The 94654-nt window shown below is 74.4% G+C and carries 71 protein-coding genes and 1 pseudogene (1 of these 72 running past the window's edge); 39 read left to right on the top strand and 33 right to left on the bottom strand.

Going from position 1 to position 94654, the window contains the following annotated elements:
• The 6 genes from ACFVXG_RS19215 to ACFVXG_RS19190 all read left to right on the top strand — a co-directional run.
• The coding region (locus ACFVXG_RS19215; RefSeq protein ID WP_387929001.1) for a sulfate adenylyltransferase subunit 1 at window positions 1-1044 on the top strand (1044 nt) is incomplete at its 5' end.
• A 105-nt stretch (window positions 1045-1149) separates the two neighbouring features.
• The gene (locus ACFVXG_RS19210) at window positions 1150-2298 is read left to right on the top strand and encodes an aliphatic sulfonate ABC transporter substrate-binding protein (protein ID WP_387928999.1); all 1149 of its coding nucleotides are present in this window, start codon (window positions 1150-1152) and stop codon (window positions 2296-2298) included.
• Between the two features lie 222 nt (window positions 2299-2520).
• Entirely contained in the window at window positions 2521-3324 is an 804-nt protein-coding gene (locus tag ACFVXG_RS19205; RefSeq protein WP_387928998.1) for an ABC transporter ATP-binding protein, read from the top strand.
• On the top strand, window positions 3311-4213 hold the full coding sequence (locus ACFVXG_RS19200) for an ABC transporter permease (protein WP_387928996.1): 903 nt from the start codon (window positions 3311-3313) through the stop codon (window positions 4211-4213). Before ACFVXG_RS19205 ends, ACFVXG_RS19200 begins: the two co-directional genes overlap by 14 nt.
• A 103-nt stretch (window positions 4214-4316) precedes the next feature.
• A complete protein-coding gene (locus ACFVXG_RS19195) occupies window positions 4317-5549 on the top strand; it encodes a GNAT family N-acetyltransferase (protein ID WP_387928995.1) in 1233 nt (410 codons plus the stop codon).
• A 51-nt stretch (window positions 5550-5600) separates the two neighbouring features.
• Entirely contained in the window at window positions 5601-6863 is a 1263-nt protein-coding gene (locus tag ACFVXG_RS19190; protein ID WP_387928993.1) for an ATP-grasp domain-containing protein, read from the top strand.
• Window positions 6864-6932: 69 nt separating this feature from the next.
• On the opposite strand, the gene ACFVXG_RS19185 is transcribed toward ACFVXG_RS19190, so the two are convergent.
• Complete coding sequence (locus tag ACFVXG_RS19185) at window positions 6933-7226, bottom strand: hypothetical protein (protein ID WP_387928991.1); 294 nt, start codon at window positions 7224-7226, stop codon at window positions 6933-6935.
• A 204-nt stretch (window positions 7227-7430) separates the two neighbouring features.
• Here ACFVXG_RS19185 and ACFVXG_RS19180 point away from each other — a divergent pair, with 204 nt between their 5' ends.
• The 3 genes from ACFVXG_RS19180 (at window position 7431) to ACFVXG_RS19170 (ending at window position 9297) form a co-directional block, all read left to right on the top strand.
• Complete coding sequence (locus ACFVXG_RS19180) at window positions 7431-7985, top strand: universal stress protein (protein WP_387928989.1); 555 nt, start codon at window positions 7431-7433, stop codon at window positions 7983-7985.
• 6 nt (window positions 7986-7991) lie between these two features.
• On the top strand, window positions 7992-8420 hold the full coding sequence (locus ACFVXG_RS19175) for a hypothetical protein (protein ID WP_387928987.1): 429 nt from the start codon (window positions 7992-7994) through the stop codon (window positions 8418-8420).
• A 280-nt stretch (window positions 8421-8700) separates the two neighbouring features.
• Window positions 8701-9297, top strand: a complete 597-nt coding sequence (locus ACFVXG_RS19170; RefSeq protein ID WP_387929010.1) for a GNAT family N-acetyltransferase — start codon at window positions 8701-8703, stop codon at window positions 9295-9297.
• Window positions 9298-9429: 132 nt separating this feature from the next.
• Here the strand turns inward: ACFVXG_RS19170 and ACFVXG_RS19165 are convergent, their stop codons facing one another.
• Both ACFVXG_RS19165 and ACFVXG_RS19160 read right to left on the bottom strand, forming a co-directional pair.
• Complete coding sequence (locus ACFVXG_RS19165; RefSeq protein WP_387928985.1) at window positions 9430-11139, bottom strand: alkaline phosphatase family protein; 1710 nt, start codon at window positions 11137-11139, stop codon at window positions 9430-9432.
• Window positions 11140-11199: 60 nt separating this feature from the next.
• Complete coding sequence (locus tag ACFVXG_RS19160) at window positions 11200-12183, bottom strand: S1C family serine protease (RefSeq protein WP_387928983.1); 984 nt, start codon at window positions 12181-12183, stop codon at window positions 11200-11202.
• 311 nt (window positions 12184-12494) lie between these two features.
• On the opposite strand from ACFVXG_RS19160, the gene ACFVXG_RS19155 reads away from it, so the two are divergent.
• Both ACFVXG_RS19155 and ACFVXG_RS19150 read left to right on the top strand, forming a co-directional pair.
• Window positions 12495-13037, top strand: a complete 543-nt coding sequence (locus tag ACFVXG_RS19155) for a hypothetical protein (protein ID WP_387928981.1) — start codon at window positions 12495-12497, stop codon at window positions 13035-13037.
• A gap of 54 nt (window positions 13038-13091) precedes the next feature.
• A complete protein-coding gene (locus ACFVXG_RS19150; RefSeq protein ID WP_387928979.1) occupies window positions 13092-13772 on the top strand; it encodes a GPP34 family phosphoprotein in 681 nt (226 codons plus the stop codon).
• 46 nt (window positions 13773-13818) lie between these two features.
• On the opposite strand, the gene ACFVXG_RS19145 is transcribed toward ACFVXG_RS19150, so the two are convergent.
• Window positions 13819-14577: an SDR family oxidoreductase gene (locus tag ACFVXG_RS19145; protein WP_387928978.1), complete on the bottom strand. Its 759-nt coding sequence runs from the start codon at window positions 14575-14577 to the stop codon at window positions 13819-13821.
• A gap of 173 nt (window positions 14578-14750) precedes the next feature.
• On the opposite strand from ACFVXG_RS19145, the gene ACFVXG_RS19140 reads away from it, so the two are divergent.
• Both ACFVXG_RS19140 and ACFVXG_RS19135 read left to right on the top strand, forming a co-directional pair.
• Window positions 14751-15662, top strand: coding sequence for a helix-turn-helix domain-containing protein (locus ACFVXG_RS19140; protein WP_387928976.1), 912 nt, complete (start codon window positions 14751-14753; stop codon window positions 15660-15662).
• A gap of 101 nt (window positions 15663-15763) precedes the next feature.
• Window positions 15764-16708 carry an alpha/beta hydrolase gene (locus tag ACFVXG_RS19135; protein WP_387928974.1) on the top strand — a complete coding sequence of 315 codons (945 nt, stop codon included), beginning with the start codon at window positions 15764-15766 and terminating at the stop codon, window positions 16706-16708.
• Window positions 16709-16729: 21 nt separating this feature from the next.
• Here the strand turns inward: ACFVXG_RS19135 and ACFVXG_RS19130 are convergent, their stop codons facing one another.
• A complete protein-coding gene (locus tag ACFVXG_RS19130; RefSeq protein WP_387928972.1) occupies window positions 16730-17146 on the bottom strand; it encodes a DUF3592 domain-containing protein in 417 nt (138 codons plus the stop codon).
• Window positions 17147-17322: 176 nt separating this feature from the next.
• Between ACFVXG_RS19130 and ACFVXG_RS19125 the strand changes: the two genes are divergently transcribed.
• Together ACFVXG_RS19125 and ACFVXG_RS19120 are read left to right on the top strand one after the other, a co-directional pair.
• Entirely contained in the window at window positions 17323-17559 is a 237-nt protein-coding gene (locus ACFVXG_RS19125; RefSeq protein ID WP_387928970.1) for a hypothetical protein, read from the top strand.
• 37 nt (window positions 17560-17596) lie between these two features.
• Complete coding sequence (locus ACFVXG_RS19120; RefSeq protein WP_387928969.1) at window positions 17597-18778, top strand: SPFH domain-containing protein; 1182 nt, start codon at window positions 17597-17599, stop codon at window positions 18776-18778.
• On the opposite strand, the gene ACFVXG_RS19115 is transcribed toward ACFVXG_RS19120, so the two are convergent.
• The 3 genes from ACFVXG_RS19115 to ACFVXG_RS19105 form a co-directional block, all read right to left on the bottom strand.
• Window positions 18775-20007, bottom strand: coding sequence for an NAD(P)/FAD-dependent oxidoreductase (locus ACFVXG_RS19115; protein WP_387928967.1), 1233 nt, complete (start codon window positions 20005-20007; stop codon window positions 18775-18777). The genes ACFVXG_RS19120 and ACFVXG_RS19115 overlap by 4 nt on opposite strands.
• 119 nt (window positions 20008-20126) lie before the next feature.
• The gene (locus tag ACFVXG_RS19110; RefSeq protein ID WP_387928965.1) at window positions 20127-20558 is read right to left on the bottom strand and encodes a nuclear transport factor 2 family protein; all 432 of its coding nucleotides are present in this window, start codon (window positions 20556-20558) and stop codon (window positions 20127-20129) included.
• 7 nt (window positions 20559-20565) lie between these two features.
• On the bottom strand, window positions 20566-21369 hold the full coding sequence (locus ACFVXG_RS19105) for an MBL fold metallo-hydrolase (protein ID WP_387928963.1): 804 nt from the start codon (window positions 21367-21369) through the stop codon (window positions 20566-20568).
• Window positions 21370-21641: 272 nt separating this feature from the next.
• Between ACFVXG_RS19105 and ACFVXG_RS19100 the strand changes: the two genes are divergently transcribed.
• On the top strand, window positions 21642-24758 hold the full coding sequence (locus ACFVXG_RS19100; RefSeq protein WP_387928961.1) for a SpaA isopeptide-forming pilin-related protein: 3117 nt from the start codon (window positions 21642-21644) through the stop codon (window positions 24756-24758).
• Between the two features lie 88 nt (window positions 24759-24846).
• On the opposite strand, the gene ACFVXG_RS19095 is transcribed toward ACFVXG_RS19100, so the two are convergent.
• Window positions 24847-25416, bottom strand: coding sequence for a hypothetical protein (locus ACFVXG_RS19095; RefSeq protein ID WP_387928959.1), 570 nt, complete (start codon window positions 25414-25416; stop codon window positions 24847-24849).
• Window positions 25417-25514: 98 nt separating this feature from the next.
• Here ACFVXG_RS19095 and ACFVXG_RS19090 point away from each other — a divergent pair, with 98 nt between their 5' ends.
• Window positions 25515-26366, top strand: a complete 852-nt coding sequence (locus tag ACFVXG_RS19090; RefSeq protein ID WP_387928957.1) for a PhzF family phenazine biosynthesis protein — start codon at window positions 25515-25517, stop codon at window positions 26364-26366.
• A 57-nt stretch (window positions 26367-26423) separates the two neighbouring features.
• Here the strand turns inward: ACFVXG_RS19090 and ACFVXG_RS19085 are convergent, their stop codons facing one another.
• The 11 genes from ACFVXG_RS19085 to ACFVXG_RS19035 all read right to left on the bottom strand — a co-directional run bounded on the left by ACFVXG_RS19085 (window position 26424) and on the right by ACFVXG_RS19035 (window position 59201).
• On the bottom strand, window positions 26424-27653 hold the full coding sequence (locus ACFVXG_RS19085) for a PLP-dependent aminotransferase family protein (protein WP_387929009.1): 1230 nt from the start codon (window positions 27651-27653) through the stop codon (window positions 26424-26426).
• A 65-nt stretch (window positions 27654-27718) separates the two neighbouring features.
• Entirely contained in the window at window positions 27719-28849 is a 1131-nt protein-coding gene (locus ACFVXG_RS19080) for an alpha-hydroxy acid oxidase (protein ID WP_387928956.1), read from the bottom strand.
• The gene (hppD, locus tag ACFVXG_RS19075) at window positions 28846-29985 is read right to left on the bottom strand and encodes a 4-hydroxyphenylpyruvate dioxygenase (protein ID WP_387928955.1); all 1140 of its coding nucleotides are present in this window, start codon (window positions 29983-29985) and stop codon (window positions 28846-28848) included. The genes ACFVXG_RS19080 and hppD overlap by 4 nt, the downstream gene beginning before the upstream one ends.
• Before the next feature lie 128 nt (window positions 29986-30113).
• Entirely contained in the window at window positions 30114-31430 is a 1317-nt protein-coding gene (locus tag ACFVXG_RS19070) for an MFS transporter (protein ID WP_387928953.1), read from the bottom strand.
• Between the two features lie 66 nt (window positions 31431-31496).
• Window positions 31497-32525 carry an aminotransferase class I/II-fold pyridoxal phosphate-dependent enzyme gene (locus tag ACFVXG_RS19065; RefSeq protein ID WP_387928952.1) on the bottom strand — a complete coding sequence of 343 codons (1029 nt, stop codon included), beginning with the start codon at window positions 32523-32525 and terminating at the stop codon, window positions 31497-31499.
• A complete protein-coding gene (locus ACFVXG_RS19060; RefSeq protein ID WP_387928950.1) occupies window positions 32525-33571 on the bottom strand; it encodes an SAM-dependent methyltransferase in 1047 nt (348 codons plus the stop codon). The genes ACFVXG_RS19065 and ACFVXG_RS19060 overlap by 1 nt, the downstream gene beginning before the upstream one ends.
• 90 nt (window positions 33572-33661) lie before the next feature.
• Window positions 33662-47176, bottom strand: a complete 13515-nt coding sequence (locus ACFVXG_RS19055; protein WP_387928948.1) for an amino acid adenylation domain-containing protein — start codon at window positions 47174-47176, stop codon at window positions 33662-33664.
• Window positions 47177-47254: 78 nt separating this feature from the next.
• On the bottom strand, window positions 47255-57031 hold the full coding sequence (locus ACFVXG_RS19050) for an amino acid adenylation domain-containing protein (protein ID WP_387928946.1): 9777 nt from the start codon (window positions 57029-57031) through the stop codon (window positions 47255-47257).
• Window positions 57032-57126: 95 nt separating this feature from the next.
• Window positions 57127-57339, bottom strand: coding sequence for an MbtH family protein (locus tag ACFVXG_RS19045; protein ID WP_387928944.1), 213 nt, complete (start codon window positions 57337-57339; stop codon window positions 57127-57129).
• 107 nt (window positions 57340-57446) lie between these two features.
• Entirely contained in the window at window positions 57447-57605 is a 159-nt protein-coding gene (locus ACFVXG_RS19040) for a hypothetical protein (RefSeq protein WP_350502719.1), read from the bottom strand.
• 318 nt (window positions 57606-57923) lie between these two features.
• Window positions 57924-59201: an IS256 family transposase gene (locus ACFVXG_RS19035; protein WP_387928942.1), complete on the bottom strand. Its 1278-nt coding sequence runs from the start codon at window positions 59199-59201 to the stop codon at window positions 57924-57926.
• 340 nt (window positions 59202-59541) lie between these two features.
• Here ACFVXG_RS19035 and ACFVXG_RS19030 point away from each other — a divergent pair, with 340 nt between their 5' ends.
• The 3 genes from ACFVXG_RS19030 to ACFVXG_RS19020 all read left to right on the top strand — a co-directional run bounded on the left by ACFVXG_RS19030 (window position 59542) and on the right by ACFVXG_RS19020 (window position 62307).
• A complete protein-coding gene (locus ACFVXG_RS19030) occupies window positions 59542-60528 on the top strand; it encodes a LuxR C-terminal-related transcriptional regulator (RefSeq protein ID WP_387928941.1) in 987 nt (328 codons plus the stop codon).
• A 98-nt stretch (window positions 60529-60626) separates the two neighbouring features.
• Window positions 60627-61859, top strand: a complete 1233-nt coding sequence (locus tag ACFVXG_RS19025; protein WP_387928939.1) for a phosphotransferase family protein — start codon at window positions 60627-60629, stop codon at window positions 61857-61859.
• Window positions 61860-61863: 4 nt separating this feature from the next.
• A complete protein-coding gene (locus ACFVXG_RS19020) occupies window positions 61864-62307 on the top strand; it encodes a hypothetical protein (protein ID WP_387928937.1) in 444 nt (147 codons plus the stop codon).
• A gap of 98 nt (window positions 62308-62405) precedes the next feature.
• On the opposite strand, the gene ACFVXG_RS19015 is transcribed toward ACFVXG_RS19020, so the two are convergent.
• Window positions 62406-62681, bottom strand: a complete 276-nt coding sequence (locus tag ACFVXG_RS19015) for a ferredoxin (protein ID WP_387928936.1) — start codon at window positions 62679-62681, stop codon at window positions 62406-62408.
• Window positions 62678-63898 carry a cytochrome P450 gene (locus tag ACFVXG_RS19010; RefSeq protein WP_387928934.1) on the bottom strand — a complete coding sequence of 407 codons (1221 nt, stop codon included), beginning with the start codon at window positions 63896-63898 and terminating at the stop codon, window positions 62678-62680. Before ACFVXG_RS19010 ends, ACFVXG_RS19015 begins: the two co-directional genes overlap by 4 nt.
• Before the next feature lie 694 nt (window positions 63899-64592).
• Between ACFVXG_RS19010 and ACFVXG_RS19005 the strand changes: the two genes are divergently transcribed.
• The 3 genes from ACFVXG_RS19005 to ACFVXG_RS18995 all read left to right on the top strand — a co-directional run bounded on the left by ACFVXG_RS19005 (window position 64593) and on the right by ACFVXG_RS18995 (window position 66807).
• The gene (locus tag ACFVXG_RS19005; RefSeq protein WP_387928932.1) at window positions 64593-65678 is read left to right on the top strand and encodes an S-(hydroxymethyl)mycothiol dehydrogenase; all 1086 of its coding nucleotides are present in this window, start codon (window positions 64593-64595) and stop codon (window positions 65676-65678) included.
• Window positions 65675-66304 carry an MBL fold metallo-hydrolase gene (locus ACFVXG_RS19000; protein WP_387928930.1) on the top strand — a complete coding sequence of 210 codons (630 nt, stop codon included), beginning with the start codon at window positions 65675-65677 and terminating at the stop codon, window positions 66302-66304. Before ACFVXG_RS19005 ends, ACFVXG_RS19000 begins: the two co-directional genes overlap by 4 nt.
• A gap of 101 nt (window positions 66305-66405) precedes the next feature.
• Entirely contained in the window at window positions 66406-66807 is a 402-nt protein-coding gene (locus tag ACFVXG_RS18995) for a pyridoxamine 5'-phosphate oxidase family protein (RefSeq protein ID WP_387928928.1), read from the top strand.
• Window positions 66808-66858: 51 nt separating this feature from the next.
• On the opposite strand, the gene ACFVXG_RS18990 is transcribed toward ACFVXG_RS18995, so the two are convergent.
• Complete coding sequence (locus ACFVXG_RS18990) at window positions 66859-68025, bottom strand: alanine--tRNA ligase-related protein (protein WP_387928927.1); 1167 nt, start codon at window positions 68023-68025, stop codon at window positions 66859-66861.
• 266 nt (window positions 68026-68291) lie between these two features.
• Between ACFVXG_RS18990 and ACFVXG_RS18985 the strand changes: the two genes are divergently transcribed.
• Window positions 68292-69158 carry an NAD-dependent protein deacetylase gene (locus tag ACFVXG_RS18985; protein ID WP_387928925.1) on the top strand — a complete coding sequence of 289 codons (867 nt, stop codon included), beginning with the start codon at window positions 68292-68294 and terminating at the stop codon, window positions 69156-69158.
• Here ACFVXG_RS18985 and ACFVXG_RS18980 read toward each other — a convergent pair.
• The gene (locus ACFVXG_RS18980) at window positions 69145-69978 is read right to left on the bottom strand and encodes a hypothetical protein (RefSeq protein ID WP_387928923.1); all 834 of its coding nucleotides are present in this window, start codon (window positions 69976-69978) and stop codon (window positions 69145-69147) included. The genes ACFVXG_RS18985 and ACFVXG_RS18980 overlap by 14 nt on opposite strands.
• Before the next feature lie 147 nt (window positions 69979-70125).
• Between ACFVXG_RS18980 and ACFVXG_RS18975 the strand changes: the two genes are divergently transcribed.
• A complete protein-coding gene (locus ACFVXG_RS18975) occupies window positions 70126-71553 on the top strand; it encodes an amidase (RefSeq protein ID WP_387928922.1) in 1428 nt (475 codons plus the stop codon).
• 83 nt (window positions 71554-71636) lie between these two features.
• On the opposite strand, the gene ACFVXG_RS18970 is transcribed toward ACFVXG_RS18975, so the two are convergent.
• A complete protein-coding gene (locus ACFVXG_RS18970) occupies window positions 71637-72032 on the bottom strand; it encodes an SsgA family sporulation/cell division regulator (RefSeq protein WP_387928920.1) in 396 nt (131 codons plus the stop codon).
• 216 nt (window positions 72033-72248) lie between these two features.
• On the opposite strand from ACFVXG_RS18970, the gene ACFVXG_RS18965 reads away from it, so the two are divergent.
• The 3 genes from ACFVXG_RS18965 to ACFVXG_RS18955 all read left to right on the top strand — a co-directional run bounded on the left by ACFVXG_RS18965 (window position 72249) and on the right by ACFVXG_RS18955 (window position 74318).
• Window positions 72249-73145, top strand: coding sequence for an RNA polymerase sigma factor SigF (locus tag ACFVXG_RS18965; protein ID WP_387928918.1), 897 nt, complete (start codon window positions 72249-72251; stop codon window positions 73143-73145).
• Between the two features lie 143 nt (window positions 73146-73288).
• Complete coding sequence (locus tag ACFVXG_RS18960; protein ID WP_387928917.1) at window positions 73289-73720, top strand: STAS domain-containing protein; 432 nt, start codon at window positions 73289-73291, stop codon at window positions 73718-73720.
• Window positions 73721-73841: 121 nt separating this feature from the next.
• Window positions 73842-74318 (top strand): ATP-binding protein, encoded by a 477-nt coding sequence (locus ACFVXG_RS18955; RefSeq protein ID WP_387928915.1) that lies wholly within the window; start codon window positions 73842-73844, stop codon window positions 74316-74318.
• Between the two features lie 37 nt (window positions 74319-74355).
• Here the strand turns inward: ACFVXG_RS18955 and ACFVXG_RS18950 are convergent, their stop codons facing one another.
• Both ACFVXG_RS18950 and ACFVXG_RS18945 read right to left on the bottom strand, forming a co-directional pair.
• On the bottom strand, window positions 74356-75012 hold the full coding sequence (locus tag ACFVXG_RS18950) for a Sua5/YciO/YrdC/YwlC family protein (RefSeq protein ID WP_387928914.1): 657 nt from the start codon (window positions 75010-75012) through the stop codon (window positions 74356-74358).
• A complete protein-coding gene (locus ACFVXG_RS18945; RefSeq protein WP_387928912.1) occupies window positions 75009-76253 on the bottom strand; it encodes a 2-isopropylmalate synthase in 1245 nt (414 codons plus the stop codon). The genes ACFVXG_RS18950 and ACFVXG_RS18945 overlap by 4 nt, the downstream gene beginning before the upstream one ends.
• A gap of 287 nt (window positions 76254-76540) precedes the next feature.
• Here ACFVXG_RS18945 and ACFVXG_RS18940 point away from each other — a divergent pair, with 287 nt between their 5' ends.
• Complete coding sequence (locus ACFVXG_RS18940) at window positions 76541-77230, top strand: hypothetical protein (RefSeq protein WP_387928910.1); 690 nt, start codon at window positions 76541-76543, stop codon at window positions 77228-77230.
• An 81-nt stretch (window positions 77231-77311) separates the two neighbouring features.
• A complete protein-coding gene (locus ACFVXG_RS18935) occupies window positions 77312-78934 on the top strand; it encodes a multicopper oxidase family protein (protein WP_387928908.1) in 1623 nt (540 codons plus the stop codon).
• Window positions 78935-78985: 51 nt separating this feature from the next.
• On the opposite strand, the gene ACFVXG_RS18930 is transcribed toward ACFVXG_RS18935, so the two are convergent.
• Both ACFVXG_RS18930 and ACFVXG_RS18925 read right to left on the bottom strand, forming a co-directional pair.
• Complete coding sequence (locus ACFVXG_RS18930) at window positions 78986-80716, bottom strand: methyltransferase (RefSeq protein WP_387928906.1); 1731 nt, start codon at window positions 80714-80716, stop codon at window positions 78986-78988.
• 49 nt (window positions 80717-80765) lie between these two features.
• Window positions 80766-81974, bottom strand: coding sequence for a 4-hydroxybenzoate 3-monooxygenase (locus tag ACFVXG_RS18925; RefSeq protein WP_387928904.1), 1209 nt, complete (start codon window positions 81972-81974; stop codon window positions 80766-80768).
• A 259-nt stretch (window positions 81975-82233) separates the two neighbouring features.
• Here ACFVXG_RS18925 and ACFVXG_RS18920 point away from each other — a divergent pair, with 259 nt between their 5' ends.
• From ACFVXG_RS18920 to ACFVXG_RS18890, 7 genes and pseudogenes are all read left to right on the top strand, one after another.
• Window positions 82234-83106: an SIS domain-containing protein gene (locus ACFVXG_RS18920; RefSeq protein WP_387928902.1), complete on the top strand. Its 873-nt coding sequence runs from the start codon at window positions 82234-82236 to the stop codon at window positions 83104-83106.
• A 34-nt stretch (window positions 83107-83140) separates the two neighbouring features.
• Window positions 83141-84112, top strand: a complete 972-nt coding sequence (locus tag ACFVXG_RS18915; RefSeq protein WP_387928900.1) for a 1-phosphofructokinase family hexose kinase — start codon at window positions 83141-83143, stop codon at window positions 84110-84112.
• Window positions 84109-84939 (top strand): annotated as a pseudogene (locus tag ACFVXG_RS18910) (ketose-bisphosphate aldolase); the annotation flags it as partial. The gene ACFVXG_RS18915 and the pseudogene ACFVXG_RS18910, both read left to right, overlap by 4 nt.
• 173 nt (window positions 84940-85112) lie before the next feature.
• Complete coding sequence (locus ACFVXG_RS18905) at window positions 85113-85871, top strand: DeoR/GlpR family DNA-binding transcription regulator (protein ID WP_387928898.1); 759 nt, start codon at window positions 85113-85115, stop codon at window positions 85869-85871.
• Between the two features lie 101 nt (window positions 85872-85972).
• Window positions 85973-87061, top strand: a complete 1089-nt coding sequence (locus ACFVXG_RS18900; RefSeq protein WP_387928897.1) for an N-acetylmuramoyl-L-alanine amidase — start codon at window positions 85973-85975, stop codon at window positions 87059-87061.
• Window positions 87062-87344: 283 nt separating this feature from the next.
• Complete coding sequence (locus tag ACFVXG_RS18895) at window positions 87345-88064, top strand: peptidoglycan-binding protein (RefSeq protein WP_387928896.1); 720 nt, start codon at window positions 87345-87347, stop codon at window positions 88062-88064.
• Window positions 88065-88176: 112 nt separating this feature from the next.
• Window positions 88177-88941, top strand: a complete 765-nt coding sequence (locus tag ACFVXG_RS18890; RefSeq protein WP_387928895.1) for a D-Ala-D-Ala carboxypeptidase family metallohydrolase — start codon at window positions 88177-88179, stop codon at window positions 88939-88941.
• Between the two features lie 157 nt (window positions 88942-89098).
• Here the strand turns inward: ACFVXG_RS18890 and ACFVXG_RS18885 are convergent, their stop codons facing one another.
• The gene (locus tag ACFVXG_RS18885; protein WP_387928894.1) at window positions 89099-89632 is read right to left on the bottom strand and encodes a helix-turn-helix domain-containing protein; all 534 of its coding nucleotides are present in this window, start codon (window positions 89630-89632) and stop codon (window positions 89099-89101) included.
• 383 nt (window positions 89633-90015) lie between these two features.
• Between ACFVXG_RS18885 and ACFVXG_RS18880 the strand changes: the two genes are divergently transcribed.
• The gene (locus ACFVXG_RS18880; protein WP_387928892.1) at window positions 90016-90987 is read left to right on the top strand and encodes a DUF2690 domain-containing protein; all 972 of its coding nucleotides are present in this window, start codon (window positions 90016-90018) and stop codon (window positions 90985-90987) included.
• Here ACFVXG_RS18880 and ACFVXG_RS18875 read toward each other — a convergent pair whose 3' ends face one another.
• The 3 genes from ACFVXG_RS18875 to ACFVXG_RS18865 all read right to left on the bottom strand — a co-directional run bounded on the left by ACFVXG_RS18875 (window position 90988) and on the right by ACFVXG_RS18865 (window position 93240).
• Entirely contained in the window at window positions 90988-91947 is a 960-nt protein-coding gene (locus ACFVXG_RS18875; RefSeq protein ID WP_387928891.1) for a phosphatidylinositol-specific phospholipase C, read from the bottom strand. It lies immediately after the preceding gene.
• 114 nt (window positions 91948-92061) lie between these two features.
• Window positions 92062-92823 (bottom strand): class I SAM-dependent methyltransferase, encoded by a 762-nt coding sequence (locus ACFVXG_RS18870; RefSeq protein ID WP_387928889.1) that lies wholly within the window; start codon window positions 92821-92823, stop codon window positions 92062-92064.
• A gap of 171 nt (window positions 92824-92994) precedes the next feature.
• Window positions 92995-93240, bottom strand: coding sequence for a hypothetical protein (locus tag ACFVXG_RS18865; RefSeq protein WP_387928888.1), 246 nt, complete (start codon window positions 93238-93240; stop codon window positions 92995-92997).
• A 559-nt stretch (window positions 93241-93799) separates the two neighbouring features.
• Between ACFVXG_RS18865 and ACFVXG_RS18860 the strand changes: the two genes are divergently transcribed.
• On the top strand, window positions 93800-94654 hold the 5' end (the start) of the coding sequence (locus ACFVXG_RS18860; RefSeq protein ID WP_387928886.1) for a hypothetical protein. Its footprint extends 1398 nt past the window's final position; 855 of the gene's 2253 nt are visible here — the first part of the coding sequence; its start codon is at window positions 93800-93802; its stop codon lies beyond the right edge, outside the window.

Below are 94654 nucleotides of genomic sequence, written 5' to 3'. Positions count from 1 at the left end.
CAGTACACCCGCAACATGGTCACCGGCGCCTCCACCGCCGAACTCGCCGTCGTCCTGGTCGACGCCCGCAACGGCGTCGTCGAGCAGACCCGCCGCCACGCCGCCGTCGCCGCCCTGCTGCGCGTCCCGCACGTGGTGCTGGCCGTCAACAAGATGGACCTCGTCGACTATGCCGAGCCCGTCTTCGCCGCCATCGCCGCCGAGTTCACCGCCTACGCCGCCTCCCTCGGGGTCAAGGACGTCCTCGCGGTCCCGATCTCCGCCCTCGCCGGGGACAACGTCGTCGAACCCTCCGCCCACATGGACTGGTACGGCGGCCCCACCCTCCTCGAACACCTGGAGACCGTCCCGGTCGGCACCGACCCCGACGCCCACCCCGCCCGCTTCCCCGTCCAGTACGTCATCCGCCCCCAGACCGAGGAACACCCCGACTACCGCGGCTACGCCGGCCAGCTGGCCTCCGGCGTCCTGCGCGTCGGCGACCCCGTCACCGTCCTGCCCTCCGGCCACACCACCACCGTCGCCGCCATCGACACCCTCGGCCACCCCGCCGACCTCGCCTGGGCACCCCAGTCCGTCACCCTCCGCCTCACCGACGACCTCGACATCTCCCGCGGCGACCTCATCACCGCCGGAACCGCCCCCGTCCCCACCAAGGACATCGAGGCCACCGTCAGCCACCTCAACGAGCGGCCGCTGCGCGCCGGGGACAAGGTGCTGCTCAAGCACACCACCCGCACGGTGCGCGCCCTCGTCAAGGAGATCACCTACCGCATCGACATCACTGCGCCGATCAGTGAAGGGGGCCTCGAACAGCGCCCCGCCCCCCAGGGATTGGACGTCAACGACATCGGCCACGTGAAGCTGCGCACGGCCGAGCCGCTGGCCCTCGACGACTACACCGACAACCGCCGCACCGGCTCGTTCCTGCTGATCGACCCGGCCGACGGCACCACCCTCACCGCCGGCATGGCGGGCGAGGCCTTCGCCACCGTACGCACCGACGGCGCGCCCGACGCGCCCGACGAGGAGGACTGGGTCTGATGCCCAGCGAGGCGTTCTCGGGCCCGGGAGACGGCACTTGGCGCGCCTCGGCGCAGCACCCGACGCATCACCGTTCCTTCACCGTTCCAGCAGAGGACACCTCCGATGGCCCCCACGCAGGCAACCACCCGTAGCCGCCTTCGCCCGAACGCCGCCCGCGTCGGACGTGCCGGCTTCATCGCCGTGGCCGTTCTGGTCACCGCCGGTCTGCTGTCGGCCTGCGGCTACGGTTCGAAGGCCGTCAAGGCCGACGCGGCCCCGGCGGCCGCCGCCGGCGGTCCGAAGCTGTCGGCGGGCACGGTGAAGATCGGCTACTTCGCCAACCTGACCCACGGCACCGCCCTCGTCGGACTCCAGAACGGCCTGTTCCAGAAGGAGTTGGGCGCGACCCGGATCAAGACCCAGGTCTTCAACGCGGGCCCGGCGGAGATCGAGGCGCTCAACGCCGGATCGATCGACATCGGCTGGATCGGCCCCTCCCCGGCGATCAACGGCTACACCAAGTCCGACGGCAAGTCCCTGAAGATCATCGGCGGTTCGGCCTCCGGCGGGGTCAAGCTGGTGGTCAACCCGGACAGGATCAGCTCGCTGGACGACCTCAAGGGCAAGAAGATCGCCACCCCGCAGCTGGGCAACACCCAGGACGTGGCACTGCTCAACTACCTCGCGGGCAAGGGCTACCAGGAGGTGGCGCAGACCGGCGCCGGTGACGTCAGCGTGGTGCGCACCGACAACAAGGTCGTCCTGAACGCCTACACCTCCGGCTCGGTCGACGGCGCCTGGGCGCCCGAGCCCACTGCCTCCCAGCTGGTGGCCGCCGGAGCCAAGGTGCTGCTGGACGAGAACTCGCTGTGGCCGAACGGGCAGTTCGTGAGCACCAACATCATCGTCTCGCAGAAGTTCCTCAAGGAGCACCCGGACGTGGTGGAGGCCGTGCTGCGCGGCTCGGTGAACACCAACGCCTACATCAACGCCAACCCCGACAAGGCCAAGGCCGACGCCAACGCCGCGATCACGGCGGCCGGCGGTGTCACGGTGCCCGCGAACATCCTCGACCCAGCCTGGCGGAGCATCCGGTTCACGGATGACCCGTTGGCCGGCACCCTCCAGGCGCAGGCCGACCACGCGGCCGCCGCAGGGCTGTTGAAGAAGCCGGACCTCAAGGGGATCTACGACCTCGACCCGCTGAACCAGGTGCTCAAGGCGGCCGGCGGGCCCGCCGTCTCCGACGCCGGGCTCGGCAGCGTCGACTGACGGGCCGCCCGCCCGGCCGGTCCCGCCGAACTCCGAAGTCCGCCCCTGCCCCGCTCCGGTCGATGCCCAGTCAGTGGGCCGGGCCGGGGCGGACTCCGGCCCCCAAGACTCCCAGTCCGTCCCATTCACGCCAGGAGGTGCCCGCATGAGCGAGCGCAGCGAGCGAATCATCGGAAGGCGCGCGTGGGCGAATGTCCCTGCCGAGCGAAGCGGGAAGGGCGCATGAGTTTGGCACTGACCGCCTCGGCGGACGCCCCCGGCGCCGACGCCACCGGCGGCGCGCCCGCCGTCCGGATCTCGCACGTGCACAAGTCCTTCGGCCGCCCCGGCGCCGGGACCCACGTGCTGGACGACGTCACCCTCGACGTCGCGCCCGGCGAGTTCGTCACCCTGCTCGGCGCCTCGGGCTGCGGCAAGTCCACCCTGCTCAACCTGGTCGCCGGCCTCGACGAGCCCACCCGCGGCAGCATCGAGGTCCCCGGCGGCCGCCCCGCCCTGATGTTCCAGGAACACGCGCTGTTCCCCTGGCTGACCGCCGGGAAGAACATCGAGCTCGCGCTGCGCCTCAACGGTGTGCCGCGCGCCGAGCGCCGGGCGGAGGCCGAGCGGCTGCTCGAACTCGTCCGCCTGAACGGCGCGTACGGCAAGCGGGTGCACGAGCTGTCCGGCGGCATGCGCCAGCGCGTCGCGATGGCCCGCGCCCTCGCCCAGGGCAGCAGCGTGCTGTTGATGGACGAGCCGTTCGCCGCGCTCGACGCGATCACCCGGGACGTCCTGCACGAGGAGATCACCCGGATCTGGCAGGAGCGCCGACTCACCGTCCTGTTCGTCACCCACAACGTGCGCGAGGCGGTGCGGCTGGCCCAGCGCGTCGTCCTGCTCTCCTCCCGCCCCGGCCGGGTCGCCCGCGAGTGGCGGATCGACCTGCCGCAGCCGCGCCGCATCGAGTCCGCCCGCGTCGCGGACCTGTCCGTCGAGATCACCGAGCACCTGCGTGGGGAGATCCGCCGCCATGCCCAGCACTGACACCACCACCGCCACGGAAGTCGCGCCCCACGAGGACACGGCCGGTGTCGAGGCCGGCCTGGACGCGCTGGACGCCGTCCAGCCCCAGCGCACCTCACCCGCCCAACTGCTGCGCGAGAAGGTGCTGCCACCGGTACTCGCCGTGCTGCTGGTGCTCGCCGGCTGGCAGCTGACCTACAGCCTGCACGTCGTCCCCGACTACAAACTTCCCGGCCCCGTGGACGTGTGGCACTCCTTCCAGGACCTCTGGTTCCAGGGCACGCTGTTCTCGATCATCTGGACCAGCGTGTGGCGCGGCCTGTCCGGCTTCGTGCTCGCCGTCGTCATCGGCACCCCGATCGGCCTGGTCGTCGCCCGGGTCAAGCCGGTGCGCACCGCGATCGGCCCGGTGCTCCAGGGCCTGCAGTCGCTGCCCTCGGTCGCCTGGGTGCCGGCCGCCGTCATCTGGCTCGGCATCAACAGCTCGATGATGTACGTCGTGATCCTGCTCGGCGCCGTGCCCTCGATCGCCAACGGGCTGGTGGCCGGCATCGACCAGGTCCCGCCGCTGTTCCTGCGGGCCGGCCGGACGCTGGGCGCACGCGGGCTCAGCGGCGCCCGGCACGTCCTGCTGCCGGCCGCGCTGCCCGGCTACCTGGCCGGCCTCAAGCAGGGCTGGGCGTTCGCCTGGCGCTCCCTGATGGCCGCCGAACTGATCGCCGGCTCCCCGGACCTGGGCCTCGGCCTGGGCCGTTACCTGGAGAACCAGCGGGAGGCCTCCGACCTGGCCGGCGTGCTGCTCGGGATCGTCCTGATCCTGGTCGTCGGCGTCGTGATCGACCTGCTGGTCTTCACCCCGATCGAGCGCCGGGTACTGCGCGGCCGTGGCCTGCTGCAGGGCAGCCGTTGAGGAGGCCCCGCTGACCGGGACCGGCGCCCGGATAGCCTACCCACTCATGACCGGGCGCGGGACAACCCGACGAGCCGTACCAGAAGGCGAGAGGAGTCAGAAGATGTCAGTCGGGATGCACCACGGGCTGGGCGCGATCACCGAGGCGGACTGGCAGGTGCTGGTCTCAGGAGAGCAACTCGAGCAGAGCAAGGCGTACCTGGGCTTCCGGGAGCACGTCGAGCCCGGTGACCCCGTTCTCTTCACCGTGTCCGACGACTCCGGTCTGCGCGGTGCCGTGCACGGGGCCGTGACCACGTCCCGGACGGCCCTGTTCAGTCACCCCTGGAAGATGCTCGCGGCCGGGCAGTTCCTCAGGTCCGACGACGGCTCCGGCCAGGTGGAGGGCCACGTCCTGGCCCGGCAGCGGGAACTGCTCGCCGCCGTCGCCGGAGCAGACGCCACGGACACGGCGTGGGCCGGGATCACCGAGCGGCTCGGCGAGGCCTTCGTGGTCCGCGGTTTCGACACCAGCGAGGTGATCCTCCGTGGCGGGCTGTCCGAGGCCGAACGCCGCGCTTCCATCGGATCGTTGCTGCAACGGGCGCAGGAAGCCGTCCGGACCGGACTCGCCGGTGCCATCGCCCTGCCCTACGTCCGACCCGGCGACACCGAGCTGAGGGGCCTGCTCTCCGAGTACGGCTTCCGGAGCGGTGTGCTCACCGGAGTCTCGCTCTTCGACCTGTCCGCAGCCGCCTCCTACGACGAGTTCGTCGGCGCGCTGCCGAAGCGGCGGCGGCGGCGCTACCGGAACGAGCAGTCGCAGTTCGCGGAGTCCGGCATGGTGCTGTCCACGGTCCCGCCGACCGAGGAGAACCTGAAGCTGATCGTGGAGCTGGAGGCCGGGAACTCCGCGAAGTACGGCGGGAGCCCGGACCTGCGGGCGCTGCTCGAACTGCGCCGGGAAATGGCGGCCCGACTCGGGGACGCGGTGCGCATCCCGGTGGTGGAGCACGACGGCCGGATCATCGCCTGCGGCATCGACCTGGTCGGCCGGAACAGCTACTACGCCCTGGTGTACGGCTGCGACTACTCGGTTCCGGACCGCGGACTGGCCTATCCGAACCTCTCCTTCTACAGCCCGATCCGGTTCGCCGCCGAACACGGGATCCAGCACGTCCGGATGGGGCTGGAGGCGTTCATGCCGAAGCTCATCCGGGGTGCCCGGCTCGATCTCCGGGAGACGTGGATCTGGACGCCCGACCGGAAGGCCCTCGACTCCGTGGGCGGGATGCTCGACTTCCTGTCGAGCCGGTCGAAGACCTACTTCGAGTCGATGACAGCCGATCTCGACTGACACCCCGGCCGACTCCGTCGGCGTCACCACCACTACACGCATGGAGGGTAAATGACCAGGATCCTGGCACTCGGAGGACGGGCCCGGATCATCCGCAAGGCCGCCGAACTCGGCTTCGAGATCGTGCACATCCAGAAGCCTTCCGGATTCGACCCCGCCACCGTCCCCTACTGCGACCAGGTCCTCCTGCTGGACTACCAGGACATCCCGCTGATCACCGCGGTCGTGAAGGCGCTCCACGACCGGGCACCGCTGGACCGGATCGTCACCCAGGCCGAAGCGGGCCAGCTGGTGGCAGCGCTCCTCACGGACGTCCTCGGGCTCCCCGGAAGCGGCCGCGAGGTCATCGACCGGATGCACGACAAGCTCGCCCTGCGGCGCCTGCTGAACGGGATCGGCCTGGGTCCGGTGGCGGCCGAATTCTGCACGTCCCTGGAGTCGCTGCGCGCCTTCACGGCCGAGCACGGCGCCGCGGTGGTGAAGCCGCTGATGGGCAACGGCAGCCTCGGGGTCCGGCTGATACGTTCGACGGACGAGGTGGACGCCGCCTGGCACTGGCTGCAGGCCCTGGGGATCGACACCTTCCTGGTGGAGCAGTTGCTCGACGGTCCGGAGTTCAGCGTCGAGACCTTCTCGGTCGGCGGCGTCCACGAGGTCGTGGCGATCACCGGCAAGGTGACCGGCGACGGGGTCGTGGAACTCGGGCACGTCATACCCGCCCCCATCCCGGAGGCCGAGGCCGCGCAGATCCGGGAGTTCGTGGCCGACGTGCTCTCCGCCATCGGTCTCGTGGACGGGCCGGCCCACACCGAGGTCATCCTGACGTCGGAGGGCCCGCGGGTGGTCGAGTCGCACGCGCGGCGCGGCGGTGACAGCATCCCCGAGCTGGTCGAGATCGTCCGCGGGGTCGACCTGGAGAAGCTGGCCTACGAGGTGGCCGGAGGGGGGCTCTCGCTCCCGCTGGACACCTCGACCGGGGACGTGGCCGCGGCCATCCACTTCATCGTGGCCGAACCGGGGACCGTCGAGGAGGTCTCGGGAGTCGAGGAGGCGGAGGCGGTGCCGGGGGTGATCCGGGTCGACGTGTCCGTTTCGCCGGGCGACGTCGTGCACGAACTCCGGTGGTCCGATGACCGCTGCGGGTCCGTCATGGTGACGGACGTGAGTCCCGAGGCCGCCCTGGAGAAGGCCCGGAAGGTCGCCCGGTCGATCACGGTGCGGACCAACCGGGTGCCCGAGCAGGAGACGGCGACGATCCGGGACCTGCTGGCCCAGGTCGACGAGGTGCTGAACCCCTTCGAGCGCGAGGTCTGATCCCGCCGCGACGGCCCGTCGGACCGCGCCCGCCTCCTGCTCGGGCAGGGGGCGGGCGCTCCTGCCGGGTCAGGGGATGTAGAGGCTCTGCGCCCCGGTGACCCGGCTGTCGTCACCGGCCTGGATGACCTCGACGACCTCTCCGCCGCAGTCCGCGCCGGAGTGGATCTCGGCTGCCGCGTCGGTGAGGTTGTCGACGACGCTGGCGGCCTCGTCCAGGGCGTAGCAGCCGGAGGGATCGGTCTGGGTGGTGCCGTTGATGGCCAGGTCCCCGGTGGCCGCGCCGGCCGGGACGGAGGTCAGGGCCAGGGCGGCGGCGGTCATCAGCGGGACGCCGAAAGCGGCGCGAAAGGTGATTTTCATGTCGTATGCATAACCGTTCGAGGCGGGCTCATCGTGGTCTCCGCCCCTCGGCTGGGCCGGACGGGTGAGGCGGCTGACCTGCGTATGGAGTGCGTACGGAACGCCGCCCGGGGCGTCAGGAAGGCGTCAACGACGGCCGGGCGGTCGGTCGGGAGGCGATTGGGTGGAGAGCGACGGAGGACCGCAACCACACGAGGACGGATCATGTACGGCGACGGGCGGCACCAGGACGGCACGGCACCCAGGGTGGTGGTCGGGGTCAGCGGGTCACTGGGGAGCCTGGCCGCGCTGCACCGCGGCCGGGCCGAGGCGCGCGAGCGCGGCGCCGTGCTGTGGCCGGTGCTCGCCTGGGAGCTCCCGGGCGGCGAACACGGCTACCGGCGCTCGCCCTGCCCGTCGCTGCTCGCCGCCGTCCGGGAGGCCGCCGAGCGGCGCCTGGACGAAGCGCTGGAGGCGGCCTTCGGCGCGGACGGCCCCGGCGTGCTGATGCAGCCCGTGGTGATCCGCGGCGAGACCGGCCCCGCCCTGGTGCACCTCGCCGACCGGCCGGACGACCTGCTGGTGCTCGGCCGCAGCGGCGGCCCGCTGCGCCGCCGGCTGCGGCGGCCGGTGTCCGCGTACTGCGCCCGCCGGGCCGGCTGCCCGGTGCTGACCGTGCCGGTGCCCGAGCTGCTGCACGACCTGGAGGCCCTGCACCGCCGCACCCGCTGGCACCTCCCGGTCGGGCCCGCGCCCGAACTGCTCGCCACGAAGGGGTAGTCACGGGTGCGGATGTACTCGGCGAGCCCCGGCGGAAGTCGCTACCGCCCGGTGCTGGACCGGCTCCCACCCGGGACCTCCGGCACCGCCGCCCTGCTCGGCGGCGGCCTGCTGGCCCTCGCCCTCGGCCGGATCGGGGAGCTGCACTCCGGCCCGCCCGCCCTCGCCGCGTACCTCGCGCTGTGCGTGTTGGTCGGGCACTTCTCCCACCCGCGCGCCGCGCCCCTCGTCGGCCTGGCCGCCTGGCTGTGCTGCAACGCCTTCGCCGAGCACCGGCACGCCGAACTCGGCTGGTCCGGCACCGGGTCCGAGGCCTGGCACTACGCGGCGTTCACCGCCGCCGCCCTGCTGCTCCCGCTACCCGCGGCGCTGCCCCGCCGCAGGGTCCGGGTGGCGCTGCTGCGCCTCGACCGCACGACCTCAGACGCGCCTTGAGGCGCCCCGAGAACGGTCCGCCCCCTCGTGGGGCGGGCTGCCGCCGAACCCCCGGGCCCCGGCCGGTACTCCGGAGCCCGCGGCGACCGGTGGAAGACAGGTGAAGGCGGGGCGCCCCGGCGCCCCGCGGTGGAGTGGCCGCCGTTCGGACAGCGGGCCGCCGCCCGCAGCGGCCACTCCACTGTCTCCCCGTGCGCCGTCATATACCCTGCACCGTGGCCGAGTTGGTTCCCCCACCCTGGTGGCCGGGGACAAGGGCGCGGAGGATGTCCGTATGCGGATGACGAACGCGGACCGGCCGAGGAGCGTCACGGGCGAGGACGTCGGGCCGACGGCCCGGCTGCTGGCCCGGGCCTTCGGCGACGACCCGATGATGTGCTGGTTCTTCCCCGAGGAGGCCACCCGACCGGCCGCGCTGGCCGGCTACTTCGACACACTGCTCACCCGGCAGTACCTGCCGTACGGGGTGTGCGAGCGCACCGGGCACGCGGCCGCGATCTGGGTCGCGCCGGAGGCCCAGGAGAAGGCCGCGCCGGACGAGGGCACGATCCGGGAACTGGCCGCGCTGCTCGGCGACCGGGCCGGCTGGTTCCGGGAGTGCGTGGCGGCGGCCGCCGCGACCGCGCCGCAGGAGGCGCACTGGTACCTGGCGCTGATCGGCACGGACCCGGCCGCCCAGGGCCGGGGCCAGGGCGCCGCGCTGCTGCGCACCGGCCTGGCCCGGGCGGACGCGGCGGGCCTGCCGGTCCACCTGGAGTCCTCCAAGCGGGAGAACCTCGCCCTCTACCGGCACTTCGGCTTCGAGGTGCTGGAGGAGGTCCGCCTGCCGGCCGACGGCCCGACCCTGTGGACGATGCGCCGCGCGCCGGGAGCCTAGGGCCCTGGAGGCCTTTCCTCACGGGGCACCCGTCGGGCTCGGCTCAGCCGATCAGCCCGTCGCCGGCCAGGGGTGACCGTCAGGTCCGCCCCGGCCGGCCCAGATCCCTTCACCGGGCGTGCTGCGGCGGGGTCAGTCCTGCGGGCGCCGGGCGATGCGCAGCCCGGCCCGGCCGAGTTGTTCGGTGATGTCCGCGAGGTACCGCTCGGCGTCGGCCACCGTTCCGATCCCGGCGGCCCGCCGGCGGATCCGGTCGTGCTCCTGCGGGTGCAGGCGCGCCTCCTGGATCGCGGCCGTCTCGACGAACCCGCGCAGCGTCGCCGTGACGGGCCGGCCGGGATCGGCCGGGCCGGCGGCCTCCGCCTTCCAGGACACGCCCGACTCGGCCGGGTCGGGCAGGGTGCGGGGCGCCTCGCGCGGGGCGTCGGCGGAGAGCAGGTGGAGGAAGTCGTTCGCCCGGGCGTCGCGGTCGGTGAGCGGGGCCAGTCCGAACAGCCGCTCGACGGTGGCGAGCAGCGAGCCGTGGTCGTACTGGGTGTGGTCGATCAGGTTGCAGTTCCGCCCGCCGGTGCCATCGCCCGTACCGTCGCCCGTGCCGCCGGGTGCGGCGGCCGGGACCCACGGGGAGACGACGACGGCGGGCACCCGGACCCCGAGCCGGTCGAAGCGGAAGCCGTGGGCGCTGTGCTCCGGGTCGGTGCGGTCGCCCGGCGGGACGGCGGCGGGTGGCGGCACGTGGTCGTAGAAGCCGCCGTGCTCGTCGTAGGTGATGACGAGCAGGCTGGACTCCCAGAGCGGTGAGCACCGCAGCCCCTCGTAGACGGACTTGATCAGCGCCTCGCCGTCGGTCACGTCGTCGAGCGGGTGCTGGCTGTTGCCGCAGCGGAAGTCGCCGCCGTGGGTGAGGACGTGGCCGTAGTTCGGCTCGATGAAGGTGTAGGCGGCCGGGTACCCGGGGTCCTGGAGGTGTTCCGCCAGGTCGTCGAGGTGGTGGTAGTGCTCCACCGTCGTCGGCAGGTCCATCCCGGCGAGCGCGCTGACCTGGGGGAGCGCGTCGCCGGCGTAGACGCGCCACGGGAGGCCCTTGCCGTCCAGGGCCTCGTAGAGCGTCCCGTGCTCGAACGTGTAGCCGCTCAGCTTCGACCGGACGGTGTCGACCGGGTCGGGGCTGTGGTCGAGGCCGGCGGAGCTCGCCGCGTGCAGGAAGAAGCGGTTGGGCCAGGTCGGCCCGGGCAGGGCGGAGAACCAGCGGTCGCAGACGGCGAACTCGCGGGCCAGGGTGCTGAGGACGGGGAGCTGGTCGGCGGTGAAGCAGGCCATGACGGCGCCGGGGTCGGCGAGGCCCTCGGCGTCCTGCTTCACCGTCGCCTCGTTGACGTAGTTGTCGACGAAGCCGTCCAGGGTGATCGGCGGGTAGGTGCCGTCGTAGGCGCACCGGTCGTCGTGCGGGCGGCCGGTGATGGCGGTCGAGGCGAGCTGGAGCTGGACGTCGCAGAACTCGTGCGGCGGGTCGACGGGCAGGGCGAAGGGCGCGCCGATCCGGACGGGGTAGTCCTGGCCCGCGTGGTGGTTGCCCGCGCGGGTGTCGGGGCCGTCGACGGTGGTCGGCGCGCCGGTCACCGCGTCCGTGCCGACGCCGTGGCGGAGGCCGCCGTCGGCCACCGTGCCGGTCGACACCCCCAGCATGTGGTCGAACGAGCGGTTCTCCAGGACGAGGACGAAGACGTGCCGGATCCGGCCCTGGGGTGCCGGCGCCCGGCCGGCCCGCAGTCCGGCGAGCCAGGCGCGCCACTCCTCCCGCTCGTGGGTGATCGCCTGCCGGATGCGTTCGATGGGTTCCATGCGCCCACCCCAGCACTGGTGGTGACTGAGCGTCAAAGATCCACGCCGGTCGGTGGTCGGTCAGTCCTCGACGGGGAGTTCGGCTGGGACGGCGATCACGTCGACCAGGGCCTCGCCGCGCAGGACGGTGAGCGGGAGCGGGCGGCCGATGGCGTCCGCGAGCATCAGGCGCTGGAGGGACTGGGCGCTGCCCATGGGTTCGGCGGCGGCGGTGAGCAGCAGGTCGCCCTCGCACAGGCCGGAGCGGGCGGCCGGGGCGCCGGGGACCACCTCGACGATCCGCAGGCCGGTGCGCTGGCCGGTGCGCTCCCGCAGCACGGGCGGCAGCGGGGCCGGGACCCCGGCCAGGCCCAGGTAGGCGCGGCGGATCCGGCCGTCGCCGAGCAGGGCGGCGATGATCCGCCGGCTGGTGGCGTTGATCGGCACGGCCAGGCCCAGCCCGTTCCCGGCCACGGCCGTAGTGATGCCGACCACCTCGCCGTCGGCGGTGGTGAGCGCGCCGCCGGAGTTGCCGGGGTTGAGCGCGGCGTCGGTCTGGATCACGTCGTCGATGATCCGGACGGCGCTGCCGGCCCGGGCGGGCAGCGAGCGGCCGAGCGCGCTGACCACGCCCGCGGTGACCGTCCCGGCCAGGCCGAGCGGGTTGCCGACGGCCACGACCAACTGCCCGACCCGCAGGGCGGTGGCCTCGCCGAGCGTCACCGGCGAGGGGGTCGGGCCGTCGGCGCGCAGCACCGCCAGGTCGGAGAGCGGGTCGGTGCCGATGGTGTGGAAGGGCGCGGTGGTGCCGTCGGCGAAGGCCAGGGTGCCGGCGTCGGCGTGGCCGACCACGTGGGCGTTGGTGAGCAGGAAGCCGTCCTCGGTGAAGACCACCGCCGAGCCGAGTGCGGTGCTGAACCAGCCGTCCCGGCCGCGCCGGGGCACCTGGAGGGCGGCGACGCGCGGCGTCACGGCGGCGGCCACGGAGGTGACGATCCGCGAGTAGGCGTCCAGCGGTGCCTCCGTCCCGGGGGTGTGCTCGGGGCCGGGGAGCGTGTCGGTCATGGGTGCTCACCCCTTCCGGCGGTGAAGGTCCACCCGGTAGCAACAACGGAGCGTCGCCGGGGCTTCCACCGGCCGGCCTCAGTGCGCGAAGGGCGGGTCGAAGCAGCCGGTCTCGGGGTAGGAGTCGCTCGTCCGCACCTGGTAGTCGGCCCGGTGCACCCATCCGATGACGCAGGCGTCGGGGCGGACGGGGCGGTGTGCCGCCTCGGTTCCCGCGCCGATCCTGACGCGTTCTTGACGTGCGGAAGATTCTAAAGGAAGAGAAAAGCAGGCGTATCGTTCAGGCAAAGCCGCATCCGTGGAGGGGCCCGATGGAGACGACCAAGCTGGAGCCGGACCGGCACGCGCCCGGAGGTGAGGGTGAGGGCGGCGCGGGCGGTGCCGACGCGCCCGAAGGCGGCCCCGCCGCCCTGCTGCGCCCCACCCGGGAGGCGCTGGCGGCCCGCCGGGCCCGCCGACTGCCGCGCTGGAAGCGGCTGTTGCAGCCGGGGGCGGCCGGGCGCACGGCCTGGATCCGGCTCGAGGCGGACGCCCAGGCCGAGCGCCTCGGCCGCCGGACGCCCGGCACCGAGCACGTGCTGCTGGCGCTCCTGGCACTCCACGAAGTGGCCCGCCAGGAGCCGGAGTCGGTGCCGGAGGCGGACGCCGGGGAGCTGCTCGCCGACCTCGGCGTCGACTACGCCCGGGCGCACGCCGCGCTCGACGCCGGTGAGGTGACGCTGCCCGCCGATCCGCGCTCGGTCGAGGCCTACCTGTCGGGCGGCGCGGCGGACGGCGGCGCCGAGGCGCTGCTGCGGGTGCTGCTGGCGGAGGACACCCGGGCCCGGCGGCTGGCCGAGGCCCTGCGATCATGAAAGCCGCCGAGCGGCCGATGAGCGCTGCCCGGCGATGAGAGAGGAAGGACCCGCATGCACGTCACCCTCGCCGAGGAACTGGTGCTGCTCTCGCTGGACGACCGGACCGGCGCGCAGAAGGAGGGCGTGGGCACCGCCTGGGCCGCCGCCGGCGGCCTGCTGGCCGAACTGGTGCTGGCCGGACGCGTCGAGGTGACCGACGGCCGGCTCGGCGTCGTCGACCGCACCCCGACCGGCGACCCGCTGCTGGACGGCCGGCTGGAGCGCCTCGACGAGTGGATCGCCGGGAAGCGCCAGGGCCGGGCCAAGGCCGCGGAGTGGCTCACCAAGGACCGCGCCACCGTCGTCCGGGACACCGAACTGCGGCTCTGCGAACGCGGCCTGGTCACCGAGGAGCGCCACCGCGTCCTCGGCATCTTCCCGGTCCGGCACTACCCGGAGGCCGACGGCAGCGTGGAGCGCGCGCTGCGCGAGCGCCTGACGGCCGTCGTCCTGGACGGCGCCGAGCCGGAGCTGCGCACCGCCGCGCTGATCGCCCTGCTGCACTCGGCCAAGCTGCACCGGCTGGCCTTCCCCGACCTGCCGCGCAAGCAGGTCCAGCCGCGCTTCGCCGAGATCGCCGCGGGCGACTGGGCGGGCGAGACGGTCGGCGAGGCGATCCGGAACATGCAGGCCACCATGGCCGCCGTGATCGCCGCCACGACGGCCGCGACGACCGTCGCCGCGACGGTCTGAGGACCGGGGGCCCGCCCCGTGCGGGACGGGCCCCCCGGCCGGCCGGTCAGCGGGTGGTGTAGCCGCCGTTGGCGAACAGGGTCTGCCCGGTGATCCACCAGCCGTCGGTGGCCAGGAAGGTGACGATCGGGGCGATGTCCTCGATCTGCGTCAGCTGGTTGCCCATCGCCTGCGACTTGTGGAAGGCCACCCGCTCCGGGGTCTCCTGGCCGTAGAAGAACGGGGTGTCCATCGGCCCCGGGGCGACGCTGTTGACGGAGATCCCGCGCGCGGCGAACTCCTTGGCCGCCGCCCGGGTGTAGTGCTCCACCGGGGCCTTGGCACCGGCGTAGGTCGAGTAGCCGTCGGTGAAGGCGGCCAGCAGCGAGGTCAGCACGGTGATCACCTTGCCGCCGTCGTGGAGCTGCTTGCCCGCCTCGCGGATGAAGAAGTACGCGGCCTTGGCGTTCACCGCGTGCATCACGTCGTACTCGGCCTCGGTGGTCTCGACGATCGGCTTGCGCAGCACCATGCCGGCCGTGTTCACCGCGACGTCGATCCGGCCGAAGGTCTCCTTCGCGGCGGCGAAGACGCGCTCCACCTCGGCGACCACGGTCAGGTCGCCCTGGACGGCCACGGCCTCGCCGCCGGCCTCCTTGATCGCCGCGACGGTGGCCTCGGCGGCCGGCGCGGTCGCGTCCGAGTGGTAGTGCACGACGACCTTGGCGCCGTCCGCGCCCGCCGAGCGGCTGATCAGCCCGCCCAGGTTCTTCGCGCCCGCGCCGACCAGGACGACCTTGCCCGCCAGGGTGTGGTTGTTGCTCATGATCTTCGGCTCCTCGCCGGATGAGTGGGGATTGTTCGCCCGACCACTGTCCGGGGCGCGGGCCCTCCGGGGCTTGAACAATCCGACGGGCCCTGGAACGAACCGCTCACGATCCGCGGGCCGGGGCTGCGCGCGTTCGTCGTTCCGCACCCGGACGGACCAGAATCGGAAGCATGGCGACCCCGACGACCCCCGCACGGCCCGCAGTCCCCGCACCCGCCGGCCCCTCCGCGATCAAGCCGCACCTGGTCCGGCTCTCCGGCAGCGGCGCCGAGCTCGACGCGGGCGTGGTCGAGCGCGGCCTGGAGCGGGCCGGCGGCACGGGGGAGGCGGCGGACGGCCCCACCCGGCACGTCGTCGCCGTCCACACCGGCAGCTCCGCCGACCTCAGCTGGCGCGCCGACGGGCGCCCCCGCCGGGAGCGCTTCCACCGCGGCCAGGCCCTGGTCAACCCGGCCGGCTGGGCCGCCCGCCCGCGTTGGGAACAGGACGCCGAGCTGATGCTGGTCGCCCTCGACCCCGCCTGGCTGGAGCAGCTCGCCACCGAGGCCGACCGGCCCGGCCGGCTGGAACTCGCCCCGCGCTTCCACCTCACCGACCCGTTCCTGGGCATGCTGGTCGAACGCCTGGTCGCCGAGTACGAAGGCCCGCAGCCCGCCGACCCGCTCTACGCCCAGTCCATGCTCCAGGCCCTCGCCGCCCACCTCATCCGCACCGCCGCCACCCGCGGCCCCGCCCTGCCCGAGCGCGAGGGCGGGCTCACCCCCAAGCGGCTGAACCGGGTCGTCGACCACATGAACGGCTGCCTGGACGGACGGCTGTCGCTGAACGAACTCGCCGCCGTCGCGGGCGTCAGCCCCTCGCACTTCACCCGGGCGTTCCGGGCCTCCACCGGCCAGTCCCCGCACCAGTACCTGGTCCGGCTGCGCCTGGAGCGCGCCCGCCGCGCCCTGCTCACCACGGACACCCCGATCGCGGCCATCGCCCAGCTGTGCGGCTTCGCCGACCAGAGCCACCTCACCCGCACCATGCGGCTCCACATCGGCCTCACCCCGGCCGGCCTGCGAGCGGGCCGCGACCACTGAGGGCGCCCACCCCGGTGGGCGGCGGGGCCGGGCCGTCCGGCCTACGGTGGAGCGGGGGATCCGCAGGAGTGCCCCGGGCACCGGAGTGGAAGGGTCGCACCATGCCCCTCGAGCCCATCGATCCGCAGATCGCGGCGCTGCTGGAGCAGTTCGGGGTGGCCGGGCCGCCGCCCGCCACCGCGCCCACCGTGGAGGAGATGCGGGCGGGCAACCGCATGCTCTCCCTGGCCGTCTCGCCCACCCCGCCCCTCGGCGTCGGTGCGGTCCAGGAGGGTCGTCTCGCCGGGGTGCCGGTGCGGATCTACCGGCCGGAGGCGACCGGCACGGCGCCCACGGTCGTGTTCTTCCACGGCGGCGGCTTCATCGTCGGCGACCTCGACACCCACGACGGGGTCTGCCGCCGCCTGTGCCGGGACCTCGGCGCCGTCGTGGTCAGCGCGGACTACCGGCTCGCCCCCGAGCACCCCTACCCCGCCGCCCACGACGACTGCCTGGCCGTGGCCCGGCACGTCGCCGACCACCCCGCGGACTTCGGCGGAGGGCCCCTCGCCCTCGCCGGGGACAGCGCCGGGGCCAATCTGGCGGCAGCGGTGGCACTCGCCTTCCGGGACGAGGCCCGGCCGCTGGCGGCGCAGCTGCTCGCCTACCCCATCACGGACCTGCGGACCGGCCGCGACTACGCCTCCCGGACGGAGTGCGCCACCGGCTACCTGCTGACCACCGCCGAGGTCGAGAACGACATCCGGCTCTACCTGGGAGACGACCCGGACGCCGGCGAGCGGGCCCCGGCCTCCCCGCTGCTGGCCGAGGACCTGCGGGGCCTGGCCCCGGCCGTCGTCGGCTGCGGCGGACTCGACCCGCTGCGCGACGAGGGCCTGGCCTACGCCGACGCCCTGGCCGCCGCCGGCGTCCCGGTCGGGAAGCACCGGTACCCGGGCCTGATCCACGGCTTCCTCAACTACGACACCCGCTCCACGGCGGTCGACGCCGCCGTCACCGAGCTGTACGCCGAACTGGGCGCACTGCTGCGCGCCGCGACCGCGTGACCCAGACCTACGGTCATCGGGTCAGAGCACGGCGGCACCGAGGGTGATCGAGACCAGCACCATCAGCAGCCCCAGGGCGACGAAGCCGTACTCCAGCCGCACCCGCTCCCGCCCGTCCACCAGCACCTGCCGGGGGTCCGCCGGGTCGTAGCGGACGGGGACGTAGCCGCCGTCGGGCAGCGGGTGACGGGCGGTGGACGGGACGGGGGAGAACACCTCGACCACCCGGCCGTCCGCGGTCTCGAACTGCAGCAGCGGGCGCGGCGGCAGCGCGCGGTCCTCCGGCGTCGCGACCCTGGCCCGCACCAGCGCCCGGACCGGCACCCCGACCCGGCGCAGCCGCCGCAGCTCGCGCAGCCCGACCACCCCGGCGAGGTAGGCGACCACGCCGCCCAGCGCACCGAACACCACCACGGCGAACCCGGCCGTCCCACCCACCGCGCGCCTCCCAGCCCGAAGTACCAGCCCCGAGACTTCCCCTGGAACCCCAGTATCGCCGAGCGCGGGCGGTCCTGACGCTCAGGAACGGTTCACTCCACCGCGGGCGACCGCCTGCGGCCGGAGTACCGTGGAAAGCGTCTCGGGTGCGGCGGACGTGGTGAGCGGAGGCGCCGGTGGCGCGTGAGCGGATGTCCCCGGCCGATGACTCGTGGCAGAGCCCGGTCGGGGCCGTCGGCAAGGTGACGGTGCCCATTCCGCTGGACGGTCCGGGCGAGGTGCTGGTGGCCCTGAGGGGCGGTTCGGAGGTGTTCGCGGCCTGGTGCTCGGAGCCGGTCGGCCGGGACGTCCGGGTGGTCGTGGTGGACGCGCTCTCGGCCCGCTCGGTGATCGTCGAGCTCTTGCCCTCCTAGGTACGCGTCCCAGCCCTGACAGGTCAGGTGGTCGATCATGTTCTTCTGGCACGTTCCCGCCCCCAACGAGGCGATGCTCATCTCCGGTTCCAAGCACCAGGCGCAGGACACCCAGTTCCGCATCGTCACCGGCCACGGCAGCCTGGTCCTCCCGATCAAGCAGAAGGTCCGGATGCTCTCCCTGGCCCTCCGGGAGGCGGAGATCGCCGAGGACTGCGTCTCCCAGCAGGGGATCCGGCTCACCGTGCGCGCGGTCTGCGTCTTCAAGGTCGGCGACGACGCCGTGTCGATCGCCAACGCCGCCCGCCGCTTCCTCTCCGAACAGGACCAGATGGAGGAGTTGGTCGGCCGGATCTTCGCCGGACACCTGCGGTCGATCATCGGCGGGCTGACCGTGGAGCAGATCATCCGGGAACGCAGCAGGGTCGCCCAGGAGGTGATGGCGGGCAGCCACGGCGAGATGGAGAAGCTCGGCATCGTGGTCGACGCACTGCAGATCCAGGAGATCGAGGACTCGACCGGCTACATCGACAACCTGGCCGCGCCGCACGTGGCGGCGGTCGCCAGCCAGGCCCGGATCGCCCAGGCCAAGGCCGACCAGGAGGCCACCGAACGGGAGCAGCAGGCGGCCGCCCTGAAAGCCGAGTACGAGCGCGACACCGCGATCAAGCGGGCCGGCTTCCTCGCCGAGACGGAGCAGTCCAGGGCCCGCGCCGCCCAGGCCGGTCCGCTCGCCGAGGCCCGGGCCTCGCAGGACGTCATCGAGGAGCAGACCGCCCTCGCCCAGCGCCGGGCCGCGCTGGCGGCGCAGCAGTTGGAGGCGGAGGTGCGGCGCCCGGCGGACGCGGAGGCGTACCGGCAGCGGACGCTGGCCGAAGCCGCCCGGGACCGGGTGAAGTTCGAGGCGGACGGCAACGCCTACAGCGAGCGGGCGCTCGCCCAGGCACAGGCGGACGCCAACACCGCCCGGGCCGACTCCCTGCGCGGTGGGAACCAGGAACTCATCGCCGCCAACCGGATCGTGGAGAACCTCCCGGCCCTCGCGGACGCGGCCGCCCGGGGCATGTCCGGAGCCGAACTCACCGTCCTCAACGGCAGCGACGGCGTCAACCAGATGGCGGCCGGCATCGTCAGCCAGGGCCTCGCCATCCTGCACTCCCTCCAGTACTCGAAGGCCGTGGCCGGCGACGGAAAGCCCACCCCCCGCCGCGCCGCCTAGAGTTCGGCTAGCGGGATCTTCGGGTCGGCGAGGCGGTCGGGGTCCACGGGGCGCTTGGAGACGATGAGTTCGCGGACCGGGTCGGTGACGTCCCAGACGTTGACGTTCATGCCGGCGAGGACCCGGTCGCCGGACAGCCAGAAGGCGATGAACTCGCGGGTGGCCGGGTCGCCGCGGAACACCACCCGGTCGTAGCCGCCGGGTTCGGTGTAGCCGAGGTACTCCAGGCCGAGGTCGTACTGGTCCGAGAAGAAGTACGGGACGCGGTCGTAGCCGGCGTCCGGCTGGCCGAGCAGGGCGCGGGCGGCGGTCTGCGGCTGGTTGAGGGCGTTGGCCCAGTGCTCGACCCGGAGGTGCCGGTCGAACAGGGGGTGGTAGGCGTTGGCGACGTCGCCGGCCGCGTAGACGTGCGGGTCCGAGGTGCGCAGGTGCCGGTCGGTCTTGATGCCGTTGTCGACCTCCAGGCCGGCGGCCCGGGCCAGTGCGGTGGCGGGGGAGATGCCGATGCCGACCACCACCGCGTCGGCCGCCAGCTCGCTGCCGTCGCCGAGCCGTACGCCGCTCACCCTGCCGTCCGCGCCGGTGAGTTCGGCGACCTGAACCCCGAAGCGCAGGTCCACGCCGTGCGCGCGGTGCAGGTCGGCGAAGACCTGGGCGACCTCCCGGCCGAGCACCCGCAGCAGCGGCAGCTCCATCGCCTCCAGGACGGTGACCTCGGCGCCCGCCGCGCGGGCCGCGGCCGCCACCTCCAGGCCGATCCAGCCCGCGCCGACCACCGCGATCCGGGCGCCCGGGCGCAGCGCGGCCTTGATCCGGTCGCTGTCCTCGACCCGGCGCAGGTAGAGCACGCCGTCCTGGTCCGCGCCGGGCACCGGGAGTCGGCGCGGCACCGAGCCGGTGGTCAACAGCAGCTTGTGGTAGGCGATTTCGCCGTCGTCGGCGAGCGTCACGGTGCGGGCGGCCGGGTCGATCGCGACCACCGCCGTGCCGAGGCGCAGCGTGACGTCGTGCTCGGCGTACCACTGCGGCGGGTGGACGTAGAGCTTCTCCCGGCCCTCCTTGCCGAGCAGGTAGCCCTTGGACAGCGGCGGGCGCTCGTACGGGCGCTCGTGCTCCTCGCCGATCAGCACGATGCCGCCCCGGTACCCGGCCCCGCGCAGGGCCTCGGCCGCCTTGGCGCCGCCCAGGGAGGCCCCCACGATCACGATCGGCCGCTCACTGCCCGCCATGCCCAACTCCTTGCTCTCCGTTGAGGATCAGGCGTCAGCCTGCCGCCGTCGGGGTGGTGTGTCGAGGCCGTGCCGGGCGCGCCGCGCCCCGCTCGCCCGTACGGGTGAACGGGGGCGCCTCACGGTGTCGTCGCGTCCCTGACCAGCGCGGTGTCGGTGAACTGCTCGAAGCGGACGATCCGGCCGCCGCGTACGGTGAAGTGGTGGGCGACCCGCACCGCGAGCGGCTTTCCCGTTGCCTTGTGGACGGCCGTGTAGCGGGCCAGCACCACCACGTTCTCGCCGTCCACCACGTAGGTGTCGTCGTGCGCCGTCCAGTTGTCCCACTCGGCGGCGAGGCGCTCCATGACGTTGGCGGTGACGCCCTTCGGGGTGCGGTAGGTGCCGGCCAGCGGGAAGCCGGCCATCTCGGTCCACTCGACGTCGTCGGCGAGGGTGGCGCGCAGTGCGGCCAGGTCGCCCCGGGCGGAGGCCAGGTACTGGCGGCGCACCACGTCGGCGGGGGCGGCGGACTCGGCGAAGCCGGAGACGTCCCTGGGGATCTCGATCACCGGGTGCTCACCCCCACACCATCTCGCCCATGGCGACCTTGGTGCCGATGTCGACCGCGATCCGCAGCCCCAGCTCCGGGAAGCGCCGCTCCAGCGCGTCCTTCGCGCCGGCGGCGTCCGCGGCCCGGCCCAACTCGGTCTCGAAGGCGCGCAGGTAGGCGCGGGTGTGGTCGAGGGCGTTCAGGTCGGTGGGCGCGTCGGCGACCCGGTGGCCGGCCGCCACCCAGGTCGGGTGGAGCGCCTCCATCTCGTCCAACAGGGAGATCCAGGCGGCCCGTTGGGCGGCGGTGGGGGTGTCGGCCGTCCACACGTGCAGGCCCTCGAAGAGCAGCACCCCGCCGAGCACGGCGCGGTGGTGGTGCTGCCACAGGTAGTGCCGGTCGGGCAGGTGGAAGTCGGCGCCGCGCAGCTCGAACCGGTGGCCCTCGAAGACGATCTCGTCCCCGGGCAGCACCTCCGGCCGGACCAGCCGGGTCGGCAGTTCGGGGCCCAGGTGCGCCCAGGCGCGCAGCTTGTCCTCGTAGGTGTCCTGGATGTGCTGGACGGTCGAGGCGGTGGCCAGGAAGCGGGCGTGCGGGAAGGCCTCCTGGACCTCCTGGGCGCCGAAGTAGAAGTCCGGGTCGCCGTGGCTGACGAAGACCGTGGTCAGCCGCTTGCCGCTGGCGCGCACCCGCTCGACCAGCCGGCGCCCGTCGGAGCGGGTGAACCCGGCGTCCACCAGCAGGGCGTCGTTCGGCCCGGTGACCAGGACGGCGGTCTTGTTGAGCGAGCTGTCGGGGGCGTCGATGATCTCGAAGTCGAGAGAACTCATGCCGTGAAGTCCTTCCTCGGGCCGGGCACGCCTCGTCGCCAGGATCCGTGCCGGGGAAGCGGCCCGCATCCGGAGAGCGGGCGGTTGCTGCCGATCGGGTGCTCCCGTTCCGTGCTCGGGGGACACCCCGTGCGCGTCGCCCGTCGCCCCGGAGGGCGCCCCCGGAGACTTCCAGGGCCCCATCGTGTTCACGTCATGAGAGGACCGAGGTGAAGCCCAGTCAGAGACCGGCGGCACCACCCGTCGGCTGGAGACGCCGACTAGGCAAGGCGATGACTTCCGCCCTGGCCTTGACGCTCGTACCCTTCGCCATCTCACTCGCCGCACCCACCCAGGCCTCGGCGGCCGGCCTTCCGGGCGGGCTCGGGCCCTGCCTGGGCGCGGACTGCCCGGCGACCTTCCCCCCGGTCAACAACGGCTCCTTCGCGGGCCGCGACGCCGGGATCAACATCTTCGTCGGCGGTGACTTCAACGTCGGCGGCTCGGCCGCCGAGGCCGAGGGCCACGTGGTGACCCTCGGCAACTTCAGCCAGAACAAGGCCGCCGGGGTCAGCTCCGGGTACAACATCGGCATCGTCGGCGTCGGGTCGCGGGTGCCCCCGCCCGACGGCGCGGACTTCCTCACCGCCGGAGGCAACGTCACGGTCGCCCCGGGCCAGCGGCTGCTGGCGGACGGCGGCGTGGTCCGCTACGCGGGCACCGCCAGCGGCATCATCACCGGGACGACGACCCAGGACGCCCAGGCCGTCGCCGCCTACACGCCGCTGCGCGGCCAGCTGCAGTCGGCGAGCGAGTGCTACGCCGGGGTCGGCACACCCCGCCCGGCCACCGGGACGGCCGTCAACCAGGGCTACCAGACCCTGTTCACCGGCGACGGCAGCTCGGCCCTCCAGGTCTTCAACGTCGACTTCGACCTCGTCGGCAACGGCGGCTCCACCCAGGGCGTCGCCTTCGCCGGGATCCCCGCGAACGCGACGGTGCTGGTCAACCTGGTCGGCGGCGCCCGCACCATCAACACCTACAGCGGCAGCTTCGACGACAACGACCCGTGGAACCGGCTGCGCCCGCGTCTGCTGTGGAACTTCCCGACCGCGAGCACCGTGACCCTCACGGGCTCCGGGCAGTTCCAGGGCAGCGTGCTGGTCGGCAACCCGGCCAGCACCAGCACGATGAACCTGCCCGGCCTGAACGGGCGCTTCTTCACCACCGGTTCGCTGCTGCACAACTCCGGCTCGGGCATGACCGGCACCGAGTTCCACGCCTACCCGTTCAACGGAGACCTGCCCGACTGCGGCAACCCGCCGATCGCGACCGCGTCGACCAGCGTGACCAAGGTCGACTCGGCGACCTCGCAGCCGCTGGCGGGCGCCACCTTCCAGCTGTGGCGGGAGACCAACGGCGTCGCCGGGCTGCAGACCTCGGGCACCACCCCGGACACCAAGGTCGGCGCCCCCTGCACCACCGGGGCGGACGGCGTCTGCTCGGTCGGTGACCTGCCGCTGGGGACGTACTACTGGCAGGAGACGGCGGCCCCGCCCGGCTACGACCTGCCGCAGCAGCCGGTGACGACGGTGGTGCTGGACACCAACGGGCAGAACGTGCCGGTCACCGTCGCCGACACCAAGACGCCGGTGGTCGAGACCGCGTCGACCAGCGTGACCAAGGTCGACTCGGCGACCTCGCAGCCGCTGGCGGGCGCCACCTTCCAGCTGTGGCGGGAGACCAACGGCGTACCCGGCCTGCAGACCACCGGGGCCAACCCGGACACGGCGGTCGGCACGCCCTGCACCACGGGGGCGGACGGCGTCTGCTCGGCGCACGGCCTGCCGCTGGGGACGTACTACTGGCAGGAGACGGCGGCCCCGGCCGGGTACGACCTGCCGCAGCTCAACGTGACCGAGGTCGTGCTCGACACCAACGGGCAGACCGTCGGGGTGACGGTGGCCGACACCAGGACGGCGGCCCCGACCGGTTCGACCTCGGTGACGAAGGTCGACTCCGCCACCGGCAAGCCGTTGGCCGGTGCGGTCTTCCAGCTGTGGCGGGAGACCAACGGCGTGCCCGGCCTGCAGACGACCGGGGCGAACCCGGACACGGCGGTCGGCTCGCCCTGCACCACGGGGGCGGACGGCGTCTGCTCGGCGCACGGCCTGCCGCTGGGCACGTACTACTGGCAGGAGGTCTCCGCGCCCAACGGCTACGAGCTGCCCGACCTGAACGTGACGACCGTGGTGCTGGACACCGACGGGCAGACCGTCCCGGTGACCGTCCAGGACACCCGGACCGTCGCCCCGACCGGTTCGACCTCGGTGACGAAGGTCGACTCCGCGACCGGGCAGCCGCTCGCGGGTGCGGTCTTCCAGCTGTGGCGGGAGACGAATGGTGTGCCCGGGCTGCAGACCACGGGTGCCAACCCGGACACGGCGGTCGGCTCGCCCTGCACCACCCCGGCCTCGGGCGTCTGCACGGCGACCGGCCTGCCGCTGGGCACGTACTACTGGCAGGAGACGGCGGCGCCGGCCGGGTACGACCTGCCGCAGCAGCCGGTGACGACGGTGGTGCTGGACACCGACGGGCAGAACGTGCCGGTCACCGTCAAGGACTCCAAGACGGTCACGCCGACCGGTTCGACCTCGGTGACGAAGGTGGACGCCGACACGGGCAAGCCGTTGGCCGGCGCGGTCTTCCAGTTGTGGCGGGAGACGAACGGTGTGCCCGGGCTGCAGACCACGGGTGCCAACCCGGACACGGCGGTCGGTTCGCCGTGCGTCACGTCCGACACCGGGGTGTGCTCGGCGACGGGTCTGCCGCTGGGGACGTACTACTGGCAGGAGACGGCGGCGCCGGCCGGGTACGACCTGCCGCAGCAGCCGGTGACGACGGTGGTGCTGGACACCAACGGGCAGAACGTGCCGGTCACCGTCAAGGACTCCAAGACGGCCGCGCAGACCGGCAAGACGACCGTCACCAAGGTGGACGCGGAGACGGGCAAGCCGTTGGCCGGCGCGGTCTTCCAGTTGTGGCGGGAGACCAACGGTGTGCCCGGGCTGCAGACCACGGGTGCCAACCCGGACACGGCCGTCGGCCCGCTGTGCGCGACCGACGTCAACGGCGTGTGCTCGGCGGACAACCTCCCGCTGGGGACGTACTACTGGCAGGAGGTCGTCGCGCCCCCCGGGTACGACCTGCCGCAGGACGCGGTGTCCACGGTCGAACTGACCAAGGACTGCCCGTGCGTGGAGATCACGGTCGCGGACAGCAAGACGTGTCCGCCGGAGCCCTGCCCGCCCGAGCCGTGCCCGCCGGAGCCGTGCGACCCGCCGGAGCACCCGTGGAGCCCGAACGCCGACCGCATCCCGGTGTCCGGTGTCCACGGGGGGCGCGCCTGAACGGCCGTCCCGCGCGTGAGCGCCTGAAGTGACGACGGTGGCCGGAGGTTCCGACAACGGGGCCTCCGGCCACCGGCGTTGACGGGCGTCAGTGCCTGGTCCAGAGGGTGAGGTCGCTGCTGGTGGCCACCGCGAGGGTGCGGCCGGTGGGGGAGAAGCCGGCGGCGCGGAAGGTCGACCAGGTGGAGTGGAAGACGTGCCACCAGGTCTCGCCGTGCCGCCCGCCGCGGGCGGGCTCGGTACCGCCGATCAGCAGCACGCGGTGGTTCGGCCACTCGGGCGCCGGGACGTCGACGGACCAGCCGTCGTCCGTCCCGGTGTGCGGGCCGCCGCCCCACAGCCCGGCCACCGGGATCCGGAGGCCGGCGACCGGGCCGATGCCGGGGCAGGAGAGGTCCGGGCCGTCCGGGTCCTCCTCCGGGTCGTACTCGCGCTCCAGCTTCTCGCCGGTCACCGCGTCGAACAGGCCGTGCCCGCTGCTGGAGACGGTCAGCACCAGGTCGTGCCCGGTGTCGGGGTGGACGGCGAAGCCGATGCCGAGCAGTCCGCCGACCGGGACGATCCCGCGGCCGACCTGCCGCCACGGTGCCGGCGGGGGAACCACCTCGGCGGCCAGGATCCGGTCGCGGAGCTGCTGCTGGAAGGGGGTCAGGGCCATGCGGATGATCATCCCACCGCCGGACCGGGGCCTACTCCTCCGCGCGGGAACGGGGGAGCCCCGGGAACAGTGATCACCGGCGGGACGTTCGTCCGGTCATGACCGACGACGCTCCTGAGATCCTCCGCTACGCAGCCTTCGCGATCCGCCCCGAGGGCGGCAACCCGGCCGGTGTGGTGCTCGACGCCACCGGACTGACCGCCGAGCGGATGCTCGCCGTCGCCGCCGAGGTCGGGTACTCCGAGACCGCCTTCCTGATCCCGGGCGGCGAGCAGGGCGCTTACCGCGTGCGGTACTTCAGCCCGCTGCTGGAGGTGCCGTTCTGCGGGCACGCGACGGTGGCCGCCGCCGTCGCGGTCGCCGAGCGGACCGGCCCCGGGCGGTACGTGTTCAGCACCGCGGCCGGGGACGTCCCGGTCGAGGTCGAGCGCGGCGCCGACGGCCTGCGGGCAACGCTCACCAGCGTGGAGCCGAAGGTCGAGGAGGTGCCGGCGGCGGACGTCGAGGAGGCGCTCGCGCTGCTCGGCTGGTCGGCCGCCGACCTGGACCCGGCGCTGCCGCCGCGGATCGGCTACGCCGGGGCCCGGCACCTGGTGCTCGCCGCCGGCACCCGCTCCCGACTGGCCCGGCTGGACTACGACTTCGACGGGCTGGCCGCGTTCATGAACGCCCGCGACCTGGTCACCCTGCAGCTGGTGTGGCGCGAGGCCCCCGAGGTCTTCCACGTCCGCGACCCGTTCCCGGTCGGCGGCGTGGTCGAGGACCCGGCCACCGGTGCGGCCGCGGCCGCCTTCGGGGCGTACCTGCGCGAGCTGGGCGCGGTCACCGCCCCGGCGGTGCTGACGCTGCACCAGGGCGAGGACCTCGGCCGCCCGGGCGTGCTGCGGGTCGAACTGCGCGCGGAGGACACCCGGGTGCGGGTCTCCGGCACGGCGGTGGCCATCCCGTAACGGGACGGACGGCGGGGGCGCCGGTCCCGGACCGGACCGGCCGCCCCCGCCACCGAATCAGGACCGGTCGGCGAGCAGGGCGGCCAGGCCGTCCAGCCCCCGGTCGAGGGTCTCCGGGTCGACCTGGCTGACCGAGAGCCGCAGTTGCCGCTCCCCGCCCTCCCCCGGGTAGAAGTGGGACATCGGCGTCCAGATCACCCCGTACCGCGAGGCGGAGAGCTCCAGCAGGGCGTCGTCCACCACGCACGGCACGGTGAGCACCAGGAAGAAGCCGCCGCGCGGCTCGTTCCAGGTCACCCCGCCGCCCGGCGGGAAGCGCCGGGCCAGGCCCGCCAGCACCAGCGCGAGGTTGCGCCGGTAGAGCGCGGCGACCTCGGTGTTGGCGGCCCGCAGGCTGTGGCCGTGTTCGAGCAGCGCGCCGCCGATCACGGCCTGGGCGATCGGCGAGGTGTTCACCGTGGTCATGCTCTTGACCATGCCGAGCAGGTCGGCCAGCAGCCCGCTGCCGCCCGCGCCGTCCGCCACCAGCTGGTCCGCCACCACGTACCCGACCCGGGCGCCCGGCAGGGCCGTCTTGGCGAAGGACCCGAAGTGGACCACCCGCCGCCCGGTGTCCAGCGCCTTGAGCGAGGGCAGCCGCTGCTCGCCCGCGAACACGCAGTACGGGTTGTCCTCCAGGACCAGGAAGTCCTCCTCGGCGGCCAGGTCCAGCAGCTCCCGGCGCAGCTCCAGCGGCAGGCTGGCGCCGCTCGGGTTGGCCACGTCCGGGACCAGGTAGAGCGCCTGGGGCCGCAGGCCCTCGGCCCGGGCCGAGGCCAACTGCCGCCGCAGGTCGGCGAGGTCCAGCCCGTCCGGGCCGTCGGCCACCGGCCGCACCGGCAGGTCCGCCAGCAGGGCCGCGCCGGTCAGCCCGACGTAGGTGGGCGAGACGGCGAGCACCACGTCCTCGGGGCCGCGGCGCAGCGCCCGCAGTACCAGGAACATCGCCTCCTGGCAGCCGACCGTGACCACGATCGACTCGGCGGGCACCTCGATGCCCTCGTCCACCGCGAGGTGGGCGGCGATCAGCTCGTGGATGATCCCCTTGGTCCGCCCGTACTGGAGCACCTGGCGGCGGGCCGCCTCCTCGGAGAGCCCGCGCTCGGTGCGCAGGTGCTCGGTGTAGCGGTCCAGGTGGCGGTGGACGGCGTCCAGGTCGAAGAACTGCTCGGCCGGGCGGCCGGCCGCGAAGGAGACCGCCTCCGGGTAGCGGATGGAGATCTCGTTGAGCAGGTTCATCGAGGTCATCGCCGGGTCGGCGAGGGAGGGGTGCAGGTCGGTCAGCCGCAGCTCGTGCGGCGGGGCGGTGACGGTCACGGGGCGCTCCAGGCGGGGCAGGGCATCGGGGTGGTGCGCAGGGCGGCGGCGGTGGCCAGGTCGGGGCAGCCGGCCAGGCCGAGGGCGTGGCGCAGCTCGGCGGCCAGCAGGTCCAGCACCCGGGTGCAGCCCGGCTCGCCGTCGGCCGCCAGGCCCCAGATCACCGGGCGGCCGAGCAGCACCCCGGACGCGCCGAGGGCCAGCGCGGTGAGCACGTCGGAGCCGCCGCGCACCCCGCTGTCCAGCAGCACCTGGCAGTCGCGCCCGGCCAGCGCCTCGGCGACGGCCGGCAGGGCCGTCAACGAGGGCACCGCCCGGTCGAGTTGGCGGCCGCCGTGGTTGGAGACCACCACGGCGGCGGCGCCCAGCTCGGCGGCCCGCAGCGCGTCCGCCGGGTCGAGCACCCCCTTGACCACCAGCGGCAGGTCGGTGTGCTCGCGCAGCCAGCCGAGGTCCGCCCAGGTGACGGCGGGGGAGAGCAGTTCGGCGGTGTGCGCGGCCACCGCCGAGACCTCGGCGGCGGCCCGGTGCGCCCGCCCGGCGCCGCCGCCCTCCAGCAGCGCCGCGCGGACGTCCCCAGGCAGGGCGAAGGCGTTGCGGACGTCGCGCAGCCGACGGCCCATGTACGGCACGTCGGCGGTGACGACCAGGCACTCGCTGCCCGCCGCCTCCGCCGCCGCGATCAGGTCGAGCAGCCGGGCCCGGTCGCGCAGCCAGTACAGCTGGAACCAGAGGGTGGCCCCGGTCGCCGTCAGCTCCTCGAAGCCGACGCTGCTGAGCGTGCCGACGGTGAACGGCACCCCCGCCGCGGCCGCCGCCCGGGCGGCGGCCAGTTCGCCCTCGGGGTGGAACAGCCGGTGGTAGGCGATCGGCGCCACCGCCACCGGCAGGGCCGCCCGGCTGTGCACCAGGGTCGCGGAGGTGTCGCAGGCGGAGACGTCGGCCAGCACCCGGGGCACCACCGCCTGCCGGTCGAAGGCCGCCCGGTTGGCGGCGAGGGTGCGCTCCTGCTCGGCGCCGCCGGCCAGCCAGTCCCAGACCTCGGGGGCCAGGGCTGCCCGGGCGAGCTCGGCGTACTCGGCTACCGACAGCGCCTGCCGGGGTGCCGTGGTGACCGGGGCGCTCATCCGGCCACTTCGCTGGCGCTGCGCTGGAGTTCGACGGCCTCGTAGAGGGCGCGGATGTTGTTGCTGCCGAAGTTGCGGGCCCGGATGCGCTCGATCACCTCGAAGAAGAAGGTGCCGCGCGGGTGCTGGGAGCGGGTGAAGATCTGGAACAACTGGCCGTCGTGGTCCTGGTCGACCAGCAGGTTGAGGTCGCGCAGCTCGTCGAGGGAGTGCCGCAGCGGGGTCAGCCGGGCGGGCAGGGCGTCGAAGTAGGCGCCCGGGGTGCGCAGGAAGGGCACGCCGCGGGTGGCCATGGTGGAGACGGAGTGGACGGCGTCCGCGGAGGAGAAGGCCACGTGCTGGACCCCGGCGCCGCCGTGGTCGGCGAGGAAGGAGGCGATCTGGCCGCCGGCGTCCGGGGTGAGCGGCTCGATCAGGGTGAGGGTGACGCTGTGGTCGGGGCTCTGCACGACCATCGAGTCCATGCCGAGGGTGCCGACCTCGATCCGCTCCTCGAAGACCATCCGGAAGCCGAAGACCTCGCGGTAGTGCCGGACGGTCGCGCGCAGTTCGCCGGAGGGGACGCAGACCGCGAAGTGGTCGACGGAGCGCAGGCCCACCGCGTCGGCGCCGCCCGCTGCCCGCTGACCGGCCGGTGTGGCGTCGGGCAGGCCCGGTATCCGCTCGGCGGGGACGCCGGGGCCGCGCTCGATCAGGGTGTGCACCACGTCGCCGAAGGCGCCGACCACGGCGGTGACGCAGCCGGCCGCGGCCTGCGGCGGGCGCAGCCCGTCGGCGCCCCGGCCGGTCAGCGCGCGGTAGGCGGCGGTGGCGTCCGGCACCCGCAGGGCCAGCGCGGCCACGCCGTCCCCGTGCCGGGCCAGGTAGTCGGTGGCCGGGTGGCCGGCGGCCAGCGGCTGGGTGAGCAGCAGCCGGATCGCGGCCTGGCCGAGCAGCGCGGAGACGCAGCGTTCGGCGCTCTCGACGCGCTCGGTGGGCGGGACGAGCAGGTCGAAGCCGTACTCCGCGGTCAGTCGGGCGACCTCGGCGGCGAGGTCGGTGACGTAGAACTCGACGTGGTCCAGGGTGAGTTCGGTCGGGGCTCCGGCATCGGCGGCGGTGTCGGCGGCAGGGGCGGGAGAGGATCTGTGGGGCATCTGAGGGGCTCTCTCGTGAGGAGTGCGCGGCGGCCCGCCCCGGTGGCGGCGCGGTGCGGTCGGGCCGTCGCCGGGGTGGGCCGGTGGTGTGGTGTGGCGTGGTGCGGGGACGGGGTGGTGCGGGCAGGTCAGGTGGACTGGAGGCGCGGGGCGGACTCGGCGGGCACCGCGGTCGGCTCGGCGTCCTCGGTCTCCTCGGCCTCGGCCGGAGCCGGGGTGAGCTGCCCGGCCGACTCCCCCTCGTCCGAGTCGTCCTCGTCGTCCTCGATCACCGCGTCGGGCTTGCCCAGCAGGTAGAGGCCCGACAGCAGCGCGCCGACCACCATGGCGACCAGCACCGTGCGGAAGTCCAGCGCGGCCACCAGGCCGGCGCCGACGCCGATGGCGACCGCCTGCGGGGCGGTGAGGGAGAGGTTGACGGCCGCCTGGGTGCGGCCCATCAGCTGCGGCGGGGTCAGCGACTGGGCGGCGGTGGCCAGGCCGACCACCCCGGCCGGCATGCCGGCCCCGGCGATCAGCAGTCCGGCCGACACCACCCAGACCGAGGGCACCAGCAGCAGCAGGGCGCCGACCGCGAAGGTGGCCGCGCCGAGCATCACGGTCTTCCGGGGGCCGAGCTTGCCGATCAGGATGCCGCCCAGCACCGAGCCGCCGAGTGCCCCGACCGCCTCCACGGTCTCCAGCACGCCGAGGAACTGCGGCGAGCGGTTCAGCCCGTGCTGGATGAGCGAGAACAGCACCGGCTGCAGGAAGCTGAGCACGGTCGCGGTGGCGGTGGTCGCGATCAGCAGCGGCAGCAGCGAGGCGGTGCCGCGCAGGTGCTGGAAGCCCGCCAGCACCTCGGTGCGCCAGTGCCGGCCGGACGGCTCCGGCTTGGTCTCGGGCACCCGCAGCGCCAGGAAGGCGAGCGCCGCCGCGAGCAGGATGCCGATGTCCACCAGGGCGACGGCCCGGCCGCCGAGCCACCCGTACAGGCCGGAGCCGACCAGCGGCGCGACCAGGGTGGTGCCGGCGCGCATGGTCTGGGTGAACCCGACGGCCGCGCCGAAGTCCTGATGCTCAGTCAGGATGGTGCGCAGCATGGCGCTCTGAGCTGGCGTCAGGACGGCTCCGGCCAGGCCGTAGAGCACCGCGGTGCCGTAGATGATCCACAGCCGGCCGCGGCCGTCGACCAGCAGCAGCGGCGAAACTGCCACCGCCAGCGCGAGGTTGACCGTGACCAGCAGCGGCCGTCGGCGGACCCGGTCGGCGACCAGGCCGCCGAGCGGCAGCAGCAGCATCGGGACGGCGTAGCAGAACATCACCAGACCGGCCGCCGAGCTGCTCCCCGTCAGGACCTTGGCCCAGATGCCGAGGGCGATGAAGAGCGCGCTGTCCCCGAGGACGGACAGCGTCTGTCCCGCTATGTAGAGCCGGAACTCCGGCCGCGCCAGAAGTGGGTGCATGTCCTGTCCTGTCCTTGACTGCTGCGTTTGCGAGGGATGGAGCGGTTGCCCGGTGACTGTCCGGGTCTAGCGGGGCGCGGTGACGGCCCGGTGGGCGCGGGTGAAGCCTTCGATCACGGCGTCGTTGGCGTCCTTCTCGCCGACGGCGATCCGGATGCCCTGGCCCGGGTAGAAGCGGACGGCCACCCCGAGCCGCTCCAGTTCGGCCTTGACCGGGAGCTGCTCCTCGGGCGAAGGCGCCGTCACCCAGAGGAAGTTGGTCAGGCTCGGCGGCACCGACCGGCCCAGGGCGAGCAGTTCGGCCCGCAGCCGCTCGCGCTCGGCGGCGATCTCGGCGATCCGCCGGTCCACCTCGTCCTGGGCGGCGACGGCGGCCAGCAGCCCCGCCTCCTGGAGCCGGTTCACCGCGTACGGGACCTGGACGGCCCGTACGCGCTGCGCCACGGACTCCTCCGCGATCGCGTAGCCGATCCGCAGGGCGGCCAGGCCGTGCGACTTGGAGAGGGTGCGCAGCACCACCAGGTTGGGCCACTCGGCGATCCGGGCCGGCACCTCCGGGGCCGCCCAGCTCTGGGCGAAGTCGATGTACGCCTCGTCCAGCAGGATCAGCGCGGTGGCCGGCACCCGGCGGAAGAAGCCGGTCAGTTCCGTCCAGGAGTAGACCGTGCCGGTCGGGTTGTGCGGGTTGCACAGCACGATGATCCGGGTGCGGTCGTCCACCCGGTCGGCCATCGCGGCCAGGTCGTGCCGGGCGTCCGGGCCGAGCGGGACGGCCCGGGACTCGGCCCCGGCGATCTCGCAGAACAGCGGGTACGCGTCGAAGCAGGGGTCCGAGTGCACCACGTTGTCGCCGGGGCGGACGACGGCGTGGAAGAGGTCCAGCGCGACGCCGGCCGAGCCGTGGCCGACCACGACCTGGGCGGCCGGGACGCGCTGCCAGTCGGCGATGAACCCGGCGAAGCGCTCCGGGCGGAAGTCCGGGTAGCGGTTCAGGTCGGCGACCGCCCCCGCCAGGGCGGTCAGCACGGACAGCGGCGGCGGGTACGGGTGCTCGTTCTGGGCCAGCAGGTGTCTGGCCCCGGACGCGGCGGCCATCAGTCGGCCTGGAGGACGTAGAGCCAGGAGTGCGGGGTGGCCAGCGCCTCGACCCGGTCGATCCGCAGCCCGGCGTCGGTGAACAGCCGCTCGTAGGTCTCCTTGGTGTGCAGCGGCACGCCCATCATCGCGTGCGCCAGCTCGAAGCCGACCGAGAAGACCGGCATCGCGCTCTGCGACTCGCCCTCGCCGCGCAGCATGGTGTCGCCGAGCACGAAGGTGCGGGCCTTCGGGAAGGCCTCGCGCATCCGGGTGAAGATCGAGGAGCGGGTGCCCGGGTCGGCGAGCAGGTCGTGCAGCAGGAAGAAGCTCATCACGGTGTCGACCTCGGCCACCTCGGCGGCCTCGGCGTCGTTGTCGATCTGGGTGCCGAGCAGGCCCAGCACGTCGGCCCGGACGGCGGTGACCCGGTCCTGCATCCCGGCGGCGGCGATGTCGGCGCGGGCGATGTCGGTGGCCGGGCGGCTGATGTCGATGCCCAGGCCGCGGCTGCCCTCGCGTTGGGAGACCACCCGGCGGACCCGGGCGGAGGTGCCGCTGCCCAGGTCGGCGATGGTGCGGAAGTCGATGCCGGAGAGCACGTCGGTCAGCTGGGCGGCGAACATCGACTGGTCGCACTGGGCGGAGCCGAGGGCGACCATCGCCTCGTCGCGGAAGACGTCCGCGTTGTAGTGGTGCGAGCCGGTGCTCAGGTGTCCGGCACGGCCGAACACGTCGTGGTAGCCGCCGACCGCCCAGGTGAAGTAGCCGCGGGCGGCGGCGATCTCGATGCCCGCCTCGGTGGGCAGGTAGCCGGCGCCGTCGGCCTTGAGGTAGCCGTAGTCGGCGGCGGCGCGCAGCACGGCCTCGGTGCGGGCGGTGTCGCCGCGCTCCGTGGTGACGGCGGCGGCGGACAGGGCGTCGCCGCGGCCGATCTGCTCCAGCACGCCGATCCGGTCCAGCGCGAAGATCACGTTGGCGGCGATGAAGCCGTTGTAGGCGTCGGTCGACGAGATCGGCGCCGGGGTGACGCCGCGCCAGGTGTCGGGGATGACGGCAGTCTGCATCGGTGTGTCCATTCCTCGTGGTGGGCCGGGTCGCGGCCGCTTGGTGGGGTGGTGCGGGGGTGTCGCGGTGGTGCGGTGGTGCAGGGAGGCTCAGTGGCGGGGCGTTCGGTCCTGCGCCGGAGGGCGCAGCCGGTCGGCGAGCACCGGCCCGATGACGGCGAGGGCCTCCGGGCCGGTCATCGCGCCGTGGGTGCTCGGCACCTCGTGGACCTCCAGCCGGCCGCCCACGTGGGCCCGCCAGGTCTCGGGGTCGGGGGCGTCGGCCGGGCGGTCCTTCGCGGCGACGAAGACCAGCGCGTCGCCGTCGTAGCCGGGCAGCGGGGCGTCGCCGGCCAGCGCGAGGTTGGCCAGGAAGACCTCGACCACCCGGGCCACCCCGGCGCCGCTCAGGCCGGTCAGCGGGCCCTCGCCGTGCCGGACCAGCTCGGCGTAGCCCGCCTCGTCGGCCGGCCAGGCGGTGATCTCGCCGGCCGGCTGGCCGAGGGATTCGAGGATCGCGGCGAGCAGCGCCGGGTCGCGGTCGTCGGCGTCCCCGGTGTGCTGGTGGTACTCGTCCAGCTCCGGGTAGCCGTCCAGCACGGCGAGCAGCTCGACCCGCTCGCCCTGCTCCCGCAGCAGCGCGGCCACCGCGTGGGCGACCGGGCCGCCGAAGGACCAGCCCAGCAGGGCGTACGGGCCCTGCGGGCGGACCGAGCGCAGCTCGGCCAGGTAGCTGCGGGCCATCTCCGCCAGGCTGGCCGGGTGGCGCGCCAGGTCGGCCAGCCCGGGCGCCTGGAGGCCGTAGATCGGCTGCTCGGCGTCCAGGTGGCGCAGCAGCCCGGTGTACACCCAGCTGATCCCGGCCGCCGGGTGCACGCAGAACAGCGGCGGGCGCGAGCCGCGGGTGCGGATCGGCAGCAGCACCGGGAAGTTCTCCTCGGCGGGGGCGCCGTCCCGGGCCGCGGCCAGCAGTTCGGCCAGTCCGGCGACGGTCGGGGCCTGGAACAGCGCCCGGACGCCGAGTTCGGCGCTGCCGGTCAGCTCGCGCATCCCGGCGACCAGGCGGCCGGCCAGCAGCGAATGGCCGCCCAGCTCGAAGAAGTTGTCGTCGATGCCGACCCGCTCCAGGCCGAGCACGTCGGCGAACAGCCCGCAGAGCACCTCCTCCAGCGGGGTGCGCGGCCCCCGCCCGTCGCCCGCCCGGCCCGGCTCGGGGGCGGGCAGCGCCCGCTCGTCGAGCTTGCCGTTGGGCGTCAGCGGCAGGCGCTCCAGCGGCACCAGGGCGGCGGGCAGCATGTAGTCCGGCAGCTCGGCGGCCAGCCGGGTGCGCAGCGCGTCCAGGTCCACCGGGGCGGCTCCGGCGGCCGGCACCAGGTAGCCGACCAGGCGCTTCTCGCCCGGGGCGTCCTCGCGGACCACCACGGCGGCGGAGGCCACCTCGGGCCGGCGGCTGAGCACCGAGCCGATCTCGCCGAGCTCGATCCGGAAGCCGCGGATCTTCACCTGGGCGTCGATCCGGCCCAGGTAGTCCAGCTCGCCGGAGGCCGTCCAGCGGGCCAGGTCGCCGGTGCGGTACATCCGGGTGCCGGGGGCGCCGTACGGGTCGGCGACGAAGCGTTCGGCGGTCAGGGCCGGGCGGCCCAGGTAGCCGCGGGCCAGGCCGGCTCCGGCGACGTACAGCTCGCCGGGCACCCCGGCGGGCACCGGGCGCAGCCGGGAGTCCAGCAGGTAGAGCCGCAGGTCCGGGATGCCCGCGCCGATCAGCGAACGGGACTGCCCGGCGGCCGTCCCGGCGTCCAGCGGACGGTAGGAGACGTGCACCGTGGTCTCGGTGATGCCGTACATGTTGACCAGCACCGGCGCGTCCTCGGCGTGCCGCTGGTACCAGGGCGCCAGCCGGGCCAGGTCGAGTGCCTCGCCGCCGAAGACCACCCGGCGCAGAGCAAGCCGGGCGCCGAGCTCCGGCTCCTCCTGGTCGGCCTGCATCAACTGGTAGAAGGCGGACGGGGTCTGGTTGAGGACGGTGACCCGCTCGCGCACCAGCAGCTCCAGGAACTCGCGGGGCGAGCGGCTGGTCTCGAAGGGCACCACGACCAGGCTGCCGCCGTGCAGCAGCGCGCCCCACAGCTCCCAGACCGAGAAGTCGAAGGCGTAGGAGTGGAACAGCGTCCAGACGTCCGCCGGGCCCGGGACGAACCAGTGGTCGGTGGCGGCGAACAGCCGGGCGACGTTGCCGTGCGGGATCACCACGCCCTTCGGCCGACCGGTCGAGCCCGAGGTGTAGATCACGTACGCCGGGTGCTCCGGGCCGAGCGCGGGGGCGGGGGCTTCGGCGGGCGTCCGGGCCAGCTCGGCGGCCGTCTCCGGAGTGTCGAGCAGCAGCAACGGCAGCTGCGGATCCGGCAGTCGGGTGGCGGCCGCGGTGGTGGTGAGCAGCAGCTCGGGGGCGGAGTCGGCCAGGGTGTAGGCGATCCGGTCGGCCGGGTAGTCCGGGTCGATCGGCACGTAGGCGCCGCCGGCCTTGAGCACCGCGAGCACGGCGACCACCAGCTCCACCGAGCGCGGCAGCGCCAGCGCCACCAGGCGCTCGGGGCCGACGCCCCGGTCGGCGAGCAGCCGGGCCAGCCGGTTCGCCTGGGCGTCCAGTTCGGCGTAGCTGATCCGCTCGTCCCGGTGGACCACCGCCACGGCCTGCGGGGTCCGGGCCGCCTGGGCCGCGAACAGCTCTGGGACGGTGGGGAGTTCGCTGGTCTTGGGCCGATCGGTGGGTGCGCTCCAGTGGTCCAGGATCAGGGTCCGCTCGGCGGGGGAGAGGAGCTCCGCCTCGTCGACCGGGCGGGCCGGGTCGGCCACCACGGCGGCCAGCAGCCGCTCGAAGCGCTCGCCGATCGCCGTCACCGTGGCCGGTTCGAACAGCTCCTCGGCGAACTCGACCACCACGCCGATCCCGGCCGGGGAACCGTCGGCGGCCAGCTGCTCGCTGAAGCCGAAGGCCAGGTCGAACTTGGCGAGTTCGGCGGCTGAGGGCTCCACCCGGGCCGGCAGGTCGGCGAAGTCGAGGCCGGCCTCGGTCTCGGGCCCGGCGGCGAAGGTCAGCATCACCTGGAACAGCGGGTGCCGGGCCGTCGAGCGGGCCGGGTTGAGCACCTCGACCAGCCGCTCGAAGGGCACGTCCTGGTGCTCGAACGCGTCCAGGTTGGCCTGGCGCACCCGCTCCAGCAGTCGGTGGAAGCTCGGTTCGCCGGAAAGGTCGGCGCGCAGGACCAGGGTGTTGACGAAGAAGCCGATCAGCTCGTCCAGGGCCCCGTCGGTGCGGCCCGCGACCGGGGTGCCGAGCGGGATGTCGGTGCCCGCGCCCAGCCGGGCCAGGGTGGCGGCCAGCGCGGCCTGCACCACCATGAACACGCTGGACCGGCTCGCCCGCGCCAACTCGACGATCGCGGAGTGGAGTTCGGCCGGGATCCGGAACTCGACGGTGTCCCCGCGGCGGGTGGGCGCCAGCGGCCGCTTGCGGTCGTAGGGGAGCGTCAGCTCCTCTGGGAGACCGGCCAGCGCCTGCTTCCAGTAGGCGAGTTGGGCGTGCTGGGTGCTGGTCGGGTCGTCCTCCGCGCCGAGCAGCTCGCGCTGCCAGAGGGCGTAGTCGGCGTACTGGACGGGCAGCGGCTCCCAGTCGGGTTCCGCGTCCGCCCGGCGGGCCCGGTAGGCGGCGTCGAGGTCGCGCAGCAGCGGGCCGACGGACCAGCCGTCGCTGACGATGTGGTGCAGCAGCACCAGCAGCACGTGCTCGCCCTGGGGCAGGGAGAACAGCGTGGCCCGCAAGGGGAGTTCGGCGGCCAGGTCGAAGGCCTGCCCGGTCGCCCCGGCCAGGGCGACCTGAAGGGCCTCCTCGTCCGCGACCGTGCGGGTGTGCAGAACGGCCTCGGCGCTCGGCGCGATCAGTTGGTGGGGCCGGCCGTCGACGGCGGGGAAGGTGGTGCGCAGCACCTCGTGCCGGGCGACCACGTCGGCGAGGGCCGCGGCGAGGGCCCCGGTGTCCAACGGGCCGCCGATCCGGAGCACGAGGGGGGTGTTGTAGAGGGCACTCGGGCCCTCGAACTGGTCGATGAACCACAGGCGTTGCTGGGCGTGGGAGAGCGGGACCAGCTCCGGGCGCTGCCGGGGCAGCAGCCTGGCGCGGACCGGGCCGGCGGCCTCGCCGAGGTGGTCGGCCAGGGCGGCGACGGTGGGGTGGTCGAAGAGGGTGCGGATGGGGAGTTCGGTGTCGAGGGTGGTGCGGATGCGGCTGATGAGTCTGGTGGCGAGCAGGGAGTGGCCGCCGAGGTCGAAGAAGCTGTCGTCGATGCTGAGGGCGGGCAGGCCGAGGGTGTCGGCGAAGAGTGCGCAGAGGGTCTGTTCGGTGGTGGTGCGGGGTGCGCGGCCTTCGGGGGTGCCGGTGTAGTCGGGGGCGGGCAGGGCGCGCCGGTCGACCTTGCCGTTGGCGGTCACGGGGAGCGTGTCGAGGGTGACGATCGCGGCGGGGACCATGTAGGCGGGCAGCCGGTCAGCGAGGAAGGCGCGCAGTTCACCGGGGGTGGCCTCACCGGTGACGTAGGCGGCCAGGCGCTTGTCGCCCGGCTGGTCCTCCCGGACCATCGCCACCGCGTGGCCCACCGCTGGGTGGGCGGCCAGCGCCGCCTCCACCTCGGCCGGCTCGATCCGGAAGCCCCGGATCTTCACCTGGTCGTCGACGCGGCCGAGGAACTCCAGCACGCCGTCCGTGCTCCAGCGCACGATGTCGCCGGTGCGGTACATCCGGGTGCCCTTGCCGCCGAACGGGCAGGCCACGAAGCGCTCCGAGGTCAGCGCCGGACGGCCGACGTAGCCCCGGGCCAGGCCGTTGCCCGCGAGGTACAGCTCGCCGGGCACCCCGGCGGGGACCGGCCGGAGGGTGTCGTCGAGGACGTACGCCCGGGTGTTGGCCAGCGGGCGGCCGATCGGCACCACGGCGGGGACGTCCCCGCCCGGCGTCATGGTGAAGGTGGTCTTGATGGCCGTCGTCTCGGTCGGCGCGTACACCGCGACCACGTCCGTCTCCGGGCACGCCCGGAACAGCTGCCGGACGGCCTCCGGCGGGACCACGTCACCGCCGGTCCACACCTGGTGGACCCCGCGGAACGCCTCCGGGGTCTCCTCGGCCAGCAGCCGCAGCAGACCGGAGGGCGCCTGCACCAGGGTGACGGCGTGCCGGGTGACGGTCGCGGCCAGCGCGCGCAGGTCGAGCTGCCCGGGGGCGGCCAGCACGATCCGGCCGCCGGTCACCAGCGGCGCCCACACCTCGGTGGTGGAGGCGTCGAAGGCGGTGGGCGAGTGCAGCAGGACGCTGCGGTGGTGGCCCTGGTGGAAGTGCGGGTTGGCCAGCAGGTCGACCACGTTGCGGTGGGTCACCGCGACGCCCTTGGGGACGCCGGTCGAGCCGGAGGTGTACATCACGTAGAGCAGCTGGCCGGGGTGGGAGCGGCGGCCGGCGGGGGTGGGGGTGGCTGCGGCGGCGGGCCGGGCCGCGGCCGTCTCGGTGACGTCGAGGGCGGTGACGGCGAGCGCGGTGACGCCGGCGCCGCAGTCGAGGACCGGGTGGTCGCGGTGGGCCGGGTCCACCAGGACGAGCTGCGCCCGGGTGTCGGCCAGGATGTGCCGCATCCGGTCCAGCGGGTAGCGGGCGTCCATCGGGACGTAGCTGCCGCCCGCCTTGGTGACCGCGAGGATCGCCGTCACCAGCTCGGCCGAGCGGTCCATCAGGATCGCGACCGGCTCCTCCACGGCCAGCCCGCGGTTCACCAGGACGGCCGCCAACGCGCCTGCCCGGGCGTCGAGTTGGGCGTAGCTCAGCCGCTCGGTGTCGGAGACCACGGCGACCGCGTCGGGGGTGGCGGCGGCCTGGGCCTCGAACAGCTCGGACAGCGTGGTGTCGGCGATCGGGACGGCGGTGTCGTTCCAGCCGGTGAGCAGCTGCTCGCGCTCGGCCGGGGCGAGGATCTCGATCGTGCCGATGGGCGCGTCGGGGTCCTCGGCGGCGGCGGTGAGGACGCGCAGCAGGCGCTCGGCGAGGGTGGCGACGGTGGCGTGGTCGAAGAGGTCCGCCGCGTACTCCACGGCCGCGGCCACGCCGAGCGGCGCCCCGCCTTCGCCGTGCTGCTCGATGAAGTTGAAGTTCAGGTCGAAGTGCGCCAGGGACTCGCCCGCGCCCTCCAGCGCCCCGCTCACCCCGCCCAGGGTGAGCGCGGGGGACGGGCCGCTGCTCACGGTGAGGACGGTCTGGAAGAGCGGGTGGCGGGCGGGGGTGCGGGTGGGGTTGAGCTGTTCGACCAGCCGCTCGAAGGGGACGTCCTGGGTCTCGAAGGCGTCCAGGTCGGCCCGGCGGACGCGGTCCAGGAGCTCGCGGAAGGTGGGGTTGCCGGTGGTGTCGGTGCGCAGGACGAGGGTGTTGACGAAGAAGCCGACCAGGTCGTCGAGCGCTTCGTCGGTGCGCCCGGCGACGGGGGTGCCGAGCGGCAGGTCGGTGCCGGCGCCGAGGCGGGTGTAGAGGGTGGCGACGGCCGCCTGCACGACCATGAACAGGCTGGCGCGGTTGGCGGTCGCCAACTCGCCGAGCCGGTGGTGCAGTTCGGCGTCCAGCCGGTACTCGACGGTGCCGGCACGGTGGCTCGGCGCGGCGGGGCGCGGTCGGTCGTACGGGAGCGCCAGCTCCTCCGGGAGCTCGGCCAGCGCCCGCTTCCAGTGGGCAAGTTGGGCGTGCTGGGCGCTGGTCGGGTCCTCCTCGGTGCCGAGCAGGTCGCGCTGCCAGAGGGTGTAGTCGGCGTACTGGACGGGCAGCGGTTCCCAGTCGGGTTCCGTGTTCGCCCGGCGGGCCCGGTAGGCAGTGTCGAGGTCGCGCAGCAAGGGGGTGACGGACCAGCCGTCGCTGGCGATGTGGTGCAGCAGGACGACCAGGGTGTGCCGCTCGGCATCCAGCGAGAACAGCGATACCCGGATCGGCAGGTCCTCGGCGAGGCGGAACACCGCGCCGGTGGCCTCGGCCACCGCTGCTGCCAGTTCCTCCTCGTCGGCCACCGTGCGGGTGTGCAGAACGGGCCCGGCGCTCGGCGCGATCAGCTGGTGGGGCCGGCCGTCGGCGGTGGGGAAGGTGGTGCGCAGCACCTCGTGCCGGGCGACCACGTCGGTCAGGGCCGTGGCGAGGGCCTCGGTGTCGAGCGAACCGTCGAGGTGGGCGACGAAGGGGGTGTTGTAGAGGGCGCTCGGGCCCTCGAACTGGTCGATGAACCAGAGGCGTTGCTGGGCCGGGGAGAGCGGCACCCGGTCCGGCCTGGGCTGCGGCCGGAGCGCCGGGCGGGCCTTGGCGGCCTGTTGCTCCGTGGTGGGGAGGGCCTCGGCCAGGGCGGCGACGGTGGGGTGGTCGAAGAGCGTGCGGATGGGGAGTTCGGTGTCGAGGGTGGTGCGGATGCGGCTGATGAGCTTGGTGGCGAGGAGGGAGTGGCCGCCGAGGTCGAAGAAGTTGTCGTCGATGCTGAGGGCGGGCAGGCCGAGGGTGTCGGCGAAGAGGGCGCAGAGGGTCTGCTCGGTGGTGGTGCGGGGTGCGCGGCCTTCGGGGGTGCCGGTGTAGTCGGGGGCGGGCAGGGCGCGGCGGTCGACCTTGCCGTTGGCGGTGACGGGGAGGGTGTCGAGGGTGATGACGGCGGCCGGTTGCATGTAGGCGGGCAGGCGGTCGGTGAGGAAGGTGCGGAGTTCGCCGGGGGTGGCGTCGCCGGTGACGTAGGCGACCAGGCGTTTGTCGCCGGGCTGGTCCTCGCGGACCAGGGCGAGGGCCTGGCCGACGGCGGGGTGGGCGGTGAGGGCGGCCTCGACCTCGCCGAGTTCGATCCGGAAGCCGCGGATCTTGACTTGGTCGTCGGCCCGGCCGAGGAACTCCAGCACCCCGTCCGCGCGGCGGCGGACCAGGTCTCCGGTGCGGTACATCCGGGTGCCGGGTGCGCCGTAGGGGCACGCGATGAAGCGTTCGGCGGTGAGGGCGGGGCGGCCGACGTAGCCGCGGGCCAGGCCGTGGCCGGCGAGGTAGAGCTCCCCGGGGACGCCGACGGGGACGGGCTGGAGGTCGCCGTCGAGGACGTAGGCCCGGGTGTTGGGCAGGGGCCGGCCGATCGGGATGCTTGCCGGCACCCCGGCCGGGGCGGCCATGGGGTGGTGGGTGGCGAAGGTGGTGGTCTCGGTGGGGCCGTAGCCGTCGACCACGGTGAGGCCGGGGCAGGCCGCCAGGACGCGGCGGACGGCGGCCGGGGAGACCACGTCGCCGCCGGTCCACACCTCGCGGAGGCCGGCGAAGAGGCTCGGCTCCTCGGTGGCCAGGACGTTGAACAGCCCGGCCGTGAACCAGGCGGCCGTCACCCGGCCCCGGTCGATGGTGTCGGCGAGCTCGGTGACGCCGAGGCGTCCGGCGGGGGCGAGGACGAGGCGGGCGCCGGAGAGCAGCGGGGCCCAGAGCTCGTAGGTGGAGGCGTCGAAGGCGGTCGGGGAGTGCACCAGGACGCGTTGGTGGGCGTCGGGGGCGAAGGTGCCGCCGAGGGCGAGGTCGACGATGGAGCGGTGGGTGACGCCGATGCCCTTGGGGGTGCCGGTGGAGCCGGAGGTGTGCATCACATAGGCCAACTGGCCTTCAGCAATGGCGAGTTCGAGGTTATCGGCGGTCTCGTCGCCGACCGTGAGGGTGGTCAGCCCGGCCAGCGCCGGGTGGTTGCGGTCGCTCACCGCGATCCGGGCGCCCGCGTCGGCGAGGACGGCCTCCAGGCGTTCCTGTGGCTGGGCGTCGTCCAGCGGCACGTAGGTGCCACCGGCCTTGAGCACCGCGAGCAGGGCGATGACCAGGGCGGGGGAGCGCTCCAGCAGCAGGGCGACCGGGGTCTCGGCGGTGACGCCCGCCTCGACCAGGCGCAGCGCCAAGCCGTTGGCCCGGGCGTTGAGTTCGGCATAGGTCAGCTCGATGTCGCCCGCCACCAGGGCGATCGCCTCGGGTGTCGCGGCGGCCCGTGCCTCGAACAGCTCGGGGACCGCACCCGAGGGCAGTTCCGACACCGGCCCGTGCCAGCCCGACAGCAGCTGCTCGCGCTCCGTCGGGTCGAGGATCTCGATGGTGCCGATCGGCGCGTCGGGGTCGGTGGCGGCGGCGTGGAGGACGCGCAGCAGGCGTTCGGTGAGGGCGGCGACGGTGGCGTGGTCGAAGAGGTCCGCCGCATACTCCACGGCGCCGGAGAGGCCGCCCGCTCCGCCCGCCTCGCCCGGTCCGCTCAGTTCGGAGAATCCGAAGGAGAGGTCGAACTTGGCCACGTTCAGGTCGAACTCCATGTCACTGCAAGGGAGTTCACCGAAGGTGTGCGGCGCCTTCGCCTGGTTCTCGAGGGCGATGAGGGTCTGGAAGAGCGGGTGGCGGGCGGGGGTGCGGGTGGGATTGAGCTGCTCGACCAGGCGCTCGAAGGGGACGTCCTGGTGCTCGAAGGCGCTGAGGTCGGCCTGCCGGACGCGGTCGAGGAGCTCGCGGAAGGTGGGGTTGCCGGACGTGTCGGTGCGCAGCAGCAGGGTGTTGACGAAGAAGCCGACCAGGTCGTCGAGCGCTTCGTCGGTGCGCCCGGCGACGGGGGTGCCGAGCGGGAGGTCGGTGCCGGCGCCGAGGCGGGTGTAGAGGGTGGCGACGGCGGCCTGGAGGACCATGAACAGGCTGGCCCGGTTGCCGGTGGCCAACTCGACCAGTCGGCCGTGCAGTTCGGCGTCCACGGCGAACTCGACCAGTTCGCCCCGGTGGCTGGGCGCGGCGGGTCGGGGCCGGTCGTACGGAAGCGCCAGCTCCTCCGGTGCGTCGGCCAGGGACTGCTGCCAGAAGGTGAGTTGCCGTCCGATCAGGCTGTCCCGGTCGTCCTCGTCGCCGAGGAGTTCGCGCTGCCAGAGGGTGTAGTCGGCGTACTGGACGGGCAGCGGCTCCCACTGCGGCGCGTCTCCGTGGCAGCGGGCCCGGTACGCCTCGCCCAGGTCGCGGAAGAGCGGGGCGACGGACCAGCCGTCGCTGGCGACGTGGTGCAGCAGGAGCAGCAGCACGTGCTGTTCGCCCTGCGGCAGTGAGAACAGCGAGGCCCGGATGGGGAGTTCAGTGGCCAGGTCGAAGGCGTGGCCGATCGCCCGGTCCAACTGCCCGGTCAGCTCGGCCTCGTCGGCGACGGTGGTGACCGTCAGGGTGGGCTCGCCGAAGGCGGTGACCAGCTGGTGGGGCCGGCCGTCGACGGTGGGGAACGTCGTGCGCAGCACCTCGTGCCGGGTCGCCAGGTCGTGCAGCGCCGTCGCCAGCGCCCCGGTGTCGACCGCGCCGGTGAGCCGGAGGGCGAAGGGGGTGTTGTAGAGGGCGCTCGGGCCCTCGAACTGGTCGATGAACCAGAGGCGTTGCTGGGCGTAGGAGAGCGGTACCAGCTCCGGGCGTTCCCGGGCGGTCAGTCCGGTCCGCACCGGGGTGGGGCTCTCGCCGAGGTGCCGGGCCAGTCCGGCGACGGTGGGGTGGTCGAAGAGGGTGCGGATGGGCAGTTCGGTGCCGAGGGCGGTGCGGATGCGGCTGGCGAGCCTGGTGGCGAGCAGGGAGTGGCCGCCGAGGTCGAAGAAGTTGTCGTCGATGCCGGGTTCGGCGGTTCCGAGGACTTCGGCGAAGAGCGCGCACAGGGTCTGCTCGGTGGCGTTGCGGGCGGCCCGGCCGGTGGTGGTGGCGGAGTAGTCGGGGGCGGGCAGGGCGCGGCGGTCGACCTTGCCGTTGGAGTTGACCGGCAGGGCGTCGAGCGGGACGACGGCGGCGGGGACCATGTAGCCGGGCAGCCGGTCGGTGACGAAGGCGCGCAGCTCGTCGAGCGGGGCGCCGCCGGTGACGTAGGCGACCAGGCGCTTGTCGCCGGGCTGGTCCTGGCGGACCGTCGCGAAGACCTGGCGGACGGCCGGGTGGGCGGCGAACGCGGCCTCCACCTCGGCGAGTTCGATCCGGAAGCCGCGGACCTTGACCTGGTCGTCCGTTCGCCCCACGAACTCCAGTTCGCCCGTGCCGGTCCAGCGGACCAGGTCGCCGGTGCGGTACATCCGGTCGCCGGGCTCCCCGTACGGGCAGGCGGTGAAGCGCTCGGCGGTCAGCCCCGGGCGGCCGACGTAGCCGCGGGCCAGGCCGGGCCCGGCGAGATACAGCTCGCCGGGCACGCCGACGGGGACGGGGTGGAGGGCGTCGTCGAGGACGTACGCCCGGGTGTTGGGCAGGGGCCGGCCGATCGGCACCACGGCGGCCGGCACCTCCTCGGGGGAGGTCATCGCGCGCCGGGTGGCGAAGGTGGTGGTCTCGGTCGGGCCGTAGACGTGCACCACCCGCAGCCCGGGGCAGGCCTCCAGGGCGCGCCGCATGGCCGTCGGCGAGGCGATGTCCCCGCCGGTCCAGACCTCGCGCATCCCGGCGAAGGTCTGCGGGGCCTCGGTGGCCAGCACGTTGAACAGCCCGACGGTGATGAAGGCGCCGGAGACCCGCTGCCGGTCGAGCAGGTCGGCGAGTTCGGCGATCCCGAGCCGGCCGGGCGGGGCGATGACGAGGCGGCCGCCGGAGAGCAACGGGGTCCAGAACTCGTAGGTGGAGGCGTCGAAGGCGGTGGGGGAGTGCACCGCGACCCGGGCGTGGCTCTCGCGGGCGAAGGCGCCGCCGAGCGCGAGGTCGACGATGGACCGGTGGGTGATGCCGATGCCCTTGGGCTTTCCGGTCGAGCCGGAGGTGTGCATCACATAGGCCAACTGGCTGTCGGCAACGGTGAGTTCGAGGTTGTCGGCGGTCTCCTCGCCGACCGAGAGGGTGGTCAGCCCGGCCAGCGCGGGGTGGCTGCGGTCGCTGATGGCGAGCCGGGCGCCCGCGTCGGCGAGGACGGCCTCCAGACGCTCCTGCGGCTGGGCGTCGTCCAGCGGTACGTACGTTCCACCGGCCTTGAGCACGGCCAGCAGGGCGACGACCAGGGCGGCCGAGCGTTCCAGCAGCAGTGCGACGGGGGTCTCGGCGGTGACGCCCGCCTCGACCAGGCGCAGCGCCAAGCCGTTGGCCCGGGCGTTGAGTTCGGCGTACGTCAGCTCGGTGTCGCCCGCCACCAGGGCGACGGCCTCGGGCGTCGCGGCGGCCCGCGCCTCGAACAGCTCGGGGACCGCGCCCGTGGGCAGTGCCGCCACCGGTCCGTGCCAGCCGGCCAGCAGCTGTTCCCGCTCCGCCGGGCCGAGGATCTCGATGGCGCCGATCGGCGCGTCGGGGTCGGCGGCGGCCGCCCGCAGCACCCGGGTGAGGCGCTCACCCAGGGTGGCCGCGGTGGCGTGGTCGAAGAGGTCCGCCGCGTACTCCACGGCGCCGGTCAGGCCGTTGGCGACGCCGTGGGCGTCGTGCAGCTCGACGAAGGCGAAGGAGAGGTCGAACTTGGCGAGGTGCTGGTCGAGGACGTGCTCCCGGCAGCGGAGCCCGGCGAAGTCGGTGGGGAGGTCCTCGTCGCTGTCCAGGGTCAGCATGGTCTGGAACAGCGGGTGGCGGGCCGGGACGCGGGCCGGGTTGAGCTGCTCGACCAGGCGCTCGAAGGGGACGTCCTGGTGCTCGAAGGCGTCCAGGTCGAGCCGGCGGACGCGGTCCAGCAGTTCGCGGAAGCTGGGGTTGCCGGTGGTGTCGGTGCGCAGCACGAGGGTGTTGACGAAGAAGCCGACCAGCTCGTCCAGGGCCTCGTCGGTGCGCCCGGCGACGGCGGTGCCCAGCGGCAGGTCGGTGCCGGCGCCGAGCCGGGTGTAGAGGGCGGCGACGGCGGCCTGGAGGACCATGAACAGGCTGGCCCGCTCCTTCGCGGCCAACTCGGCCAGGGCCGCGTACAGTTCGGCGTCCAGGGCGAGGTCGGCGGTGCCGCCTCGGCGGGTCGGCGCGGCCGGTCGCGGCCGGTCGTACGGGAGCGCCAGCTCCTCCGGCGCCTCGGCCAGGGCGCCCTGCCAGTAGGCGAGTTGGGTGCTGAGCACGCTCTCCGGGTCGTCCTCCTCGCCGAGGAGTTCGCGCTGCCACAGGGTGTAGTCGGCGTACTGGACGGGCAGCGGCTCCCACTGCGGCGCGCCGCCGGCCCGGCGGGCCCGGTAGGCCTGGTCCAGGTTGCGGAAGAGCGGGGGCACCGACCAGCCGTCGCTGGCGATGTGGTGCATCAGCACCAGCAGCACGTGCTCCTCGGCGGACAGCGAGAACAGCGTGCAGCGGATGGGCAGTTCGGCCGCGAGGTCGAAGACGTGCCGGGTCGCCGCGTCCAGTCGGGTGGTCAGCTCGGCCTCGTCGGCGACCGGGACGGCGGCCACCTCGAGGGTGGCGACGGCGGGGCCGTCCGGCTCGGCGATCGACTGCTGCGGCCGGCCGTCGACGGTGGGGAAGGTGGTGCGCAGCACCTCGTGCCGGGCGAGCACGTCACGCAGTGCGAGGGAGAGGACGGCGGCGTCGAGCCCGCCGGTCAGCCGGACGGCGAACGGGGTGTTGTAGAGCGCGCTGGGGCCTTCGAGCTGTTCGATGAACCACAGCCGCTGCTGCGCGAACGACAACGGGATCAAGGTCTGCCTCCGGCGGGTGACGTGCTGAGTGGGGACGGTGCGGTCGGGCCACCGGGGACGGCCGGTGGCGCGCGTGACCTACGACGGGCTGCCGGGCCGGCGCATCGGCCGCAGGGCGGGCCGGGCCTTGCGGGCCGCGGGCAGCGCGGTGGCGAGTTCGCCGACCGTGGGGTGGTCGAAGAGGGTGCGGATCGTCATCTCGACGCCGAGGGCGGTGCGGATCCGGCTGACCAGCTTGGTGGCGAGCAGCGAGTGCCCGCCCAGGTCGAAGAATCCGTCGTCGATGCTGACCGTGGCCAGCCCGAGCACCTGGGCGAACAGCTCGCACAGGCTCCGCTCCTGCGCCGTCCTGGGCTCCCGGCCTTCGGGGGTGCCGGTGTAGTCGGGGGCGGGCAGGGCGCGGCGGTCGACCTTGCCGTTGGCGGTGACGGGGAGCGTGTCAAGGGTGACGACGGCGGCCGGTTGCATGTAGGCGGGGAGGCGGTCGGTGAGGAAGGCGCGGAGTTCGCCGGGGGTGGCGTCGCCGGTGACGTAGGCGACGAGGCGTTTGTCGCCGGGCTGGTCCTCGCGGACCAGGGCGAGGGCTTGGCCGACGGAGGGGTGGGTGGTGAGGGCGGCCTCGACCTCGCCGAGTTCGATCCGGAAGCCGCGGATCTTCACCTGGTCGTCGGCCCGGCCGAGGAACTCCAGGATGCCCTCGGCGTTCCGGCGGACGATGTCGCCGGTGCGGTACATCCGGTCGCCGGGTGCGCCGTAGGGGCAGGCCGTGAAGCGCTCGGCGGTCAGGTCGGGGCGGCCCAGGTAGCCGCGGGCCAGGCCGGCCCCCGCGATGTACAGCTCGCCGGGGACGCCGACCGGGACGGGCTGGAGGCCCTCGTCGAGGACGTACGCCCGGGTGTTCGCCATCGGACGGCCGATCGGCACCGTGTCCGGCACCGACTCGGCGGAGGGGAGCGGCAGTTGGGTCGCGCAGAGGGTGATCTCGGTCGGGCCGTAGAGCACCCGTACGCCGATCCCCGGGACGGCCGCCAGCACCCGGCGCACGGCGGGCGCGGAGACCACGTCCCCACCGGTGAGCACCTCGCGCACACCGGCGAAGACGCCCGGGTCCTCCTCCGCGATGACCCGGAACAGCCCGGCGGTGACGTGCACGTGGGTGAGCCCGTGGGCCCGGACCAGGGCGCCGATCGCGGCCGCGTCCAGGTCGCCGGGCGGCGCGACGACCACCCGGCCGCCGGAGAGCAGCGGCGCCCACAGCTCGTAGGTGGAGGCGTCGAAGGCGTGCGGGGCGTGGAAGAGCACCCGCAGCCCGTCGGGGTGCTGCCAGCACGGGTCCGTGGCGAGCTGGACGACGTCCCGGTGGGTGATCGCGATGCCCTTGGGCACCCCGGTCGAGCCGGAGGTGAACATCACGTACGCGAGCTGCTCCGGGTGGACGGCGGGGCGGTGGGCCCGGCGCCGGAGCGGGCCGTCGAAGCGGTCCGGGGTGAGCGTCAGCACCGGGCAGGGTGCGTCGGCGGCCAGCGGGTGGTCGCGGTGCGCCGCGTCGACCAGGACGAGGGCCGCCCCGGTCTCGGCGGTGATCTGCCGCAGCCGGGCGGCGGGCTGCCGGTCGTCCAGCGGGACGTAGCTGCCGCCGGCCTTGAGGATGGCCAGCAGGGCGACCACCAGCTCGGCGGAGCGGTCCATCAGCAGGACCACCGGGGTATCGGCGCCGACGCCCGCCTCGGCGAGGTCGGCGGCCAGGTGCTCGGCCCGGGCGTCGAGCTCGGCGTAGCTCAGCCGCTCGGTGTCGGTCACCACGGCGGGGGCGTCGGGGGTGGCGGCGGCCCGGGCCTCGAACAGCTCGGGCAGGGTCGCGTCCGGGACGGGCACGGCGGGGCCGTTCCAGCCGGTGAGCAGCTGCGCGCGCTCGGCCGGGTCGAGGACGTCGACGGTGCCGATCGGCGCGTCGGGGTCGGCGGCGACGGCGCGCAGCACCCGGAGCAGGCGCTCGGCGAGGGTGGTGGCGGTGGCGTGGTCGAAGAGGTCGGTGGCGTACTCGAGCACGATCGTCAGGCCCGCCCGCGGGCCCTGCTCGATGGAGCGGAAGGACTCAGTCGAGCGGAGGGACTCGGTGAAGCGGAAGGAGAGGTCGAACTTGGCCACGTCCAGTTCGAACCGGTGCTCCGCACAGGCCAGGTCGCCGAAGGCGGCGGGTACCGCGGCCGGGCTCTCCAGGGCCACCAGGGTCTGGAACAGCGGGTGGCGGGCGGGGGAGCGGGTGGGGTTGAGCTGTTCGACCAGGCGCTCGAAGGGGACGTCCTGGTGCTCGAAGGCGTCGAGGTCGAGTCGCCGGACGCGGTCCAGCAGTTCGCGGAAGCTGGGGTCGCCGGAGGTGTCGGTGCGCAGGACGAGGGTGTTGACGAAGAAGCCGACCAGCTCGTCCAGGGCCTCATCGGTGCGCCCGGCGACGGCGGTGCCCAGCGGGAGGTCGGTGCCGGCGCCGAGCCGGGTGTAGAGGGTGGCGACGGCGGCCTGCAGCACCATGAACACGCTGGCGTGCTGCGCCGAGGCCAACTCGGAGAGCCGGTGGTGGAGTTCGGCGTCGACGGCGAGCTCCGTCAGCCGGCCGCGGTGGCTCGGGGCGGCCGGGCGCGGGCGGTCGTAGGGCAGCGCCAGTTCCTCCGGTGCGTCGGCCAGGGTCCGCTGCCAGTGGGCGAGTTGGCTCGCGAGCAGGGTGCTGGGCCGCTCGTGGTCGCCGAGCAGTTCCTGCTGCCAGAGCGCGTAGTCGGCGTACTGGACGGGCAGCGGCTCCCGGTTCTGCGCGGTGCCGGTGCGGCGGGCCTGGTAGGCCTCGCCGAGGTCGCGGAAGAGCGGGGCGATGGACCAGCCGTCGCTGGCGATGTGGTGCATCAGCACCAGCAGCACGTGCTCGTCCTGCGGCAGCGAGAACAGCGTCGCCCGGACGGGCAGGTCGCGGGCGAGGTCGAAGACCTGCTGCCCGGCCTCGGCCAGGGCGGCGCGGAGTTCGTCCGGGGTGGCCACCCGGACCGTGCGCAGGCTCAACCCGGCGGCGTCGGTGATCAGTTGGTGCGGCTGGCCGTCGGCGGTCGGGACGAGGGTGCGCAGCACCTCGTGCCGGGCGACCACGTCGCGGAGCGCCTGCTCCAGCGCGGGGAGGTCGACCGCGCCGGTCAGCCGGACGGCGACGGGTGTGTTGTAGAGCGCGCTCGGTCCCTCGAACTGCTCGATGAACCACAGGCGTTGCTGCGCGGGCGAGAGCGGGACGCGCTCGGGCCGGGCGGCCGGTCGCAGGGCGGGCCGAGCCTGGGCGGCGGCGGGCAGGGCGAGCGCGAGGGTGGCGACCGTGGGGTGGTCGAAGAGGGTGCGGATCGGCGGTTCCACGCCGAGGTGGGTGCGGATCCGGCTGACCAGCTTGGTGGCGAGCAGGGAGTGCCCGCCGAGGTGGAAGAAGCTGTCGTCGATCCGGACCTCGGGCAGGCCGAGGACCTCGGCGAACAGGCGGCAGAGGGTCTGCTCGGTGGCGTTGCGCGGGGCGCGGCCCTCGGTGCGGCCGTAGTCGGGGGCGGGCAGGGCGCGGCGGTCGACCTTGCCGTTGGGGGTGACGGGCAGCGCGTCGAGGGTGACGATCGCGGCCGGGACCATGTAGGCGGGCAGTCGGCCGGCGACGAAGGCGCGCAGGTCGCCGCGGTCGGCCCCGCCGGTGACGTAGGCGACCAGGCGCTTGTCGCCGGGCTGGTCCTCGCGCACCAGCGCGACGACCTGGCCGACGGCCGGGTGGGCGGTGAACGCGGCCTCCACCTCGCCGAGTTCGATCCGGAAGCCGCGCAGCTTGATCTGGTGGTCCGTTCGACCGACGAACTCCAGTTCGCCCGTGGTGGTCCGGCGGACCAGGTCGCCGGTGCGGTACATCCGGCCGCCGGGCTCGCCGTACGGGCAGGCGGTGAAGCGCTCGGCGGTCAGCCCCGGGCGGCCGACGTAGCCCCGGGCCAGGCCGGGCCCGGCGAGGTAGAGCTCACCGGTCACGCCCACGGGCACCGGGCGGAGCCCGGCGTCCAGCACGTACGTCCGGGTGTTGGGCAGGGGGCGTCCGATCGGGACGCTGTCCGGGACCTCGGCCGCGGTGGCCATCCGGTGACGGGTGGCGAAGGTGGTGGTCTCGGTGGGGCCGTAGCCGTTCACCACCCGCAGTCCGGGGCAGCTCTCCAGCACCCGGCGCAGGGCGGCCGGCGGGACGACGTCCCCGCCCGTCCACACCTCGCGCAGCCCCGCCAGGGTCTGCGGCGCCTCGGCGGCCAGCACGCCGAACAGGCCGGCCGTCAGCCAGGCGGCCGTCACCCGGCCCCGGTCGATGGTGTCGGCGAGTTCGGCGATCCCGAGGCGTCCGGCGGGGGCGATGACGAGGCGGTGGCCGGAGAGCAGCGGGGCCCAGAGTTCGTAGGTGGAGGCGTCGAAGGCGGTCGGGGAGTGCACCAGGACGCGTTCGTGACCGCCGGCGGTGAACGTCCCGCCGAGCGCGAGGTCGACGATCGAGCGGTGGGTGACGCCGATGCCCTTGGGGGTGCCGGTGGAGCCGGAGGTGTGCATCACATAGGCCAACTGCTCAGCGCTGACGGTACGTTCGAGGTTGTCGGCAGTGTCGGAGCCGACCGCCAGGGTGGTCAGCCCGGCCAGCGCGGGGTGCGCCCGGTCGGTCACGGCGATCCGGGCGCCGGCGTCCGCCAGGACGGCCTCCAGCCGCTCCTGCGGCTGGGCGTCGTCCAGCGGGACGTACGTGCCGCCGGCCTTGAGCACCGCGAGGACGGCCACGACGAGGGCGGCCGAGCGGTCCAGCAGCAGCGCGACCGGGGTCTCGGCGCCGACGCCCGCCTCGACCAGCCGCAGCGCCAAACCGTTGGCCCGGGCGTTGAGTTGGGCGTAGCTCAGCTCGCCGTCGTCCGCCGTGAGGGCGACGGCATCCGGGGTGGCGGCGGCCCGGGCCTCGAACAGCTCGGGCACCGAGCCCGTCGGCAGCGCCGCGACCGGGCCGCTGCCGTCGGACAGCAGCCGCTCGCGCTCGGTCGGGGTCAACACCTCGACGGTGCCCAGGAGTTCGGCCGGGTCGGCGACGATCCGGTCGAGCAGGGCGAGGAAGCGGTCCAGCACGGTGCGGGCCTCGGCGGGGCCGAAGGCGTCCGGCTGGTGGTCCAGTCGCAGTTGGAGGCCGTCGCCGGGGGTGAGGGCGAGCAGCAGCGGGTAGTGGGCGCTGTCGACGTCCTCGACCAGGGTGACCCGGGTGGTGCCGCTCGGGTCGGCCTCGTCCAGGGCGGACGGGTCGGGGTAGTTGCCGTACACCGTGACGGTGTCGAACAGGCTGCCCAGCCCGGCGAGTTGCTGGATCTCGGTGAGGCTGAGGTGCTGGTGGTCCAGCAGCGCGGACTGCTCGTGCTGGAGGCGCAGCAGCAGCTGCCCCCAGCTCTCCGCCGGGTCGAGGGCGACCCGCACCGGCACGGTGTTGATGAGCAGGCCCATCATCCGCTCGACGCCCGGCAGGTCGTGCGGCCGGCCGGAGACGGTGGTGCCGAACAGCACGTCGGTGCGGCCGGTGAGCCGGGCCAGCAGCACGCCCCAGGCGGCCTGGACCAGGGTGTTGAGGGTGACGCCGTAACGGCGGGCGGTGCGGCCGAGCGCCTCGGTGGCGGCCGGGGTGAGGCCGGCGTGCAGGCGCAGCGGCAGCTGCGGGGTGGCGGAGGTGTGACCGGGGGCGAGCAACGTGGGCTCGTCCACGCCCGCGAGGGCCCGGGTCCAGGCGGTGCGGGCGGCGGCGCCGTCGCGCCGGGTGATCCAGCGCAGGTACTCGCGGTAGGGCGCGGCCGGGGGTAGCGGCCGTTCGAAGTACAGCGCCCACAGTTCCTCGGCGAACAGCGGGGTGGACCAGCCGTCCAGCAGGATGTGGTGCGCGGCGGCGATCAGCCGGTGCCGGCCGGGGGCCAGGGTGAGCAGGGTGTAGCGCAGCAGCGGCGGCCGGGCCAGGTCGAAGCGGCGGCCGTACTCGGCGGCGGCGATCCGGTCGGCCTCGGCCTCCGGGTCGGGGTGCCCGGTCAGGTCCAGGACGGTGAAGGGCAGTTCGACGCGGTCCGGCACGGCCTGGACGGGCGGGCCGTCGGGGCGCTGGTGGAAGCCCGCCTTGAGGTTGGGCTGGCGCAGCAGCAGGGCCTCGGCGGCGGCGCGCAGCCGGTCGGCGTCGACCGGACCGGTGAGGTCGAAGGTGCAGACGGCGGTGTAGACGTCGGCGCCGTCGGTGTCGTACGCCGCGTGGAAGGCCATGCCCTGCTGCAGCGGGGAGGTCGGCCAGACGTCCACCAGGCCTGCGGGGGCGTGGTGTTCGGCGAGCCGGTCGACCTCGTCCTGGCCCAGGGAGACCAGCGGGAAGTCGGAGGGGGTGTGCCCGCCGGCGCCGGGCCGCCCGGCGTGCTCGGCGAGCGCGCGCAGCGCGGTGAACCAGGCCTCGGCGAGGGCGCGGACGCGTTCCCCGTCGAGCAGTTCGGCGGCCCAGGACCACTGGGCGACCAGCAGCGGGCCCTGCGGGGTGTCGACGGTGGTGGCGTCCAGGCCGAGCACCCGGGCGAGCGCGAGGCCGTCGGCGGCGCCCTCGGTGATCGCCTCGGCCCCGGCGAGCACGTCCTCGGCGGTGACGCCCTCGGGCTGGAAGCGGCCCAGGTAGTTGAACTCGACCTGGGGCTCGGCGCAGCCGGCGAGCACAGCCGCGGTGGCCGGGTTGAGGTGGCGCAGCAGGCCGTAGCCGATGCCGTTGTCGGGGACGGCGCGCAGCTGCTCCTTCACCCGGCCGAGGGCGCGGCCGAGTTCGGGGCCGGCGGCGGTGACCTCGGACCAGGACAGCGCCCCGGGGGCGAGCCGGACGGGGTAGACGGAGGTGAACCAGCCGGCGGTGCGGTGCAGGTCGACGCCCTCGACCACCTCCTCGCGGCCGTGGCCCTCGACGCTGACCAGCACGGCGCCGTCCGGCCCGGTGGGGGCGTCGCCGCGCCAGTGGCCGAGGGCGAGCGCCAGCGCGGTCAGCAGCACGTCGTTGACCTGGGCGTGGTGGGCGGCCGTGACCCGGGTCAGCAGGGCCCGGGTGGTCTCGGCGGGCAGCACGACGCGCAGGGCGCCGCCGGTGGCGTAGGTGTCCTTGGCGGGGTCCAGCGGCCGGTCGCCGAGCAGCGGGTCCGGGGTGGCCAGGGCGGCCTGCCAGAACGGGAGTTCGGCGGCCCGGCGGTCGGTGCGGGCCTCGGCGGTGAGCCGTTGGGCCCAGCGGCGGAAGGAGGTCGGCACCGGCGGCAGCGCGGGTTCGCGGCCCTCCCGGGCGGCGGCGAGCGCGGCGAGCAGGTCCTCCTCGACGATGCGCCAGGTGACGCCGTCCACCACCAGGTGGTGGATCACCAGCAGCAGCTGCCCGGGCAGCTCCGGGCCGGCGTCGAACCGGACGGCCTGGAGCATCCGGCCGTCCTCGGGCGAGAGTCGGTCGCGGGCGGCCGCGGTCGCGGCGCGCAGGGTCTGCTCGCCGGCGGGGCCGGGGACGCTGCGCAGCACGGTCGCGGCGGCCACCGCGCCGGGGGCGGGGACGTGCAGCGTCCAGGAGCGCTCGGCGAGCGGGGAGGTGCGGGAGCGCAGTGCGTCGTGGTGGTCGAGCAGGGCCTGGAGCGCGGCGGTGAGGTGCCGGTGTCCGGTCCCGGCCGGGAGAGTGAGCAGGGTGGCCTGGTAGAAGCTCTCGACCGGGCCCCGCTGTTCGGCCAGCCAGTGCACGATCGGGGTCGGCGGCACCTCGCCGAGGCCGGCCCCGGGCGGCTCGACCGCGACCGGGCCCTCCAGCGGGCGGGCGACCCGGGCCAGCGCCTCGACGGTCGGGGCGTCGAAGACCTCGCGCGGGGTGAGCTGCAGCCCGGCGTGCCGGGCCCGGGAGACCAGCTGGATGGCCACGATGGAGTCGCCGCCGAGCTCGAAGAAGGAGTCCGTGACGCCCGCCCGCGGTATCCCGAGCACCTCGGCGAACAGCCGGCTGAGGGTGTGCTCCAGCTCCCCGGCGGGGGCCCGGCCGCCCTCCTGCGCGGCGCCGAGGACCGGCGCGGGCAGGGCCCGGTTGTCCACCTTGTCACTGGGGGTGAGGGGCAGCCGGTCGAGCACCACGACGACGGGCACCATGTGGTCGGGCAGCCGCTCGGCGCAGTACGCGCGCAGCTCGGCCGGGTCGGCGGCGCCGACCGTGTAGCCGACCAGCCGGCGCTCGCCCGGGCGGTCCTCGCGGAGCAGCACCACGGCCTGGCGCACCCCGGGGTGGGCGGAGAGGGTCTGCTCGATCTCGCCGAGCTCGACCCGGAAGCCGCGGATCTTCACCTGGTCGTCGGCCCGGCCGAGGAAGGCCAGCTGCCCGTCGGGGCGTCGGCTGCCGAGGTCGCCGGTGCGGTACATCCGCTCCCCGGGCCCGCCGAAGGGGCAGGCGACGAAGCGTTCGGCGGTCAGGCCGGGGCGGCCCAGGTAGCCCCGGGCCAGGTGCGGGCCGGAGAGGTACAGCTCGCCCACGGTGCCCGGCTCGACCGGGCGCAGCCGCTCGTCCAGCAGATGGATGCGCACGTCCTGGCAGGGGTGGCCGATCGGGGGCTGCTCGGCGCCGGTGAGCGGCTCGCTCAGGGTGACGCTGACGGTGGCCTCGGTCGGCCCGTAGCTGTTGAACATCAGCCGGTCGCGGCCCAGGCGGGCGGCCAGCTCGCGCGGGACGGCCTCGCCGCCGCTGACCAGGGTGCGCAGGGAGGGCAGCGGGACGTCCGGCAGGGTGGCCGCCATCGCGGGGGCGAGGTCGGCGTGGGTGATGCCGTGGCGGTCGATCAGCTCGGCGAGCGCCTCGCCGACCAGCTGGCTCTGCTCGCGGGGCAGGACCAGCGCGGCGCCGGTGGTGAGCGCCGCGGCCAGGTCGGAGACGGACACGTCGAAGCTGAGCGAGGCGGCCTGGAGCACCCGGCTGCCGGGGCCGAGACCGGTGGCGGCGACCTGGGTGCCGATCATGCTGGGCAGCCCGGTGTGGGTGACGGCCACGCCCTTGGGCTTTCCGGTGGAGCCGGAGGTGTAGATGACGTACGCGGTGTGGTCGGCGCTCAGCGGGCGCACCCGCTCGTCGGCGGCGAACGGGGTCCCGGGCCGGTCGGCCAGCTCGGCGAGGTGCTCGGGGGAGTCGAGCAGCAGCCGGGGGGCGCCGGTGTCGGGCAGCCGCCCGGCCGTGCCGGTGGTGGTGAGCACCAGCGCGGCGCGGGAGTCGGTGAGCATGTGGCGCAGCCGCTCGGCCGGGTAGGCCGGGTCGGCGGGCAGCCAGGCGGCGCCGGTCTTGGCCACGGCCAGGATCGCGGCGACCGCCTCGGGGGACTTGGGCAGGGCGAGCGCGACCACGTCCTCGGTGCCCAGGCCGCGGGCGGCGAGCACCCGGGCCAGCCGGTTGGCGCGGGCGTCCAGTTCGGCGTACGTGAGGGTGGCGTCCTCGGTGTACAGCGCGGGGGCGTCCGGGGTACGGGCCACCTGGGCGTCGACCAGCGCGCTGAGGGTGGGGCGCGGGTCGGGGCCGGTCGCGGCCGGGTCGGCCAGCCTGGTGGCCAGGCCGGCCGGGGTGGGGGCGTCCAGCAGGAGCGGCAGCGGCACCCGGAAGCCGAGCTCGGCGCGCACCCGGGCCAGCAGCCGTACGGCGGCGGGCCGGTCGCCGCCCAGCTCGAAGAAGCCCGCCGCGGGGTCGACCGACTCCCGGCCGAGCACCTCCGCGAACAGTCGACACAGCACCTCGGCCGGTCCCGGCCGCGGGTCGGTTCTGTGCGTCTGCTGGTCCCCGGACATGTGACTGTTCCCCTCGTTGCTGCGTGACCGGTGGAGCGTGGGTGTGCGGTGTCGCTGCGCGGTGCTGGTTGTTGCTGCGCGCTACCGGGCAGTGGTCAGTGGCCGGACAGGTGGGCGACCAGGCTCTTCGGCCGCAGGTCCTGCCAGTGCTGTTCGACGTAGTCGACGCACTCCTGTCGTGCGGCGGCGCCGAAGACCTGGTGCCAGCCGTCGGGCACCGGGCTGAACACCGGCCACAGCGAGTGCTGGCCCTCGTCGTTGACCAGGACGAGGTAGTCGGCCTCGGGGTCCTCGAACGGGTTCGCCATCGTCGGTTTCCTCTCTGTTCGGAGAATTACGAGGAGGGGGGAATTTCGTCGGCGGGCGGTGAACGGACTACATCGGCGTCCGGTTCACCGAGTTCGCCTCAGTACGTTCACGGGCCCCAGCCGGAGTCGTCCCCGTGCATGGCCGAAGGGCCTGCGGCGACCGTGGACTGGTACGGTGCGGCGTGCATCTGGAAGCCGATCCCGGCGACCAGCAGAACGGCGAGAATCCCGAGCATCTTGTGAATGCGATCGGCAAGATTCGTCATGGCGAATTCCTCTTCCTGAGGCGGGCGGTGTCTCCGCTCCTCGCTGTGAATGAATCCTGCCGAGGCGCAAACTGACGTGGAAGCTCTGGCCGTTGTCGGGATCACGCAATGCGGGAACCGGAAGCGTGAACAGACTGTGTCAAAAACGGGCAGATCTGATGCAAAGAGCACCTGGGGCTGTCAGATCAGTGGTGGGAGGCCCGGGCGTGCGGAAGCCCGGGCCCGTAGCTGGAAGCGCACCTCAGCGGCCGGTTCCCGGACCGGCGCCCCGGCCGGACCTCAGGCCCGAACTCCCCTACCGGCCAAGGCAGTCCGGTGTCAGCGCCGGGAGCCCCGGCGCAGCTCCTCCCGGACGGTGGGCCAGTCCCCGGTCCACGGCCGCCGGGCCCCGGCCGGCGACTCCAGGGCGAGGGTCGCCAGGTAGACCCGCTTGAGCGCGGCCCGCTCGTCCCGCACCCGCCCCGCGGACTGCTCGATCCGGCGCAACCGGGCGTGCAGCCGCTCCAACGCGCCCCCGCCCGCCAGCAGCCGCCGCGCCTCCGGGCCGAACCGGAACCCGGGGGCGAGCAGCGGCCACGCCGCCCGCCAGACCCGGAACACCTCGCGGTGGCCCGGACCCCACTCCCGCTCCGCCCGGCCCAGCCGCTCCAGCGCCGCCGCCTCGGTGGGCGCCGTACAGATCTCGTGCAGCGTCCGGGCCAGCCCGCCCCAGTCCTCGCCCGGCGCGTGCCGCAGCGCGGCGTGCAGCAGATGGGCCACCGAGGTGTGCACCACGGTGCGCGGCCACCGCGCCGCCGCCGCCTCCGCCAGCCCCGCCCCGGCGTCGCCGACCAGCACCCAGACCTCGCGCACCCCGCGCTCGGAGAGCCCGGCCAGCACCTGTGGCCAGCGCTCCCCGTCGGCGGCCGGCCACAGGCCCAGCACCTCGCGCAGGCCGTCCGCGGAGATCCCCAGCGCCAGGTGCACCAGCGGGCCGCCCGAGCGCCCGCAGCGCACCGAGTCGACGAACACCACCGGGTACACCGGGTCCAGCGGACGCCCGCGCCGGTCGGCGAGCTCGTCGAGCACCTGGTCGGTGATCACCGAGACGGTCTCCCGGCTGAGCTCCACGCCGTACACCTCGGCCAGGTGCGCCACCAGCTCGGCCGAGCTGAGGCCGCGCGCGGAGAGCGAGACCACCAGCCGGTCCAGGCCGGGCAGTCGGCGCGCCCGGGGCCGGACCGTACGGGGGGCGAAGCTGCCGTCCCGGTCGCGCGGCACCCGTACCTCGACCGGCCCGATCTCGGTCTGCAGCCGCCTGGCCCGGGCGCCGTTCGGCCCGTTGGGGCCGCGGTGGCCGACCGGAGCACCGGAGCCGCCGGCCACCCCCGCGGGGTCGTCGGTGCCCGGCCCGCGCAGGTGCTCCTGGAGTTCGAGCTCCAACGCGCGCTCGATCAACTGCTTGGCCAGCGCCTGGAGCAGCCCGCCGTCGCCGAGCAACTGCACCGCACCCGAACCGACTTGAGCGGCGGCCGCCTCCGCGAGCTGCCGCACCAGCCGCTGGTCCACCAGCCCGGCCGGGTCCACGGGTGGGGGCGGGTCGGGATCAGCTCGCAACAAGGGGTGCCCTCCGTCCGTCGGCCGGACCGGTCCACCGGCCCTTCGCTCCAACCGCCCTGACGGGGCGACACGTGCAATGCGGCGGCCATCCGCCCGTCGCCGCAGCCGGGTACGGGCGTCCTCGCCGTCACCACCGTCGGGCGCCGTCTCCGGGCATGCCCGGTTTCGCCGTCAACCGCTGATTTCCGCGCCTTCAGGGCGTACACTCGCGGCTGTCGTGGCCCGGGGGGGATGCGTCCGAACGGCAGGCGAGCACCATCCTGCCCTTCCGGGCGTCTGGCTGTTGCCGGTTCGGGCATTCGTGAAAGCGCAATGCCGAAGCCGGAAGGATGCCCAGATGTGCGTATCCCAGGACACCAACGCGGAAAAGGGGACACCCCAACTCTGCGACCGGGGCGTCGAGTTCTACCGCGCCGCACTCGCCGAGGGCGGCGCCACCGCGGGACAGGCCCCGGAATGCCTGCTCAGCATGGGCCTGTTGCGCACCCTGCCCGGGGCCGGGCAGCGGCTCGCCCCCGTCCCGCCCGACCTCGCGGTCACCGGACTGACCCGGCCGCTCGAACTCGCCGTGCTGGCCCACCAGGAGCAGCTCGCCGAGCTGCGCACCGCCTTCACCGCCGCCGAGCACGCCTACCAGGACGTGATGAGACAGGCCCAGCTCCCGATCCGCCTGCTGGCCGGCGAGGAGATCAACCCCGCCCTGGACAAGGCCGTCGCCGCCTGCACCGAGGAGCTGCGCACCGCCCAGCCCGGCGGCGGCCGCGGCACCGACCACCTGGCCGACGCCCTCCCGCGCGACCTCGCCCTCGCCGAACGCGGCGTCCGCCAGCGCACCCTCTACCAGCACACCGTGCGCTCCCACGGTCCGACCCTCGCCTACATCGAGCAGGTCAGCGCCCGCGGCGCCCAGGTGCGCACCCTCAACGAGGTCTTCGACCGGGTCATCATCTGCGACCGCTCCACCGCCTTCATCCCGGCCGGCGCCCAGCGCGAGGCCGCGGCGGTGCTCATCCAGTACCCGCCGCTGGTCGAGTACCTGCTCAAGATCTACGAACTGATGTGGGAACGGGCCGAGCCCGTCACCTACCTGGAGGGCCACCACCGCCCCCAGCTGCTCACCGACCGCACCCGCCGGAACGTCCTGCGGCTGATGGTCAACGGCTTCACCGACGAGGCCATCGCCACCCGCCTCGGGATGAGCACCCGTACGGTCTCCAGCCACATCCAGAAGGCCAGCGAACTCCTCGGCAGCCGCAGCCGGGGCCACCTCGGCTACATCATCGCGCGCGAAGGCGTCCTGGACGAGCCGCTCGAGGACCTCTGACGGGCCGTACCGGTGACGGCGGCCCCGGTGGAAATCGTTCGCGTCCGCCGGGCGCCGTGGGCGAAGCTGCCCGGATGCAGCGAGCGAGCAGTCGGACCGTGACCGTCGACCTCACCCACCGGGGCGCGTACTACGGGCAGTTGGGCCCCTTCGAGGTGGACCTCGGCTGGTGGTCCGCGGTGGACGACGTGGTCGCCCGGGCGACCGAACTGGCCGGCGTGCCGGTGCTGGTGACCAGGCTGCTCGAGGGCCACAGCGAGGACCCGGGCCACGGCGGCCGGGTCCGCTACCACGCCGAGGCGCTCCGCCCGCCCGCCGCCCTGGCCCCCCGCCCGCTGGACGGCGGGACGGCCGCCCTGCTGGCACCCGCCGCCCGGCGCGCGGCCTGGGCCGGCCCGGACGGCCTGCGCTCGGCGCTGAGTTGGGCGGAGGAGCGGCTCGCCGCCCTCGGCCGTCCGCCCGGGGCGGCGCGGCAGATCCGGACCTGGAACCTGTCCGGCCTGTTCCGCTTCCCCGCCCCCGCCGCGGGCCCCGCTGCGGCCGGGGCCGACGCCTGGTTGAAGACCACCAGCCCGGAGTTCAACGCCGCGGAGGGGGAGGTCATCGCGCTGCTCGGCGGCGTCGACCCGACCCTCGTCCCACCGGTGCTCGCCGCGGACCCGGCCGCCGGCCGGCTGCTGCTCGACCACGTCCCCGGCGAGGACTGCTGGAGCCCCGGCGAGGCGACCGTCGCCGACGTCGTCCCGCGCTTCGTCGCCGCCCAGGCCGCGCTCGCCGCCCGCCCGAGCGCCCTCGCCGGCCTGCGCGACCGCACGCCCGCCACCCTGCACGCCCAGCTCCTCGCGCTGCTGGACCGCCTCCCCGCCGAGACCGACCTGACGGCGGAGGAACGGGACGGACTGCGCCGCCTTGCCGCCGAACTGCCCGCGCTGCTGGAGGAGTTGGCCGCCTGCGGGCTCCCGGAGACGCTGCTGCACGGCGACTTCCACCCCGGCAACTGGCGCACCGGCGCCGCCCGTCCGGTCGTCGTCGACTACGCCGACGCCTGCCTGGGCCACCCCGCCCTGGACGGCCTGCGCCCCCGCGGCTACCTCACCCCGGCGGCCCGGCGGCACCACGCCGAGGTCTGGACGGCGGCCTGGCGCGAGCACGCCCCCGGTTCGGACCCGGGTCGCGCCCTCGACCTCGCCGAACCGCTGCACCACGTGTTCCACGCGCTGCGCTACCAGGAGTTCCTGGACCACATCGAGCCCAGCGAACGCCCGTACCACGAGGGCGACCCGGCCGCCGAACTGCGCGCCGCCCTGGCCTGCGGAAGTCGGGCAGGATAGCGGGATGCGATCCGATCAGCCCGTTTCCCGTGAAGTGAAGGCCTGCGACACGGCCGGCCTGCTGAGGCTGGAGGAGCGGGCGGACGAGTTCGTCCTCAACCAGCGGCTGGATCCGGGCTGGGTGCGCGAGCACGCGGCGCCGGACGGTGTCCACCACCTGTGGCCGGTCGGGTGGAACACCGTGTTCGGTCGCCCGGAGCTGCCGCGCCAGGTGCGCTGCCAGCTGCTGCTGACCCTGCGGAGCGGCCGGACGCTGAGCAGTCTGCTGGACGTGTTCCCCGAGGAGTTCGCGCCCCTGCCCCGGGTGACCTCACGGGAGGACGGCTTGCGGGTGTCCGCGCTGCTCGACAGCAGTCCGACGGTCCTGCAGTGGTGGGAGCGGGAGGACCGGACCGGCCAGGACGAGCCGTGGGCGCGGTGGCGGCCGACCGAGCCGGGCGCGGTCTGACCCGCCCGCCGCCCCGGTGGCGCCTGCTGCCGCAGTCTCAGCAGGCGCCACCGGGGTCACGCGGTCACGCGGCGCGGCGCGTCATTCGGCGCCGCGCCTCATTCGGCCGGTGCGATCCGGTGGCCGCCGCGGGCCGAGAGCAGGGTGAGCGCCTCGACCGGACAGAGCTCCACCGCCTCGGCCAGCCCGTCCGTCAACTCCGCGCCGCCGTCGGCGTATCCGGCCACCGGCCGGGCCTGCCCCTCGGTGTCGAGGGCCAGTGACTCGGGGGCGCTCAGGGCGCACATCCCGGAGCCGATGCAGCGGTCCCGGTCGACCCGGACCAGCACGGGTTCGGCCGCCGCGGTGTCGGCGGGGCCGGTAGGGCCCGTCACCAGGTGACCTTCAGGACGTTGGGGCTGCGGGTGAGCAGTCCGCGCCGCCAGTCGATGTCCTGGACCGGGTCGGCCAGCCGCAGCGCGGGCAGCCGGCGGGCCAGCCGGTGCAGGGCGAGCTCCAGCTCCATCCGGGCCAGCCAGGCGCCCAGGCAGTGGTGCGGTCCGGCGCCGAAGGTGAGCATCGGTGCGGCCAGCGGGGAGAACAGCTCGGTGCGCAGGTCTCCGGTGAAGACCTCCGGGTCCTGGTTGGCGGCGCCGGTGTCGGCGGCGACGACGCTGCCGGCCGGGATGACCACCCCGCCGATCTCCACCTCCTCCACCGTGCGCCGGAGCAGCCCGGGCATGTGCTCCAGGGCGTCGCCGAGCGGTACGGCGCGCAGGATCTGCTCGGTCGCGGCGGCGGCGCTGGCCTCGTCGGAGGCGAGTCGCTGCCAGGCGTCCCGGCCGTCCTGGAGCAGGTAGACCAGGGCGTTGCCGAGGCTGGTCATGGTGGTCTCGTGCCCGGCCACCACCAGGCCGATGACCAGGGTGATCAGCTGGCCCTCGGTGATCGAGCCGTCCTCCTCGGCGGCCGCCAGCAGGCTGCTGACCAGGTCCTCGCCCGGGGCGGCGCGCCGCTCGGCGATCACCTCGGCACCGAAGGCGGCGAACTCGCCGAGCGCGGTGGCGATCGCGTCGGCACTGTAGGCGGTGGCGGAGAGCGCGTGGTCGCTCCAGTGGGCGAGCCGCTTGCCGTCGAGGTTGTCCAGGCCCATCAGACGGCTGATCACCAGGACCGGCAGCGGGCGGGTGTAGGTGGCGACGATGTCGGTGGGGGAGCCGTGGTCGATCAGTTCGTCGATCAGCGACTCGATCACCGAGGCGACCCAGGGCTTCCAGCGCGCGATCGCCCGCGGGGTGAAGGCCCGCTGCACGGTGCGGCGCAGCCGCTGGTGCTCGGCGCCGTCGATGTTCAGCATGCTCTGCGGGTCGTCCAGGATGTTGGGCGTGACCATGAGCGGCGGCGCGTCCGGCGCGTAGAGCGGGGCGCGGCCCAGCCGCGGGTCGGTCAGCACCTGCCGGACGTCGGCGTGCCGGCTGACCAGCCAGACCGGCGTGCCGGTGGGCAGCGCGGCGAGCCGGGGCGGGCCGGGCTCGAGGTGGCGCAGGCAGTGCATCGGGGGGAGCGGGGCGGTGCCGGTGCCGGCACCGGTCGCACTGTTCTCGGTGGACATCCGTACTCCAGACTCCAGGGCTGGGACCGCTCGGTGCGGCCCGACGGGGGGTGGATCCGGGGTTCGTGCGGGGACGGGCGGTTCGGCCGGGGCGGCTCGACTCGGGGCCGGCGGTGCGGTGGGACCGGGGGTACTAGAGGACCAGGGTTCACGTGGACCGGGGTTCAAGCGGACCGGGGAGCGGTGGTTCCGGGGAGCGGTGGGACCGGAGAACGCTGCCCGCGCGGGGCGCGGGCCCGCGCGCGGACGGCGCGGAACGTGCGGGGGCGTACGGTCGGTACGCGCCCGGCACGGGCGGCGCGCGGTGGCGTGCCGTCAGGTGGGGCGGGTGTGCTGAGCGTGGTCGCGTGGACCGTCTCTGCTACGACCGTACGTGGACGGCGGGGCGCCCGTCTGCGGCACTTCCAGCCAACGGCGGCGCTTTCCGGGCAGTTCGTAGCACGCTGACGGGCGCTCAGCGCCGCCCGCGCGCCCCTGGTCGCGGCCCGCGCCGGGTCCGCGCTGGGGCCGCGCGGGGGCGAGCGCCGGATGGGCCCGGTCGGGCCGCCGGATATGCCCGGGGCACGTGCGGCGGGCCGGGCGGGCGCTACCCTTCGTAGGCACTCCTTCGGCAGTGCTTCTAGAGTTCTCCCGCAGTCGTTTGTCGCAGGTCACGCCGGTGCGGAGCAGCATCGGCCGACGGAGGTGGAATCGGATGGCCCAGCAGGTGAAGGCAGTCATCGCGCGCGCCAAGGGCGCGCCCGTGGAGGTGGCCACGATCGTGGTGCCGGACCCGGGCCCGGGCGAGGCGGTGGTCCGGATCCAGGCGTGCGGCGTCTGCCACACCGACCTCCACTACCGCGAGGGCGGCATCAACGACGAGTTCCCGTTCCTGCTCGGCCATGAGGCCGCGGGCATCGTGGAGTCGGTCGGCGAGGGCGTCACCGAGGTCGAGCCGGGTGACTTCGTCGTCCTCAACTGGCGTGCGGTGTGCGGTCAGTGCCGTGCCTGTGAGCGCGGTCGCCCGCAGTACTGCTTCAACACCCACAACGCGAAGCAGAAGATGACGCTGCTGGACGGCACCGAGCTGTCCCCGGCGCTGGGCATCGGCGCCTTCGCCGAGAAGACCCTGGTCGCGGCCGGGCAGTGCACCAAGGTCGACCCGGCCGCCGAGCCGGCCGTCGCGGGCCTGCTGGGCTGCGGTGTGATGGCGGGCCTCGGCGCCGCGCTCAACACCGGCAACGTGGGCCGCGGCGACACCGTCGCCGTGATCGGCTGCGGCGGCGTCGGCGGGGCGGCCGTGATGGGCTCCCGGCTGGCGGGCGCGTCGAAGATCATCGCGGTGGACATCGACGACCGCAAGCTGGAGAAGGCCCGCACCCTGGGCGCCACCCACACCGTCAACTCCCGCACCGCCGACCCGGTCGAGGCGATCCGCGAACTGACCGGCGGCAACGGCGCCGACGTGGTGGTGGAGGCCGTCGGCCGCCCGGAGACCTACAAGCAGGCCTTCTACGCCCGCGACCTCGCGGGCACCGTCGTCCTGGTCGGCGTGCCGACCCCGGAGATGACCCTGGAACTGCCGCTGCTGGACGTCTTCGGCCGGGGCGGCGCGCTCAAGTCCTCCTGGTACGGCGACTGCCTGCCCTCCCGGGACTTCCCGATGCTGATCGACCTCTACCTCCAGGGCCGCCTGGACCTGGGCGCCTTCGTCACCGAGACGATCGAGCTCGACGCCGTCGAGCAGGCCTTCGAGCGCATGCACCAGGGCGACGTCCTCCGCTCGGTGGTGGTCCTGTGACCGTCCGAGTGGACCGTTTGGTCACCGCCGGGACCTTCGAACTCGACGGCGGCAGCTGGGAGGTGGAGAACAACGTCTGGATCGTCGGCGACGACGAGGAGGCGGTGGTGATCGACGCCGCGCACGACGCCGGGGCCATCGAGGCCGCACTCGGCGGGCGCCGGCTGCTGGCGATCGTCTCCACCCACGCGCACAACGACCACATCGACGCCGCCCCGGAGCTGGCCGCGCGCACCGGCGCGCCGGTCCTGCTGCACCCGGACGACCTCCCGCTGTGGAAGCTCACCCACCCCGAGCGGCTCCCGGACGGCGAACTCGCCGACGGGCAGCGGATCGAGGTGGCCGGCACCGCGCTGACCGTGCTGCACACCCCGGGCCACGCGCCCGGCGCGGTCTGCCTGTACGCCCCCGAACTCGGCACCGTGTTCACCGGCGACACCCTGTTCCACGGCGGCCCGGGCGCGACCGGACGCTCGTTCTCGCACTTCCCGACCATCATCGAGTCCATCCGCGAGCGCCTGCTGTCGCTCCCGGCCGACACGGTGGTGCGCACCGGCCACGGCGACCCGACCACCATCGGCGCCGAGGCCCCGGCCCTGCCGGAGTGGATCGCCCGCGGCCACTGAGCCGCTACGGCCACCGAGCTGGTACGGCCACTGAGCCGCCTGCCGCACGCCGTACGGCCCCCGGGGGAGGATGCCTCCCCGGGGGCCGTACGATCGCGATCATGGCCCATGACCCGCGCGACCTCGACGACGCCTTCCTCGCCTTCTGGCGCGAGCGGCACATCTCCACCCTGACCACCACCCGCCCCGACGGCACGCCGCACGTGGTGCCGGTCGGCGTGACCTTCGACCCGGAGACCGGCACCGCCCGGGTCATCACCAGCCGCACCAGCCGCAAGGCCCGCAACGTCGCGGCGGCCGGCCCCGACGGCCTGCGGGTCGCGGTCTGCCAGGTGGACCGGGCCCGCTGGTCCACCCTGGAGGGCGTCGCGGTGCTGCGCGACTCCCCCGACCAGGTCGCCGACGCCGAACGCCGCTACACCGAGCGCTACCGCCAGCCCCGCGAGAACCCGGACCGGGTGGTCATCGAGATCACCGTCCACCACGTCCTCGGCCGCGCCTGACCGCCCCCGGACGTCCGGCGCTTCGACCGGAACCGCGATCCCGAGCGGCCGTCACCGCGGCCGCAGGTCGAGGACCAGGTCGCGGGGCAGGCCGTGGGTGTCGTGGAGGTAGTGGAGGTCGTCCTCGGTGAGCGGGCCGTGGAAGCGGGGGCGGGAGAGCACCTGGCGGCCGCGCTCCAGCAGGCGGTCGAAGCGCTGCTCCTCGTCGAGCAGGACCCGGTGGACCGTCCCGGGGTCCTCGGACTGGCGGAAGCGGTCCAGGGTGTGCCGGAGCAGTTCCCCGGGCAGGTCGCCGAGGCCGCGCCCGGGGTCTTCGCGGTGGAGCACGGTGAGCACCCGGCGGATCAGGCGGCGCAGGACGTAGCCGCGGCCGGTGTTGGAGGGGCGGACGCCGTCGCCGATCACGACGACGGCCGAGCGCAGGTGGTCGCAGACCACGCGCAGCGAGGGCTCGTCCAGCTGCCACAGGGGCGGGAGGAGGCGGCGCCAGGGCTCGAAGACGTCGCAGTCGAAGACCGAGGAGCGGCCCTGGAGCAGGGAGGAGAGCCGTTCCAGGCCGAGCCCGGTGTCCACGTTGCGCTGGGGGAGCGGGACGAGCGAGCCGTCGTCGAGCCGGCGGTGCCGCATCATCACGTGGTTCCACACCTCCACCCAGCGGTCGTCCCGGGTCGGGGTGGACTCGGGCGGGGTGTCGCCGGTCCAGAGGAAGATCTCCGAGTCGGGGCCGCAGGGGCCGGTGGGCCCGTTGGACCACCAGTTGTCCTCGACGGTCAGCTCGACCGGGACTCCGCGGTCCTGCCACAGCTCCAGTGAGCCGGTGTCCGGCCCGACGTGCTCGTCCCCGCCGAAGACGGTGACGTGCAGCCGGTCCGGATCGATGCCGAAGCCGTCGGTGAGCAGTCCGTAGCCCCAGTCCAGGCTCTGCGGGCCCTCGTAGTCGCCCAGCGACCAACTGCCCAGCATCTCGAAGACGGTGAGGTGGGTGCGGTCGCCGACCTCGTCCAGGTCGGTGGTGCGCAGGCAGCGCTGCACGTTGACCAGGCGCCGCCCGAGCGGGTGTGGTCGGCCCTCCAGGTACGGGGTGAGGGGGTGCATGCCGGAGGTGGTGAACAGCACCGGGTCGCCGGGCGGGGGCAGCAGGGTCGAGCCGGTGATCCGGCGGTGGCCGCGCTCCTCGAAGTACTCGGTGAAGGTCCGGACGAGTTGGTCGGTGTTCATGGCGGGGGCTCCTTCTCGGGGGGAGGGAGGCGCCGGAGAACGAGCCGCGCGATCATCGGGAGCGAGGCGGGAACGCCTCGGAGCCACCACCGGCGGACCGTTTCCGGTCGCCGGGGGAGGGGGTACGTCAGGCGGCGGCGGCCGGCGAGCTGGTCGCTCGCGCGGCTGCGGTGGTGCTTCGGTCCATGACGTCCATGCCCCGAGGCTAACGCTCCTGTTCCACCCGGGGCCACCGGTTTTCCGGGCGCCGTTCTACGCTGGACGGCATGGGTGTGCCCGTGACGACTCCCGGCGGTACCGCCGCCGATGCGGCCGGCCTGGCGGTGCTGGTGCGGCTGCTGGCCGGGCGCGGGGTGGTGGTGCTCAGCGGGGCGGGGCTGTCGACGGAGTCCGGCATCCCGGACTACCGGGGGGAGACCGGCAGCCGGCGGCGCGGGGTGCCGATGACCTTCCAGGAGTTCACCGGGAGCGAGGCGGCCCGGCGGCGGTACTGGGCGCGCAGCCACGTCGGGTGGCGGGCGATCGCGGGGGCCGAGCCGAACGCGGGGCACCGGGCGGTGGAGCAGTTGCGGCGGTCGGGGCACGTGTCGGCGGTGATCACCCAGAACGTGGACGGCCTGCACCGCGCGGCGGGCACCCGTACGGCGGTGGAGCTGCACGGCGGGCTGCACCGGGTGGTGTGCCTGGAGTGCCGCCGGACCAGCCCGCGCGCCGAACTGGACCGGCGGCTGGAGGAGTTGAACGGCGGCTTCCGGGACGGCCCGGCGCGGGTCAACCCGGACGGCGACGCCGAGTTGGCGCCGGAGCTGGCGGCGGCCTTCCGGGTCGCCCCCTGCGCGGTGTGCGGGGGAGTGCTCAAGCCGGACGTGGTCTTCTTCGGTGAGAGCGTGCCCAAGCCGCGGGTCGAGCGCTGCTTCGAACTCGTGGACGCGGCCCAGGCGTTGGTGGTCCTGGGCTCCTCGCTCACGGTCATGTCGGGGCTGCGCTTCGTGCGCCGGGCCGCCCGCGCGGGCACGCCGGTGGTGATCGTCAACCAGGGCGCGACCCGCGGGGACGAGCTGGCCGAGGCCCGGGTCGGCCTGCCGCTGGGCGCGGTGCTGACGGAGGCGGCCCGGCGGGTCAGGGCTTCGTAGCGAAGGCGTGCAGGGCGGCCTTGAGGGCGTCGACGAAGGCGTCCCGGGTGACCTGGTCGACCAGGTCGAGCGAGAGGTAGGGGTTGAGGTCCTCCAGCTCGACGAGGAGGAGCCCGCCCTCGGGGGTGCGGCAGGCGTCGACCCGCTGGATGCCGTGCTCGACGGTGTTCCAGTCGATGAAGCGCTGGGCGAACTCCAGGTCGGCGGCGGTGGGTTCGTACGGTTCGAGGCGCCAGCGCTGCTCGGGGGCGGGGGCGTGCAGGGCGTACTGGAAGGCGTCGTCGACGAAGTAGAACGAGACCTCGTAGCGGAACGGGATCAGCGGCTGGACCAGGACGTCCTGGTCGTACGCGACGGTGTCGAGCTGGTCGCGGGGGACGATCCGCAGGCCGATGGAGTCGGCGCCGAGCTTCGGCTTGACGACGTACTCGGGCACGACGGGCAGCCGGTCGAGGTCCTCGGCCCGGTCGACGGTGGGGATGACGGGGTACCCGGCGGCGGTGAGGTCGAGCAGGTACTGCTTGCCGGCCATGTCGGCGCGCCCGGTCAGCTGGGTGTAGACGCGGGCGCCGCGGGCGAGTGCGCGGGTGCGGAAGTCCTCGTACTCCGCGCGGTAGTTGAGCACCGGGCCGCTGTTGCGGACCAGGACCAGGTCGAAGGAGTCCAGCAGCGCGGCGGCGTCGAGCGGGTGGCACAGCGCGACGTCGAAGTCCTCGCGCAGGCGGGCGGAGAGCTGGATGTCCTCGTCGCAGTAGCGCCGGCCCCGGGCCTGGTAGGCGAGGTCGGTGACGAGTAGGACGCGGGGCTTGGTGGTGCTCATGGCTCTCCTGAAGATCATCCGATCTGTTCAGCCTATCGCCGACCCTCCGGGCGGAGCCGTCGCAGGCTCGTAGCAATGCACTTGCATCGCTTCCCCGGATGCGATGTGATGCATGTGCATCGAAACGATCCGGAGGGGAAGACCACGATGAGTGCCGACACGACGACCACCGCCCCGTGGACGCTGGGCGCGACCGAACTGGCCGCCGCCGTCGCCCGCGGCGAGCTCTCGGCGGCCGAGGTGGTCGAGAGCCACCTGGAGCGCATCGCGGCCGTGAACCCGGCCGTCAACGCCGTCATCCAGCTGAGGGCGGACGCCGCCCGCGAGGCCGCGCGGGAGACCGACCGGCGCCGCGCCGCGGGCGAGCCGCTCGGCCCACTGGCCGTGGTGCCGTTCACCGTGAAGGAGAACATCCGCATCGCGGGCCTGGCGACCACCCACGGCGTGCCCCGGTTCCGCGAGCACGTCGCCGCGACCGACGCCCCGCCGGTGCGCCGGCTGCGCGCCGCGGGCGCCATCCCGATCGGCCACGCCAACATGTCCGACCTGTCGATCTCCTCCGACGCCGAGAGTCAGCTCTACGGCCGGACGTACAACCCCTGGGACCGGACCGGGAACCCGGGCGGCAGCAGCTGCGGCGACGGAGTGGCCGTCGCGGTCGGCATGGCGGCGCTCGGCCTCGGCAACGACTCCGGCGGCTCGGTCCGGCTGCCCGCCGCGTTCAACGGGGTCGCCGGGCTCAAGCCGAGCTACGGCCGCTTCGCCGCCGACCACCGCATCCTCGGCCAGGAGCCGCTGCTGGCCTCCCAACTCGTCCCGGTCGACGGCCCGTTCGCCCGCTCGGTCGCCGACCTGCGGGCCGCCTACGAGGTGCTGGCGGGCGCCGACCCGCAGGACCCGAGGGCCGTCCCGGTCCCCGCCCACGGGCCCCGCCCGACCGGCCCGCTCACCGTCGGCGTGGTGGTCGACCCGGCCGGCATCGGCGTCCACCCCGCGATCGGCGCCGCCCTCGACGAGGCCGCCGCAGCCCTGGCGGACGCCGGCTACGCGGTGGAGGAGGTGGAGATCCCCCGGCTGTTCGAGGCCCTGGACTGCTACGGCAAGCTGATCATGACCGAGTTCGGCCTGAGCTGGCCCCGGATCCGGCAGCTGCTCACCGAGAAGGGCGCCCGGAACCTCGACCTGTTCCTGGAGCGCACCCCGCACACCGACCTCGGCGAGTTCCTCCGGCAGACCGGCGTCCGGCTCGGCCTGCAGCGCGACTGGGCCGAGCTGCTGGAGACCCACCCGCTGCTGCTCACGCCCACCTGCCCCCACCCGGTCCCCGGGGTCGACGTGTTCACCGAGGACACCGACGCCGAGGGCCACGCCGCGCTCACCCTGCCCAGGGCGGTGTGCGCGGTGACCTCGCTGGTCGGGGTGCCCGCCGTGAGCGTGCCCAGCGGGTTCGCCGACGGGCTGCCGCAGAGCCTCCAGCTGATCGGCCGGATGTACCGCGAGGACCAGTGCCTGGAGGCCGCCGAGGTGCTCGAGCGCCGCTTCGGTGTGCTCGCGCCCATCGACCCGCGGCCGTAGCGCGGCCGTAGCGAGGTCCTCGCACGGGCGCTACGGCGGAGGCGCTACGGCGGGGTGCGCGGCACGCTGGTCGGGCCGGCGGTTCAGGCGGTCAGCAGGTCCCGCAGGCCGCCGTCCCAGTCGATCCGGTCGTGCTCCCGCCCCGGCGGGACGAGCCGTACGGTCGCCGCCAGGAAGCCGGCCACCGCCGCCGCGGAGGCGGCGAGCAGGGCGACGCCCTCCTCGCCGGCCAGTGCGATCAGCACGCGGGTGTCGTCGTACGGCGTGACGTGGACGTCCCCCTCGCCGGCGGGCGCGTGCAGGCCGGCGAGGAGCAGGTCGCGGGAGAGCGCCCAGACCGCGTCCGCCTGGTAGGAGGTGAAGTCCAGTTCTGCTGAGTGGGGTTCGTCGTCCCGGTAGGACCAGTCGACGTCCAGGTCCCGGCTGCGTTCGTCGCCGGTGATCAGTCGCATGGTGATCCGGGTGGTGAGACGTTCCATGGAAGGGTTCCCCTTTCCCGGGTTGTTTTCGGGCGGGTCGTACCGGCTCGGCTGCCCCCGATGCCGCGGTTCATGCCCGCGGATCCACGGTTCCCCGACGGCGGCGGCCCCGCCGCCCGGTCGTTCGTTCACGTAATCCTCACAAGGGGAACCGACATGGAATCGCCCCCGGCGGGTACCCGGGGACGGACCGTACGCCGAGGGGAAAGGACCGACATGGCCACGACCAGTGACGAACTCCTCCACCGCGCCACCGTGCTGGAAGCCGTCGGGCTCCCGGAAGCCGTCGGGCTCCCGGAAGCCGTCGGGCTGCCGGAACTCGCCGACATCGAGGACCCGCGGCAGCTCGCGCCCGGCGACGCGCGCGCGCTGACCCGGGTGCTGCTCGCCCGGCTCGCGACGCTCGAGGAGGGCACCCGCGCGTACTCCTACGTCCGGGCCACCCTGATCGAGCTCAACCTGTCGCTGGTGCGGTTCGCGATCCGCCGGGTCGGCAACCGGCGGGAGCCCGAGGAGGACCTGCTCCAGGTCGGCTCGCTCGGCCTGATCAAGGCGATCGACCGCTACGACCCCGACCACGGCGCGGAGTTCGTGACCTTCGCGCTGCCGACCATCCTCGGTGAGATCCGCCGGCACTTCCGCGACGCCACCTGGGCCGTGCACGTGCCCCGTCGCCTCCAGGAGCTGCGCATCACCCTCGCCAAGGCCCGCGACGTGCTGTTCCAACGGCTGGGCCGGGCACCGACGGTGGCCGAGCTGGCCGTCCACCTCGACCTCTCGCAGGAGGAGGTGATCGAGGGGCTCGCCGCCGCCAACGGCCACACCGCCGGATCCCTGGACGCCCCCGTGACCGAGAGCGAGGAGGACCCGGGCCCGCTCGCCCAGCGGCTCGGCGCGGAGGATCCGCGGTTCGACACGGTCGAGAACCTGATCGTCCTCAAGCCGCTGGTCGCCGCCCTGCCGGAGCGCGACCGGCAGATCCTGGCGATGCGCTTCGGCGAGGAGCTCACCCAGTCGCAGATCGGCGCCCGCCTGGGGCTGTCCCAGATGCACGTCTCCCGTCTCCTCAGCCGCACCTTGAAGCACCTGCGCGCGGACCTCACCGCCACCTGAGCCGCCGCACGCCCACCCGTCGCACGCCCACCCGCCACCCGCCGCCCGGCCGGTCCGCCCCCGGCCTGGCCCCGCGCCGGGTGGCGTGCGTACGCTCGTGGAGCACACCCGTTGAGGGGAACACGACGACGATGCCAGCCGAGATGACGATGCCCGCAGAGAACGAGTCCGTGACCGTGCCGCCGACCACCGCATCCTCCGACCCCTCCCGGACGGGCGCCCCGTCCGGGCCCGACCTGGCCGTGCACACCTGGTACACCGACACCCGGGCGGCCGTCTGCGCCCTGGCGGGCGACCTCGACATCGAGACCCTGGCCCCCGCCCGCAGCGCCCTCGACGAGCTGGTGGAGCAGCGCCCGGCGCTGCTCGTCGTGGACCTCGCCCAGGTCGGCTTCTGCGACTCCTCCGGCCTCAACCTGCTGCTCCAGACCCGGATGGCGGCCGCCGCGGCGGAGGTGGGCTTCCGCCTCGCCGCGCCGTCCGTCACAGTGCAGCGGCTGCTGGAACTGACCTGCACGGACACCGTGTTCTCGCTCCACCCGACCGTCGAAGCGGCGTTCGCCGCAGCCCGGTGACCGCCCCGGCCGGTCGACGGCACGCATAATTCGGCAGTGCTCGGGAAACCGAGCAGACGACGCTGCCGCACAGCGCCGGGACCGAAGCGCAACCGAAGCGGAACCGAAGGGGAACCCGCACATGACGACCAGCCGGGCCACCCTGGACGGCGAACGGCCGGGCACCGGCCCCACCTTGCCGCCCGGCGGCCAGCGCCGACGCCTCCACCTGGCCGGGCTGCCCAAGCCCGTGGCCCGGGCCCGGGCGTACACCGCGCAGGCCGTCGCCGACTGGTCCTGGCCGACCGGCACGGCCGGGGCCGAGGACGACATCGTGCTGCTGGTCGCCGAGCTGGTCGCCAACGCGATGCTGCACGCCGGCGGCCCCGTCGACCTCGTCCTGGACGGCTCCGAGGCCCGCCTGCGGATCGAGGTCAGCGACGGTTCGACCGACCTGCCCGAGCCGCGCCGGCCGCACCGCCCGGGCCTGCCGGGCGGGCACGGGCTGGTCATCGTGGAGAAGGCCGCCACCCGGTGGGGCGCAGTGCCGCACGACGACGGCAAGACGGTCTGGGCCGAGATCGACGCCCGGCCCGCGCAGCAGCGGCCCGGCCGCTGACCAGGGGCGCGCACCCGGGGTGGGCGGCCGGGCCGGGTCACGGCAGGAACGCGGTGCGGACGTGCGCCAGGTAGGCCCCGCGCCCGGGGTGCGGCCGGTCCTGGGCCCCGGGCCGGTGGAGGTCCAACCGGCCGTCCGGGTGCAGGCGCAGGGTCGTGGTGGCCGCCCGGCCGCCCACAGCCGTGTCGGGGCCGGCGGTGCCGAGGACGGGCACGGCGGCCGGGAACATCGCGCGGGCCTCGGCCGCCGTCGCTGCGGGCGGGTGGCCGGTGCGGTTGGCGCTGGAGACGTACAGCACCGGGTGGTCCGCGAGCAGCGGCAGCACGGGCTCCCAGCGGGCGCCGAACAGCAGTGTCCAGCCGTCCCGGGTGGCGGGGACCAGCCAGTCGGGCCGTGCGGCGCCCGGGCGCAGCGGGAGCAGTAGGGTCACCCGCTCCTCGGAGAGCAACCGGCGGGCGGCGGCGGCGAGTTCGGGGGAGAGGTCGAGGACGGCGCCGAGCCGCGCCAGGGTGCCGGGGTCGTGGGCCCAGAGGGCGACGGCCTGTTCGGCGGGGCGGCCCTTGGCGGTGTTGACGGCCCGTGGGTCGGTGCCGGCCACGACGTGGGTCAGCGGGGCGGGGTTGGGCAGCACCACCGCCGTGCCGCGCCGCAGGGCCGCCCGGGCGCCCGCGAGGTCGACGGTTCCGGCGGTCATGCCGACGCCCCGGTCGGTGCGGAGCGGAGCCCGACGAGGTAGGCGGCGAAGGCCGCGTCCTCGACGACGGCCCGGCCGGTCCGGTAGGCCCGGGACTTCACCCAGGCCAGCGCGGCCCGGGCCTGCTGGTCGTCGAGTTCGTGGCCCAGCCGCGCGGCCACGGCCCGGACCACCCGGAGGCTGGCCAGCTGGGTGAGCACCACGCTGGGGGCGATGCCCAGCAGCTCCTCGGGGTCGAAGGGCTGGAACAGCCGCGGGTGGACGAAGGGCGTGCCGGTGGAGATGGTGCCGACCCCGGTGCCCACGACGGGGGTGGTGACGCTCAGCGGGACCCCGGTCTCCGCGGCGACCATCCGGGCGAGGCGCGGCAGCGCGGTGAGGTCCGGGACGGTCCACCAGGCGGGGGTGTCGTCGCCCAGCAACCGGGCCGCCCGCTGCGGGTCGTGGGCGAGCAGGAAAAGCAGCTGTTCGGTGGCGGCCAGGCCGCTGCGCTCGGCGAGGCCCAGCCAGGAGGCGGACACCACCCGGACGCCGGCCCGCAGCGCCTCCAGGGTGTTGGCCAGGCCCAGGCCGAGGTCGTTGTGGAGGTGGGAGGCCAGCACCACCTGGTCGTCGGCGGCCGCCCGGACCCGGCCGAACAACTCGGCCGCCTCGCCCGGTAGTTGGATGCCGACCGTATCGGCCAGCACGACGGTGCCCGCACCGGCGGCGGTCAGTGCGCCCGCGTGGTGGGCCAGCAGGCCGGGGTCGGCGCGGGAGGCGTCGGCGAAGCAGAGGTCGACGGCGACCCCGTCGTCCAGGGTGCGGGCCTCCTCGATCAGGGCGGCGGCCGATTCCAGGGCCTCGTGGGCCGGCCGGTGGGTCATGGTCCTGGCCATCGGCTCGGAGGCGGGCACGACCACCATGACCCGGGCGTGCGCGGTGCCCCGCACCGAGGCCACCGCCTGCCGGACGTCCTCGGCCCGGCCCCGGCAGACGGCGGCGATGCTGACCGTGCCCTCGGCCTCCACGGCGACCCGCCGGACCGCCTCGAACTCCTCCTCGCACACCGCCGGGAAGCCCGCCGCGAACACCACGTGCCGGGGCCCGTCCGCGCCGAACATCCGCCCCTGCTCGCGGGCCAGCCGGACCCGGAACGCGGCCGACATCAGCGTCTTGGCCTGGGCGCCGTCGCGCGCCGACTCCTCCCACAGCACCACCCGGCCCGCCCGCGCGGACTCCCGTATGACGTCCCGTTCCACCGCAACCCCCGAACCCGCGCGGCCCTCGCCGACGGAGGGCGACCGGGTCCGGACTCTAGGCGGCGGCCGGGGCCCGCGGGGGCGGGCCGGGAAACTGCCGCCGTTCCGGCCCGGAGTTGCCGGATCCGCTTGCCAGGAAGGGGGTTTGGCGATAGGGGGTCCAGGGGTTGAGCGGGGCGGGGCCCGGTCCGTATCCGGAAGGGCGGGGGAAAAGACCTGCCCGCGCGTCAGCTTCCTTGTAGCATCTGCGCGTTCGAGGTCGGCTGCGCAGGTGGGGGACAGGGTCCGTGGCAGGAACCATCACGTTGTGGGTGTTCGGGTTGCTCTGCTTCGTCGTGGCCTTCGCGAAGGAGGCCGCGAGCGGGGCCGGGATCAGTCTGCCGGGGCCGAAGAGCGGGGGAGCGCGGGTCGGGGTGGTCGCGGTCGGGGTGCTGGCGCTGATCCTGGGGACGGCGATCCGGCCGAACAGCGACTCGCCGACGGCTCTGCCGACGACTCTGGGCACGCCCGGGTCGAGCGCTGTGGTGCCCGGGCCGGCCACCGCCAGTACCGGGGGTGCGACCACGGCCGCCCCGAATCCGCCCGCGCCCGCCACGACCGGGCCCGTGGTGGCCTGGAGCGGGCAGGTCGCCATCACGATGGAGGGCGGGGCCGACTTCGACCTCACCCCGCCGGGGCGCCACCCCGGTTTTCCGCAGGGCATCTACGCGACGGGCTTCACCGACACGACGGCGGTGGTGCGCGAGGAGATCAATACGGAGCACGACAGCTTCGGCATCTGGACCGGCCAGGCGCCGCCGTCCGGCGCCGCCTGCGCGGACTGGGCCGCCAGCCACCCGGGCGACTCGGCCCACGTCAGTGTCGGGACGCTGATCTGCCTGAAGAGCCCCGGGGGTCGCACCGCGCTGATCAAGGTCGACTCCATCGCCCCGGCGGACTACCAGCTGGAGGCGACGGTGACCGTCTGGTCCGGCTGAGGGTCATGATCGGGCAATGTCCGGCGGGCGCCCGGTGTGCTTTCCGGACCGCCTGGATGGTTTGACCTAGATTGCCCGACCATGAGCGAAAATGTCGGAATCAGTCGTCGGTCGATGCTCAAGGCGCTGCCCGCCGCCGTCCTGGTGGCCGCCGCCGACGGGATCCTCTCCCGCCGGTACGCGGCGGCCGCCCCCGCCCCGCAGCCCTTCCCCCAGCCAGCCCTGCGGACCGCGCGGCGGGTGCCCGGCAGGGCGGGGGCGGTGCTGGAGCAGACGCTCGACGTGCGCTTCACGGACACCGTCGTCCCCGGCTACGGCACGGTCACCACCCGCACCTACGACGGGACGATCCCCGGCCCGACCCTGCGGCTGCGCGCCGGGGACACCCTGCGGCTGACCCAGGTCAACGGCCTGCCCCCGAACGAGCCCCACGACGGCGACCACAACCGGCCGCACGGCTTCAACAGCTTCAACCTGCACACCCACGGCCTGCACGTCGACCCGTCCGGGGACGCCGACAACGTGCTCCGGGTGTTCGAGCCGCGCACCGCCGAGGAGGTCGAGGCCGGCGCCCCCGAGCCGCAGTACGTGACGACCATCGACGTCCCGGTCGGCCACCCGGCCGGCACCTACTGGTACCACCCCCACCTGCACGGGGCCACCTCCGTGCAGATCGTCGGCGGGATGGCCGGGGTCCTCGTCGTCGAGGGCGACGTCGACGAGGTCCCCGAGATCGCGGCCGCCGCCGACCTGGTGGTCTGCCTCAACGAGCTGAGGCTCAAGGACGGCAAGGTCCCCGACTTCACCTCCGGCAACGCGCTGGCCGCCGTCCCGGCCGTGCTGACCGTCAACGGTGCCGTCAACCCCACCGTGACGCTGCGCCCGGGCGAGGTGCAGCGCTGGCGGCTGGTCTGCGCGACGGCGTTCACCGCGCCGGTGCTGCGGCTCACCGGCGGCGGCCGGGACCTCACCCTCCACCAGATCGCCCAGGACGGCGTGACCTTCCCGGCCGCGGTCGCCACCGACGCGGTGCGCCTGGCCATGGGCAACCGGGCCGACGTCCTGGTCCGGGCCGACGACCCCGGCAGCTACGAACTGCGGGCCGACGGGCGGACCGCCCCGCTGATGACGGTCGAGGTGACGGGCGAGGCGGTCGACCCGCCGATGGGGCTGCCGACCGCGCTCCCGGCCGGCAAGCCGTTCCTCGACGAGGGCGACATCGCGAACCCGGACGCGGACCGCGAGGTGGTCTTCCACGTCGACCCGGGCGTCTTCCCGGGCTCGTTCCCCAACGCCTTCCGGATGCTGGGGAGCAACCCGACCCCCGCCGCGGACCCCGCGGGCGACCCCACCCGGGACCCGGCCTACGGCCTGTTCGACCCCGGCTACGTCAACCACACCCTGGAACTGGACACCGTCGAGCGCTGGACCCTGCGCACCGACGAGACCAACCCGGCCTTCCAGCACCCCTTCCACCTGCACACCAACCACGTCCTGGTCACCCACCGCAACGGCGACCGGCTCGACCCGCCGGTCTGGCACGACACCGTCGACCTGGCGGGCGGCAGACCGGGCGACACCGTCACCTTCCTGGTCCGCTACGAGGACTTCACCGGCCGCGCCGTCGCCCACTGCCACCAGCTGCAGCACGAGGACCTCGGGATGATGCAGACCGTCGACTACGTCGAGCCGCGTCGGCGCTGAGCCCGGGCCCGGTGCCCCACCGTCACCGGACGGCGGTGGGGCACCGGGGAGTCACGCCCCGGAGCGGGCCGGGGCGTGGGACGGCCCGGCCGGGGCCGGGACGGCGGCCTTGCGGGCGTGCAGCACGGCGGCGCCCAGCGGGAGCGGGCGGTGTCCGAGCAGGTGCAGCCCGGCGTCGGCGAGCAGCCGGCCGTAGTGGTCGGCGCGGCGTTCGCGGCCGCCGGTGTTGACCATCATGTGGAGGTCCCACGCGGTGGCCAGCGAGGTCGAGCCGTCGGCGGGCAGCAGCCGTTCGACGATCAGCAGGTCGGCGTGGGCGGGCATCACGCGGGCGCAGTGCCGCAGGATCTCGGCGCAGCGCTCGTCGTCCCAGTCGTGCAGCACCCGGGACAGCACGTAGACGTCCGCGTCGCCGGGGACGTCGGCGAAGTCGCCCGCCAGGTAGCCGCAGCGCTCGCCGAGCCCGTCGGCGTCGAGCCGGCGGCGGGCGGCTTCGACGGCGTGCGGGCGTTCCAGCAGGACGCCGCGCAGCCGGGGGTGGGCGGCGAGCAGGCGGCCGAGCAGTTCGCCGTTGCCGCCGGCGATGTCGACGACGGTGCCGCCGGGGGCGCGGGAGCCCACGGCGGTGATGACGGGGTGCTCCGGGAGCGGGTCGAACATCCGGGCGCTCGCGGCCATGGACAGGTCGAAGAGCTCGGAGAGTTCGGGGTCGCGGGCGAAGTGGTCGAAGTGGTTCTCGCCGAAGAGGTGGTCGAAGGCGGCCTGTCCGGTGCGGACGGTGTGTTCCAGCTCCGCGAAGGAGCGGTAGAACGGGCCGCCGTACATCAGCGCCAGCGGTCGCATCGAGCCGGGGGAGTCGGCGCGCAGCAGGGTGCCGGTGCCGGTGAGCCGGTAGCCGTCGGGGTGTTCGGCGACGACGCCGAGCATGGCGAGGTAGCGCAGCAGGGTGGCGAGGCTCTGCGGGTCGGTGCCGAGCTTGCCGGCGAGGTCGTGCGGCGCGGTGGCGGTGCGGATGTCCAGGGCGTCGGGCAGGCCCAGGCGGGCGGCGACCGCGAGGGCCTGGGTGGTCCAGGCGCCGGTCAGCTGGTGCAGCAGGGTCTCGGCCGACCGCTGGGTGGCCTCCTCGCCCAGGTGGTCGGCGAGCACCGTGCGGTGGTCGCCGTGGGCGTGGAGCTCGACCCGGCGGTAGCCGGTGCGGGAGTCGGCGGGGGTGGTGAAGTAGAGGACGGTGGAGTCCTCGTGGGGGTTGTAGCCGCCGCCGTCGGGGGCGGCGCCGTGCCGGGTGAACAGCGCGCAGAGGCCGCGCAGCGCCAACGGGTCGGGGTGGGCGACGTCGAAGGCGAGGTGGGCCTCGTGCTGGTGGGCGCGCTCGTGGGCGGCGAGGCCGGCCAGGTCGGAGCCGGGCGGCACGGTGAGGGCGAACACCTCGACGCTCCGCTCCCCGTGGGGGCCGGGCACCGGCGGGCGCAGGATGGTGACGTCGAGCTCGGCCTCGGGGCGTCCGTGCCGGCGGGCGAGCCGGCCGCGGACCACCACGCTGGGCTGCGGGGGCGCGTCGAAGTCCAGTCCGCAGTCGGCGAGTTGGCGGTGGAGTGCGGCCCGGTCCGGGGGCAGGACGAGCAGCGCGGCGTGCGAGAAGCGGCAGCGCTCGGCCAGGGCCAGCAGTTCCGGGCCGTCGAGCGCGGGCAGCAGCAGCGGGAGCAGGGTCGCGGTGTCGTGCTCCCGGACGAAGTCGGCCGTCGCGCGCAGGAGGGCCGTGTCGTCGTGGGGTGTCGCGGTCATGGCGAGGGGGTCCTTGCTGAGGGGGCTGGGGTGTCCGGTGGACGGGCGGTCAGAGGCCGACGTAGTTCTCGGCGAACCAGTCCTGGTGGGTGCGCGAGGTGCGCAGGGATTCGACGCGGGAGCGCCGCATGGATTCGTGGAAGAACGATTCCTCATCCGGGCCGACGGGGGAGTGCAGGAACTGGATCATCCAGTGCGCGAACTCCTGGGCCCGCCATATGTGGGCGAGGCAGCGCGGGGAGTAGCCGTCCAGCGCCCGGGAGTCGCCCCGGCGGAGCTCGTCGACCAGGGCCTCGGCGAGGAGTTCGGCCTCCAGGACGGCCAGGTTGGCGCCCTTCGCGGCGGCGGGGGCGGGCAGGCTGGCGGCGTCCCCGGCCAGCAGCAGCGAGCCGTGCCGCAGCTGCTCGACCACGTCCGACTCCAGGTGGATGACGGAGCGTTGAAGGATCCGGCCGTGGTGCAGCGGCCCGTGCTCGTCGGTGCGCATCCGCCGGTCGAGGGCGGCCCAGATCCGCTCCTCCGACCAGGCGTCGGCCGGGGCGCCGGGCTCGTACTGGAGGTAGTAGCGGGTGATGTCGGCGGTGCGGGCCATGTGGCCGGCGAAGCCGTCGGGGTGCATCGCGTAGCCGACGGCGTCCATGCTCGGGGGCGCCTCGGCGAGCAGGCCGAGCCAGGTGACGCCGTGGTCGCGGTGGTGCCGGCGGGTGCCGGGGGGCAGGGAGCGCCGGGCGGCGCCGTGGCGGCCGTCGCAGCCGGCCACGTACCGGGCGCGCCAGCGGCCGGGGCGGCCCTCGGCGTCGCGCACGGTGACGGTGGGGCGGGGGCCGTCGGCGTCCCGCACGGCCTGGGCCTCGGTCTCGAAGGCGATCCGGCCGCCCGCGTCCAGGTAGTGCGCCAGGAGGTCGGAGACCAGGTCCTGTTGGGGGTAGACGGTGTGGAGTTCGCGGCGGCCGAGGGCGCCGTAGTCGAGTCGGAAGCTGCCGTCCTCGGTGCGGAACTCGCAGGTGCCGTGCGGCTTGCCGCGCCGGTTCAGACCTTCGGCGAGGCCGTGGCGCTCCAGCACCCGGACGGTGTTGGCGGCGAGGAAGCCGGCCCGGGCCCTGGTCCGGACGTGGGCGTCGTCGGCGCGTTCGAGGACGACGCAGTCGATCCCGGCGGCGTGGAGGATGTTCGCGAGGGTGAGTCCGGCCGGTCCGGCGCCGAGGATCACGACATCGGCGGTCTGCTGCCCTGCTGGGCTCTTCTGACGTTCGGTCACAGAACGGGCAGCTTAGTCATCGGCGGATACACGGACGGGCCGGAATCGCTCGGACCGGTGAATAGCGTGATGATCTCAACCACTCCGTCGGGTGTTCGAGGAGTCCGGCGCCGGGGGAGCGCGCCGACGGGCGGTGCGGCTCCGGAGGGCGACTGCGCGAAGATGATCGAGGATGCGCACTATTGCGCAATGATGGCGAGCTGAACTATAAATCGATCATCTTCACGCATGTTCGTGCAGTCTCGCGCAGGAGGACCTGATGGCCCACGTCGACGAAGAGATCGCCAGCCAGCCCGACTGCTGGCAGCGCGCCCTGGAACTGGCCCCGCGGCACCTGCCCGAACCGGGGGAGCGGGTCGCCGTCATCGGCTGCGGCACCTCGCTCTACATCGCCCAGGCCTACGCGGTGCTGCGCGAATCCCTCGGGTTCGGCGAGACCGACGCCTTCGCCGCCTCCGAGTACCCGGTCGGCCGCCCGTACGACCGGATCGTCGCGCTCACCCGCTCCGGCACCACCACCGAGGTGCTCGACGTCCTCGCCGGGGTGGGCACCACCGAGACGGTCGCGATCACCGCCGACCCGCGCACCCCGGTCGGCGCCGCCGCACGCCACCTGGTGGCGCTGGAGTTCGCCGACGAGCGGTCCGTCGTCCAGACCCGGTTCGCCACCACCGCGCTCGCCCTGCTGCGCGCCCACCTCGGCGCCGCACCGGCCGACCTGCCCGTCCAGGCCCGGACGGCGCTCGCCGAACCGCTGCCCCCGGGAGCGGCGCAGGCGCGGCAGTTCACCTTCCTCGGCACCGGCTGGAGCTGCGGGGTGGCGAACGAGGCCGCGCTCAAGGTCCGGGAGGCCTCCGCCTCGTGGACCGAGTCCTACCCGGCCATGGAGTACCGGCACGGCCCGATCAGCGTCAGCGGCCCCGAGGGCCTGGTCTGGTTCCTCGACACCCCGCCCGCGGGGTTGGTCCGGCAGGCCGGGGCGACCGGCGCCGCGGTCAGCGTGCCGCGGCTCGACCCGCAGGCCGAACTGGTCCGGGTCCAGCGCCTGGCCGTCGGCCTCGCCGTCCGGCGCGGCCTCGACCCCGACCGGCCGCGCCACCTCACCCGCTCGATCGTGCTGGACCAGCCGTGACCGGTAGGCCCCGGCGGCCGGGCGGCGTCCGCCGGTGATCCTCACCGTGACCCTCAACCCGGCGCTGGACCTCACCTACCGGCTCCCCGCCGTCCGCCTGCACGCCGGCAACCGGGTGCGGGACGTCCGGCAGCAGGCCGGCGGCAAGGGCGTCAACGTGGCCCGGGTGCTCGCCGCGCTCGGCCGCACCGCGATCGTCACCGGCCTGGCCGGCGGCCCCACCGGCCAGGCCCTGCGGGCGGACCTCGCGGCGGCCGCGCTGCACGACGAGCTGGTCGAGGTCGCGGGGGAGACCCGCCGCACCGTCGCCGTCGCGGACGACCGGGACACCACCGTCTTCCTGGAACCAGGGCCGCCCGTCACCGCCCCGGAGTGGCGGCGCTTCCTGGCGCACTACCGGCGGCTGCTGCCCGGCACCGCCGTCGCGGTGCTCTCCGGCAGCCTGCCGCCCGGACTGCCCGCGGACGCCTACGCCGTCCTGGTCGAGCTGGCCCGCGCCCACGGCGTACCGGCCGTCCTGGACGCGGACGGACCGGCCCTGCTGGGGGCGCTGCCCGCGGGCCCGGCCGTGGTGAAGCCCAACGCCCACGAACTCGCCGCGGCCACCGGCACCGGGGACCCGGTCCGGGGCGCGGAACGGCTGCGCGCGGCCGGGGCCGCCGCGGTGGTCGCCTCGCTCGGCCCGGACGGCCTGCTCGCCGCCACCGCCGAGGGCCGCTGGCGGGCCCGCCCGCCCGGGGCGCTGCCCGGCAACCCGACCGGGGCGGGCGACTCGGCCGTCGCCGCCCTCGCCCTCGGCCTGGCCGACGGGACGCCCTGGCCCGAGCGGCTGCGCCGGGCCGCGGCACTGTCCGCGGCCACCGTGCTCGCCCCGGTGGCCGGACAGTACGACGCCGAGGCCTACCGGCGGCTGCTCGACGAGGTCCGGATCGAGCCGCTCGAACCGCAGCCGGACCGTTCAGGACCCTGCCGTCCGCCGACGGCCCAGCCCGGAGGAGAACCGTGACCCTGGTCGGAACCGGAGAGATCGTCGCGCCCGCGCTGAGCGGCGGCCGCGGCGTCGGAGCCTTCAACGTCATCCAGCTGGAACACGCCCAGGCCATCGTCGCCGGCGCCGAGGCCGTCGGGGCACCGGTGGTGCTGCAGCTCAGCCAGAACGCCGTCCGCTACCACGGCGGCCTGACGCCGATCGGCGCGGCGACGCTCGCCGTGGCCCGGGCCGCCGCCGTGCCGGTGGCCGTCCACCTGGACCACGCGACCGAGCGGCCGCTGGTGGCGGAGGCCCTCGGCCTGGGGTTCGGCTCGGTGATGTTCGACGCCTCGGCGCTGCCGTACGAGGAGAACGTGCACGCCACCGCCGAGGTGGCCCGGCTGTGCCACGACGCGGGCGTGTGGCTGGAGGCCGAACTCGGCGAGGTCGGCGGCAAGGACGGGGTGCACGCCCCCGGCGCCCGGACGGACCCGGCGCAGGCCGCCGAGTTCGTCGGGCGCACCGGGGTCGACGCACTGGCCGTGGCCGTCGGCACCTCGCACGCCATGCTCACCCGCACCGCGGCCCTGGACCTCGACCTGATAGCCGCGCTGCGGGCCGCCGTCCCGGTGCCGCTGGTGCTGCACGGCTCCTCCGGGGTGCCGGAGCCCGTGCTCGCGGCGGCGGTCGCCCGCGGGATGACGAAGGTCAACATCGCCACCCACCTCAACAAGGCCTTCACCGAGGCGGTCCGCCGCAGCCTGGCCGCCGACCCGGCCCTGGTGGACACCCGGAGGTACCTGGGGGAGGGCCGGGCGGCGGTGGCCCGCGAAGTCGCCCGGCTGCTCGCCGTGCTGACCGCGCCGCCCTGCTCGTACCTGTCCGAACACCAGGAGGTCCGATCGGATGTGCGCAGCGAATCCGGCGAACCGCCGCCGTCGAGCCGGGGCGTCCGGGGCGCCCGGGGCGCCGGGCGGCAGCAGGGGGAGGGCGTGCAGTCAGCGACCGTCGATCCCGGCTGAACTACACTCCGTCCATGCTCAAAGCTGATCGCGCCGCCAGGATCGTCTCGCACATCGCCGAGGCGGGGAGCGCGGACGTGCGGACGCTCTCCGACCTGCTCGGGGTGTCCGACGCGACCGTGCGCCGGGACTTGCAGGAACTGCAGGACCAGGGGCTGCTCCAGCGCACCCGGGGCGGTGCGGTGACGGGGGCGGTCAACCTGGAGATCCCGCTGCGGCACCGGAGCGACCAGCAGGCGGAGGAGAAGCGCCGGATCGCCCGGGCCGCCGCCGAACTGGTGCCGGACGGCGCCGTGGTGGGCCTGACCGGCGGTACGACCACCACCGAGCTGGCCCGGGTGCTCGCCGAGCGCGGCAACCTCACCGTGGTCACCAACGCGGTCAACATCGCCGCCGAGCTGATCGTCCGCCCCGAGGTCCGGCTGGTGGTGATCGGCGGCCTGGCCCGCTCGGCCAGTTACGAACTGGTCGGCCCGGCCGCCGAGCGGATGCTCGACCAGTACCACCTGGACCTCGCCTTCATCGGCGTGGACGGCCTGACCGTCCAGCAGGGCTGCACCACCCACGACGAGATGGAGGCCCAGACCGACCGGGCCTTCCTGCGCAGCAGCGCCCGCACCGTCGTGCTCGCCGACCGGACGAAGGTCGGCCGGGTCACCTTCGCCTCGATCTGCCCGCTCGCCGACGTCCACGACCTGGTGACCGACGCGGGCCTGCCGGACGCCCAGGAGCAGGCGATCGCCGAGAGCGGCGTCCGGGTGCGCCGGGCCTGAGGCCGCGCGGCCCGCCCGCCGCCGTCCCGGGACGGGCGCTGGGACGCGGGAGGGACGGTGAAGCGTGGTGGACGGGTTCGCGGCGCTCCTAGCGTGGCTGCATGGACCCCGTGAACCCCGCCTCCTCTCCCGTCGGCCCCGGCCGCCGCACCTTCCTGGCCGGCGCCTTCGCCGTCGGCACCGGCGCCCTGCTGGGCTCCGCCCTGACCGCCGGGGTGGCCCGCGCCGCGACCGGCCCGGTGATCGCCGACACCGGCGCCTGGGGCGCCCGGGCGGCCAGCAGCCCGCTCAACTTCGTGTCCGGCGCGCCGGACAAGGTGATCGTCCACCACACCGCGACGCCCAACGTGACGGACTACTCCCAGGCCGCCGCGTTCTCGCTGGCCCGGTCGATGCAGGCCTACCAGATGGACAGCGAGCACTGGATCGACACCGGCCAGCACTTCACCGTCAGCCGCGGCGCCTACGTCATGGAGGGCCGCCACAGCAGCCTGGCCACGCTGCGCGGCGGCACCCAGCACGTCGAGGGGGCCCACTGCACCGCGCAGAACACGGTGGCCATCGGCATCGAGAACGAGGGCACGTACAGCACCGTCGACCCGCGCAGCGAGCAGTACGCGGCGCTGATCGACCTGATCACCTACATCTGCCGGCAGTACGGGCTGCGCGCCTACCAGGTGTACGGCCACCGGGACTTCAACACCACCGAGTGCCCCGGCGACCGCCTCTACGCGCTGATCCCGCAGATCCGCCGGGACGTCGCGGCCCGGATCGGCGGGGACCCGACCGGCCCGGTCTGGCCGATGCTCAGCAGCGGCGCCTCGGGCGAGAACGTGAAGACGCTGCAGTACCTGCTGGTGCAGCGCGGCCAGTCGCTGACCGTGGACGGCGCGTACGGGCCCGCCACCCAGGCCGCCGTCACGGCCTTCCAGAACACCACCCACGCCTCGGCCGACGGCGTCGCGGGCAACCAGACCTGGAGCCAGGCCGTGGCGCCGCTGGCCCGCGGCGCCTCGGGCAGCGCGGTGCAGGCCGTGCAGAGCCAGCTGGTCGCGCACGGCATCCAGGTGAGCGTGGACGGCGCGTTCGGCCCGGGCACCCAGGCGGGGGTGACGTCCTTCCAGTCCTCGGCCGGGCTGCCGGCCGACGGCCTGGTGGACGCCCGGACCTGGAGCCGACTGCTGGGCTGACCCGCCGTCCGGTGGCCGGCCCGTTCCAGTGTGAACGGGTCGGCCATCGGCGTCCCACGGCCGTCCCACAGCCGTCCCACGCCGGTCCCAGGCCCGCCTCACGCCGAGCTGCGCGCCCGGCCGGGGCCCGTCTCACCCCGTCCCACGGCCCTCCCACGGCGTCTCCGGAGCGTCCCCGGACGTCCCTGGTGCCGCCGACTCCTGGCGGGACGGACGGCCGCCCCCCGAGAGTGGGCGGCACCGCCTGATCATCCGACAGGCACCTGAGGGGATGGGATCGCCCGTGAAGAAAACCTCGGCCCTGCGCGCACTCGCCGCGGCCGTGCTCGCCTTCGTCGCGCTGGGCCTGCTGCCCGCGCAGGCCCAGGCGACCGACAGCACCACCTGGGTCCAGCGCAACCTGGTGGGCATCGGCTACCTGGCGAGCAGCGGTGTCGACGGCAACTACGGCCCGCAGACCGCCGCCGCCGTCCGCAGCTTCCAGCACGACAACGGCCTCGACGAGGACGGCGTGTACGGCGGCCGCACCGAACTCGCCCTGCACAACAAGGTCGCCGAGGTCCAGCGGGTGGCCGGCTCGGGCGCGGACGGCGCCTACGGCTCCGGTACGACCAGTGCTGTCAGCAACTGGCAGCACGCCCACAGCCTGAGCGACGACGGCATCGCCGGCCCGGCCACCATGAACGCGATGGGCGTCGCCCGCACGGTGCAGATCACCGCCCAGTGGAAGTTCCCCGCCCACGGCTGGAGCGTGAGCGGCCAGTTCGGCTGCCTGGACCAGATCTACAACCACGAGAGCGGCTGGAAGGTCTACGCCACCAACCCCTCGTCCGGGGCCTACGGCATCCCGCAGTCGCTGCCCGGCGACAAGATGGCCAGCGCGGGCTCCGACTGGCAGACCAACCCGGCCACCCAGCTCCAGTGGGGCCTGGACTACATCAAGGACCGCTACGGCTCCCCGTGCTCGGCCTGGAGCTTCTGGCAGGCCCACAACTGGTACTGACCGGCCCGTCCGGTACCGACCGGTCCGTCCTGACCGGCCTCCCGTGTCGACCTTTCCGGCGGTACCGCCCCGTCCGACGTCTTCCCCCGCCGACTCCTCGAAGGAGCACGTTGTGAACAGCTCTTCCCTCGACCGCCGCGCCCTCCTGCGCTACGGCACCGGCGCGGTGGCCGCCGCCGGGCTCGCCGCGGTCGCCAACATCGGCTTCGCCCGTCCGGCGGCCGCCTACGGCTGGTCGGGCAACCTCGGCCAGGGCTCGTCCGGCTCGGCCGTGGCCGAGCTGCAGATCCGCGTCGCGGGCTGGGCGGCGGACTCCGCCTCGCAGACCTACGTGTCCGTGGACGGCTCCTTCGGCCCCGGCACCGCCGCCGCGGTGCGCCGCTTCCAGGCCGCCTACGGGCTCAGCGCGGACGGCGTGGCCGGCCCGCAGACCTTCGGCGTGCTGAACGCGCTGGAGAAGTCGGACGGTTCCACCGCCCACTTCAACTGGTCGGAGTTCACCAGCCACGACGGCTCGGGCTTCGGCGGCGGCAACGTCGGCGCCGACGAGGTGCGGGAGAACGTCCGCCGCACCATGTACAAGCTGGAGGCGCTGCGCAAGAAGGCCGGTGACCGCGCGATCACCATCAACTCCGGCTTCCGCAGCACCGCGTACAACGCCTCGGTGGGCGGGGCCGGCAACTCCATGCACACCTACGGGGTGGCGGCCGACACCGCGGTCTCCGGCCTGTCCACGCTGGATGTCTACCGGATCGCCGAGACCTGCGGCTTCTCCGGCCTGGAGACCCACACCGTCTCCTGGCAGCACGTGGACAGCCGGGTCGAGCACTCCAACTACGGCTCGGGCTTCTGGTGGTGGCAGGACGGCGTCGCGTAACGGCGGCGGCCCCCCACGGCGGCGGCACCGCGCCCTCCCCACTGGGCGCGGTGCCGCTCTGTCTGTGGTGCCGATGGTGCCGATGGTGTTGTCGGTACCGGTGGGGACCGGAGGTTCCTGCGCTGCCCGCAGGGACCAGGACGGCGGGTGCGGGCGGTCAGGCCTCCCGTCGGAGGGTCCGGCGGCCGGCCGCGGCCAGCACCCCGCCCGCCCCGACCGCGAGGGAGACCAGGGCCACCCGCCGCAGCATGGCGGCCTGTCGGCGGTGCGGGCACTCCGGGGGCTCCTCCCCGGTCGGAGCGTCCGCGGACGGCCCGACAGTCGCCCCCTCGGACCGTTGGGCCGGCACCGTGTCGGTCCGACCGGCGCCGGGAACCGGGCCGCCGCCCGGCCCGGGGACGCCCGGGGTGACGAGCATGAGGCGGCGGCTCTCCGCGAGCTGCCACAGTTCCAGCAGGAGCTGGGCATCGCCCCCGCAGACGACCGCGATGCTCTGCACCGCGTCGCGCGGGGGGAACTGCTTCCCGTTCACCCAGCGCTCCCACGAGGACTTCGCGTAGTGGGTGCGTTCGCTGAGCCGGGCGTAGGTGAGGCCCGACCCGTTCTTCAATGACTGCAGCTCCCCGGCGAGCCGGTCGGCCGGTGACGCCGGTGATGGTGATGTGATCTCGGACGCGTGGTGGCGGCCCATGAGGTTTCCCCGAACTTCCTCTGAGATGACCGTTGTGGTGCATGGATCCAACTGCACCGGGGCGCCCTCGTCTGCTCTGACGTCCGCTCTGACTCCGCGAGGTCTTTACCCGGACCAGAACCGGTGTTGACCTCGGGGCTACCCGGCGCGCCCAACTCTGCGCGATCGGGCACCGCTCTTCGACCGTCTCCGATGGTTCTGAGACGATGCGAACCGTCCCCGGGCCCCTGAGCTGCGGGTTGGGACGCGGGACCGGGACACTGTTGAGACGATGGGCCGGGTGCGGCGGCCGGCGGGCGGGGTCATCCGCCGGGCAGCTTAAACTGATCATCCGAAAGAAGATCAGTTTGCGCCCACCGTCGACCGCCAGAGGTGACCTCACGATGAGTCAGTCCTGGAAACCACTGCCTGACGACCTGTCGGAGCCCGCTCGGCGCCTGGCCGAAGAGCTGCGCGCGGTCAAGGACGCCCACGGGATCTCGCTCGCCGAACTCGGCAAGCGGACCTACCTCAGCAAGGCCTCCTGGGAACGCTGGCTGAACGGCAAGCGTCTGATCACCTCGCAGGCCCTGGCCGGCCTGATCGCCGCGGTGGACTGCGACGCCGTGCTGCTGACCTCCCTGCTGCGCCAGGCCGAGGCCGCCCGCGGCGCGACCGAGCCGGCCGCTGCGCCCCCCGTACCCGGACCCGCTGCCGGGCCCGCCGCCGAACCCGCGGCCGCCGCCACCGTCCCCGTACCGGTTCCCGTCGCCGTTCCCATCCCCGTCCCGCTGCCCGTCCCCGTACCCGTCCCCGTTCCCGCCGCCACCGCCGGTGTCCCCGGCTGGCGGCGACCACCGGCGCTGGCCGCCGTCGCCGCCGTCGCCGTCCTCCTCGTGCTCGCGGGCCTCTACCTGCACGGCCTGAAGGCCGACACCAGCGCCGCCGCGGCCTCCGCCGCCGGCCCGACCGCCCCCGCCGGGGCGCGCCCGGTGGCCCTGCCCGCCCAGCTCTGCCAGGGCGTCGGCTGCGCCGGCCGGGACCCGCAGGCCATGGGGTGCGAGACCGACGACCGCACCCTGGTGACCGGCACCATCGGCAGGGTGGTGCTGTACGTCCACTACAGCGCCCGCTGCCGGGCCGCCTGGGCGGGCATCACCGACGGCTCCCCCGGGGACACCGCCACCATCACCACCAGCACCGGCTCGCAGGAGACCGCCCTGATCCACTGGGGCTACGACAACTACTCGATGATGGTGGAGGCCGCCTCCGCCGACACCGTCCTGCGGGTGTGCGGCCACCAGCCGGAGGGCGACGGCTGCACCAGGGCCGTCACCAGCCTGGTCGCCTCCGCGAGCGCGACGTCCACACCGTGATCAGACGAAGTTCTTGTCGATGAGCATCTGCAGCACGTTCACGTGGAAATCCGGAAAGTCCATCGGAACGATGCCGAACCGGGCGCGCTGCCCGGTGCGGGCGCTCAGGTACGGGTAAACCGCCCGGTCCATCACGGCCTGCGAGCTGGTCCTGGGCCAGTAGCCGCCCGCGTAGCTGAGGAAGTTGACGAACATCCGCGGATATCCGGGGTTGCTGAAGGCCTTGTCGAACTGGGCGACGACGTACCGGCCCTTGTCGCCCAGCGGGTCGGTGCCGCCGGTCTGCCAGACGTCCTGGGTGTCGAACCAGGCGTTCTGGCCGCTGGACCAGTCGATCAGGCCCCACGGGTTGGCGAAGTCGGCGAGCAGCACCACCTTGCCGCGGGCGGCGCCGAGGGTGGGCCAGCCGTAGAAGTGGAACAGGTCGCGGTAGCCGAGGCCGTCCAGGTAGTGGTCGACCCTGCGCTGGAACTCCTGGTCGTCGAGGGCCTGGCCGCCGGCGCGCTCGTTGCGCAGGCGCATCAGCAGCGTCTCGCCCGGGTGCGCGGCCAGGAAGGCGCGGCACTGGTCGAGCACGTCCTGCAGCCGGATGTGCTGGTAGGCGTCGGAGTGGTAGATCCCGAGCTCGTCGGGCGCCCCCTGGAGGCCGTTGCAGCGGATGTCGAGGAAGCGCACGCCCTCCTGCAGCTGCTGGGGGATGCCCCAGTTCTGGGTGTGCGACCACTCGGTGCCGTACCAGGGGTTCTGGCAGCAGGAGTCGTGGGTGCCGGGGACGGTGAGGTCGAGCAGGGACAGGCTCCCGTCCAGCCGGCCCATCCAGCTGTCCGTCGCCACCCCGCCCGGGGTGGTCGCCCGGCCCGCGGCCCAGGCGGCGGCGGGCGCCCCGAGCAGAGCGCCGACCGCGGCCGCGCCGCCCGCGCCGGCGCCCCACCTGAGAAGATCACGACGTGCGATGCCCATGGTCCGGCTCCCTCTGCCCCGCGAGCGGCTGCGACGACTCGTCCTGACGCTCCGTCGGTCCTGACACACTGTCGGTCCTGACACTGGTCGAACGCGCCCGCGCCGTCAACGGGTTCAGCGCGGGCCGTGCTCCGGCCCGTTTGTCCCGTCCGTCCCGTCCGGGCCGACCGCCAGCCACCAGGCGGGCAGTTCGATCCGCCCGCCCTCGGCCGTGAACTCGGTCAGGGACAGCGGCATCTCGCCGCTGGCGAGGACGGCCAGGCCGGCCGAGCGGAACAGCCCGTCGAAGGCCGCGTCGGCCACCTCGGCGGGGGCGAGCCCGTGCGCGAAGACCGGGCGCAGCTTCGCGGGCGGCCCGGCCGGGGCCTGGGCGAGCCCCCGCAGCACCTCCTTGGCGGACTCGGCCAGTTCGACCAGGAAGGCCCGGCCGCGCTGCCCGAGCAGGGTGGCGACGCCCTCGGCGACGCGGCCGCGGTCGGCGGGCTCGCTCTGGTGGATCACCCCGCGCACGTACACGTTGGCGTCGCCCAGGCGTTCGTGCAGGGCGCGGACGGCGGCCGGGTCGGTGGCGTCCAGCTGGGCGTACTCGGCCCGCCCGGCCGGGTCCTGGCGCCGGGCGAGTTCCACGGCGGTGCCGGACAGGTCGACGCCGAGGGCCCGGGGGAAGTGCTCGGCGAGGAAGCGGGTCTGGCGGCCGTTGCCGCAGCCCAGGTCGACCACGGGGAGCCCGGGGTCGTGCAGGTGGGGGCGGAACAGTGCGAGGTGGCGCTCCGCGGTGATGGCGGGCTCGGCGTCCCAGATCACCGAGCCGGGCTCCGCGGGCGCCTCGCTCCAGAAGCCCTCCCAGGCGTCCCGGTACCGACTCGTCACGCTCATGGCGGGGCCTCCGGAGGTCACGCACGGTTTCGGCACGCACCGTGTCGAGGCCGTGTCTACCGGTCTCCGGACCGCCGGGGCAAAACCGGGGGCGCGGCCCGCGGCCCCACCGGCGTGCGACGGCCGCCCCACGCTCCCCTCGGGAGGGAAGCGGGGCGGCCGTCGGTGGCCTCAGCGGCTGGGGCGCCAGTCGGCCTCCAGCACGGTGCGCCCGTCCTCGCGGGTGACGGTGTGCCAGTGGGCGTGCAGCCCGGCGGGGCGCTCGGTCGAGCGCGGCGCGCCCATCGCGCCCAGCACGGGGCTGTCCAGCGGGCTGGCGGCCAGCCGCTCCAGCACCTGGGAGAACGCGGCGCGCAAGCCGTGGCCCCGGCGGCGGACGTCGGGCACGACGGAATGGAACGCAGCGACCACGGACATGCGACTCACCTCCGGAAGGACCTGCGGACCTGCAGGTACGTCCCCCAGCTTGCGCCGCCGCCACCCCGCCCGCCGGTGGATTGACGCACCGCTGACGCCCTGCTGACGGGCCCCTGACGGCCGCGGCTCCGGGGTTCGCACCCGGAGGGCCGCGACGCGGCGGGCCGGGTCGCGGCCGAACTCGCCGTCCGGGCCTTCGTGCGGGGTGCCGGAATTGACCTGACCGGTATTCCGGCGGCGGCCCGGAAAAGCCGGGACGGCACGTACCGGGGCGGCATTGTCAGGCGCCCGCCAGTACCGTGGGCAGCGGCTCCGGCGAGCGGCTCCGGCGAGCGGCTCCGGAGGGGCGAAGCCGCTGGTCGAGGCCGTCCGGTCATGCCTCCATCAAATTCCGTTCACTCGGCCGACATTGACCGGGAGTCGGCGCCGCCGGGGCTTCCACCAGTAATTCCCCAGACCTTGGTAAATCTTGTTCCCAGGCTGCTGCGCGGGGCCGTTCCGGACGGGCATTATCGGCTGCCATGAGTCGACTCACCGTAATATCGCAGGGGGCTTTCGCGTGAAGGCCTTCCGCTTCCTCCCCGTCGTCGCGCTGGCCGTCGCCACCGCGGTGATCGGGTTGGCCACCGTCGTCCCGGCCTCCGCCACGAGCTCGCGGGTGGACCTGAACGTCCTGGTGGTCACCGACGGCAACCCCTGGGTCGAGGGCATCCGGCAGCAGCTCTCCGCCGAGGGCGTGCCCACCACCGTCATCGACCTGACCAGCAGCAGCCGGGCCACCATCACCGCCGGCTTCCTCGCGGACACCCTGGCCGACGGCACCCCGCACGGGCACTTCGAGGGCGTCGTGATGCCCAACGACGCGCCGACCCAGCTCTCCGCGGCCGAACTGAGCGCGCTGACCGGGTACGAGCAGAGCTACCAGGTCCGCCAGGTGGACGCCTACGTCTGGCCCGGCGCCAACACCGGCCTGAACGCGCCGACCTGGTCCGGCTCGCTGGACGCCACCACCGCCACCGCGACGGCCGCCGCCCGCGGCGACGCCTTCCAGTACCTGAACGGCCCGGTCGCCTTCGAGGGCACCGCCGGCGGCAGCGGATCGTACGGGTACCTGCCCACCCCGCTGCCCGACGACCCGGCCACCGGCTCGCACTTCGAGCCGTACGTGACCGAGACCATCCCCGGCACCAGTACCCAGGGCACCCTCGCCGGGGTGTACACCTCCGGCGGCCGCCAGCAGCTGGTGCTCACCTTCGCCTACAACTACTACCAGCAGCAGTTCCGGCTGCTGGCGCACGGCATCGTCGACTGGGTGACCAAGGGCGTCCACCTCGGCTACTGGCGCAACTACTTCTCCGCCCACATCGACGACCTCTTCAACGCCAACTCCCGCTGGAGCCAGAGCGGTCACTGC

The organism is Kitasatospora sp. NPDC058162 (assembly GCF_042884005.1).
Lineage (GTDB): Bacteria > Actinomycetota > Actinomycetes > Streptomycetales > Streptomycetaceae > Kitasatospora.
The sequence above is the reverse complement of the archived record's forward strand: the minus strand, read 5'-3'. Positions and strand labels throughout refer to the sequence as shown.

Bases quoted from the DNA above. Each gene is read 5' to 3' on its own strand.
- ACFVXG_RS19210 (WP_387928999.1), top strand. From the start codon at position 1,150: ATGGCCCCCACGCAGGCAACCACCCGTAGCCGCCTTCGCCCGAACGCC.
- ACFVXG_RS19205 (WP_387928998.1), top strand. From the start codon at position 2,521: ATGAGTTTGGCACTGACCGCCTCGGCGGACGCCCCCGGCGCCGACGCC.
- ACFVXG_RS19200 (WP_387928996.1), top strand. From the start codon at position 3,311: ATGCCCAGCACTGACACCACCACCGCCACGGAAGTCGCGCCCCACGAG.
- ACFVXG_RS19195 (WP_387928995.1), top strand. From the start codon at position 4,317: ATGTCAGTCGGGATGCACCACGGGCTGGGCGCGATCACCGAGGCGGAC.
- ACFVXG_RS19190 (WP_387928993.1), top strand. From the start codon at position 5,601: ATGACCAGGATCCTGGCACTCGGAGGACGGGCCCGGATCATCCGCAAG.
- ACFVXG_RS19185 (WP_387928991.1), bottom strand. From the start codon at position 7,226: ATGAAAATCACCTTTCGCGCCGCTTTCGGCGTCCCGCTGATGACCGCC.
- ACFVXG_RS19180 (WP_387928989.1), top strand. From the start codon at position 7,431: ATGTACGGCGACGGGCGGCACCAGGACGGCACGGCACCCAGGGTGGTG.
- ACFVXG_RS19170 (WP_387929010.1), top strand. From the start codon at position 8,701: ATGACGAACGCGGACCGGCCGAGGAGCGTCACGGGCGAGGACGTCGGG.
- ACFVXG_RS19165 (WP_387928985.1), bottom strand. From the start codon at position 11,139: ATGGAACCCATCGAACGCATCCGGCAGGCGATCACCCACGAGCGGGAG.
- ACFVXG_RS19160 (WP_387928983.1), bottom strand. From the start codon at position 12,183: ATGACCGACACGCTCCCCGGCCCCGAGCACACCCCCGGGACGGAGGCA.
- ACFVXG_RS19155 (WP_387928981.1), top strand. From the start codon at position 12,495: ATGGAGACGACCAAGCTGGAGCCGGACCGGCACGCGCCCGGAGGTGAG.
- ACFVXG_RS19150 (WP_387928979.1), top strand. From the start codon at position 13,092: ATGCACGTCACCCTCGCCGAGGAACTGGTGCTGCTCTCGCTGGACGAC.
- ACFVXG_RS19145 (WP_387928978.1), bottom strand. From the start codon at position 14,577: ATGAGCAACAACCACACCCTGGCGGGCAAGGTCGTCCTGGTCGGCGCG.
- ACFVXG_RS19140 (WP_387928976.1), top strand. From the start codon at position 14,751: ATGGCGACCCCGACGACCCCCGCACGGCCCGCAGTCCCCGCACCCGCC.
- ACFVXG_RS19135 (WP_387928974.1), top strand. From the start codon at position 15,764: ATGCCCCTCGAGCCCATCGATCCGCAGATCGCGGCGCTGCTGGAGCAG.
- ACFVXG_RS19120 (WP_387928969.1), top strand. From the start codon at position 17,597: ATGTTCTTCTGGCACGTTCCCGCCCCCAACGAGGCGATGCTCATCTCC.
- ACFVXG_RS19115 (WP_387928967.1), bottom strand. From the start codon at position 20,007: ATGGCGGGCAGTGAGCGGCCGATCGTGATCGTGGGGGCCTCCCTGGGC.
- ACFVXG_RS19105 (WP_387928963.1), bottom strand. From the start codon at position 21,369: ATGAGTTCTCTCGACTTCGAGATCATCGACGCCCCCGACAGCTCGCTC.
- ACFVXG_RS19100 (WP_387928961.1), top strand. From the start codon at position 21,642: ATGACTTCCGCCCTGGCCTTGACGCTCGTACCCTTCGCCATCTCACTC.
- ACFVXG_RS19095 (WP_387928959.1), bottom strand. From the start codon at position 25,416: ATGGCCCTGACCCCCTTCCAGCAGCAGCTCCGCGACCGGATCCTGGCC.
- ACFVXG_RS19090 (WP_387928957.1), top strand. From the start codon at position 25,515: ATGACCGACGACGCTCCTGAGATCCTCCGCTACGCAGCCTTCGCGATC.
- ACFVXG_RS19085 (WP_387929009.1), bottom strand. From the start codon at position 27,653: ATGACCTCGATGAACCTGCTCAACGAGATCTCCATCCGCTACCCGGAG.
- ACFVXG_RS19080 (WP_387928956.1), bottom strand. From the start codon at position 28,849: ATGAGCGCCCCGGTCACCACGGCACCCCGGCAGGCGCTGTCGGTAGCC.
- hppD (WP_387928955.1), bottom strand. From the start codon at position 29,985: ATGCCCCACAGATCCTCTCCCGCCCCTGCCGCCGACACCGCCGCCGAT.
- ACFVXG_RS19070 (WP_387928953.1), bottom strand. From the start codon at position 31,430: ATGCACCCACTTCTGGCGCGGCCGGAGTTCCGGCTCTACATAGCGGGA.
- ACFVXG_RS19065 (WP_387928952.1), bottom strand. From the start codon at position 32,525: ATGGCCGCCGCGTCCGGGGCCAGACACCTGCTGGCCCAGAACGAGCAC.
- ACFVXG_RS19060 (WP_387928950.1), bottom strand. From the start codon at position 33,571: ATGCAGACTGCCGTCATCCCCGACACCTGGCGCGGCGTCACCCCGGCG.
- ACFVXG_RS19050 (WP_387928946.1), bottom strand. From the start codon at position 57,031: ATGTCCGGGGACCAGCAGACGCACAGAACCGACCCGCGGCCGGGACCG.
- ACFVXG_RS19045 (WP_387928944.1), bottom strand. From the start codon at position 57,339: ATGGCGAACCCGTTCGAGGACCCCGAGGCCGACTACCTCGTCCTGGTC.
- ACFVXG_RS19040 (WP_350502719.1), bottom strand. From the start codon at position 57,605: ATGACGAATCTTGCCGATCGCATTCACAAGATGCTCGGGATTCTCGCC.
- ACFVXG_RS19030 (WP_387928941.1), top strand. From the start codon at position 59,542: ATGTGCGTATCCCAGGACACCAACGCGGAAAAGGGGACACCCCAACTC.
- ACFVXG_RS19020 (WP_387928937.1), top strand. From the start codon at position 61,864: ATGCGATCCGATCAGCCCGTTTCCCGTGAAGTGAAGGCCTGCGACACG.
- ACFVXG_RS19010 (WP_387928934.1), bottom strand. From the start codon at position 63,898: ATGTCCACCGAGAACAGTGCGACCGGTGCCGGCACCGGCACCGCCCCG.
- ACFVXG_RS19005 (WP_387928932.1), top strand. From the start codon at position 64,593: ATGGCCCAGCAGGTGAAGGCAGTCATCGCGCGCGCCAAGGGCGCGCCC.
- ACFVXG_RS18995 (WP_387928928.1), top strand. From the start codon at position 66,406: ATGGCCCATGACCCGCGCGACCTCGACGACGCCTTCCTCGCCTTCTGG.
- ACFVXG_RS18990 (WP_387928927.1), bottom strand. From the start codon at position 68,025: ATGAACACCGACCAACTCGTCCGGACCTTCACCGAGTACTTCGAGGAG.
- ACFVXG_RS18985 (WP_387928925.1), top strand. From the start codon at position 68,292: ATGGGTGTGCCCGTGACGACTCCCGGCGGTACCGCCGCCGATGCGGCC.
- ACFVXG_RS18980 (WP_387928923.1), bottom strand. From the start codon at position 69,978: ATGAGCACCACCAAGCCCCGCGTCCTACTCGTCACCGACCTCGCCTAC.
- ACFVXG_RS18975 (WP_387928922.1), top strand. From the start codon at position 70,126: ATGAGTGCCGACACGACGACCACCGCCCCGTGGACGCTGGGCGCGACC.
- ACFVXG_RS18970 (WP_387928920.1), bottom strand. From the start codon at position 72,032: ATGGAACGTCTCACCACCCGGATCACCATGCGACTGATCACCGGCGAC.
- ACFVXG_RS18965 (WP_387928918.1), top strand. From the start codon at position 72,249: ATGGCCACGACCAGTGACGAACTCCTCCACCGCGCCACCGTGCTGGAA.
- ACFVXG_RS18960 (WP_387928917.1), top strand. From the start codon at position 73,289: ATGACGATGCCCGCAGAGAACGAGTCCGTGACCGTGCCGCCGACCACC.
- ACFVXG_RS18955 (WP_387928915.1), top strand. From the start codon at position 73,842: ATGACGACCAGCCGGGCCACCCTGGACGGCGAACGGCCGGGCACCGGC.
- ACFVXG_RS18950 (WP_387928914.1), bottom strand. From the start codon at position 75,012: ATGACCGCCGGAACCGTCGACCTCGCGGGCGCCCGGGCGGCCCTGCGG.
- ACFVXG_RS18935 (WP_387928908.1), top strand. From the start codon at position 77,312: ATGAGCGAAAATGTCGGAATCAGTCGTCGGTCGATGCTCAAGGCGCTG.
- ACFVXG_RS18930 (WP_387928906.1), bottom strand. From the start codon at position 80,716: ATGACCGCGACACCCCACGACGACACGGCCCTCCTGCGCGCGACGGCC.
- ACFVXG_RS18920 (WP_387928902.1), top strand. From the start codon at position 82,234: ATGGCCCACGTCGACGAAGAGATCGCCAGCCAGCCCGACTGCTGGCAG.
- ACFVXG_RS18905 (WP_387928898.1), top strand. From the start codon at position 85,113: ATGCTCAAAGCTGATCGCGCCGCCAGGATCGTCTCGCACATCGCCGAG.
- ACFVXG_RS18900 (WP_387928897.1), top strand. From the start codon at position 85,973: ATGGACCCCGTGAACCCCGCCTCCTCTCCCGTCGGCCCCGGCCGCCGC.
- ACFVXG_RS18885 (WP_387928894.1), bottom strand. From the start codon at position 89,632: ATGGGCCGCCACCACGCGTCCGAGATCACATCACCATCACCGGCGTCA.
- ACFVXG_RS18880 (WP_387928892.1), top strand. From the start codon at position 90,016: ATGAGTCAGTCCTGGAAACCACTGCCTGACGACCTGTCGGAGCCCGCT.
- ACFVXG_RS18875 (WP_387928891.1), bottom strand. From the start codon at position 91,947: ATGGGCATCGCACGTCGTGATCTTCTCAGGTGGGGCGCCGGCGCGGGC.
- ACFVXG_RS18870 (WP_387928889.1), bottom strand. From the start codon at position 92,823: ATGAGCGTGACGAGTCGGTACCGGGACGCCTGGGAGGGCTTCTGGAGC.
- ACFVXG_RS18865 (WP_387928888.1), bottom strand. From the start codon at position 93,240: ATGTCCGTGGTCGCTGCGTTCCATTCCGTCGTGCCCGACGTCCGCCGC.